At 69.9% G+C, this 115343-nt stretch carries 102 protein-coding genes and 2 pseudogenes (1 of these 104 only partly in view); 50 read left to right on the top strand and 54 right to left on the bottom strand.

What is annotated here, in order from left to right:
• Both A3CQ_RS0143825 and nhaA read left to right on the top strand, forming a co-directional pair.
• Positions 1-795, top strand: coding sequence for an SAM-dependent methyltransferase (locus tag A3CQ_RS0143825; RefSeq protein WP_020517323.1), 795 nt, complete (start codon positions 1-3; stop codon positions 793-795).
• Between the two features lie 51 nt (positions 796-846).
• Positions 847-2739 carry a Na+/H+ antiporter NhaA gene (nhaA, locus tag A3CQ_RS0143820; RefSeq protein ID WP_020517322.1) on the top strand — a complete coding sequence of 631 codons (1893 nt, stop codon included), beginning with the start codon at positions 847-849 and terminating at the stop codon, positions 2737-2739.
• Positions 2740-2745: 6 nt separating this feature from the next.
• Here the strand turns inward: nhaA and A3CQ_RS0143815 are convergent, their stop codons facing one another.
• Positions 2746-5487 carry a LuxR family transcriptional regulator gene (locus A3CQ_RS0143815; protein ID WP_020517321.1) on the bottom strand — a complete coding sequence of 914 codons (2742 nt, stop codon included), beginning with the start codon at positions 5485-5487 and terminating at the stop codon, positions 2746-2748.
• A 153-nt stretch (positions 5488-5640) separates the two neighbouring features.
• Between A3CQ_RS0143815 and A3CQ_RS0143810 the strand changes: the two genes are divergently transcribed.
• The 3 genes from A3CQ_RS0143810 to A3CQ_RS59865 all read left to right on the top strand — a co-directional run bounded on the left by A3CQ_RS0143810 (position 5641) and on the right by A3CQ_RS59865 (position 8134).
• Positions 5641-5982 carry a hypothetical protein gene (locus tag A3CQ_RS0143810; protein ID WP_157297037.1) on the top strand — a complete coding sequence of 114 codons (342 nt, stop codon included), beginning with the start codon at positions 5641-5643 and terminating at the stop codon, positions 5980-5982.
• The gene (locus A3CQ_RS61885; protein ID WP_020517319.1) at positions 5979-6440 is read left to right on the top strand and encodes a hypothetical protein; all 462 of its coding nucleotides are present in this window, start codon (positions 5979-5981) and stop codon (positions 6438-6440) included. Before A3CQ_RS0143810 ends, A3CQ_RS61885 begins: the two co-directional genes overlap by 4 nt.
• A 155-nt stretch (positions 6441-6595) precedes the next feature.
• The gene (locus tag A3CQ_RS59865; protein WP_020517318.1) at positions 6596-8134 is read left to right on the top strand and encodes an alpha/beta hydrolase; all 1539 of its coding nucleotides are present in this window, start codon (positions 6596-6598) and stop codon (positions 8132-8134) included.
• On the opposite strand, the gene A3CQ_RS0143795 is transcribed toward A3CQ_RS59865, so the two are convergent.
• Together A3CQ_RS0143795 and A3CQ_RS56165 are read right to left on the bottom strand one after the other, a co-directional pair.
• On the bottom strand, positions 8131-8679 hold the full coding sequence (locus tag A3CQ_RS0143795) for an OsmC family protein (protein ID WP_020517317.1): 549 nt from the start codon (positions 8677-8679) through the stop codon (positions 8131-8133). The genes A3CQ_RS59865 and A3CQ_RS0143795 overlap by 4 nt on opposite strands.
• Positions 8680-8703: 24 nt before the next feature.
• The gene (locus tag A3CQ_RS56165) at positions 8704-9879 is read right to left on the bottom strand and encodes an NAD(P)/FAD-dependent oxidoreductase (RefSeq protein WP_020517316.1); all 1176 of its coding nucleotides are present in this window, start codon (positions 9877-9879) and stop codon (positions 8704-8706) included.
• Between the two features lie 140 nt (positions 9880-10019).
• On the opposite strand from A3CQ_RS56165, the gene A3CQ_RS0143785 reads away from it, so the two are divergent.
• Entirely contained in the window at positions 10020-10460 is a 441-nt protein-coding gene (locus A3CQ_RS0143785) for a VOC family protein (protein ID WP_020517315.1), read from the top strand.
• Here A3CQ_RS0143785 and A3CQ_RS0143780 read toward each other — a convergent pair.
• On the bottom strand, positions 10453-10719 hold the full coding sequence (locus A3CQ_RS0143780; protein ID WP_157297036.1) for a sigma factor-like helix-turn-helix DNA-binding protein: 267 nt from the start codon (positions 10717-10719) through the stop codon (positions 10453-10455). The two genes, A3CQ_RS0143785 and A3CQ_RS0143780, sit on opposite strands and share 8 nt — an antisense overlap.
• A 107-nt stretch (positions 10720-10826) precedes the next feature.
• Between A3CQ_RS0143780 and A3CQ_RS0143775 the strand changes: the two genes are divergently transcribed.
• The 3 genes from A3CQ_RS0143775 (at position 10827) to A3CQ_RS0143765 (ending at position 13039) form a co-directional block, all read left to right on the top strand.
• Positions 10827-11756, top strand: coding sequence for an NADP-dependent oxidoreductase (locus tag A3CQ_RS0143775; RefSeq protein ID WP_020517313.1), 930 nt, complete (start codon positions 10827-10829; stop codon positions 11754-11756).
• 81 nt (positions 11757-11837) lie between these two features.
• Positions 11838-12299 (top strand): peptidoglycan-binding domain-containing protein, encoded by a 462-nt coding sequence (locus A3CQ_RS0143770; RefSeq protein ID WP_020517312.1) that lies wholly within the window; start codon positions 11838-11840, stop codon positions 12297-12299.
• Positions 12300-12373: 74 nt separating this feature from the next.
• On the top strand, positions 12374-13039 hold the full coding sequence (locus tag A3CQ_RS0143765) for a tetratricopeptide repeat protein (RefSeq protein ID WP_026206857.1): 666 nt from the start codon (positions 12374-12376) through the stop codon (positions 13037-13039).
• A 70-nt stretch (positions 13040-13109) separates the two neighbouring features.
• Here A3CQ_RS0143765 and A3CQ_RS0143760 read toward each other — a convergent pair whose 3' ends face one another.
• The 3 genes from A3CQ_RS0143760 to A3CQ_RS0143750 all read right to left on the bottom strand — a co-directional run bounded on the left by A3CQ_RS0143760 (position 13110) and on the right by A3CQ_RS0143750 (position 17289).
• Complete coding sequence (locus A3CQ_RS0143760; RefSeq protein ID WP_020517310.1) at positions 13110-13721, bottom strand: hypothetical protein; 612 nt, start codon at positions 13719-13721, stop codon at positions 13110-13112.
• 12 nt (positions 13722-13733) lie between these two features.
• Positions 13734-14312 carry a mycothiol transferase gene (locus A3CQ_RS0143755; protein WP_020517309.1) on the bottom strand — a complete coding sequence of 193 codons (579 nt, stop codon included), beginning with the start codon at positions 14310-14312 and terminating at the stop codon, positions 13734-13736.
• Positions 14313-14397: 85 nt separating this feature from the next.
• Positions 14398-17289, bottom strand: a complete 2892-nt coding sequence (locus tag A3CQ_RS0143750) for a beta-glucosidase family protein (protein ID WP_169516362.1) — start codon at positions 17287-17289, stop codon at positions 14398-14400.
• 174 nt (positions 17290-17463) lie between these two features.
• On the opposite strand from A3CQ_RS0143750, the gene A3CQ_RS0143745 reads away from it, so the two are divergent.
• From A3CQ_RS0143745 to A3CQ_RS0143735, 3 genes are all read left to right on the top strand, one after another.
• Positions 17464-18453, top strand: coding sequence for an NAD(P)-dependent alcohol dehydrogenase (locus A3CQ_RS0143745; protein WP_020517307.1), 990 nt, complete (start codon positions 17464-17466; stop codon positions 18451-18453).
• A gap of 75 nt (positions 18454-18528) precedes the next feature.
• Positions 18529-19137 carry a DedA family protein gene (locus tag A3CQ_RS0143740; protein WP_020517306.1) on the top strand — a complete coding sequence of 203 codons (609 nt, stop codon included), beginning with the start codon at positions 18529-18531 and terminating at the stop codon, positions 19135-19137.
• A gap of 28 nt (positions 19138-19165) precedes the next feature.
• Positions 19166-19591, top strand: a complete 426-nt coding sequence (locus A3CQ_RS0143735) for a GNAT family N-acetyltransferase (protein WP_020517305.1) — start codon at positions 19166-19168, stop codon at positions 19589-19591.
• Positions 19592-19673: 82 nt separating this feature from the next.
• Here the strand turns inward: A3CQ_RS0143735 and A3CQ_RS0143730 are convergent, their stop codons facing one another.
• From A3CQ_RS0143730 to A3CQ_RS56160, 3 genes are all read right to left on the bottom strand, one after another.
• Positions 19674-20204, bottom strand: a complete 531-nt coding sequence (locus tag A3CQ_RS0143730) for a hypothetical protein (RefSeq protein WP_020517304.1) — start codon at positions 20202-20204, stop codon at positions 19674-19676.
• Positions 20205-20333: 129 nt separating this feature from the next.
• Entirely contained in the window at positions 20334-20672 is a 339-nt protein-coding gene (locus tag A3CQ_RS0143725; RefSeq protein ID WP_020517303.1) for a hypothetical protein, read from the bottom strand.
• Positions 20673-20715: 43 nt separating this feature from the next.
• Positions 20716-23052, bottom strand: coding sequence for a hypothetical protein (locus tag A3CQ_RS56160; protein ID WP_020517302.1), 2337 nt, complete (start codon positions 23050-23052; stop codon positions 20716-20718).
• A gap of 470 nt (positions 23053-23522) precedes the next feature.
• Here A3CQ_RS56160 and A3CQ_RS0143715 point away from each other — a divergent pair, with 470 nt between their 5' ends.
• From A3CQ_RS0143715 to A3CQ_RS0143705, 3 genes are all read left to right on the top strand, one after another.
• Positions 23523-24218: an NAD(P)-dependent oxidoreductase gene (locus A3CQ_RS0143715; RefSeq protein ID WP_020517301.1), complete on the top strand. Its 696-nt coding sequence runs from the start codon at positions 23523-23525 to the stop codon at positions 24216-24218.
• A gap of 179 nt (positions 24219-24397) precedes the next feature.
• On the top strand, positions 24398-27382 hold the full coding sequence (locus tag A3CQ_RS0143710) for a carbohydrate binding domain-containing protein (protein ID WP_020517300.1): 2985 nt from the start codon (positions 24398-24400) through the stop codon (positions 27380-27382).
• Positions 27383-27395: 13 nt separating this feature from the next.
• Complete coding sequence (locus A3CQ_RS0143705; RefSeq protein ID WP_020517299.1) at positions 27396-29162, top strand: carbohydrate-binding module family 20 domain-containing protein; 1767 nt, start codon at positions 27396-27398, stop codon at positions 29160-29162.
• A gap of 435 nt (positions 29163-29597) precedes the next feature.
• Here the strand turns inward: A3CQ_RS0143705 and A3CQ_RS64295 are convergent.
• The 3 genes and pseudogenes from A3CQ_RS64295 to A3CQ_RS0143695 all read right to left on the bottom strand — a co-directional run.
• Positions 29598-29837: pseudogene (locus tag A3CQ_RS64295) on the bottom strand (IS630 family transposase); the annotation flags it as partial.
• A 58-nt stretch (positions 29838-29895) separates the two neighbouring features.
• Positions 29896-30003: pseudogene (locus A3CQ_RS64290) on the bottom strand (helix-turn-helix domain-containing protein); the annotation flags it as partial.
• Between the two features lie 163 nt (positions 30004-30166).
• Complete coding sequence (locus A3CQ_RS0143695) at positions 30167-31327, bottom strand: serpin family protein (RefSeq protein ID WP_157297034.1); 1161 nt, start codon at positions 31325-31327, stop codon at positions 30167-30169.
• Between the two features lie 774 nt (positions 31328-32101).
• On the opposite strand from A3CQ_RS0143695, the gene A3CQ_RS56155 reads away from it, so the two are divergent.
• Complete coding sequence (locus tag A3CQ_RS56155) at positions 32102-33004, top strand: pentapeptide repeat-containing protein (protein ID WP_020517297.1); 903 nt, start codon at positions 32102-32104, stop codon at positions 33002-33004.
• Positions 33005-33024: 20 nt separating this feature from the next.
• On the opposite strand, the gene A3CQ_RS0143685 is transcribed toward A3CQ_RS56155, so the two are convergent.
• Positions 33025-33936 carry an N-acetylglucosamine kinase gene (locus tag A3CQ_RS0143685; RefSeq protein WP_020517296.1) on the bottom strand — a complete coding sequence of 304 codons (912 nt, stop codon included), beginning with the start codon at positions 33934-33936 and terminating at the stop codon, positions 33025-33027.
• Between the two features lie 94 nt (positions 33937-34030).
• Here A3CQ_RS0143685 and A3CQ_RS0143680 point away from each other — a divergent pair, with 94 nt between their 5' ends.
• From A3CQ_RS0143680 to A3CQ_RS56150, 8 genes are all read left to right on the top strand, one after another.
• Positions 34031-34948 (top strand): MurR/RpiR family transcriptional regulator, encoded by a 918-nt coding sequence (locus tag A3CQ_RS0143680; protein ID WP_020517295.1) that lies wholly within the window; start codon positions 34031-34033, stop codon positions 34946-34948.
• Positions 34945-35697, top strand: a complete 753-nt coding sequence (locus A3CQ_RS0143675) for a sugar isomerase domain-containing protein (RefSeq protein WP_020517294.1) — start codon at positions 34945-34947, stop codon at positions 35695-35697. The genes A3CQ_RS0143680 and A3CQ_RS0143675 overlap by 4 nt, the downstream gene beginning before the upstream one ends.
• A 19-nt stretch (positions 35698-35716) precedes the next feature.
• Positions 35717-37138 carry an N-acetylglucosamine/diacetylchitobiose ABC transporter substrate-binding protein gene (ngcE, locus tag A3CQ_RS0143670; protein WP_020517293.1) on the top strand — a complete coding sequence of 474 codons (1422 nt, stop codon included), beginning with the start codon at positions 35717-35719 and terminating at the stop codon, positions 37136-37138.
• Positions 37138-38022 carry a carbohydrate ABC transporter permease gene (locus tag A3CQ_RS0143665; RefSeq protein WP_020517292.1) on the top strand — a complete coding sequence of 295 codons (885 nt, stop codon included), beginning with the start codon at positions 37138-37140 and terminating at the stop codon, positions 38020-38022. Before ngcE ends, A3CQ_RS0143665 begins: the two co-directional genes overlap by 1 nt.
• Positions 38019-38900: a carbohydrate ABC transporter permease gene (locus A3CQ_RS0143660; RefSeq protein ID WP_020517291.1), complete on the top strand. Its 882-nt coding sequence runs from the start codon at positions 38019-38021 to the stop codon at positions 38898-38900. Before A3CQ_RS0143665 ends, A3CQ_RS0143660 begins: the two co-directional genes overlap by 4 nt.
• A gap of 41 nt (positions 38901-38941) precedes the next feature.
• Positions 38942-40129 carry a glycosyl hydrolase gene (locus A3CQ_RS0143655; RefSeq protein ID WP_020517290.1) on the top strand — a complete coding sequence of 396 codons (1188 nt, stop codon included), beginning with the start codon at positions 38942-38944 and terminating at the stop codon, positions 40127-40129.
• A 93-nt stretch (positions 40130-40222) separates the two neighbouring features.
• Positions 40223-40735, top strand: coding sequence for a hypothetical protein (locus tag A3CQ_RS0143650; RefSeq protein WP_026206856.1), 513 nt, complete (start codon positions 40223-40225; stop codon positions 40733-40735).
• Positions 40736-40783: 48 nt separating this feature from the next.
• Positions 40784-41845 carry a lysylphosphatidylglycerol synthase transmembrane domain-containing protein gene (locus A3CQ_RS56150; RefSeq protein WP_245577625.1) on the top strand — a complete coding sequence of 354 codons (1062 nt, stop codon included), beginning with the start codon at positions 40784-40786 and terminating at the stop codon, positions 41843-41845.
• Here A3CQ_RS56150 and A3CQ_RS0143640 read toward each other — a convergent pair.
• From A3CQ_RS0143640 to A3CQ_RS63840, 4 genes are all read right to left on the bottom strand, one after another.
• Entirely contained in the window at positions 41811-42143 is a 333-nt protein-coding gene (locus tag A3CQ_RS0143640) for a hypothetical protein (RefSeq protein WP_020517287.1), read from the bottom strand. The two genes, A3CQ_RS56150 and A3CQ_RS0143640, sit on opposite strands and share 35 nt — an antisense overlap.
• Positions 42144-42537: 394 nt before the next feature.
• Entirely contained in the window at positions 42538-43020 is a 483-nt protein-coding gene (locus A3CQ_RS0143635; protein WP_020517286.1) for a cell division protein FtsX, read from the bottom strand.
• Positions 43021-43088: 68 nt separating this feature from the next.
• A complete protein-coding gene (locus tag A3CQ_RS0143630) occupies positions 43089-45557 on the bottom strand; it encodes an SIR2 family NAD-dependent protein deacylase (RefSeq protein WP_020517285.1) in 2469 nt (822 codons plus the stop codon).
• A gap of 1 nt (position 45558) precedes the next feature.
• Positions 45559-45690 (bottom strand): hypothetical protein, encoded by a 132-nt coding sequence (locus A3CQ_RS63840; RefSeq protein WP_020517284.1) that lies wholly within the window; start codon positions 45688-45690, stop codon positions 45559-45561.
• Between the two features lie 67 nt (positions 45691-45757).
• On the opposite strand from A3CQ_RS63840, the gene A3CQ_RS56145 reads away from it, so the two are divergent.
• On the top strand, positions 45758-46828 hold the full coding sequence (locus tag A3CQ_RS56145) for a LacI family DNA-binding transcriptional regulator (RefSeq protein WP_020517283.1): 1071 nt from the start codon (positions 45758-45760) through the stop codon (positions 46826-46828).
• Here A3CQ_RS56145 and A3CQ_RS0143615 read toward each other — a convergent pair.
• From A3CQ_RS0143615 to A3CQ_RS0143580, 8 genes are all read right to left on the bottom strand, one after another.
• A complete protein-coding gene (locus A3CQ_RS0143615) occupies positions 46729-47979 on the bottom strand; it encodes a lactate racemase domain-containing protein (protein ID WP_020517282.1) in 1251 nt (416 codons plus the stop codon). The genes A3CQ_RS56145 and A3CQ_RS0143615 overlap by 100 nt on opposite strands.
• Entirely contained in the window at positions 47976-48839 is an 864-nt protein-coding gene (locus A3CQ_RS0143610; protein WP_020517281.1) for a sugar phosphate isomerase/epimerase family protein, read from the bottom strand. Before A3CQ_RS0143610 ends, A3CQ_RS0143615 begins: the two co-directional genes overlap by 4 nt.
• Complete coding sequence (locus tag A3CQ_RS0143605) at positions 48836-49894, bottom strand: Gfo/Idh/MocA family protein (RefSeq protein WP_020517280.1); 1059 nt, start codon at positions 49892-49894, stop codon at positions 48836-48838. Before A3CQ_RS0143605 ends, A3CQ_RS0143610 begins: the two co-directional genes overlap by 4 nt.
• Positions 49891-50718, bottom strand: a complete 828-nt coding sequence (locus tag A3CQ_RS0143600; RefSeq protein WP_020517279.1) for a sugar phosphate isomerase/epimerase family protein — start codon at positions 50716-50718, stop codon at positions 49891-49893. Before A3CQ_RS0143600 ends, A3CQ_RS0143605 begins: the two co-directional genes overlap by 4 nt.
• Positions 50719-50720: 2 nt before the next feature.
• A complete protein-coding gene (locus tag A3CQ_RS0143595) occupies positions 50721-51620 on the bottom strand; it encodes a Gfo/Idh/MocA family protein (protein ID WP_020517278.1) in 900 nt (299 codons plus the stop codon).
• Positions 51621-51622: 2 nt separating this feature from the next.
• Entirely contained in the window at positions 51623-52486 is an 864-nt protein-coding gene (locus A3CQ_RS0143590) for a carbohydrate ABC transporter permease (protein WP_020517277.1), read from the bottom strand.
• Entirely contained in the window at positions 52483-53355 is an 873-nt protein-coding gene (locus A3CQ_RS0143585) for a carbohydrate ABC transporter permease (protein ID WP_211216792.1), read from the bottom strand. Before A3CQ_RS0143585 ends, A3CQ_RS0143590 begins: the two co-directional genes overlap by 4 nt.
• A gap of 96 nt (positions 53356-53451) precedes the next feature.
• Positions 53452-54780 carry an extracellular solute-binding protein gene (locus tag A3CQ_RS0143580; RefSeq protein ID WP_020517275.1) on the bottom strand — a complete coding sequence of 443 codons (1329 nt, stop codon included), beginning with the start codon at positions 54778-54780 and terminating at the stop codon, positions 53452-53454.
• A 158-nt stretch (positions 54781-54938) separates the two neighbouring features.
• On the opposite strand from A3CQ_RS0143580, the gene uxaC reads away from it, so the two are divergent.
• Entirely contained in the window at positions 54939-56336 is a 1398-nt protein-coding gene (gene uxaC, locus A3CQ_RS0143575) for a glucuronate isomerase (protein WP_020517274.1), read from the top strand.
• On the opposite strand, the gene larC is transcribed toward uxaC, so the two are convergent.
• The 8 genes from larC to A3CQ_RS0143535 form a co-directional block, all read right to left on the bottom strand.
• Positions 56323-57537 (bottom strand): nickel pincer cofactor biosynthesis protein LarC, encoded by a 1215-nt coding sequence (larC, locus tag A3CQ_RS0143570; protein WP_020517273.1) that lies wholly within the window; start codon positions 57535-57537, stop codon positions 56323-56325. The genes uxaC and larC overlap by 14 nt on opposite strands.
• A gap of 188 nt (positions 57538-57725) precedes the next feature.
• A complete protein-coding gene (gene larB / locus A3CQ_RS0143565; protein WP_020517272.1) occupies positions 57726-58424 on the bottom strand; it encodes a nickel pincer cofactor biosynthesis protein LarB in 699 nt (232 codons plus the stop codon).
• Entirely contained in the window at positions 58421-59275 is an 855-nt protein-coding gene (gene larE, locus A3CQ_RS56140; RefSeq protein ID WP_020517271.1) for an ATP-dependent sacrificial sulfur transferase LarE, read from the bottom strand. The genes larB and larE overlap by 4 nt, the downstream gene beginning before the upstream one ends.
• Positions 59272-60096: a class I SAM-dependent methyltransferase gene (locus A3CQ_RS0143555; protein WP_020517270.1), complete on the bottom strand. Its 825-nt coding sequence runs from the start codon at positions 60094-60096 to the stop codon at positions 59272-59274. Before A3CQ_RS0143555 ends, larE begins: the two co-directional genes overlap by 4 nt.
• A 76-nt stretch (positions 60097-60172) precedes the next feature.
• A complete protein-coding gene (locus A3CQ_RS0143550) occupies positions 60173-61087 on the bottom strand; it encodes a carbohydrate ABC transporter permease (RefSeq protein ID WP_020517269.1) in 915 nt (304 codons plus the stop codon).
• Entirely contained in the window at positions 61084-62025 is a 942-nt protein-coding gene (locus A3CQ_RS0143545) for a carbohydrate ABC transporter permease (RefSeq protein WP_169516365.1), read from the bottom strand. The genes A3CQ_RS0143550 and A3CQ_RS0143545 overlap by 4 nt, the downstream gene beginning before the upstream one ends.
• Positions 62026-62162: 137 nt before the next feature.
• The gene (locus A3CQ_RS0143540; protein WP_026206855.1) at positions 62163-63530 is read right to left on the bottom strand and encodes an ABC transporter substrate-binding protein; all 1368 of its coding nucleotides are present in this window, start codon (positions 63528-63530) and stop codon (positions 62163-62165) included.
• 293 nt (positions 63531-63823) lie between these two features.
• Entirely contained in the window at positions 63824-65188 is a 1365-nt protein-coding gene (locus A3CQ_RS0143535; protein ID WP_020517266.1) for a UDP-glucose dehydrogenase family protein, read from the bottom strand.
• Between the two features lie 313 nt (positions 65189-65501).
• Between A3CQ_RS0143535 and A3CQ_RS0143530 the strand changes: the two genes are divergently transcribed.
• The 6 genes from A3CQ_RS0143530 to A3CQ_RS0143505 all read left to right on the top strand — a co-directional run bounded on the left by A3CQ_RS0143530 (position 65502) and on the right by A3CQ_RS0143505 (position 75761).
• Positions 65502-68159 carry a cellulose-binding domain-containing protein gene (locus tag A3CQ_RS0143530; protein WP_040434016.1) on the top strand — a complete coding sequence of 886 codons (2658 nt, stop codon included), beginning with the start codon at positions 65502-65504 and terminating at the stop codon, positions 68157-68159.
• Between the two features lie 40 nt (positions 68160-68199).
• The gene (locus tag A3CQ_RS0143525) at positions 68200-69288 is read left to right on the top strand and encodes a lytic polysaccharide monooxygenase auxiliary activity family 9 protein (RefSeq protein ID WP_020517264.1); all 1089 of its coding nucleotides are present in this window, start codon (positions 68200-68202) and stop codon (positions 69286-69288) included.
• A 305-nt stretch (positions 69289-69593) separates the two neighbouring features.
• A complete protein-coding gene (locus A3CQ_RS0143520) occupies positions 69594-70280 on the top strand; it encodes a polysaccharide deacetylase family protein (protein ID WP_245577619.1) in 687 nt (228 codons plus the stop codon).
• Positions 70281-70292: 12 nt separating this feature from the next.
• Positions 70293-71567, top strand: a complete 1275-nt coding sequence (locus A3CQ_RS0143515; protein WP_020517262.1) for an SGNH/GDSL hydrolase family protein — start codon at positions 70293-70295, stop codon at positions 71565-71567.
• Entirely contained in the window at positions 71564-74518 is a 2955-nt protein-coding gene (locus A3CQ_RS0143510) for a glycosyl hydrolase 115 family protein (protein WP_020517261.1), read from the top strand. Before A3CQ_RS0143515 ends, A3CQ_RS0143510 begins: the two co-directional genes overlap by 4 nt.
• Position 74519: 1 nt before the next feature.
• The gene (locus A3CQ_RS0143505; protein WP_020517260.1) at positions 74520-75761 is read left to right on the top strand and encodes an SGNH/GDSL hydrolase family protein; all 1242 of its coding nucleotides are present in this window, start codon (positions 74520-74522) and stop codon (positions 75759-75761) included.
• Positions 75762-76306: 545 nt separating this feature from the next.
• On the opposite strand, the gene A3CQ_RS0143500 is transcribed toward A3CQ_RS0143505, so the two are convergent.
• Entirely contained in the window at positions 76307-76927 is a 621-nt protein-coding gene (locus A3CQ_RS0143500; protein ID WP_020517259.1) for an L-threonylcarbamoyladenylate synthase, read from the bottom strand.
• Between the two features lie 83 nt (positions 76928-77010).
• Here A3CQ_RS0143500 and A3CQ_RS0143495 point away from each other — a divergent pair, with 83 nt between their 5' ends.
• On the top strand, positions 77011-77955 hold the full coding sequence (locus A3CQ_RS0143495) for a GlxA family transcriptional regulator (RefSeq protein ID WP_020517258.1): 945 nt from the start codon (positions 77011-77013) through the stop codon (positions 77953-77955).
• On the opposite strand, the gene A3CQ_RS56135 is transcribed toward A3CQ_RS0143495, so the two are convergent.
• A complete protein-coding gene (locus tag A3CQ_RS56135; protein WP_051115531.1) occupies positions 77858-78757 on the bottom strand; it encodes an NAD(P)-dependent oxidoreductase in 900 nt (299 codons plus the stop codon). The two genes, A3CQ_RS0143495 and A3CQ_RS56135, sit on opposite strands and share 98 nt — an antisense overlap.
• A gap of 52 nt (positions 78758-78809) precedes the next feature.
• Complete coding sequence (locus A3CQ_RS0143485) at positions 78810-81683, bottom strand: NACHT domain-containing protein (protein ID WP_020517256.1); 2874 nt, start codon at positions 81681-81683, stop codon at positions 78810-78812.
• Positions 81684-81811: 128 nt separating this feature from the next.
• Here A3CQ_RS0143485 and A3CQ_RS0143480 point away from each other — a divergent pair, with 128 nt between their 5' ends.
• The 5 genes from A3CQ_RS0143480 (at position 81812) to A3CQ_RS0143460 (ending at position 86917) form a co-directional block, all read left to right on the top strand.
• Complete coding sequence (locus A3CQ_RS0143480) at positions 81812-83251, top strand: NAD-dependent succinate-semialdehyde dehydrogenase (protein WP_020517255.1); 1440 nt, start codon at positions 81812-81814, stop codon at positions 83249-83251.
• An 85-nt stretch (positions 83252-83336) separates the two neighbouring features.
• Positions 83337-83741: a GntR family transcriptional regulator gene (locus A3CQ_RS0143475; RefSeq protein WP_020517254.1), complete on the top strand. Its 405-nt coding sequence runs from the start codon at positions 83337-83339 to the stop codon at positions 83739-83741.
• 5 nt (positions 83742-83746) lie between these two features.
• Entirely contained in the window at positions 83747-84628 is an 882-nt protein-coding gene (locus tag A3CQ_RS0143470) for an ABC transporter ATP-binding protein (RefSeq protein WP_020517253.1), read from the top strand.
• On the top strand, positions 84625-85641 hold the full coding sequence (locus A3CQ_RS0143465) for an ABC-2 membrane transporter-related protein (protein ID WP_020517252.1): 1017 nt from the start codon (positions 84625-84627) through the stop codon (positions 85639-85641). Before A3CQ_RS0143470 ends, A3CQ_RS0143465 begins: the two co-directional genes overlap by 4 nt.
• Positions 85642-85807: 166 nt before the next feature.
• On the top strand, positions 85808-86917 hold the full coding sequence (locus A3CQ_RS0143460) for a sugar ABC transporter substrate-binding protein (RefSeq protein WP_020517251.1): 1110 nt from the start codon (positions 85808-85810) through the stop codon (positions 86915-86917).
• A 112-nt stretch (positions 86918-87029) separates the two neighbouring features.
• Here A3CQ_RS0143460 and A3CQ_RS0143455 read toward each other — a convergent pair whose 3' ends face one another.
• The 4 genes from A3CQ_RS0143455 to A3CQ_RS0143440 form a co-directional block, all read right to left on the bottom strand.
• Positions 87030-87752, bottom strand: a complete 723-nt coding sequence (locus tag A3CQ_RS0143455) for an alanyl-tRNA editing protein (RefSeq protein WP_020517250.1) — start codon at positions 87750-87752, stop codon at positions 87030-87032.
• An 85-nt stretch (positions 87753-87837) separates the two neighbouring features.
• Positions 87838-88854: an LLM class flavin-dependent oxidoreductase gene (locus tag A3CQ_RS0143450; RefSeq protein ID WP_020517249.1), complete on the bottom strand. Its 1017-nt coding sequence runs from the start codon at positions 88852-88854 to the stop codon at positions 87838-87840.
• A gap of 1 nt (position 88855) precedes the next feature.
• On the bottom strand, positions 88856-89335 hold the full coding sequence (gene smpB, locus A3CQ_RS0143445) for an SsrA-binding protein SmpB (RefSeq protein ID WP_020517248.1): 480 nt from the start codon (positions 89333-89335) through the stop codon (positions 88856-88858).
• Between the two features lie 3 nt (positions 89336-89338).
• Positions 89339-89602, bottom strand: a complete 264-nt coding sequence (locus A3CQ_RS0143440) for a hypothetical protein (RefSeq protein WP_020517247.1) — start codon at positions 89600-89602, stop codon at positions 89339-89341.
• Between the two features lie 239 nt (positions 89603-89841).
• Between A3CQ_RS0143440 and A3CQ_RS0143435 the strand changes: the two genes are divergently transcribed.
• Genes A3CQ_RS0143435 through A3CQ_RS0143425 form a run of 3 tightly spaced genes read left to right on the top strand, consistent with a single transcriptional unit; the run spans position 89842 to position 94008 of the window.
• Positions 89842-91968, top strand: a complete 2127-nt coding sequence (locus tag A3CQ_RS0143435; protein ID WP_040434015.1) for an MMPL family transporter — start codon at positions 89842-89844, stop codon at positions 91966-91968.
• 52 nt (positions 91969-92020) lie between these two features.
• Positions 92021-93019 (top strand): NAD(P)-dependent alcohol dehydrogenase, encoded by a 999-nt coding sequence (locus tag A3CQ_RS0143430; RefSeq protein WP_020517245.1) that lies wholly within the window; start codon positions 92021-92023, stop codon positions 93017-93019.
• The gene (locus A3CQ_RS0143425) at positions 93019-94008 is read left to right on the top strand and encodes an amidohydrolase family protein (protein WP_020517244.1); all 990 of its coding nucleotides are present in this window, start codon (positions 93019-93021) and stop codon (positions 94006-94008) included. Before A3CQ_RS0143430 ends, A3CQ_RS0143425 begins: the two co-directional genes overlap by 1 nt.
• An 81-nt stretch (positions 94009-94089) precedes the next feature.
• Here A3CQ_RS0143425 and A3CQ_RS0143420 read toward each other — a convergent pair whose 3' ends face one another.
• Positions 94090-94413, bottom strand: a complete 324-nt coding sequence (locus A3CQ_RS0143420) for a putative quinol monooxygenase (protein WP_020517243.1) — start codon at positions 94411-94413, stop codon at positions 94090-94092.
• Positions 94414-94482: 69 nt separating this feature from the next.
• On the opposite strand from A3CQ_RS0143420, the gene A3CQ_RS0143415 reads away from it, so the two are divergent.
• The 3 genes from A3CQ_RS0143415 to A3CQ_RS0143405 are packed head-to-tail and all read left to right on the top strand — an operon-like array spanning position 94483 to position 96702.
• Positions 94483-95280, top strand: coding sequence for an IclR family transcriptional regulator (locus A3CQ_RS0143415; RefSeq protein WP_020517242.1), 798 nt, complete (start codon positions 94483-94485; stop codon positions 95278-95280).
• Between the two features lie 22 nt (positions 95281-95302).
• A complete protein-coding gene (locus tag A3CQ_RS0143410; protein ID WP_020517241.1) occupies positions 95303-95797 on the top strand; it encodes a pyridoxamine 5'-phosphate oxidase family protein in 495 nt (164 codons plus the stop codon).
• Between the two features lie 26 nt (positions 95798-95823).
• Positions 95824-96702, top strand: a complete 879-nt coding sequence (locus A3CQ_RS0143405; protein ID WP_020517240.1) for a phosphotransferase family protein — start codon at positions 95824-95826, stop codon at positions 96700-96702.
• Between the two features lie 127 nt (positions 96703-96829).
• On the opposite strand, the gene A3CQ_RS0143400 is transcribed toward A3CQ_RS0143405, so the two are convergent.
• Positions 96830-97195: a hypothetical protein gene (locus tag A3CQ_RS0143400; RefSeq protein WP_211216791.1), complete on the bottom strand. Its 366-nt coding sequence runs from the start codon at positions 97193-97195 to the stop codon at positions 96830-96832.
• A 129-nt stretch (positions 97196-97324) separates the two neighbouring features.
• Positions 97325-98449, bottom strand: a complete 1125-nt coding sequence (locus A3CQ_RS0143395; RefSeq protein ID WP_020517238.1) for a cellulose binding domain-containing protein — start codon at positions 98447-98449, stop codon at positions 97325-97327.
• Between the two features lie 110 nt (positions 98450-98559).
• Between A3CQ_RS0143395 and A3CQ_RS0143390 the strand changes: the two genes are divergently transcribed.
• Positions 98560-100776, top strand: a complete 2217-nt coding sequence (locus A3CQ_RS0143390; protein WP_020517237.1) for a rhamnogalacturonan lyase family protein — start codon at positions 98560-98562, stop codon at positions 100774-100776.
• A gap of 4 nt (positions 100777-100780) precedes the next feature.
• Here A3CQ_RS0143390 and A3CQ_RS61475 read toward each other — a convergent pair whose 3' ends face one another.
• Together A3CQ_RS61475 and A3CQ_RS0143380 are read right to left on the bottom strand one after the other, a co-directional pair.
• Positions 100781-102094, bottom strand: a complete 1314-nt coding sequence (locus A3CQ_RS61475; RefSeq protein ID WP_020517236.1) for a GNAT family N-acetyltransferase — start codon at positions 102092-102094, stop codon at positions 100781-100783.
• A gap of 302 nt (positions 102095-102396) precedes the next feature.
• On the bottom strand, positions 102397-103587 hold the full coding sequence (locus A3CQ_RS0143380; RefSeq protein WP_020517235.1) for an MFS transporter: 1191 nt from the start codon (positions 103585-103587) through the stop codon (positions 102397-102399).
• Positions 103588-103659: 72 nt separating this feature from the next.
• Between A3CQ_RS0143380 and A3CQ_RS58260 the strand changes: the two genes are divergently transcribed.
• A complete protein-coding gene (locus tag A3CQ_RS58260) occupies positions 103660-104244 on the top strand; it encodes a CGNR zinc finger domain-containing protein (RefSeq protein WP_020517234.1) in 585 nt (194 codons plus the stop codon).
• Here the strand turns inward: A3CQ_RS58260 and A3CQ_RS0143370 are convergent.
• From A3CQ_RS0143370 to A3CQ_RS0143360, 3 genes are read right to left on the bottom strand one after another with little or no spacing between them, the layout of a single operon-like run.
• A complete protein-coding gene (locus A3CQ_RS0143370) occupies positions 104212-105579 on the bottom strand; it encodes a (Fe-S)-binding protein (RefSeq protein WP_020517233.1) in 1368 nt (455 codons plus the stop codon). The genes A3CQ_RS58260 and A3CQ_RS0143370 overlap by 33 nt on opposite strands.
• Complete coding sequence (locus A3CQ_RS0143365) at positions 105579-106697, bottom strand: FAD-binding oxidoreductase (RefSeq protein ID WP_020517232.1); 1119 nt, start codon at positions 106695-106697, stop codon at positions 105579-105581. The genes A3CQ_RS0143370 and A3CQ_RS0143365 overlap by 1 nt, the downstream gene beginning before the upstream one ends.
• Complete coding sequence (locus tag A3CQ_RS0143360) at positions 106697-108148, bottom strand: FAD-linked oxidase C-terminal domain-containing protein (protein WP_020517231.1); 1452 nt, start codon at positions 108146-108148, stop codon at positions 106697-106699. Before A3CQ_RS0143360 ends, A3CQ_RS0143365 begins: the two co-directional genes overlap by 1 nt.
• Positions 108149-108256: 108 nt before the next feature.
• Between A3CQ_RS0143360 and A3CQ_RS0143355 the strand changes: the two genes are divergently transcribed.
• Positions 108257-108961 carry a hypothetical protein gene (locus A3CQ_RS0143355; protein WP_020517230.1) on the top strand — a complete coding sequence of 235 codons (705 nt, stop codon included), beginning with the start codon at positions 108257-108259 and terminating at the stop codon, positions 108959-108961.
• Positions 108962-109055: 94 nt separating this feature from the next.
• On the opposite strand, the gene A3CQ_RS63385 is transcribed toward A3CQ_RS0143355, so the two are convergent.
• Positions 109056-109328, bottom strand: coding sequence for a cytochrome P450 (locus tag A3CQ_RS63385; protein WP_245577637.1), 273 nt, complete (start codon positions 109326-109328; stop codon positions 109056-109058).
• A gap of 4 nt (positions 109329-109332) precedes the next feature.
• On the bottom strand, positions 109333-109629 hold the full coding sequence (locus A3CQ_RS63380; protein ID WP_026206852.1) for a cytochrome P450: 297 nt from the start codon (positions 109627-109629) through the stop codon (positions 109333-109335).
• 8 nt (positions 109630-109637) lie between these two features.
• Here A3CQ_RS63380 and A3CQ_RS63375 point away from each other — a divergent pair, with 8 nt between their 5' ends.
• Together A3CQ_RS63375 and A3CQ_RS0143335 are read left to right on the top strand one after the other, a co-directional pair.
• A complete protein-coding gene (locus A3CQ_RS63375; RefSeq protein WP_020517229.1) occupies positions 109638-109823 on the top strand; it encodes a hypothetical protein in 186 nt (61 codons plus the stop codon).
• Between the two features lie 288 nt (positions 109824-110111).
• The gene (locus A3CQ_RS0143335) at positions 110112-110516 is read left to right on the top strand and encodes a helix-turn-helix domain-containing protein (RefSeq protein WP_020517228.1); all 405 of its coding nucleotides are present in this window, start codon (positions 110112-110114) and stop codon (positions 110514-110516) included.
• On the opposite strand, the gene A3CQ_RS0143330 is transcribed toward A3CQ_RS0143335, so the two are convergent.
• Both A3CQ_RS0143330 and A3CQ_RS0143325 read right to left on the bottom strand, forming a co-directional pair.
• Entirely contained in the window at positions 110467-111564 is a 1098-nt protein-coding gene (locus A3CQ_RS0143330; protein WP_020517227.1) for an MAB_1171c family putative transporter, read from the bottom strand. The two genes, A3CQ_RS0143335 and A3CQ_RS0143330, sit on opposite strands and share 50 nt — an antisense overlap.
• Positions 111561-112028 (bottom strand): hypothetical protein, encoded by a 468-nt coding sequence (locus tag A3CQ_RS0143325; protein WP_157297025.1) that lies wholly within the window; start codon positions 112026-112028, stop codon positions 111561-111563. Before A3CQ_RS0143325 ends, A3CQ_RS0143330 begins: the two co-directional genes overlap by 4 nt.
• Positions 112029-112217: 189 nt before the next feature.
• On the opposite strand from A3CQ_RS0143325, the gene ppdK reads away from it, so the two are divergent.
• Positions 112218-114899, top strand: a complete 2682-nt coding sequence (gene ppdK, locus A3CQ_RS0143320; protein ID WP_020517225.1) for a pyruvate, phosphate dikinase — start codon at positions 112218-112220, stop codon at positions 114897-114899.
• Positions 114900-114963: 64 nt separating this feature from the next.
• Here the strand turns inward: ppdK and A3CQ_RS0143315 are convergent, their stop codons facing one another.
• Positions 114964-115343: the end of an RNA-guided endonuclease InsQ/TnpB family protein gene (locus A3CQ_RS0143315; protein ID WP_084699480.1), read on the bottom strand. 1057 nt of this gene lie beyond the right edge of the window; the window shows 380 of its 1437 coding nt (coding positions 1058-1437); its start codon lies off the right edge, out of view; its stop codon occupies positions 114964-114966.

The following is a 115343-nucleotide window of genomic DNA, read 5'->3' as shown; positions in this document are numbered from 1 at the left end:
ATGGGGGAGATCGACACGTCGGTGCCGCATCCGGCACGGCGCTACAACTACTGGCTCGGTGGGAAAGACCATTTCGCGGCCGACCGTCAGAGCGGGGACGCGATCGCCGCGGCGTTCCCGATCGTGGTCGAGCTGGCCCGGGCCAACCGGGCCTTCCAGCGGCGCAGCGTGGCGTTCCTCGCCCAGCAGGGCATCCGGCAGTTCCTCGACATCGGCACGGGACTGCCCGCGCCCGACAACACCCACGAGGTCGCCCAGCGGGCCGCCCCCGACTCGCGGGTCGTCTACGTCGACAACGATCCGATCGTCATGTCGCACGCCCGGGCGCTGCTGCAGGGCGACCCGCGCGGCCGCACCGCGTACATCGAGGCCGACCTGCGCGACCCCTCGGCGATCCTGCGGCACCCGGCCCTGCGCGACACGCTCGATCTGAACCGGCCGGTGGGGCTGCTGCTCATCTCGGTGCTGCATTTCGTGCACGACGAGGACCAGGCGGCGACCGCGGTGCGCACGCTCATGGCGGCCCTCCCCGCGGGCAGCTACCTGGCACTCAGCCACGGCACCATGGACTTCAGCACGGACGCCGGCGTCGAGGCGTACGAGAAAATGTTCGCCGAAGGCCGCACGGACGTCCGCGCGCGAACCCAGCCGGTGATCCGCGGGTTTTTCGAGGGCTCGGCCCTGGTCGAGCCGGGCATGGTGGCCGTCAGCGACTGGCGCGCCGAGGACGAGCCGTCGCAGCGCCCGGTCAGCGCCGACCTCGGCATCTATGCGGCGGTGGGCCGTAAGCTCTGACGCGGGTCACAGACCGTGGATCGAGCGCGCCCGAGGTGATTGGGTAGGCGCGTGAGCGACTCGCAGACCACCGCCCAGCTGCGCGGCACCACCGCGTGGAAGACCCGGGTGACCACTCCCGTCCGCCGGATCCTGCGCACCGAGGCCGGCAGCGCCGCCGTGCTGGTCACCGCGATCGTCATCGCGCTGATCTGGGCGAACGTCGCCGACGGGTCCTACGAGAACTTCTGGCACACCGACCTGTCGATCCACCTCGGCGACATGAGCGTGTCGCTGACCCTGCGCGAATGGGTCAACAGCGGCCTCATGACGCTGTTCTTCCTGGTCGTGGGGCTGGAGGCGCGGCGCGAGTTCGACCTGGGCGACCTGCGCGACCGGCGCCGGTTCATCCTGCCCGCGGCGGCCGGCGTCGCCGGGATGATCGTGCCCATCGCCATCTTCCTGGCGATCAACCACGGCGGCCCGGGCGCGGGCGGCTGGGGCGTGGCGATGTCGACCGACACGGCGCTGGCGCTCGGCCTGCTCGCGCTGGTCGGCCGCCGGGTGCCCGACCAGGCGAGGCTGTTCCTGGTGACCGTCTCGGTGGTCGACGACCTGGTCGCCCTGCTGATCATCGCGTTCGCGTACACCGACGAGATCCACCCGATGCCGCTGATCATCGCGATCGTGCTGTATCTGTCGACCTTCGGGCTGGTCCGGCTCAACGTGCGCAGCGGGTACGCGTACCTCCCGCTCGGCATCGCGATCTGGGGCGCCATGCTGGCCAGCGGCATCGACCCGGTCGTCTCCGGCCTCGCGCTCGGCCTCACCGCGGCCGCCTACACGCCGGCGCGCGGCGCCCTCGAGCAGGCCAGCGACCTGTTCCGGAGTTTCCGCGAGCAGCCGACGCCGGAACTGGCCCGCTTCGCGCAACTCGGTGTGGTCCAGTCCTTCTCCTGGAACGACCGGCTGCAGCGCACCTACCAGGGCTTCAGCAGCTACCTGATCGTGCCGCTGTTCGGCCTGGCCAACGCCGGCATCGCGATCGACGCGAGCTTCCTGCGCCGGGCCCTGACGTCGCCGGTGACCATCGGCGTGTTCGTCGCGTACGTCTGCGGCAAACCGATCGCCATCACCGGCGCCTCGTGGATCGTCACCCGCCTGAGCCACCGCCGCGTCCAGCCCGGGGTCGGCTGGGCGTCGGTGCTGGGCACCGGCACCATCGCCGGCATCGGCTTCACGGTGTCGTTCCTCATCGCCAACCTGGCCTTCGAGGGCGACGCGCTGGCCGAGGCGAAGCTGGGCGTGCTGGCCGCCGCGGTGACCGCGTCGGTGCTGACCTGGGCGGAGTTCCGCATCACCTTCCTGCTGCCCAAGGCGAAACGCGCGGTGGCCCTGCTCGGCGACGCCGACCAGCTGGTCGACCTGATCCCCGACGTCGACGACGAGAAGGACCACGTGCGGGGCCCGGCCGAAGCCTCGGTCACGATCGTCGAGTACGGCGACTTCCAGTGTCCGTACTGCGGCCGCGCCGAGCCGATCGTCCGCGAGTTGTTCACGGACGCCGACCTGCGCTTCGTCTGGCGCAACCTGCCGCTGACGGACGTGCACCCGCAGGCCCAGCTGGCGGCCGAGGCGGCCGAGGCCGCCGGCCTCCAGGGCAAATTCTGGGAGATGCACGACCTTCTGCTTACGCATCAGGACAACCTACGCATCACCGACCTTCTCGGGTACGCCCGGGAAATCGCGCTGGACGAGGAGAGGTTCCACGCCGACGTGATGCAACACGCGGCCGCCGAACGAGTCGCCAACGACCTGGATTCGGCCGATCTGAGCGGCGTCTCCGGTACTCCGACGTTCTTCATCAACGGGCAGCGTCACTACGGCGCGTACGACGTCCAGACCCTCAAGGAAGCGATCCGCCTGGCCCGGGTCCGAGCCAAAATCGCCGCCCGCCGCCAGTAGCGGATTTCATCGATGCATGCGGATCAAGTCCTTTCGGCCGCGGATGCATAGTTTGCGATAGATGCGGGTGAGGTTTCCTTCAACGGTCTTCTCGCGCAGAAGCAGTGTCGTGGCGATCTCGGCGTTGGTGCGGCCGAGCCGGACGAGGTCGGCGATCCGCTGTTCGGTCGGGGTGAGGGTGCCGTCGGAGAGATGCGCCAGCTTTGCGCGCTCGGCTCGCGCCTGAGCCGCCCACGCTTGCGCGCCCAGGCCGGCGAAGACCTCGATGGCCTCGTCGATCGACGCGGCGGCCGCACGCCGGAGGCGGGCCCGTCTCTGGGCGGAGCCGAATGTGAGCAGGAAACGACCCTTCTCGAGCGGCACCTCGCTCCGCCGGGCCTCCGGCAGCATCGGATCGAGCTCGGTCAGGGCCGCCCGCGGATCGCCCCGCGCCAGCGCGAGCACCGCCGCGCACCGACTGCCGGCCAGCCGGCCCAGCGGGTGTTCCAGACGATCGGCGGTCGTCCGCAGCCACGCCAGGCGCTCTTCGGCCTCCGCGGTACGTCCGACTCGGGCGTAACCCTCGATCAGATCGCACTCGACCCCCAGGATCAGGACATCCGAGTACGCGCGGCCGCGCATCTGCGCTGCCACGGGGTCCAGCCAGTCGACCGCGGCCGGGGGGTCGCCGATCGACAGCTCCAGGTGTGCGGCGTGACTACGCAGGAACACGCCCGTGACCAGGTCGCCCGCGGCCACCGCGGCGAGCGCGGCCGGGACCAGCCGGCGAGCTTCCGTGGCGCGGCCGCGGACAGCGGCCAGAACGGTCTCCACAAGCACCCGATCGGTGGCCGCGATCTCCCGGAACACGAACGCATATCGCAGCAGCGATGAAGCACGCGCTTCGACCTGGTCCCACCGTCCGGCCATGTAGTCGAGGATCAGCGTGCCCCACTCGATATGGAAGCTGCTGATGGCCTCGTTCGACCTTTCGACGTTGCCGCGTACCCGATCGAAGAGATTACCCGCCTCGGTCACCTCGCCCCGCCCGAGATGCCAGAATGCGAGTTCCATCTCCGGGCAGAGCACTGATACCCACATGCGATCCGCTCCGGGTTGCCGCATCGCTTCGCGTAGCAGGTCGCCCGCCTGAGGATCCAATGCCACGGATGCCGCCGCCCCGCACACGGCGCCGACCCAGCGACGGACCTCGTCCGGCACCCCGGCCCCGGCCAGCTGGGTGGCCCGCTCGATGAACGGCTGTGCTTCCTCGACGCGCCATTGGCCCAGTAGCCGGTAGCCTTGCAGCGCGGCCGCGTGTGTCTGGCTGCTGCGATCGCCCCAGAGCTGATCGACGGCCTGCGCCACCAGGCGGTTCGAGGTGAGGATGTCCGTCTCCATCAGGCCGCGGTAGAAGGTCAGCCGCCCTCGGATCCGCCCGTCGTCCGGGGGTTTGTCGGCGAGCCAGAGATCGGCGAGCCTGAGCGCCTTGTCCAGCTCGCCGGCCTTTTCGAGCAGGTCGAGAAGTTCGGTCCGGCGCCGCCACAACGTCCGTTCCGGGTCGGCCGGCGTCAGCCGCAGGGCCGCTTCGCCTAGAGCGGCCGCGCCGGCCTGGATCCCGCGTTGCGACATGCGCCAAGCTGCGTCCCACACCGAGAGGGAGATCGCGTCGTCCGGGTCGTCGGTGCTCTGGGCGAGGTGACCCGCGGCCTCGTCGGCATCGTCGACCCCATCCGCCAGGGCCCGGTGGGCGGACCGCCGGTCGGACCAGGTCATCGACCTCTGGACGATCTCGGCTAGCAGCGGATGGGTGAGGGCGAGGTGACCTTCCGTGTCGGCATCGTGCAGGACACCGGCCCGGAAGGCCTGATCGATCGCGTCGTCGGCGCCAGGACCGAGGATCTTGCGGAGCAGGCGCCGGTCGGGTTGGGCAACGAGGGCGACGAGTCGTGCCGCCTTGCCTGCGGTCGGTTTCAACCGGCGCAGACGGGCGTTGAGCGAGACGGTCAATGACGGCGGAACCATCGCCACGGGCGCGTCGTAGCCGCCGCTCGCGACGGTCTCCCTGGCCAGTTCCACAGCGGCATAGGGATTCCCGCCGGACAGCGCCACGATCCGGCTGATCAGGGTGCCTCGCCATGGACCCGGAAACCGTTCCGCGATCACCTGATACAGCGACACGTCGTCCAGCGGCGACACGGTCACCGTGATCGCGTCGCGGCCGAGATCGTGCAGGACCGTTCCGGAGAGGCCGGCGGTCTCGTAGCCGCTGCGCACGGTCAGCATCCAGCCGATCGGGAGATCCCGCAGCCAGTTGACCAGCACGGTCAGCAGCCGTTCGGAGTCCCGGTCCATCCACTGCGCATCGTCGATCGCCACCACGACTGGCCGATTGGCGCAGAGGGCACGCATCGCGTTCATCGTGGCGAGTGCGACCAGGAGCTCGTCGTTCACCGCCGGGGCCGAGGCCAGCCGGAACGTGGTCCGAAGGGCGTCGGCCTGCAGGCCCGGCAACTCAGGAAGAATCGAGGGCAGTGCCATGCCGAGCAGGTCAGCCAGGTTACCCATCGGCACGCCGGCCCCGCCCGGCAGGCCGGTGGTCGCGAGCACTTGGCGACCCGCCCGCGCGGCCGCCGCCGTCACCGCCCGCAGCAGCGATGTCTTGCCGACGCCGGGCGCGCCGACGAGGACCGCGGCGAAGGCGCCGCGACTCTCCTGGACCGCGTCCCGGCAGATCGTCAACTGATCTTCCCGGCCCACCAGCGCCATGACCGATTTTATCGCCGCGGATCCGCTGCTCCCGCGGAGACCGTCGAGGGGCGGGATACCGCAAGTGAGGGGTTCCTCGGATGAAGGGACCGCCGGACCGCATCACCGTGAATGGCGAGGCGCGCTCAGCGCCGAACCCGGAAGGAGATGAAGGTGTCCGATGTCGAGACCTGGAGCCTGGTGGTGGGATTCCTGTCCGCCACGTTCGTGATCCCGGTGCTCCAACAGCCCCGGTGGCCGACCAGGCGGCGGGCATGGCTGACGTTCGCCTATGCGGTGTTGGTTGGTGGCGCTGCCTCGTGGTACTTCGGCGAGCTGGATTTCACGACCCTTGACGGGCCGCGATCGCTGGTTGCCGCGATCCTCACGGTGTTTGTCTCCGCGATCGCTACGTACAAGGGGTTCGCGAAGGAAACGAACATCGCGCCTCTGATCGAGAAGGCGACTTCGGCTGGCAAGCTCGCGGACGAGACCAAGGGAGAGGTGGCGACATGAGCACGATCGACGTCGTCGTCGCGGTCGGCGCCTGGATTTGGGCCAACAAGGACAAACTGGGGTTGGAATGGGCCGAGCTCACCTACGGAGTCACCAACGTGAAGCGGTGGCGGAACGAGACCGGCGAAGAACTCGAGGTGTGGAAGCTGGACGGCAGCCAGAGCCGACAGGATCATTATCGCATCCCGGCCGGCCAGAGCGACGACGCCGACATGTGGATCCCCTGGGCGGACAACCCCGAGCAGTACGCGGTGAAACACGCGGTCATCCTGGTCGGTGGCCGGCCATTGGCATACGTCTGGCAGAGCGGGACGAAGATCCGGTTCAACACGAACGACGAATTCGTACCCGGTGGGCCGTCGGTTCCCGGCGCGGCCAAGGCTGGCGGGAACCGGACAATACTTGTCAAGACAGACGAGATGGGCCGGCTCGGCTTCGCGATCGGCGGTTTCCAGTAGTTCTCGAGACGGCTGGCGGATTCCGCGACGTGGGGCCCGCCGGAGCCTCGTCGATTGAGGCCGCGGCGGCGCGCGCAGGCGGGCGCGCCGCCGTCGGCTGTCGGCTGGCCGCCAGGCTGAGCCGATCCCGGCGCCGCCGGGATTACGGTCGGCGCATGATTGTCGGCTTCGGGGACTACGAGCTCGACCTGTCGCAGGTGGAGCTGCGGCGTTCCGGCGTACGCGTGCCGGTCGAGCCGCAGGTCTTCGAGGTGCTGGCCTATCTGGTGAACCACCGCGACCGGGTCGTGCCCAAGACGGAACTGATGGACAACGTCTGGGGCGGCCGGTTCGTCAGCGAGACCGCGGTCACCAGCCGGATCAAGCAGGCCCGGCAGGCGGTCGGCGACAACGGGCGGGCGCAGCTGCTCATCCGGACCGTGCACGGCCACGGCTACCGGTTCGTGGGGGCGGCCCGGGTGCGCGAGCCGGCGCCGGCGCCCGGTCAGGAGTCGGTGCGGTACGCGTCGGCCGATGGGCTGCAGATCGCGTACCAGACCACCGGAAGCGGCGACCGCGACATCGTGCTGGTGTCCGGGTTCATCTCGCACCTGGAGTTCGACTGGGCCGACCCGCGGCACGCCGCCTTCCTCGAGCGGCTGGGCTCGTTCGGCCGGCTCATCCGGTTCGACAAGCGGGGGACCGGCATGTCCGACCGGCCGGTGGATCTCCCGGACATGGAGACCCGGATGCGCGACGTGCTGGCCGTGATGGACGCGGCCGGTTCGGCGCGGGCGGTGCTGTTCGGGTACTCCGAGGGCGGGCCGATGTCGGTCCTGATGGCGGCCATGCACCCGGAGCGGGTCGAGGCGCTGGTGCTCTACGGCTCCTACGCCCGGCGGCTGCGCACGGACGACTATCCCTGGGCGCACGATCCCGAGGAGCGGCGGCAGTACATGGATCGGCTGGCCGCCGAGTGGAGCTGGGAGGCCGACATGCGCACCATGTGCCCGTCGGCCGACGACGCGATGGCGCACTGGTGGGGCCGCCGCGCCCGAGCGGCGGCAACCCCGTCGACCGTACGCGCGCTGCTCGCCATGAACTCGTTGATCGACGTACGCGGGGCGCTCGGTTCGGTGGGGGTGCCGGCACTTGTCATGCATCGCCGCGGCGACCGGGACAGCCACGTCGAGGAGGGCCGGTACCTGGCCGAGCACATCCCCGGCGCGCGGTTCGTGGAGCTGTCCGGCGCGGACCACTTCGTCGCCGTCGACGCCCACCAGATCCTCGACCAGGTGGAGCTGTTCCTCGCCGATCTCGGGCCGGCGCCGGCGCCACCACGGGCCCTCGCCGCGGTGCTGGCCCGCCTCGGACCCGGCACGGTCGCGCCGTCCGCGGGCCGGGTGGCGAGCACCCCCGGCGGGCAAACCATCATCGTGTACGACGGACCGGTCACGGCGATCCGGGAGGCGCTGTCGGTGCTCGCCGGACCGGACGGCGCGAGCACGCGGTTCGGCCTGCAGATCGCCGAGGTGCCGCGGACCGGAGCGGTCATCGACGGGCCGGGTGTCGGCGCTGCCGTCGCGCTCGCCGAGCGGGCCGAACCGGGACAACTGCTCGTGTCGCCGGCCGTGCGCGACCTCGTGGCCGGCTCCGGACTGGCGTTCACGCCGGCCGGTGACAACGCCTACCGGCCGGCGATTCCGGTGCGCTAAACGGCTTTCGCCTCCACGCTGACCCGTACCGGGTTGGTCAGCATGTCGAAGACGGCCGAGCGGGCCCGTGCCTGCTCGACCAGGCCCTGCAACTGTTCCGGCGTGCCTTCGCCGCGGACCGCGAAGCTGATCCGGATGGCGTCGAACCCGTTGCGGACCGTGGGGTCCAGGCCGAGGATGCCGCGCAGGTCGATGTCGCCCTCCACGGTCGAGGTCACTTCGGTCAGACCGATGCCCCGCGCCGCCGCGATATTGGCCAGACCACTGGTCAGGCAGGCCGCCAGCGCGTGCAGGAGGAACTCGACCGGGGTCGGCCCCTGGTCGGAACCGGTGAGGACCGGCGGGTGATCGGCGTCGTAGTGGTGGTCGGCGTCCCGGGTGAACTCCTGCCCGGTGCCGTAGTAGCCGTTGACGGTCGTGCGGTTGTGCGTGCCGTTGACCCAGCGGTTGCTGGCCCGGAACTGGAACTTCGCCAGCTCCGGCTGCCCCTTCACCGCGTCGATCGTGGCGAAGAGCGTCTTGGTGTCGACACCGTTGATGGACATGACGTGCTCCTTTCTCCGACCGCCTCAGGCGGTCACGGTCCATGGCAGCGAGGCGAGGTGGTCCGCCTCGGTGTTCAGCGCTCGGCCCAGCCGCAGTTGCAGCTCGGCGAACTCGGGCAGCGGCGGGTATCGGCTCATCGCGCAAGTGATGTCGAACGTCTCCCGGAGGGCGGCATCGCGAGCGGTTTCATAACCGGACAAATCAACAACATCACCGCACAGGTACGCATCGATGCCGCCGGCCAGGAGCTCGGCGTCGCGGAACGCGTCGGTGATGCCGTGCCCGGTGATCGGATCGCGGTGGCAACCGGCGTCCCCGACCAGCGCCCAGCCGGGGCCGGTCGCCCGGCGGATCTGGTTGGGCAGCCGCACGGCGCCGCGGACCCGGGAGGTGACCCGCCCGGCCCGTGCCCGCGCGGCCAGGGAGGGTGACACCGACGCGAGCAGGCGGAAGAAGGACTCCACCGCGCCGCCGCGCACTCCGGCGACCATCGGGGCCGGGCAGCACACCCACACGCAGGCCTCGCCGCCATGGGTGGGGAAGACACCGGCGAACCCGGTGTGCCCGCTCGCCAACTCCCCGGCGTGGTACTCCAGGCGTGGCCAGGAAGTCCCGCCCACGTACAGGTAGAACGTCGCGTTGTCGGCGGGGTATGACTCCCGTACCGCCGAACCACACAGCACCGCCATCCGCGACCGGACCCCGTCGGCGCCGACGACGATCCTCGCCGGCAGACTCACCTGCTCGCCATCCGTGGAGCGGGCGCGCACGCCCCGCACCCGGCCGTCACCGCCGCGGATCAGCGCATGCGCGGTCAGCCCGGTCCGGAACCTGGCTCCCGCCCCGACCGCCGCCTCGGCCAGGATGCCGTCGAGGATGTGACGGCGCGGAGCGATCAGACCATCGACTCCGGCCCGTGGTCTGACCGTTCGCACCTCCTCGGCGTCCCCGGCCCGGAACAGCACCTCGCGCAGGCAGGGCGCGCCGCTGGCCAGCACCCGGTCGAGCAGACCCCAGCGGGCCAGCTGGACGACGCCACCACGAGCGATGCCGTGCGTGGAGAGCGTGTCGCTCGGGATCCGGGACCGCTCCACCACCGTCACCCGATGGCCGAGCCGGCCCAGCAGCATCGCGGTCGCGGCGCCGGCGGACCGTCCACCGACCACGACCACATCGGCCTCGTCCTCGCTCTCACTCATGAGAACGACACTGCGCGCGCCTCGCCTAGGGTCCTTGGAGACCACGTGGAGCATGTGTTCTCCACGCTTGTCGAGAACTGCCGGCCGGCTCCGTCCCAGGGGTGGGCCACCGCGGCCGTACGACCTGAAGGAGACCCGGCATGACGATCCAGCGGATGGACAACGTGCTCATCGTTGTCGAGGACATCGACGCGGTCATCGCGTTCTTCGTCGAGCTCGGCATGGAGCTGGAGGGCAAGGGCCCGGTCGAGGGGCCGTGGGTCGAGCGGGTGATCGGGATCGACGACGTACGGCAGGATGTCGCGATGTTGCGGACCCCGGACGGCCACGGCCGGATCGAGCTGGCGATGTTCCACACGCCGAAGGCGATCGGCGCCGAGCCGAGGAACGCACCGGCCAACACGCTGGGCATTCGCCGCGTCATGTTCGCGGTGGACGACATCGACGACGTCGTCGCCCGCCTGCGCGCCCACGGCGCCGAACTCGTGGGGGAGATCGCGCAGTACGAGAACATCTACCGGCTCTGCTACCTCCGCGGGCCCGAGGGCATCGTCGTCGGGCTGGCCGAGCAGCTCACCTGAGAGGTCCTTCTGCCCCGGCCCGGTCCGGCCAGCCGATCGCCGCCATCTCGGACAGGTCACGCATCGCCTGGTAGAGCCGGGCCTTCACCGTGCCCGGGGCGATGCCGAGCAGGTGCGCGGCCTCGTCGGTCGTCCGGTGACGGAAGTACGTCGCGACGATGACCTCCCGGTGCTGAGCCGGAAGGCTGCGCAGCATCGATTCCACCGAGGGCCGCTTCGTCCCGCGGTCCCCGATCGCGTCGGCAGGTCCGGTCGGCATCCTTGGCACTCTGGCCAACGCCAAGGTCGAACTCCAGTACGCACCCGCGGCGTAGTCACCCGGTCACCGGGGCAAATGGATTCCGGGGCGCGGTCTATAGTGGACGCGTGCTGGGGGTCATCGCGGCCGCGCTTGGCGGTCCTGAGGTGTTGCAGGTCACTGAACTGCCCGAGCCCCAGGCGGGGTCCGGGCAGGTGGTCGTCCGGGTTCGCGCCGTGTGCGTGCACCCGGCCGACGTCGCCGCCACCACCGGCGAGATCCCTCGCGGGCCGGACAAGCCGCCGTTCCTCCCCGGGTGGGACATCGCCGGCGAGGTTGCCGCGGTCGGCCCCGACACGGCGGATTTCCGGGTGGGCGACCGGGTCGCCGGGATGATCCCGTGGTACCAGACCCGCGGCGCGCCCGGTGGCTATGCCGAGCTCGTGGCCGTCGACGCGGGCTGGCTGGTGCCGCTGCCCGACGAGCTCGACTTCGTGCCCGCGGCCACGGTGCCGCTCAACGCCCAGACCGCTCACCAGGGGCTGGCGCTGGTGTCCAGGGCCATGCTTCCGCCCGGCAGCAGCATTCTGGTCACCGGTGCGAGCGGCGGGGTCGGCGGCTTCGTCACCCAGCTGGCCGCGCAGGGCGGCTATCGCGTCCTGGCCCAGGCCTGCGACGGGGATGAGCAATGGGTGCGTGATCTCGGCGCCCACGAGGTGATCGCCCGCTCCGCCGATCTGGCCGCGGTGGGCCCGGTCGCCGCGGTGTTCGACGCGGTCCCCATCGGCCTGGCCGCGGCCGCCGCCGCTGAGAACAGGGGAGTCGTGGTCGCCACGCGGCCCACCCCGGCCCTCGTTCCGTCCCGCGGTGTGCGCCAGGACATGCAGCTCATCCACCTCGACCGTGAGCTGCTGGCCGACCTGGTGGGGCAGGTGGCGGCCGGACGGCTGCGCACCCGGGTCGCGGCCACCATGCCGCTGACCGAGGCGGCCGACGCCCATCGGCGCGTACTGGCCGGTGGCCTGCGCGGAAAGCTCGTGCTGACGGTCGGGGCGTAAGACGGTCCCCATAGATCAAGGACAGTAACGGCGACAGGAGGCGGGCCGGGCGGTAAGACAGGGCGCAAGGAGGCGATTCGCATGGCCGGCACACTGAGCCCGTGGCCCCAGATCAGCCAGGGCGCCAACGAACACCCGGTAACCACCCTGCAATACCTGCTGCGGGCGCACGGCAAGACGGTGACGGTCGACGGCGACTTCGGGCCGCAGACCGACACCGCGGTCCGCGCCTTCCAGCACGACAAGGCCCTGACGGTCGACGGCATCGTCGGCCCGAAAACCTGGGGCGCGCTGATCATCGAGGTCAAGCAGGGCGCCCAGGGCGACGCCGTGCGCGGCGTGCAGGAGGAGTTCCAGTTCCGCAACCTCTCCGGCGACCCGTCGAAAGGTCTCGCGGTCGACGGCATTTTCGGACCCAAAACCGATGCCGCCGTACGCGGATTCCAGTCCGCGATCCACGCCGACGTCCCGTCGATGTCGGTCGACGGCATCGTCGGCCCGATGACCTGGCAGGCCCTCGTCAGCGGAATGCTGTCCTTCTGAGGACCACCCGGATGCCCACCGCCGATTAGGCTGCGGCTCGAGCGCGTGAGGCGAGGCCGGAGCGGGGGCGGGCGATGAGTGCCGACGATCGGATCGAACGAGTCAAGACGGTCTATGCACAAGCAGTGTTCGGCGGTGATGCCGGCGGCCTGCCCGACGCCGAGCGGGGCCTGGACGCGGTGGAGGCCGACACCGCGCTGGCCCGCGGCCAGATCCTGCACGGCCGGTTCCTGCACGACCGTGCCGGCGGCGGGCCGTCCCCGGTCGAGGACCCGGCCGAGTTGTCGCTGTTCGAGCGAGCGGCCACGTTGTACCGGGCCTTGGGTGACGTGCGCGGCGAGGCCGAGGCCACGTTCTGGATAGGCTGCCTGCACCAGGTCATCCGCCGCGACAACACGATCGCCGTCCCGGAGCTGGAGCGTTCGTTGCGCCTGGCGGCGACGGTCGACGACAAGCCGACCCAGGCCGAGGCGCTGCGCCACCTGGGCATCGCGGCCCACATGGCCGGCCGCCTCGACGAAGCGCGCGACCGGCTGGAGGAGTCGTCCCAGCTGCGCCGCCAGATCGGTGCCCTACCGGGCGTAGCCGCCAACATGGTCGGCCTGGCCTACATAGCCGCCGCCCAGGGCCGCCCCGCCGACGCAAAAGCAACCCTCGACGAGGCCTACGCCATCGCCGAGTCGCACGGAGCCCACGCGATAGAACGGCAGATCGAGCAGGCGAGAACCGAAATCGAATAAGACCGCCGCCATCGTCGCAAGGCGGTCGACAATGACCCGACCGTTGGGAGAAAACGTGCGAGCGCCGAGGTCAGGCTGTCGGGCAGAGGCCGCAGACGCAATTGTTGACTCCCGCGAGCCGTGGCTTTCGCACGGGGCTGGAGCGCCAGGGGCGGCGCCGGGTTGATATGCCGCAACTGGTCAGGAAGGCCCGGTCTTCGGGGAGCAGGCGGCTGTAGTAGTTCAAGCCGAAATGTAGGGACAGGTCGGCTTTCAGCTGGGCTCGCAGCAGGGACGCCTGGCGGATGGCTACGCAGCCGCGGCGTCGTTCCGCGTCGGCCGCCGGCAATTGTGCCAGGTCGGCTGCCAGGGAGCGGGGGACCATGGACTCGACGGGGCAGACAAGGTTGGTGCGGAACGCCACGAAAATGTCTCGGGTGGGGGCTGAGGCGAATATGCCGTCGCCGTCGGTGAAGTACCAATTGACCATCGCGTCGTGGACTTCCACCCTCTCGGGCCCGGTCATCGGCGTTGTGCGTTCCGGTGTCGCGGGGGCGGTGAGTGTCCACAGTTTCTGGTAGGCGTCGAGTTGGCGTTCTATCAGTTTCAGGCGGGCCTGGCGGCGGTAGCTGTGGACCAGCCACAGGCCGACGAAACCCACGAAAAGTGTGGCCGCCGCCTGTGCCCAGCCGACACCTGACATGCGTACCCCCGGTCAGGGCATGTGGTAGTCGCCGGATTTGGCGCGCCAGCCGGGAGGAGGGTCTTCGCCGATGCGGCCGTCGATGGCTTCGCGCAGGAGGTCGGCGTGGCCGGTGTGGCGGCCGTACTCCTCGAGGAGGTCGCAGAGCAGGCGGCGGAGGCTGGCGTGGGTGCCGTCGCCGGCGGCGGCGTGGATCGGCTGGCTCAGGTTGCCGAAGGCCAAGGCGTCGGTCATGCGGGCGCGGGCTCGGTCGACCGCGCTGTCCCACAGGGAGTACAGCGTTTCGGGGGAGTCGTGCGCGGCGGTGCTGAACTCCCACTCGTTGTCGCCCGTCCAGCCCAGGGACTGCCAGGGCTCGCCGATGGGGGCGCCGCGCAGCTTGGTGGTCGAGTAGTAGTCCTCCACCGACGCCAAGTGTTTCAGCAGGCCGCCCAGGGTCAGGGTGGAGACGCCGAGGCGGGCGCTCAGGCCGGCGGCATCGAGGTCGTCGGCCTTGAAGCGGAACGTGGTGCGCAGGCGGTCGAGGGCGCCGATCAGCTGTTCCGCCTCGGTGCCGGCCAGCGGTGGCTCCCACGGGTAATCGTCGGTCATGCGGGTCACGGTAGACCCAGCCTGCGACAAAAACGGCGGATGGCGCCCCGGTCCGACCAGACCGGGGCGCCATCCCAGAGAAGGCTCAGTGGACCACGACAGTGGCGGTCAGGCGGGGATCGCGGGACGAGCCGCCGACCGTGACGATGCGGGCGCCGGTGCCCGGTAGCCAGCGGCCGGCCACCGCGGACCACGACGACAGCTGCTGCCGATCCACGTGGAAGGAGACCTGCGTGGAACGGCCGGGTGCCAGTGACACCCGATCAAAACCCACCAGCTTGCGTACGGCCTGCTGCACCGGCGCGGGCAGATCGGGCGACGGGCCCACGTAGACCTGCGGCACCTCGGAACCGGCGCGCGAGCCCGTGTTCCGCACCGTGAAGGTCACGTCGATCGCGCCGCCCGGGGAGCGGCTCACCCGCAGGCCGGAATAGCCGAAGCTGGTGTACGACAGGCCGTACCCGAACGGGAACAGCGGCGTCACGCCGTGCTTGTCGTACCAGCGGTAACCCTGGTAGATGCCGTTGTCGGCCATGCCGGTCAGTGTGCGGTACGTGGCGTTGGAGCCGGCCAGGTAGACCGACGGGCCGATCACCCCGGGGTACCGCGGGCAGTTCCCGGTGGCCGACGTGTCGGTGCACGCGGGGTCGTACATCGGCGTCTCCGCGGCGCTGGCCGGGAACGTGACCGGCAGCCGGCCCCCGGGATCGACCCGGCCGAGCAGCACGTCGGCGGTGGCGTTGCCGCCCTCCTGGCCGGGGTACCACATCTCGAGGATCCCCGCGACGGACGACGCCCACGGCATGAGCACCGGGTCGCCGGTGTTCAGGACCACCACGGTGTTCGGGTTCGCGGCGGCGACGGCCGTGATCAGGTCGTTCTGGTACCCGGGCAGCAGCAGGCCCGCGGCCTGGTCGGAGCCGCCTCGATCCGATCCCTCGGTGCCCTCGTCGTACGCGAAGAGCACGACCTTGGCGGCCGACGAGGCCGCGGCTACGGCAGCGGCTATGGATCGCGCGGCGTTGTCCGGCGGAACCCAGCGCAACTGGATCTTGGCCGGCTGCGTGCCCGTGACCAGGCGCAGGTCGAGGTGCAGCTTCTGCCCGGCGGCCAGCGCCGCGCTGTAGGTGGCCTGCTGCAGCGCCGGATTCGTCAGGTCGTGCGACCGCGCCGACTCGCCGAGCGCCGCGTACGACGACGCCGGCGCCGCCGGGTAGGCGTTGACGTTGACCCGGCGCTCGGCGGTGGTCAGGCCGTCGATGAACAGCTGCGAGCCGGCCTGGTTCTGCACGAACACCTTGAGCTGCCATCCCGTGCCGCCGGGGTTGGCGGGCGCGGTGAGCGTCCCCGACCAGCGCCACCCGGTCCCAGCCGGCAACCCGGACGCGTCGACGGTGGCGTCGAGCTGATCCGTGCCACCGGCGGCGAGCACCGGCTGCGCGCCCGGGGCCACCGGATCGGTCGTGATCTGCTGGCGCAGCAGGCCGGGCTTCCCGGCGAAGGCCGCGTCCGCGTCGGTGAGTGTCCAGTTCGGGTACCCCTCGGCGGGGTCGGGAGCCGTCAGCGCCGACGATGGCACCAGCGCGCCGTCGAGGTCGTACCCGGGGACGTAGTTGATCTTGGGGCTCGAAGAAGAAAGCGCTTGGTAAGGCGAGGCGGAGCCGTCGTAGGGAATGACGTGGGCACTACCGCCGCCGCCGTAGTACGAGGCCACGGCCGACGGGCCCATCACGACGACCTTGTCCTTGGGGGACAGCGGCAGCACCTGGCGAGAGTTCTTCAGCAGGGTCGCGGACTGCGCGGCCAGGGAGCGGGCCGTGGCCGCGTCGCCGGAACGAAGGGACGCGAGCTGCGGACGAGGCGGCACCCACGGCGCCGGCGTACCGGTGAAATGCGACCCGAAGCGGGTGCCCTCCAGTAGCCCGGCCTTGTTCATCGTGGACAGGATGTGGAACAGGGCGGTGTCGAGGGCCTGCTGCCACCGCGCCGCCGAGATCGCCGGGTAGGCCGGGTAGTCGGCCGTCGCCGCCACCGCCGGCGTGCCGTGCGCGACCGCGTCGGCCAGGGCCGCGTCGGTGAAGTTGCGGGCGCTCGGCTGCTCGATGTCGGTCCCGCGGACCAGATCGGTCATCTTGTGCACGGCGCCCCAGTCGGACTGCACGAAACCGGTGAACGCCAGCTGCTCGCGCAGGATCGTCTGCAGCGTCGTGTCGTTGCCGCAGCCGTACAGATCGTTGATCCGGTTGTAGGAGCACATGATCGAGCCGGCGCCGGCGTCGATGCCGGCCTGGAAGGCGAGCAGCTCGGTCTCGTGCAGCGTCTGGTCGTCGATGGTGACGCTGGTCGAGCCGCGCCCGTTCTCGAAGTCGTTCTCGATGTAGTGCTTGAGCTCGGCGATCAGCCCCTCGCCCTGAGCGCCGCGCACCTGCTCGGCGGCGAGCGCGCCGGCCAGGTACGGGTCCTCGCCGAGGGTCTCGAAGTTGCGGCCGCCGGTCGGGAAGTTCACCGCATTGATCATCGGGCCGAGCCAGACGTCCTGGCCGGTGGCGCGGGCCGCGGCGCCCATCGTGCGGCCGTACGCCAGCGCGTCGCCGGTGTCGAAGGAGGCGGCGAGCCCGGACGGGGCGGGCAGCGCGGTCTCGACGTGACCGAGCCGCACGCCGGCCGGTCCGTCAGTCATCCGCAGCGGCGGTACGCCGATCCGGGGCACGCCCGGGATCCAGCCGGCCTGGCCGACGCAGCCCTCGGGCAGGGTGGTGGCGCAGGTGGTGTCGGACGAGCCGTGCACCATCGCCGTCTTCTCGGCGAGCGTCATCTCCGCGACCAGGGAGATGAGCTCGGGGTCGGTGAGCGTGCCGCTGCCCCAGGCGCCGCCGGGGCGGGAGGAGGCGGGCGCTGCGGCGGAGCCGAGCGCCGGGATCAGGAGCAGGGCCGCGGAGGCCGCGCCGGCACGGCGCAACCATCGGGACGTACGCATGGAAGGACTCCCCGCTGTCGAAGGACGACACGACAGCGCATGGGAAGGGAAAAGCCGCCGGGCTCGGCCGGGAGATCGACGACCCCTTTTGTTGTGCCAAGAAACATATTCCTCGGCGGCGGCCCCGCGCAAGAGGGGCCGACCACTGTGGACGGGAGCTGCCATGATGACGCCGTGAAGGCGATTCGCTACGAGCGGTACGGCACGCCGGACGTGCTCGCGGTGCGCGAGGTCGACAAGCCCGCCCCCGGCGCGGGGGAGGTTCTGGTGCGCGTGCGCGCCGCCGCCGTGAACCCGCTCGACTGCCACCTGGTCGGCGGGGTGCCGCACATCGTGCGTACACAATCGGGATTTTCTCGTCCTAAAGTGACGGGACTCGGCGTGGACCTGGCCGGTGAGGTCGAATCGGTGGGCTCCGCCGTGAGCGCGTTCCGGGCCGGGGACGCCGTGTTCGCGTCGTGCGACCTGCGCGGGGCCGGCGCGTTCGCCGAGTATGCGATCGTCCGCCACGACGGGTCGGTGCTGCTCAAACCGTCGCGGCTCAGCTTCGCGCAGGCGGCCGCGGCGCCGATCGCCGGGTTGAGCGCGATCCAGGCCCTGCGCGACAAGGGCCGGGTGCGAAACGGGCAGCGGGTGCTGATCAACGGCGCGGGCGGCGGCATCGGCACGTTCGCGGTGCAGATCGCCAAGGCGTACGGGGCGGAGGTGACCGCCGTGTGCAGCGGGCGCAACACGGCGATGGTCCGCGAGATCGGCGCCGACCACGTGATCGACTACACCACCACCGACTTCGCCGAGACCAATCTGCGGTACGACGTGCTGGTCGACCTGGCCGGAAGCAGGTCGCTCGCGGAGTACCGCAGCGTGCTGACCCCGCGCGGCGTGCTGGTCGCGGTCGGCGGCCCGATCCGGGGCAACTGGGCCGGCCCGCTCCTCGGCCCGCTGAAGATGATGGTGCTGTCCCGGTTCACCGGCCAGACCCTCGCCCCGATCCTGACCCGCAACCGCCGCGCCGACCTGGTGGAGCTGGCCGGGCTGATGGAGGCGGGCAAGGTCACCCCGGTGATCGGCCGCACCTACACCCTCGAAGAGGTCCCTGAGGCCATCGGGTACATCGGCGCCGGTCACGCCAGCGGAAAGGTGATCATCGACGTGTACGCGTGACGGTCGTCGCGATCGCGTGCTCCCGGGTGGCCGCCGCCCTACGGTGGTTATCAGGCGAAACGGGGAGGTGACGGGATGCTCGGGCTCATCGACCAGTTCGGCTATTTCGGCATCGCCGGCATCGTCTTCATCGAGAGCTTCGGCGTTCCGGCGCCGGGTGAGACCGCCATCATCGCCGGTTCCGCGTACGCCGGGAGCGGTCATTTCAACATCCTGGTGGTCGCGGTCGTCGCCTTCCTGGCCGCCGTGATCGGGGACAGCATCGGCTACGTCATCGGCCGTCGCGGCGGGCGGCCCCTCGTCCATCGCTTCGGGCGATATGTCCGCCTCACGCCGGCGCGCTTCGAAAAGGTCGAGGGCTTCATGTCCCGCCAGGGCCCGAAGATCGTCGTGGTGGCCCGCTTCGTCGAGGGCCTGCGCCAGTTCAACGGGATCGTGGCCGGGGTCACCGGGATGCCGTTCCACCGCTTCCTCGTCTGGAACGCGCTGGGCGCCGCCCTGTGGGTGGGCGTGTGGTCCACCGCCGGATACCTGGCCGGCGACCACATCGAGGCGATCGCCCACGCGGTCAGCCGCTACGTCGTCGTGGCGGCGGTGATCGTGGTGCTGGCGCTGGTCGGGTACGTCTGGCGCCGCCGACGCCGCCGGCGACGGACCACGGCTGCACGATTGGACATTTCCTGACCGTGGGCCGGCCGCGAGAGTTGGGGCGGTGAGTGACTATCGCCTGAGCGAGGACCCGGCCGACCTCGACCTGGACCGCGTCGTGCGCTGGATCAGCGAGGACGCCTACTGGGCCAAGGGCCGCACGCGCGAGGTGATCGAGCGGGCGTTCGCCAACTCGTTCCCGGTGGGCCTCTACGCCCCCGGCGGGCAGCAGGTCGCGGTGGCGCGCATCGTGTCCGACAGCGCGACGTTCGCCTGGCTGTGTGACGTGTACGTCGATCCCGCGCACCGTGGCCGCGGCCTCGGCACCGTCCTCGCCGACTGGGCCGCCGACTGGGCCGGCCGGCAGGACATCAAGCGGGTGGTGCTGAGCACGCTCGACGCGCACGGCGTCTACGCGAAGGCCGGCTTCGTGCCGCTCGCGCATCCCGAGCGCTGGATGGAGATCGACTACCGGCCGCCGATCGGCTAGAGCCGGTTTGACGCCCGCCCGGCCTCGCGACGATGCTCACGGCCGCCGAGATCGCCTCAGCGGCCTGCTCTGAGGCGGGGGATCAGCACGGGCCGGCGAAGAAGGAGACCGTCACCCGGGTCGGCGGCCGACCGTCCCACGCGATGTCGAGCGGCACGCACCGGTGGCCCACCACGTGGAAGCCGCCGATGTACGCCGTGTCCGAGCCGGCACAGCCGTGGAACGTGACCGCCGGCGCGGGCGAGTAGTCCCAGCCCTGCCCGTATTCGAGCCCGGCCACGCTCGCGTACTCGGCCGGAATCGACACCGTCACCACCGCGCCGGCCCGCACCTGGGCGCCGACCTTGTAGTTCCCGGTGGCCGGATCGCCGAAGAGGGCCGGGTCGGCGGTCGCCCACGAGCGGAGGCCGGGCCAGCTGATCGGGCCCACCGCGAGGTCGTCCGAGGCCGGCGAGACGGTCGTGAGGACATGCGCCTCGCCACTCGCGCACTCGATGCTCCGCGCACCGGCGACCGCGGAGACCGTGGTGACGGCGGAAACGGTGGGCGACGGCGAATCGCAGGCGGCAAGGGTCAGCCCTACCCACACGACAGCGAGCCGGCGAACACGCATCGCAGCCCCCAAGCAGCACGACTGGCTCACGCGGCTCGTGCCGCCGAGCGGGAGGAAGACGGCGGCGATCGGCCACGGCTCGGATGGGTCCGGCCGTGGCCGTCGTCGCGCGCGATGTCGCCGAGTGGGTCAACGGCGAATGTAGAGGCGGTTCAAAATGCCGTACTCGTCGGTGGTGGTGATGTAGACGGTGACCGGCAGCCCGGTGCTGATCGCCGTCAGGGCGGTCGCGAGCATGTCCCGCTTCATCGTGTCGTACGCCTGGTACCAGCGGTCGAACGCGCTGCCGCGTTCGCGCAGGTGAATGTAGATGACCCCGTTCTCCGCGGGTCCGCAGTAGTTGACGTTGCAGTCGAACCAGCCGCCCGGCGCCGCCTCGTCGACGGCGGCCTCCCCCTGGAACTGCTGGCCCGGTGCGCCGGTGACCTGCTGTGGATCCGTCAGTGCTTGCTCGCCGGTGACAGTCATGTCCCCTCCTGTCTGTGTGGTCGGTGCGGTATGCGTTGGTGCGTCAGAGGAACAGCCCCCGCCACGGCTGATCCGGTGGCTCGCTGTCGTCGGTCAGCAGCGAGACCGCCGCCGTCGGCGGGCAGGTCATGGTGCGCTGTGCGAGGTTGTTGTCGAAGGGCACGAGCCGCCAGTGGGCGATCGGCCCGTTGACCGTCTCCGCGTTGCTGACGTCCCCGGCGGCCGAGACGCTGGCCAGCACGGCCTCGCCGGGCTTCTCGGATGGGTTCCAGGCGAACGGACCGGCCACGGTCCGGCCGTTCGGTGGGATCGGGCCGGCGTTCTGCTCCGCTGCCGCCGGCTGCCAGCCCGCGGGCCAGACCAAGCCGCCCTGCGGGTCACCCTGGTAGATCCGCACGCGCACGCCGGTGGCCTGCTGTGTGCCGCGGTTACCCACCCGCGCGTACAAATAGTTGGTCTGTCCGGGGATCGGCTGCTGGTGCTCCGTGCCGCCATCGGCGGCCCAGCGGTTCCACACGTCCGGCGAGGCGGCGAAGTCGGGCAAGTACGGAAAATACCCACCGCCTCGTCCATCGTCGATGTACACGTCGACCGCCGGCGGCGCGCCCGGCTGCTGTACCGGCACCGGCGCACCGGGCGGCTGGTACAGCCCTTGCTGCTCGAAGCTCCAGCGGATCACCTTGTGCCAGGCGCCGCCGGCCTGACCCTCGAAGTCGAGGGTCGCCTCGTCGGCGTCCATCATCGCGCTCGCCAGCAGAGCGGGGTTGGTGCTGGTGACGGTCAGCGTGCCGATCGCTCGGACGATCAGGTAAGCCAGGTACCGGCCGGCGAACCGGCGCACGCTGATGTCCGCGTCGTCGCCGCCGGTCACGCGGTACACCCGGAACAGCAATGTCGAGAGGATCTGTTCGCTGCCGTATTGCGTGTCGTGCCGGATACCACCCCAGGCCCAGCCGTCGGTGACCTCCCGGTCGTGTCGGCGGCTGATCGGGGTGAACGGGAACGTCACGTAGCGGTCCGGTGCGAGCGAGTCCGGGTCGTTGAGGATGACGGCGAGGGTGTCGCCCGCGCTGTGGCAGAAGCCGAAGTTGGGCGAGTTGACGTGGTCCCACAGCAGCGCGTGGCCGAACTCGTGCAGCACCACCCGCCAGTCGTCGGCGATGCCGACCGGGAAACCGGAGCGGGCCAGGCCGTTGCGGTATCGGCCCATCCCGTTGCCGGCGGCGTTGCCGTGCGCGGCGGCGTTGACCTGGTTGCCGAAGCCCTGATGATCGGTGGGCACCGGGAAGGTGGTGCCGTCGAAGTACTGCGCGATGGTGAAGCCCATTCCCTGCACCAACCGGTACAGGCGGTCGTAGTTGTGGTAAGCGCAGGCCGCGGAGAAGTCGTCGGTGACGGCGGAGTAGCAGAAGTCGAACGGCGTGGTCGTGGTCGGCGCCGCGACCGTCGGCGCGTCGGTGTCGGCGAGCGCGATGAATTCGCCACGTAGCGCCTGCGTCCCGGCGACCGGCGGGTCGAGCCCGAGCAGCGGCACGCGAGCACGCAGCGGGTCCAGTTCGCCGGCGGGTGTGCCGCCGTCCAAGAGCTTGCCGCTCAGCGATACCGGGTCGGAGAGGAAGACACAGGCGTGCTGCGTCGCGACAAAGGCCCGCAGGTACAGCACGGCCTGCCGGAGCGGCTCGACGAATACCCGCCAATGGACCAGTCCCCACCGTGGCGCGGAATGGTCGAACAGTATTTCCTGAACAATGTAGTGCTGCCCGGGAATGATATCGCGTGGAATTGGCGCCAACGGCAGCACGGGCGGCCCATGGTCGAATTGTTCGCCCCCGGCCGACACCGTCGCCGCGGGGTCGAAGCGCAGCGCGGGATCATATTGATACACCAGTCGGCGGGTGGAGTTGACACGGAATTCGGGATCGGCGGCAGGATCGATGCCCAGAACCGACGCGACCGCGGTGGCGTCATCGACCGCGAACGCCGGGCCGTCCTGGCGTGCCGGCGCGTCGAGCTCGACGCCGAGGTGCAGCGTGCTGCTGGAACTCAGCACCCGCGGCGGCTCGCCGGCCAACCGCACCTCCAGCGCGGCCTGCCAGATGGGCAAACCTTGCAGAGTCTGCTGGTAGGTGACCACCGTCGAGTCCAGGACCGACTTCTCGGTCTCCCGGTGCAGGCCCAGCTCGTCCCCGTCGAGCCCCTCGATGCGCAGGCCGTACAGCGGCGCCACCTCCGCGACGTAGCTGTCGGCCAACTCGGTGACCGAGGGTTCGGTCAGCGACGCCCGTTGCGGCGTATACGGCGATCTGGGGTGGCGCAGCAGCAGAACCCGACCCTCGTCGTCGCGGTCGACCTCGATTTCCGGTGATAATTCGAACGCCATTTATCCATCCTCCTGACAAAGCGTAGGAATGGATCAGCAAACAAGATCCGGGAGAGCCCATTAGGCGGTCCAGAATTTGAGCATCCTCGGGGTCCCCCGGATGCGCAAGGCGCAAATGCCTCCAACAACTGTCGCGATGGTGTCACCCGAATTCGGATCATTCCGCCGGAGGTGCGGTCCGCGGATTGGACCCGGAGATTCCGATCAAGCGGCGGCGAGCAAAATGAGGCACCGTCAACGACGATCCGTCGGGAAGCTCGCCGGGGAAAGGCACCGGCGCTGCTCCGTCGCTGGCGTCATGGGGTCGGTCGGCAGGTTGGTCGGGTTGCTAGGTGCGGGCAGGTTCGTCAGGCACAGCCCAGCCGCCCGGCCGGCGACGGGATGGGTCGTGTCCTGTGGATCACATATATTCTGAGTTCCGTAAGATATATGGTTCGTAGGACTTTGCTGTTCGAGCGCGGGAGTGCGTCATGAGGATCGTTGTTTTCGGGGCCAACGGGCCCACCGGGCGGCTGCTCACCCAGCAGGCGATCGACGGCGGGCACGAGGTCGTCGCGGTCACCCGGCGGCCGGACGACTTTCCGTTGCGGCACGCTCGGCTCGTGGTGAACGGCGCCGACGTGCGCGACCCCGGTGCGGTCGAGAGTGCGGTGGCGGGGGCTGATGCCGTGCTCTCGACGCTGGGCACGCCGTTCACGCGCAAGCCGATCACGCTGTACAGCGAGGGCATCCGGCACATCACCCAGGCGATGGAGCGGCACGGCGTGAAGCGGGTGGTCGCGGTCAGCTCGAGCGCCACCGAGCCGCACCGGCACGCAGACGGCGGGTTCCTGATGAACTGGATCATGCAGCCGCTCGTGGTGGCGACGATCGGCCGGACCACGTACGCGGACATGCGGTTGATGGAGTCGCACCTGCGGGCCGGCGATCTGGAGTGGACCGTCGTGCGGCCGTCGGGGCTCTTCGACGCGCCCGCGATCACCCGCTACGAGCTGCACGAGGACCAGGCGCCCGGCATCTACACGAGCCGGGCCGACCTCGCCGCCGCCCTGCTCGAGCAGGTGACCGACACGCGGTTCGTCCGGCGGAACGTCGCGGTCACCACTACCGAGGGCACCCCCACGATGTGGCAGATGCTGCGCCGGGAGGCGCTCCAGCGCGACTAGAGACGCACGCATCGACGGGCTTCTCCGCACGACTTTGCAACATTCATGGAAACTCTTCCAATCGATGCAAGTCGTTGCTAGCGTCTCGACCAATGTGAACGCGGTATTACGTCCGTGTCATCGGTTTCGTCGCACCCCCGTCCTGCGATCGACGCCCCAGGTCGTTGGAGGAGTCCCCCGTGCCCAAGAAATGGCTCACCGCCGTCCTCGCGGCGCTCGCCGCCATCCCCCTCGTCGTGACGCCGGCGTCGGCGGCGGCCACGAACACCGTCACCGTCTTCTACAAACCGCCGACCGCCTGGAGCACCGTCAACATCCACTACGCGCCGAACGGCGGGTTGTGGACGACGGTGCCGGGCGTGCCGATGGCCGCGGCGACCTGCGCCGGGTGGTACCGCAAGGACCTCGATCTCGGCTCGGCGACCGGGATGCAGACGACGTTCAACAACGGCTCCGGAACCTGGGACAACAACTCGGGGCGCAACTACAGCGTCGGCACCGGCGTCGTGACGATCACGGGCGGGGTGGTGACCTCGGCCGACCCGTGCACCGTCACGACGCCGCCGGCCGGGGACAACACCGCGACCGTGTTCTACGCCCAGGGCAGCCGGAACTGGGCGACGGTCTACCTGCACTACGCGCCGACCGGCGAGGCGTGGACGACCGTGCCCGGCGTGGCGATGAACGAGACCGCCTGCACCGGCTGGGTGAAGAAGACCGTGGAACTGGGCGCGGCGACCTCGTTGCAGGCCACCTTCACCAACGGGTCGGGCGCGTGGGACAACAACAACGGCGCGAACTACCGGCTGAACGCGGGCACCTCCACGGTCCGGGACGGTGTGGTCACCGGTGACGCCACCGACCCGTGCAGCGCGGTGCCGCCCGACACGACCGCGCCGAGCACGCCGGGCGGGCTGACCGCGAGCGTCGACCACGTGACCGTCACGCTGAGCTGGACCGCGTCGACCGATGACCGGGGAGTCACTGGTTACGAGATCACGCGCAGTGGTGGCAGCGGTGGAACCGTGGTGCTGACGAGCGGGTACAACACGTACATCGACGGCAGCCTCGCGCCGCTCACGACGTACGGCTATGTGGTCCGTGCGGTTGATGCGGCCGGGAATCTCTCGGCCGCCGGCAATGCGAAGAGCGTGACCACCGGGGATGCCCCACCGCCGGCGGCCGGCGGCGAGATGCTCGGCGGCGACCCGCGCAAGGAGAGCATCTATTTCGTGCTGACCGCGCGGTTCTACGACGGCGACACGTCGAACGACCGCGGCGGGAGCCAGGACATCTCGTCGGGGAACGCGGCGAATCACGACCCGATGTTCCGCGGGGATTTCAAGGGGCTCATCGACAAGCTCGACTACATCAAGGGTCTCGGATTCTCGGCCATCTGGATCACACCGGTCGTGCTGAACCGCTCGGACTACGACTACCACGGTTACCACGGCTGGGATTTCTACCGCGTCGACACTCGGCTCGAATCGCCCGGCTCGACGTACCAGGATCTGATCGGCAAGGCGCACGCGAAAGGTCTGAAGATCTACCAGGACGTGGTTTACAACCACAGTTCCCGGTGGGGCGCCAACGGATTGTTCGTGCCGAAGGTGTGGGGCGCCAAGGACGGTCAGTGGGACTGGCTGTACAGCACCAAGGCGGACGGGCAGCAGTACGACCCGATGGTGGAGTTCCACGGCACCGACCCGACTCTGACCGCGCAGCAGAATCAGCTCGCACAGGGCCGCCCGTACAACGGCGATCTGTGGAGCACGACCGAACCGGCCGGGAACACCTGCCGGAACTGGGGCACGACGAACGGCACCTACAGCCCGCAGGGATACGCCAACCACAATTGCCAATGGCCGTCACCGACGAGTGGCATGTTCCCGTCGACGCTGTACCACCAGTGCTGGATCGGCAACTGGGAGGGCGAGGACTCGCGATCCTGCTGGCTCGCCGACGACCTCGCCGACCTCAACACCGAGAACCCGGTCGTCCAGAATTATCTGATCGGCGCGTACAACAAGTACATCGACATGGGCGTCGACGGGTTCCGCGTCGACACCGCCGTGCACATTCCGCGGGTCACCTGGAACCGCCGCTTCCTGCCCGCCCTGCAGCAACATCTCGTGCAGAAGTACGGGGCGGGCAAGGCCAAGGACTTCTACGTCTTCGGTGAGGTCGGCGCCTTCGTCAACGACAAGTGGAACCGCGGCTCGGTCAACCATTCGGCGCAGTTCTTCACCTGGAAGGAACGGCGCACCTACTCCGACGACGACGCCACCGCCGCGCTCGAGCAGTACAACTACGAGGAACAGCTCGGCACCGGAAACCAGCCGACGAGCACCAACGCGTTCCTCAACGGCAACGCGTACCACGAACCGGATCACAGCCAGTTCTCCGGCATGAACATCATCGATATGCGGATGCACATGAACTTCTCCGACGCCGGCAACGCGTTCCGGAACGGGAAGGACTCCGACGACTCGGTGAACGACGCGACCTACAACGCGGTCTACGTCGACTCGCACGACTACGGGCCGAACAAGTCGTCGTTCCGCTATACCGGCGGCACCGGCGCGTGGGCCGAGAACATGTCGCTGATGTGGACGTTCCGCGGCATCCCGACGCTCTACTACGGCTCGGAGATCGAGTTCCAGGCCGGCAAGCAGATCGACTGCGGCCCGTCCTGCCCGCTCGCCACCACCGGGCGTGCCTACTACGGCGATCACGTCGACGGTTCCGTGACGGCCTCCGACTACGGAGCGGTGAGCAGCGCGAGCGGTGCCGTGGCGACGACCCTCGCCCAGCCGCTGGTCAAGCACGTGCAGCGGCTCAACCAGATCCGCCGGGCGATCCCGGCCCTGCAGATGGGCCAGTACTCGACCGACGGGGTCAGCGGCGACATCGCCTACAAGCGCCGCTACACCGCGGGCTCCGTCGACAGCTTCGCGCTGGTGACCGTGTCGAGCAGTGCCACGTTCACGAGCATTCCGAACGGTACGTACACCGACGCCGTATCCGGTGACGTCGAGACCGTCACCAACGGCACCCTGACCGCCACGGTCAACGCCAAGGGCGACCTGCGGGTCTACGTGCTCGCGCTGCCCGGCAATCCCTCTCCCGGAAAGGTAGGAGCCGATGGCCCGTACCTTCGCTGAAAGGAGGCAAGGAATGAGATCACGCCGCTGGGCGATCCCCGGCGTTCTGCTCCTGCTCACCGCGGTGGCCACGGTCGCCATCGGCCGGCCGCACCAGGCCGACGCCAAGGTCGACGCGAACCCCGGGCCGCGCGACGTCATCGTCCACCTCTTCGAATGGCCGTGGGCGTCGATCGCCTCCGAGTGCACGAACGTGCTGGGGCCCAAGGGCTTTGGCGCGGTGCAGGTGTCGCCGCCGCAGGAGCATGTGGTGCTCTCCGGCTCCGGATACCCGTGGTGGCAGGACTACCAGCCGGTCAGCTACCAGCTGGTGTCGCGGCGCGGCAACCGGGCCGCCTTCGCGAGCATGGTGAGCACCTGCCACGCGGCCGGCGTGAAGATCTACGTCGACGCGGTCATCAACCACATGGCCGGCGGCGCGTCGACCGGCACCGGCAGCGCGGGGTCCAGCTACAGCCACTACGCATACCCCGCCGTCGCGTACGGGAACAACGACTTCCACCACTGCGGGCGCAACGGCAACGACGACATCGTGAACTGGGCCGACCGGTGGGAGGTGCAGAACTGCGAGCTGGTCGACCTGTCCGACCTGGCGACGGAGTCGTCGTACGTGCGCGGGAAGATCGACGGGTACCTGAACGACCTGATCTCGCTCGGGGTCGACGGGTTCCGGGTCGACGCGGCCAAGCACGTGCCGGTGGCCGACCTGCAGGCGATCTACGGGCAGCTGAGCGGCTCGCCGTACATCTTCCAGGAGACGATCGAGGGCGGCGCCGGCGAGATCAGCCCGACCGAGTACACCGGGATCGGCGACGTCACCGAGTTCCGGTACGGCGACGTGGTCGGCAACGCGTTCCGCGACGCGAACCTGTCGGGGCTGCAGAACCTGCCCGGCCAGATGCTGGTCGGAAGCGGGGACGCGGTCGCGTTCATCGACAACCACGACACGCAGCGCAACGGGCGGGCGAAGCTGACCTACAAGGACGGCACGAACTACGCGCTGGCCGAGGCGTTCATGCTGGCCTACCCGTACGGCACGCCGTCGGTGATGTCGAGCTTCACGTTCAGCAACGCGGACGCCGGGCCGCCGGCCGCCTCGAACGGGACGACCTCGGCGGTGAACTGCTCGTCCGGCTGGGCGTGCGAGCACCGGTGGCGGACGACGGCGAACATGGTCACGTTCCACAACGCCGCCGCCGGGACGGCCCTCACGAACTGGTGGTCGAACGGCGGGGACCAAATTGCGTTCGGGCGCGGCTCCGCCGCGTACGCCGTCTTCAATCGGGATGGCGGAACGCTGAGCCGGACCTTCACGACCAGCCTGCCCGCGGGAACCTATTGCGATGTCGCCAACGGCGACGTCAGCGGCGGCACCTGCACCGGACCGACCTACACGGTGAGCTCGTCCGGCACGTTCACGGCGTCGATCCCGGCGAACTCGATGCTGGCGCTGCACGTGAACGCCCGCACCTCCGGCTCGACCTCGTGCGCCACGGTCGCGGTGACGTTCGCGGTCAACGCGACGACGGTGTGGGGCGAGAACATCTACGTGCTGGGCAACCGGGCCGAGCTGAGCAACTGGAACACCAGCGGCGGCGTGGCCCTGTCCTCGGCGACCTACCCGGTGTGGCAGGGCACGGTCAGCCTGCCCGCCAACACCACGGTCGAGTACAAGTACGTCAAGAAGAACGGCTCGGCGGTCACCTGGGAGGCGGGCGCGAATCGGACGCTGAACACCGGCACGGCCTGCACGAAATCGGTCAGCGACACCTGGCACTAGCTCTGCACACGGCGCCAGAAAGGGGCGTCCGACCATCGGCGTTCCATACCGTAATACCCGCCTTGGTGGCGCAGGTATGACTGCCAGACCATGGCGATGCGGGCCCCGTAGGCAGCGATGGCGCCCTGGTCACCGGTGAGTGCGCGGCCGGCCGTGCGTCAGGCACCGGTGACCAGGGCGTTGAACGGGCCCGGCGAGGAGAGCGGGTCGGGAACGCCATTCCGATCTGACCCCGCCGGGCACGGTCACCACGAGCCGGCTGCGGACGACCACGACATCGCGGTGATGGAGGAGGTCGTGAAGATCATGCAGGAGGTGGTCGCGCACCCGCGGACGCCCGGGAAGCGTTCCGCACCGCGGCCGTGGGCGGCACAGTTCCGGGCTTCCCGGCGGCCGGCGACTAGTGCCCTGACCACGAAGGTTCGCGGTGTTGGGTCAGGCTGCCCGGGTGGTGGGTTGGCCCCAGCGGTGTTGTCGTTCGCTGCGGACTCGTGCGCGTTCGCGGCATTGGGCGGCCAGGTCGTCGGGGTGGCGTGCGTTGGCGTGGCGCGAGCGAAGGTATCGGTGCAGGTGGCGAGGCAACGCGATGTGGTTCGGGTGGTTCGAGCGGGCGATGACGAAGGTGCGTAGCGGCGCGAACTGGGCCTCGATCGGGTTGGCCCACGAGGCGTAGGTCAGGACTGATCTGGCGGGGACGGCCACCCGTCCACTGAGGGTCCAGGCTGGCCATCCCCATCTCGTTGAACCGGTGAATGACCTGCCGGATCGTGTCCTCGTCTGCCTGCACCAACCGCGCGATCGCCGGCACGGTATTGCCGCCGGCCGAGGCGAGCACGACCATCGCCCGCCGCAATCGGATCGGTGAACCGGTGACCTTCCTGGTCACTCAACCGCCGCACACGTACGGGATCTGCCACCACCACAGCCTGAATCGCCATCACGCCGCCCAGCCATCAGGCCAGACGGCGTATCACCTAACACCGCGAACGTTCGTGGCCAGGGCACTAGGACGGGTCGGTCACGGCCCCCAGGAACAGAATCGCTCCGGTCCGCTGATCGGAGATGGTGAAGGCGAACGGGCGGTCCACCAGGAAGGACGTCCCGCCCACCCGGCCCGCGGTGGCCATCACGCCACCGGTGACCGCCGCGGCCTCGGTGCCCTTCTCGTCGACCTTGATGTACGTCTTGTGCACCACCGTGGCCAGCGAAGGGTTGGCCTTGGACATGCTGGTGAAGCCGCTCGTGGGCAGGCCGAGCGCGGTGAGCGCGTCCATCAGCTCGCCCGACCAGCGCAGCTCGAAGCGGGGCAGCGCGACCTCGTCGATCGGCTGCTCGCTGAGCTTGCCGACGGCGGCGCGCCAGCCGGCGGCGTCGAGGCCCTTCAGCATGCCGGGGAGCGTGTTGCCCTCGTCGGGCAGGAGGATCTCCACGCCGTAGCGGCCGTGCTCGCCGTAGGGCAGGCGGAGCATGCGGTAACCGTCGAGCTGGGCGTAGCCGAGGGTCTTCTCGCTCAGATGCATCGTCGGCACGTTCCCGGAAGCGCCGGCGAACGGCTCCGGCCGGGTCATGCCGTCGTCGAACGTGGTCTTCCACTTGCCGAGGAAATAGACGGCGTTGAGCAGGACGAGCGTCGCCGACGGGTCGGGCAGCCCGAGATCACCGGCGATCTTGTCGATGCGGCCGCCGGTGTTCTTCGACGCCCACTGGTCGACCGTCTTCACGATGCCCGGGTCGCCGAGTCCGGCCTGGTCGACCGTCGCGCCGAAGGTACGGCGTACGAAATCCTCGTAGTCTTTTTCCAGAGGCGCGCCCGGATCGGCCCACAGCGCGTCGGCGATCGACAGTTTCACCTCGTCGGTGTCGGCCAGGGAACGCAGCAGCGCGCCGACCCGGACGTCGCGGCGCTCGTCGAGGTGCAGCACCTTGGCCATCCGGGTCGCGGTGTCGCGGTCGGCGCCGGCCAGCACCATCGCGAGCAGCACGGAGACGGACAGCGGCGAGGTGATCGTGTTCTGCTTGCCGTCCGCCACCTCGTGGAAGAGATCGAACCCGAACGCGTTCACCGACTGCGCCACGACCTGCGCGTCGCCCGGCTTCAGCTCGCTGACCAGCTTGGCGTCGATCCGGTCGGCGTCGCCGGGGATCTGGCCACCGCATCCGCCCACGAGCAACACGCCTACGGCGACAAAGACCCCGATTGCCGTACGCCTCCGTGAAGTGTCCACGAGCCTTTCGACGCGGCCCGTCCCCGGCCGGTTCCCGCACCCACAACGATCGCGGCCCGGGTCGTCGCCCGGCAGCATCTGGTACGTGACGGTGATGCCGGCCGCGCGCATCCAGGTTGCGACGCGCTCCGTTCGAATGCCCGACCGGAAGCCCGCCCGTCGAAAACGTAGTCAGGGTTGTCCGTATCGTCGGGGCCAAGGTTGAATCCCGTCGACGTGAGGACATCCAGAAGGGCATCCGGATCGCTGCCGTCTCGCCATGACGCAGGATTCCATCGCGAGACCTGGGCCGGTGATCTCGAACCACTCGTTGTCGTCCACGCCGACCATCAATCCGTGGATCATGAACTGACCCTCGGCAGATTCGAGCCGCGCTGGCGGAAGGCCGAGCAATGCCTCTGCCGACAGAAACCCGACAGTGAAATCGACCCAGGCCCGGCGTGAAATGGGGGCATGCCGAGAATTCGACAGCGCTGGACCGCGGCCCGCGCCGGTTGGCGTGCCGGCGGTCGGGTATCGCGGTCAAAACCATCAACAGCAGCGCTCGGTGGCTCAACCCCTTGGTCGTCGGCGCAATGGCGCCGCGCAACTCGGCCGCCGTCCGCGAAGCACGACTGGCGCGCCACGATCACTACATTCGCAGGGATACTCTCGGTACTGCTCGTAGCCGTTGGGCTCTATGCAACCAATGCCGCGAATCGTAGGCAACAGGAATTGTCCCGGCAGGGGCAAATAGCGGACCGGTTCACTGCGGCCATCGACCAGCTCGGCCAGGAGGGAAAGGACAAGCTGTCGATCCGGCTGGGTGGCGTCTATGCCCTGCAGCGAATCATGGTGGAATCCAGTTCCAGCGAATCCGCGGCGATCGAGGTGCTCTCCGCGTTTGTGCGAACCCACGCATCGCGACCGTCGATGACTCCGAGAGCTGTCTCGACTTCACCCGAGGATGTGCGGGCCGCCGTCGCGGTACTAGGCCATCGCCCCCATCCAACCGCTCCGGAGTATGACCGCGTCAACCTCTCCGGATCGCTTCTCGGATTGGGACTGGCGGACCTTCACGGTGTCGTGTTCGACGACGTCGACCTGACGGGCGCCGACCTCCATGGTGCGAGCCTCGGCAAGACTCGACTTCTCACCGCCCGCTGCGGGGGCTGCGACCTGTCCGGCGCCGACCTCGGCCGCGCCGACCTGACCGGATTTCGGGGCATCGAAGCGAGATTCAACTTTGCCTCGATCACCGCTGCGGACATGGACTGGGCCAACCTACAAGATGCACATCTTGACGGTTGCCATCTGAACCACTCGCAGCTCAAGAACGCCGACCTGTCGGGCGCCACATTCAAGATGGCCTTTCTGCCCTTCGCCGACCTGCGATCCGCCTGGCTCTTCCGTGCTGATCTGCGTGGTGCGGACCTGTCGGGCGCCGATCTGCGGGGCGCTCACCTCCGTGGTGCGGACATGTCACCCGCACAATCGCAAATCCTCCAATTCCGCACGGACCTGCGCGGTGCGGACCTGTCAACCGCTGAAGACGTCACCTCGCCGATGGTGGCGGGGGCGATTATCGACGACCGGACCAAATTGCCGCCGGGCGTGGCCCGACCGCCCTGGCGGTGAAGCCAGGAGCCGCCGGGTGGTCAACCCAGGAGCGCGGCGTGCAGTTCGTTGTGGTCGCGTGGGGTCAGCGGGCGGGCGGCGAGCCACGCCGCGGCCGCTGCTGGATCGCGGCTGGTTCCCGTGGGCACGTGGCGAGCGTCGAGGGCGGCCAGGACGCCGTCGCGGACGAGAGTGTCGCCCGACAGCAGGCCGCCGGCCAGGACGACCGGTCCCGGGGCGGCGGTCGCGACATCGAGGGTGGTCAGCAGGCAGGAGACGGCGGCGGTAACGATGGTGTGGGCGGTCGGGTCGCCGGCGCGGGCGGCGGTGCAGACGACGGGGGACAGGGCGTCGATGTCGGCCAGCGGCAGGGACTGCGCCCAGGCGACCAGGTCGTCGGGGGAGGTGGCGCCGGCGTGGGCGGCCACCGACTTGGCGAAGGGGGAGTGCCAGTCGCGGACGGCGTGGCGCAAGGCTTGCAAGCCGATCCAGCGGCCCGAGCCCTCGTCGCCGAGGAGCCAGCCCAGGCCGTCGGCCTCGGCGACGATCTCATGGTTCTCGAGGCGGGCGGCGATCGCACCGGTGCCGGCGATCAGGACGGAGCCGGACGGGGACGGGGTGCCGCCGGCGAAGGCGGTGACTACGTCGCCGACGATGCGCATCGGGCACGACAGGCCCAAGCCGGCCCACATGTCGGCGAAGGCGGTGGCGATCGTGGGGGCGGAGACCGCGCTGGTGCCGGCCAGGCCGAGGACGCCGCCGACCACCTCGGACGGATCAACGGTGGAAAGGGCGTCGCGCAGGGCCGCGCCGACCGCGAGGGCGGCGGCGGGGCCGCTGGAGATGGGGTTGCCGGGGCCGGCCACGCCTCGGCCGACGACCTCGCCCGACAGGGTGGCCACGACAGCCCGCGACGCGGTGCCGCCGGCGTCGACGCCTACCACCAGGTTCATGGTCTGGATCGAAGCATGAAAAGTTCTTATTGACTAGCGGCGTCGACGGTCGTAATTTTCATCGCCAACAGCACTCGATGAAAAGGACGACCACGTGACGGGTGAGAGTGGCGGGCTGCTCGGGCGGTTGCGCATCGAGGGGCCGCAGATGCCCGAGGCGCTGGCGCGCATCGCCGAGACGATCCTGGCCGACCCCGAGACGGCGGCGCACGCCAGCATCGTCGACCTGGCCGAGCGGTCGGGGACGAGCACGGCGACGGTGACCCGGTTCAGCCGCACGCTCGGGTTCAAGGGGTACGCGAACCTGCGCGTCGCGATCGCCACCGAGACCGGGCGGGCCGAGCAGGCGCGGTGGGAGACCGACATCAGCGGCGACATCGCGCCGGGGGACGCGCTCACCGACGTGCTCGGGGTGGTCACGGCGGCCGACACCCGGGCCATCCAGGGCACGGCGGCGGGGCTCGACGTCACCGCGGTCGAGCGGGTCGCGGCGGCGATCGCCGAGGCGAAGCGGGTCGAGATCTTCGGGCTCGGGTCGAGCGGGACCGCGGCGCGCGAGATGGCGTTCCGGCTCGAGCGGATCCGGGTGCCGGTGTGGCACCGCACCGACTCGCACACCGCGCTCACCAACGCGGCGCTGCTGCTGCCGGGGGACGTGGCGATCGGGCTGTCGCACTCGGGGCGTACGCGCGAGGTCATCGAGACGCTCGCCGAGGCCGCCGACCACGGTGCGCTGACCGTGGCGGTGACCAGCTTCAGCCGCTCGCCGCTGGCCGAGGTCGCCGACGTCGTGTTCACCACCAGCGTGCAGGAGACGACGTTCCGGCTGGCCGCGCTCTCCGCTCTGCACTCGCAGCTGCTGGTGCTCGACCTCATCTACGTCGCGGTCGCCCAGCGCACGTACGAGCGTACGGCCGAGGCATTGGAACTCACCGTCCGCGCCGTGGATGCCCACCGCCTCCCCGAGAAGATCCCGTCCCGCAAGCGCGGCCGCCCGAAAGGACAACCGTGAGTGTCACCAGCAACGAGTACCTGACCATCATCCAGGCGGTGCTGAGCAAAGTCGGCACCGGCCAGGAGACGGCCACGCACAAGGCCGCCGAGATTCTGACCGAGACCGTGCGCAACGGGGGAGTGATCCAGGCCTTCGGCTGCGGGCACTCCGAGGCGCTCGCGATGGAGATCGCCGGCCGGGCCGGCGGCCTGGTGCCCACCAACCGGATCGCCTTGCGCGACATCGTCCTGTACGGCGGCGACCCGCTCGAGGCGCTCGCCGACCCGATGGTCGAGCGGGGCACCCAGATCGCCCACCGCCTCTACGACCTGGCCCCGGTCAAGCCCGACGACGCGTTCGTCATCGCCTCCAACTCCGGCATCAACGGCGCGGTCGTCGAGATGGCGCTGCTGGTCAAGGAGCGCGGCCACGCGCTGGTGGCGATCACCTCGGCGCAGCACTCGGCCGCTGTCGAGTCGCGCCACCCCAGCGGCAAGAAGCTCGGCGAGATCGCCGACGTCGTGCTCGACAACGGCGCCCCGTACGGCGACGCGGCGATCCCGCTGCCGGGTGGCGGCGCGGTCGGGGCCGTCTCCTCGATCACGGCGGCGCTGCTGGCCCAGCAGATCGTCACCGCGGTCGTCGCCAACCTTCTGGCCGCCGGGATCGACCCGCCCATCTACCTGTCGGACAACGTGCCCGGCGGGAAGGAACACAACGCACTGATTGAGGCGCGGTACGCCGGGCGCATCCGGCGTACCGCATAGAGGGAAGAAGGCCCACGCGATGAACCTTGAACCCCAGCTCAGACCGTACCCGACCCGGAGGACCGTCCTCAAAACGGCCGCGACGGCCGCACTCGCCGTGCCCCTGCTCTCGGCCTGCGTCACCTCCGGCACCAAGGACAGCGGCGGCGGGACCGAACAAGGGGAGAAGACCACCGACAACCCGCTCGGCGTGAAGACCGACGCGCCCCTCGAGGTGGTCGTCTTCAAGGGCGGGTACGGCGACGACTACGCCATCAAGGCCGAGACGCAGTACACGCAGCACTACCCGAAGGCGAAGGTCGATCACAAGGGGCTGCAGAAGGTCGGCGAGGCGATGCAGCCGCGCTTCGTGGCCGGGAACCCGCCGGACGTCGTCGACAACACCGGCGCGGGCCGGCTCGACATCGCGACGCTGGTCAGCGCCGGTCAGGCCGGGGACCTGACCGACCTGCTGGACGCGCCGGCCTTCGACGTGCCCGGCAAGAAGGTCCGCGAGACGCTGCTGCCCGGCGTGGTCGACGACGGCACCTTCGGCGGCTCCACGGTCGCGCTCAATTTCACGTACACCGTCTGGGGTGTCTGGTTCTCCAAACCTTTCTTCGAGGCGAAAGGTTGGACCTATCCGAAGACGTGGGCGGAGATGCTCGCGCTCTGCGAGACGATCAAGAAGGCCGGTGTCGCACCCTGGACCTACCAGGGCAAATACCCGGAGTACATCAACGACCCGCTGCTCTCGATGGCGGCGAAGGTGGGCGGCAAGGATCTGATCAAGGCAGTCGACAACCTCGAGCCGGGCGCCTGGAAGCAGGACGGGCTCGTGCAGGCGGCCACGGCGTTCGCCGAGCTCGCGGGCAAGAACTACCTGATGAGCGGCTCGGAGGCGCTGTCGCACACCGAGGCTCAGGCGGCCTGGTGCCAGAAGAAGGCGGCGTTCATCCCGTGCGGCTCGTGGCTGGAGAGCGAGCAGAAGGGCGTCGCGCCGGCCGGCTTCGACATGGTCATGGGGGCCGTGCCCGCGCTGACCGCCTCCGACAAGCAGCCGGTAGCGGCGGTGCAGGCGGCCAGCAGCGAGTCGTTCCTCGTGCCGTCGAAGGCGAAGAACCAGGCCGGCGGCAAGGAGTACCTGCGGATGCTGTTCTCCAAGGCGTCGGCCACGGAGTTCGCCAAGGCCAACAGCACCCTCCCGGCGGTGGCCGGCGCGACCGACGGGCTCACCCTTTCCAGCGGGCTGGGCTCGGTGCGCGACGCCGTCGTCGCGGCCGGGGACAACACCTTTACCTATCGATTCCGTACGTGGTATGCCCCGCTGGCCAAAGCGGTGGACGACGCGACCGGCGAGCTGGTGAACAAGCGGATCTCCCCGGCCGACTGGTCCACCCGGATCCAGAAGGCCGCGGACGCTCTGGCCAAGGACGCGACCGTCACGAAATACACCCGCTGATGCGACACGGCCGGTGGCGGTTCCTGCTCGGCGCGCTGGTGCCGGCGCTGGTCCTGCATGTCGTCTTCGTGCTCTCGCCGTACGCCCAGGCGTTCTACCTGTCGCTCACCGACTGGACCGGGGTGGCCGGCGAGGCGCACTACGTCGGGGCGGGCAACTATGCCCGCCTCGGCGGCGACTCGCTCTTCCTGGACGCGGTGCGCAACAACGCGGTGATGCTGGTCGTGGTGCCGTTCGTGACGATCGCGATCGGGCTGGGGCTGGCGTCGCTGCTGCGGAAGGGGCGGGGCGCGGGCGGCTACCAGATCGTCTATTTCTTCCCGCAATTGCTGTCGCTGGTCGTGATCGGGGTGTTGTGGGGTTTCGTCTACAACCCCAATACCGGTCTGCTGAACTCAGGGCTGCGGGCGGTCGGGCTGGGGTCGCTGGCCCAATCGTGGCTGGCCGAGCCGGTCTTCGCGCTGGCCGCGGTCATGGCGGTTCTGGTCTGGTCGTCGGTCGGGTTCTACGTGGTGCTTTTCCGGGCGGCCATCGACGGAATTCCTCCGGAGTTGTACGAGGCGGCGCTGCTCGACGGGGCCGGCGCGTGGACGACATTCCGGCGGATCACGGTGCCCCTTGTGCGGGAGACGGTTCAGGTCGCGTTCGTCTATCTCGGGATCGCGGCGCTCGACGGGTTCGCGGTCGTTCAGGTGATGACCGTGGGCCCGGGCGGGCCGGACGGGGCCACCGAGGTGATCGGGCTGTCGCTCTATCGCAATGCCTTCACGTACGGGAAGTTCGGGTACGCGTCGGCGATGGGCGTCGCCCTGTTCTTCGCGACATTGACGCTGGCCGTGCTCGCGCTCCGGGCCGGTCGCCGGGAACGGCTGGAGCTGGCATGACCGTCCTGCGGGAGAAGCCCGTGCTCACTGCCGCGCCGGCCGAGGTCGGCGTACGGAAAAATCGGATAAATCCCCTGCCGCAGGTGGCCATGCTCTGCTGGGCCGTCGTGACCGCGCTGCCGTTGTTGTGGGCGGTGGTTTCTTCGGTGAAATCGGATGACGAAATCCTTAATTCACCGTGGTCGTTGCCGGCTTCTCCGCACTTTGACAACTGGGCGCGCGCGTGGACTTCCGCCAACATCGGGCGGTATTTCCTCAACAGCCTGATCGTGGTGGGCGGGGCGCTGCTGCTCACGATGTTCCTGGGTGCGCTCGTCGCGTATGCCCTGGCCCGGTACGACTTCCGCGGCAACCGGCTGATCTACTACACCTTCGTCGCGGCGATGTTCTTCCCGGTGTTCCTGGCGTTGGTGCCGCTCTTCTTCGTCGTGCAGCGACTCGGACTGCTCGGCACCTATCCGGGCCTCATCCTGGTCTACGCGGCCTACGCCGTACCGTTCACGGTCTTCTTTCTTCACGCGTTCTTCCGCACCCTGCCGAGCGAGATCGCCGAGGCCGCCTTCCTCGACGGCTGCTCGCACGGCGCCGTGTTCTTCCGCGTGATGCTGCCGCTGGCCCGGCCGGGCCTCACCGCGGTCGGCATCTTCAATTTCCTCGGGCTCTGGAACCAGTATCTGTTGCCGCTGGTTCTCAACCCCGACCCGGACCGGTACGTCCTGGCGCAGGGTCTGGCCGCCCTGTCGGTCAGCCAGGGGTATCGCAGCGACTGGGGTGGATTGTTCGCCGGCCTGACCATAGCCATGCTGCCGGTGCTCGTCGCCTATGTCGCGTTCCAGCGCCACATCCGTGCCGGAATGACCGCCGGCGCGGTCAAGTAGTCCCCATCCCCCGTTTGTTTGGACAAGGGAGGAGTCTCCCCATGTTGATCGACAAACGTCGATTGGCTGCTATTTCCGTCGCTTTTCTGGCGGCGACCACGGCGGTCGTCGTGAACGCTCCGACGGCGAATGCCGCCGACTGCGGCTATCTCTTCGACGATTTCCACTACACCTCGTCGGCCGATTCGACGCTCACCGGGCACGGCTGGACACCCCGGACGTATTCCGGAGGGCCCGGCGTTCCCGGCGCGACCTGGTCGGCCAACAGCATCACGTTCCCCACGTCGAACGGCGACAAGGTGATGCAGCTGACCGCCTCGACCGACGGCACCTCCGGCGGCACCAACCAGGCCGAGCTCTACTCCACCCAGAAACGGTTCCTCGACGGCACCTACGCCAGCCGCATCCGGTTCACCGACGCACCGACCGGCGGCGCCGACGGCGACCACATCAACGAGACGTTCTTCACGATCAGCCCGCTGAACGGGGACCTCGACCCGACGTACTCGGAATTGGACATCTCGGAGTATCTGCCGAACGGCGGGTGGGGCGAGACAGGTCCGATCAACTATCAGACCAGCTGGTATACCTATCGCAACGACCCGTGGTATGCCGACAACGTCCACTCCGAGGAGCGGCAGAGCTACGACGGATGGCACGACCTGGTCGTCCAGGTGGCCAACGGGCACATGATCTACTTCATCGACGGGGTGCAGGTCGGCGACCACTCCGGCAAGTTCTACCCGCGCCAGACGATGACGATCAACTGGAACCTGTGGTTCATCGACACCGCGGCGCACACGGGCGGTCTGTCGACGTACGTCGAGCAAGTGGATTGGCTTTTGTTCGCGAAGAACCAGGTCTTGTCGCCGGCGCAGGCCTCGTCGAAGGCGGCGGCCTATCGTTCCGGCGGCAGCGCCTTCACGGACACGGTCGACTCGACCGGCGGGTGCACGACACCGCCGACCACTCCGCCGACGACGACGCCGACCACTTCTCCTACGACAAACCCGACAAATCCGCCCGCGACCGATTGCACGAACGCGCCTGAGTGGGCATTCGGGACAATTTACACCGCGGGGAACCTGGTCAAGCACGAGAAGAGCAGGTACGGCGACCCGAGCGGCCCGCCGTCCGGCCAGGGCAAGCACCTCTGGAAGGCGAAGTACTGGACGCAGGGCAGCGAACCGGGCTGGACCGACCAGTGGCAGGATCTCGGTCGCTGCTGAAAGACTGAACCAAGAAATGGCCGGGGGACCGGGGCGGACGCGCCCCGCCCCCGGCTATTGTGTCGTGCCTGAAAGATCAAAGAGGGAGGATGCGTGGGTGCTTCGGGGTGGGACTACTACATGCCCTACCAGGAAGACCGGTATCTCGCCTTCGTGACCCTCCGGCAGCTGGTCTTCGAGGCGGGTGAGTTCGTGTGGGCGGTGAGCGGCAAGAACGCGTCCGACGATCCCGGCCGCCCCACGACCGAGGACGAGCTCTGGTCCGAGGAGGTCGTCCGGCTCAAGGGCACCCACTCGATCCTCGACATGTACAAGGTGCTCGACGACGGTGAGGAGCCCACCTACGGCTACCTGCCCTACGCGTACGAGACCTTCGAGGAGTACATGGCGCTGGTCAAGGAGCACGGCAATCCCGAGTACGGCGTGGTCATCCCGGTCGGCGAGGCCGAGGCGTACGCGGCGGCCGGCGACACCAAGCTCACCCGCGACCACGTCGAGCTCCTGATCCCGCTAGCGAAATTTCCCGGATTCGGCAGGTTCGCCGTATTGCACGACGACCAGGGAGCCCCCGCTGAGCTGTACTTCTGGGGCTTCTCCGGCGACTGAGGTCACATGGGGTAGCCCCGGGTTGATTTTGTTTGTCAGGATCGCGAGGTGGCTCCCCTCCGGTCCGAGTTGCGGCCAGGCCCGGCCGCACCGCAGGCAAGCCGACGCTCATGGTGGCGGCGGCTGCGCCTGCCGTTGCTGCTCGCGGCCGGTCTCGCGCTGGCCGCGCTCGGCCTCTGGGGCCGTCTGCCCGATCCGCACGCGTTCCTGGGCGCGCTGACCGGCGCCGACTACTGGTGGGTCACCCTCGCTGCCGCGCTCCAGGTCACGTCGCTGGCCGCGTTCGGCTGGCAGCAGCGGGTTCTGTTGCGGTCTTTGGGCGTACGCCTGACAGCCCGCCGGGCGGCCGCCGTGACGCTCGCCCGCACCGCCATCTCCATCGCCATGCCCGCGGGCGCCGCCGTCTCGGCCGCCTACGCGGTGAAGGAGTACCAGCGCGGCGGCGTCAGCAAGGAACACTCCGCCGCCTCGATGATCGTGTCCGGCCTGGCCTCGATCGGCGGTCTCACCCTCCTCTACGTCACCGGCGGCGTGGCGGTCCTGGGCCGCAACCCCGCCCTGCTGCTTCGGCCCGAGCCGCTGGCCATCGTCGGCGGTCTGGCCGTGCTGACCACCGGCGCGGTCATCGCCGGCCGCCGGGTCCCGTCCTTCGCGGCGGCCATCCGCGGCAACGGCCGGGTGCTCACCTGGATCCGCCGCACCCTGGCCTCGGCCCAGCAGGCCTGGCAGGCCGGCGCCTCCCTGCGCGCCCGCGACTGGACGGCCGCCGTGCTCCTGTTCGCCGTGAACTGGCTGACCGACCTGCTCTGCCTGGCCGCCACCTGCCGGGCCGTCGGCCTGCCGACCGGCGTGGTGACCCTGGCCGGCATCTACCTGGGCGTGCAGATCGTCCGCCAGGTGCCCCTGACCCCCGGCGGCGTGGGCGTGGTCGACACGGCGCTGGTAGCCGGCCTGACCGCGGCCGGCGCCACGGCCGTCAGCGCGGCCGCCGCCGTCCTCATCTACCGCCTGATCTCCTGCTGGCTCCTTCTCCCGGCCGGCGGGGTGGCAGCCCTGGCCCTGCGCCGCGGCGGCGCTACAGGAGTTCGCGCACGAACTCCCGCCACCTGATCTCGGCCGCCGGGTCGGTGACGTGGTGCGGCCCCGGGTAGGTGAGCAGCTCCTTGCGCTCGCTCCCCAGCCGGTCGAACAGGGCGTACTGGCCGGCGAGCGGGAACAGATCGTCGTCGAGCTGCACGTGGAACAGCACCGGGCAGGTGATCCGCGCGGCCTCCGCGGCGTACCGCTCCGGCAGGTTCATCGCCCGGGGGAGCACCGGCGCCTGCTCCAGGCCGTACTTGCCGAGCACCGCGACCCGGAACCGGGCACCGAGGGCGGCGACGATCGCCAGCCCGAACCGCGTCCCCAATCGACAGGCCGAGATAGCCGAGCCGCTGTCCGTCGGCCAGACCGTCGCCGGCCAGCGCCTCGACGGTGGCCGCCCAGTCCTCGGTCATCCCGTCGATGACGCCCGCCGCGTCCTTCTCCCAGTGCGGCTCGGGATCGGCCGCCCGATCCCCATGAAACGGCCCGTCGATCGCCACCGCCGCGAAGCCGGCCTGACCCGCAAACCACCGCCCCAGCCGGTCGATGCGCACGGCGCGCTTGTCGGAGCTGCCGCCATGCCCGAGCAACACGAGCGGCGGCGGGCCGCTGCTCTCGGACGGACCCCAGAGGACACCCGGAACTCCTCCGACGCGGAACTCCCGCTCGTCCGTGCCCGGGCAATCACGCCACTCGATCGTCACGCCACCATCCTCCGCTCAGCTGGGACTCGGGCTCGGTGTGGGCTTGGGGGAGTAGGCCTTGCGGCACTCGTCGACCGTGAGGCAGGAGAACAGGATTTTGTCGACGCCGGGGAGGTTTTCGATCTCGTCCTGGAGCGGGCTGTCGCGGATCTGCAGGGCGGCCTTGGTGCCGGTCAGCCGGACCCGGTAGCTGTCGGGGAGCGCGGAAGGCCGGACGCTGTCGACGAAGCCGGGCTCGGCGGAGAACAAATGGCCGAAGGTGGCGTACGCCTCGGCCTTGCTCTCGTAGACGACATCCTTCACGCCGGGCAGGGAGCGCAGCTTCGCTTCGACGGCCTGGTGTTGCTTGTCGGTGGCCGTGGCGGGGAGGAAGACGGTGAGTTTGGCGTTCTCCTCGATCGCGCGCTTCAGCTTGTCGTCCTGGGAGTCGTGGTGGACCAGTCCGCACCCGCTCAACGCCAGGGCGGCCAGCAGAAGGATGGTCGTCAACTTGCGCACGGGCGCCGACACTAACAGCGGGACGCCCGCCTCGTGGTCCCGTGCTCGGGCCCAGCCGCTCACGCCTCCTACAACGCCGCGAACTCCAGCCATCTGATCTGCGGGTCGGCGAACCGGGCGATCAGCTCGGGCCGCCCGTTTCTCAGGTCGACCCGCCACAGCGTGTTCTCCTTGCCGCGCAGCGCCGCGACGATCGAGTCCGCCCCGGCCGGCGCGGCCACCGCCCACATCGCCTCCTCGGTCAGGGCCGAGCCCTCGACGGCGAGCAGGCCGCGCGCCCCGGCCGGGAAGGGCGCGCTCCAGAAGACCATCGGCTTCCCGGCGTCGCCCGGCCCGGGATGGGCGCCGCAGATGAGCCGGAATCCGCCGGTCAGGTCCTGCAGGCGTACCGAGCACGCGTTCTCCACCGGGAGCGGCAGGAAGGCGAACGGGGTCAGCCGCTCGCCGAGCAACTCGGCGAGGAGAACGCCACTCTGGTAGTCGTAACCGTCACCGGCGCGCCGATCGATCAGGATGGTCACGCAGAGCACGGCCCGGCCCGCCATCGAGCCGGCGTGGATGTCGCCGATGTGCACGGAGGTCGGGTCCGGGCCCGTCTCGCACGCGGCGAGGAACGCCAGCACCTGATCGGTGGTGAGCTGGGTGCCGCGCTCGCCCCGGAGCCGGTCCCCGTCGTCCACGTCGTGCAGGACGAACGAAGGGCCCGGCAACGCGGCGACCTCCGCCAGGTTGTTGTAGCCGAGGGCGAGGGCGTTCCTCAGGTCGAAGTCCACCAGGTACTCGATGGTCCGCTCGGTCAGCACGAACGTGTGCAGGGTGTCGTCCTGGACGACATGCGCCACGGACTTGACCCGGCCACCGTCGGCGCTCTCGAAGATCCGCGCCGGTTCGAGCGACACCCGCGGCTCCCACAGGTACGCGGCGCTCGGGCTGTAGCCGGTCAGGTAGGTCTTTCCGCGCCAGGCGACGGCCTCGACCCGGCGCAGGTCGCCAGTGCCCGCGCGGAGCGCCGCGGACCGCACCGCGAGGTTGTCCGCGGCCCGGAGCTCGGCCTGGTCGCCCCGCGCGACGATCACCGCCGGCCCGGCGGGAACGCTGCCCAGGCCGGCCGCCGGGACGGGGAAGACCGTGTACGGGTCGGCGGCCAGAACGGACTCCAGCGAGGACGCGAGCCGCTGGACGTTCTCCACGGTGTACGGCTTGTCGAGGGGATCGGGATTGTCAGGATCGCCGAGCCGTTCCCCGCTCTCGTCGGCCGTGATCACGACTTGGCGGACGAAGTAGCCGAGACTGCTCTCCAAGAAGCCGCGGTGGATCTGCACACCGCGCTGATGCAGCGCGTCCAGGAGGGGCTTCGGGAAGAGCTGCCAGGCCGACCACACGCGGACGGCGGTGGCCCGGAACCTCGGGCGGTTCTCCTCATCGAGGGTGCGCCGCCTGTCCAGCTCGAACGCGACCCAGTGCATCGCCGCCCGGTCGACCATCGAACCGGCCACCTGCTGCAGCTGGAAGAGCTCCTGACGCCGGCGCTCGGCGGAGGCCGATCGGTCGGTGAGCACCTGGGCGGCCGCGTCCGCCGCCGTGATCGTGCGGTGTTCGCGCGGCATCACCTGGTCGAACAGCTGGGCGAGCAGGTCCTTGTCGCCGGGGTCGTGGAGCTCCACGATCTCCCGCGCGCGGGTCACCGCCGCGATCCGCGCCGCGCGGAGGCCCGGGTTGAGGGAGCGGAGGAAGTCGGGCAGCGTTCCCGGGTCCGGGCCGTAGTCGATCACCTGGATGCGCTGCCGGAGCAGGTGCGCCACCCGCTCGGGCACGCACTCCGCGGTCGGCAGCAGCGCGTAGTGCCGGAACTGGCTCTGCCCGAACGTCTTGCCCGCCCACGCGAGCAGACGGCCGACGTCCGGGTCCTGCATACCGTCGAAGCTGCAGCCGACGAACAGCAGCGTGCGGTCCAGCCACAGGGTGCGCATCACCGACTCGTACGCCTCGTCGGCCGCCAGCCGGTCGTAGTCCGCGGTGCCGAACACGACCGTGTCCGGCTTGTCCCAGACCCCGTGCAGGTGCAGAACGCCGCCCGAGTCCCGCAGCGCCGCCTGCATCGACGCCGGCCGGTCCCACGAGACGGCCTCGCGGGGCACCAGCGAGTCGAAGGAGAGGATCGGGTCGTAGTTCGTCGTGGCCAGCAGCGGGCACATCAGCTCGAAGACGGCCGACGGCAGCCGCCAGTCGTGGACCGCGCCGCGCTCCACCCGGAAGGCCCGGCGTAGCCAGGCGCCCCACTCCCGCAGGTCCTTCAGCCGGCCGGTCAGCAGGGCCGCGGCCGCGACGAGATCCCCGGCGTCGAGCAGGCGCGCGGCTTCGGCGAGCTCACCGGCGTCGACGGCGTTCGTCCGCTCGAGGTGCTGCCGGGCCGCGTCGACGGCCTGCCACCATGTCGGCAGGCCGGCCGCCGCGCGGGACACGCCGACGCCGATCACGGGCACCAGCCGCCGCTCCTCGAGCGCGGCGCGTATCTCGGACCGGACGTCATCGCTCACATCAGCCACGGTAACCACGGAGACGATCCGTCACCCGTTCCGCTCGCAGCCGCGCTCGCAGGCCGAGCAGGACCCGGTCCCCGTCGGTGAGGAGGAGCAGCACGTCGACCGGGTGCGTCGGGGAAGCGATCACGGCCAGAGATTAGTAACAAAGGGCCGTCCAGTGTCGGAAGGGAGGTAACGGATTTAACATCTTCGACATGGGCCGCCCGACTATCTACGACGTGGCGACGGAGGCGGGGGTGTCCGCTTCCACCGTGTCGCGGGCCTATGCGCGGCCGGGGCGGGTCAATGCGGAGACGGCTCAGCGGATCTTTCAGGCGGCCGAGCGCCTGGGGTATCGGTCGGGAGCGGCCGGGCAACCGGCCGGTGGGGCGCCGCGGCGGGCCATCGCTCTGGTCGTCGCCGATGTGACGAATCCGTTCTACGGGGACATCATCAAGGGCGCCTACGAGGCGGCGCGGGAGGCCGGCTACCAGCTGATGCTCTCGCACACGAACGAGTCGCCGAAGGTGGAACGGCAGACCATCGAGCGGGAGCTGGGGCAGGTCGACGGGCTGGTGATCGCCAGCTCGCGGATGACCGACTCCGCCCTGCGGATGGTGGCCAAGCAGAAGGCGGTCGTGCTGCTCAACCGGGTGATCCCGGAGGCGAACTGCGTGCTCAACGACGCCGAGCGGGGCATACGCCGGGCCGTCGAGCATCTCGCCCGGCTGGGGCACGAGCGGATCACCTACGTGGCCGGGCCCGAGGCCAGCTGGTCGGACGGAGTCCGATGGCGGGCCGTACGCAAGGTCGCCGGCGAGCTGGGCCTCGAGGCGCGGCGGGTCGGGCCGTGCGAGCCGACCGTCCTGGCCGGACTGAGCGCGGCGCTGCGGGTGGCCGAGCTCGAGTCGACCGCGGTTCAGGCGTACAACGACCAGCTCGCGATCGGCATCCTGAAGGGGCTGGGCCGGCTCGGCATCGATGTGCCGGGACAGGTGAGCGTGGTCGGGTTCGACAACATCATCTTCGACGAGCTGGTGGAGCCGCAGCTCACCACGATCGCGTCGCCGCTGTACCGGATGGGCTTCACCGGCGTGCGCAACTGCATCGCGGTCGCCCAGGGCGCACAGCCCAGCGGCGACCCGCTGGTGCTGCCCGTACGGCTGGTGGTTCGGGGATCGACGGCTCAGCGCAGGCGGAACAGGACCTCGCCGGCCCGGGGCACGACCATGGTCGCGGGATCGGCGGCGAACTCGGCGACGTCGATCGTGGCGGGATCCCGGTAACCGAGATTCACCGCCTCACAGACGGACCGCGGAATGCCGGTCGCCAGGGTGACCTGAACCCGCAGCCGCTCCACACCGGTCGACGCGTCGTAGGTACCGGCGCCGCGCAGGTGCGTCGAGTGCGCCAGCACCCCCCAATGCACGTCCTTGAACCGGTCCCACTGCTTCACGAAGTAGTCCCGGCAGTGGTAGCCGATCTCGTGGATCTGCGGGTGGCTGGTGGCGATCTCGCGGATGTGCGGCGCGTACAGGATGACCTCGCCGCCGTCGGCGACCACCGGCTCGACCTTGTAGAAGCCCTTGGCGCCGGTCCAGATCTCGTCATACATCGGCGGGATCAGAGACAGCACCCGCTGTACGGGCGAGGAAAGGTACGTGATGTGGGTGGCCGCGCTGATCTCGGCGGCGCTGGCCCACGACGCGATCGGGTCACCGAACGAGATCGAGTGCAGCCCGCCCGCGTCGCCTGAGGCGGTGACCACGCTGAAGGCATACGTGGAAGCAGGGATCATGGCCGCACCGTCGTTGATCAGCGCCCGCACCGGCGTCAGCCCGGTCGTCCCGATGATCTCGGCCGAGGTGATCAGCGCACCGAGCCAGTGCGACACGTCGATGATCTTCTGGCCCGCGACGCCGGGGAAAAAGTACTTGTTGCCACCGGACATGCCGACCACCTCGTGCGGCAGCACCGGCCCGACCACCAGCGCGATGTCGTGCTCGACCACCGCCCGGTTGAGCATGACCTCGACGTCGCCGCTCATCCGGCCGTCGGAGAGCTCGGAGATCCGCGAGCTGGGGATGGTCCCGAGGTGCGCGAAGGTCGACGGCTTCCACCACTCATGGTTGATGACCGTGGTGTCCGGATAAACGCCGACATGGGAAGAAAGGGCGGAAGACGACATCGCACCGTGCGTGCCCAGCGCGATCAGCACAGTGAGCCGCGACACCCGCCCGTGCAGCGCCCGATGCACGGCCCCCACCAGCAGCGGCAGCGGGCACACGCGAGTGCCGTCGGGCACCAGCACACACACGCTGCGCCCGTCGGCGTCAATGCCCGCGAGCTGCGAAGCGATGAACGAGGTGACCTCGTCATCGGTCAGGACGCGGTCGGCGCCACCCACCCGGGCGGCGGCCGTCGAAACGGTGGTCATTCCTCGATCCTGCCCGCCAGGGCCGAATTCGCCCAGGCGAACGACATAGCGTGTGATTCTCGTTTCGAGACGACGCTGGGCTCGTCCACCTCGATCATGAAGTCGCCGTCGTAGCCCAACGGGATCGCGGCCAGCACCGCATCGAAGTCGACCATGCCGAGCCCGGGCTCCGCCCAGAGCCGCTTGGTCGCGGCGGCCGCGGAGTAGCTGAGGTCGCGCCGCTCCAGCAGGTCGGGGAAGACGTCCTTGATGTGGATCCCGCCGAGCCGGGAGGCGTACCGGCGGATGAACCCGGCCGGTTCGACGCCGGCCCAGCGCAGATGCCCGGTGTCCGGCCCGAAGCCGATCACATCCGGCCCGAGATCGTCGAGCAGCCGCGTGATCTCGTACTCGGTCTCGAAGACCCCGCCGACGTGCGAGTGATGCAGCGGCCGCAGCCCCTCGGCCTGGAGAACGCGGCACACCTCACCGCACGCGTCGATCGCCCGGGCCAGCCGCCCCTCGTCGAATCCGGCGCCCACGGCGGGTTGCGCCAGGCGTTCCGGTCGCGCCATGGACGAGATCATCGTACGGTCGAGGCCCAGCTCGACCTGGACGGCGGCGAACTGCTTGGCCCGCTCGACCTCGGCCGAGAGCGAGACCGTCTCGTCGAACGGAGAATTGAACAGGCTCAGCGACGGCCGCAGCCCGTACCCGGCGATCCAGGAGGCGTACGAAGCGGCGGTCATGTCGTCGGGCACGTCCGCCTTGACCGCCGTGAAGCCGATCTCCTGGAAGTCGGCGAACGCCGTGGCGAGGACCGCACGGGTCTTGCCGGCCGAGGCCCAGTACGGAATCGGGTTGGCGGCGATCCGGCTCACGACAACACCACCGGCCTTCCCGTACGCGACGACTCGTACGCGGCCGTGATGACGGCGACGGCCTGCCGGTTGGTCTCCAGATCGACCCGCAGCTTCTCGGTCCCCGCGAGCGCGCCCAGGAAGTTCAGGTACTGCTTGCGGTGCGCGTCGGAGAGCTGACCCGGGTTGGCGGCGGCGGTGACCGCGCTCGACGAAGACAGGGCCTGCGTCGAGCCCATCAGCCGCTCCTCGGGAGTCGAGCCCGCCGGCGTGGAGTGGAAGAACGCCACCTCGTCGTTGTCGATCACCGCCGAGCCGCGGTCGCCGTGCACCTGCAGCCGCGCGCTCAGCCCCGGGTAGGCGGCCGTGGTCGCGTGCAGAACGCCGAGCGCGCCCGACTCGAACCGCACCACCCCGGTCGCGACGTCCTCCACCTCGATGCGCTCGTGGGCGAGCGTGCCGGTGTAGGCGAACACCTCGACCGGCCGGCCCAGCGCCGCGATGAGCAGGTCGACGGTGTGCACGCCCTGGTTCATCAGCGCGCCGCCGCCGTCGAGCTCCCACGTGCCGCGCCAGCCGCCCGAGTCGTAGTAGCTCTGCCCGCGCCACCAGTCGATCGAGGCGATCCCCGAGGTCAGCCGCCCGAACTCGCCCCGCTCGATCGCCGCGAGGGTCTGCTCGGTGGCCGGGTCGAACCGGTGCTGCGAGATCACCGTGACCAGCGTGCCGGCCTTCTGCCGGGCCGCGATGATCTCGTCGGTGCGGGCCACGGTGACCTCGGCCGGCTTCTCGACGATCACATGCTTGCCGGCCTCGAGGGCCTCGATCGCCACCTCGCCGTGCCGCCCGGTGGGCGTGCAAACGACGACCACATCGATTTCTTCCGCAACGAGGGCGGCATTCAATGACGCGTACGGCCGTCCGCCGCGCTCGGCCGCGAGCGCCTCTGCCGCCGGTAGATCGATGTCGGCCACGGCGACCAGGGAAAGCCGGTCGGCGAGCTGGCTCATCACCAGGCCGTGGTGCTTGCCGATGACGCCGGCGCCGACGAGAGCGAATTTCGGTGCGGTGCTCACGCGTACTCAATCTCCTCGGTCTTCAAAAGGTCGGTGAAAGCGCGCCAGGCCGTCCGGAAAAGGTCGGGGCCGGAATAGCCGCCGGTCGCGTGGCCCAGGGCCAGATGGGGTTCGAGGGAGAAGAAACCGTCGAAACCGTCGTGCCGCAGCGCGCGGATCGTCTCGGCCACCTCGCCGTCGCCCTGCCCGGCCGGAACCACCGTTCCGTCGGCGGCCAGAGCGTCCTTGATCTGCACGTACTCCAGATGCGGGCGCAATTTCGCGTACCCCTCGGAATAGGGCCGCACGCCGACCTGCACGAAATTCGCCGGGTCCCAGGCCAGCCGCAGATAGGGCGAGCCGACCGAGCGGATCAGGTCGAGGCAGCGGTCGGGCACATCGCCGTAGATCTCCTTCTCGTTCTCGTGCAGCAGGATCAGATCGGCCTCCTCGGCCACCCGCACCAGCGCCCGCATCCGGTCGATCACCTCCGCCCGATGGTCGGCCGGGTCGCTGCCGGGACGCAGGAAGAACGAGAAGATTCTGATGTACGGGGCGTCGAGCTCGTGAGCGACCTCGGCGGCGTGCCGCATTCGCTCGAGGTGCGGCGCGAAATCCTCATCGATGAAGATCTTCCCGATCGGCGACCCGATGCTGGACACCTTCATCCCGTACGCGGAAAGCGTCTTTTTCATGGTCGCGAGCTGATCGGGGGACAGGTCGAGAATGTTGACGTCCCAGGCGCTGCGCACCTCGATGTACTTGAGGCCGAGGCTCGTGGCGACCTCGCACTGCTCGGTGAGATCGGGGGAGATCTCGTCGGCGAATCCGGAGAGAGTCCACATCGTCAGCTGTTCCTTCGGTAGAGCTCGTCAATGACGTACTGGGATTTCAAGGCCTCCGACGGAGTTATCCAGAATGGCTCCCCGTGCGAGATCGCGCGATAGAAATCGGCGATGAGAAGCTCGTGGGAGGCACCCCAATAGGCGCGGCCGCCCGATTCGGGAAGCGGCTCGGCAATCACCTCCGTCCGGCCGTCCGCATAACTGATGGTCAGGTCCCCGCGAATGGAGAACGTGGCGTCATCGGTGACGATCTCGATGGTCACGGGGGAGTCGACCACGTTGGCGACAGTCGCGAAGATGACGCTGCGCGCGCCGCCGGCGTGGTCGAGCATCAGGTTGGCCGTGCCTTCCACGTCCAGCCCCGGATATCCCATGATATGTCCGGAAACGTCGGCGACGTCGCCGAGGAACCATTGCATCAGGTCGATCGTATGGATGGCCTGGTTGATCAGAACCCCGCCGCCGCTGCGCAGCCGTTGACCCCGCCAGGGTTTCGCCTCGTAGTAGGCCGCCGGGCGGTGCCAGATGACCGTGGCCGAGCCACCCCGAGCCGCCGCCCGACTCTTCACGATTTTTGATGACGTGTTGTAGCGATTCTGCAGGCAGACGCCGACCTGGAGATCGGGGAAGTCCTTGGCCGCGGCGACCAGTCGCTCGGCCTCCTCGATCGTGTGGGCCACCGGCTTCTCGAGGAGCACATGGGAACCGCGTTCCAGGGCGTCGATCGCGATGGGCACGTGCCGGTCGTGCGGCGTACAGATGTGCACGATGTCCGGCCGCAACTCGTCGAGCATGACCCGGTGGTCGATCTTCGAGTCGACGACCGCCACCAGTGAGGCGCCCAGCTTCTCGATCGCCGCGAGGTGCACGACCGAGACGTCGCCCCGGCCGATCACCGCCACCCTCACTTCACACCGCCCGCGGTCAGCCCACCCACCAGGTAGCGCTGGAAGATCAGATAGAGGATCACCACCGGCGCGGCGCAGACCAGCGCGGCCGCCATCATCTGCGAGTAGACCGGCAGCGCGCCGCCCTCCTGCGACGAGCCGAACACCTGCAGGGCCACCGCGGCGGTGTGCGTCTCGGGCCGGGTCAGCACCGAGGCGAACAGGACGTCGTTCCAGCCCAGCAGGAAGGCGAAGATCCCGGCGACCACGATGGCCGGCAGGCTCAGCGGCACGATGATCTTCCACAGGATGGTCACCGTGTTCGCGCCCTCGGTGCGGGCCGCCTCCTCCAGCTCGCGCGGCAGTCCGCGCAAGTAGGTGACCATCACCCAGGTCGAGAACGGCAGCGCGAACGTCAGGTACGCGATGAACAGGCCCCACCGGGTGCCGACCACGGTCAGCCCGAGGTAGTTGCCGGCGCTGGAGAACAGCACGAACACCGGCAGCAGCATCAGCGTGCCCGGGATGCTCTGCAGGCCGACCAGCCCGCGCAGGATCGTCAGCCGGCCCCGGAACTGGTAACGGACCAGCACGTACGCCGTGGTGGTGCCGAGCAGGGCCGAGGCGACCGCCGTCGCGCCGCACACGATGAGGCTGTTGACGATGCCGGTGGACAGGTCGGCCGTGGTCCAGATCTTGTGGTAGCTCTCCAGGCTGAACGAGCTCGGCCAGAACTCGCCGGACGCCACCCCCACGTCGCTGTTGAGCGAGGCCAGCACGATGTACGAGATCGGCACCAGCACGAGCGCGCAGAGCAGCACGGTGATCGTGACCAGCAGCGGCCGGGGGAGCAGCCGGGTGGCCTCGCCATGAGCGCTCACTTCCGGCCCCCTTCCTCATGGACGTCCAAGCGAACCGCTCGCAGGTAGACGAAGAGCGGGATCAGGATGATGATCAGCGACACCACGGCCATCGCCGCGCTCAGGCCGAACCGCAGGCCCTGGAAGCTCGTCACGTAGACCAGCATCGGCATGACGTTGACGTTGTCCGGTGCGGGCGCGCCGAACAGCACGAACGGCAGCGTGAAGTTGTTGATGTGGTTGAGCGTGGCCAGCAGGCAGGCCAGCAGCACCGGACCGCGCAGGTACGGCAGGATCACGTGCGTCAGCTTCGGCCACCAGGTGACGCCGTCCACCGCGGACGCCTCGTGCACCTCGTGGTCCACCGACTGCAGGGCGGCCAGGGCCATCAGGTAGATGAACGGCCAGGCCGCCCAGATCTCCACCAGGATCAGCGTCCAGTACGACCGGGAACCGCTGAGCCAGAGGCTGCCCTCGCTGCCGAGCACGCTGTTCACGATGCCGTCCGGCTGCAGCATCGTGCGCCACACCGTGGCCACCACGAACGACGGCAGCACGTACGGGATGAGGAAGACCGCGCGCACCAGGCCGCGGCCGCGGTACTTGTTCTGCGTGACCACCGCCGCGGCGATGCCGATCGGCACCGTCGCGGCCGTCGCGATCAGGGCGAAGGACACGCTGATCCAGATCGAGTGAAGCAGGCCGGCGTCGAACGACTCGACGTAGTTGTCGAGGCCGATGAACGGCGCCTGGATCCAGCGGCGCAGCGTGTACTGGTCGAGGTCGGTCAGCGAGATCCACAGCGCGAGCGCCAGCGGGACCAGGATGACCAGGACCATCAGGAGCCCACCGGGCGTGAGGAGCCACAGCGGGCGCTGCCGCTCCGTCACGCCACGGTTCTTGCGCTCGGCCCTCTTGACCCGCGGCTCTTTTCGCCGGTTTCGCCGGTTTCGCCGGTTTCGCTGGTCGAGCAACTCGGTGGTCATCTACTTGGCCCGGTCCAGGGACGACTGGGCGGACTTCTGCGCGGTGGCGATCCGGCTGTCGATCTGCTGCGCGCTCAGCGAGCCCTTGGCCAGGTCGGGCAGGGACTGCACGGCCACGTTGGTGAGGGCCAGCTGGATGTCGCTCCAGGCGCCGGTGAACGGCGTGGCCACCGACTTCTTCGCCGCCTCGGTCACCGGGCCGAGCCGCTGGTCGGAGGAGAGGGTCTGCAGCGCCGAGGCGTTGGCCGGCAGGTTGCCGAACTTCTGGTAGTAGTCGAGCTGCACGTCCGGGTCGGTGACCAGCTTGACGTACTGGAAGGCCAGGTCCTTGTTCTTCGAGTAGTCGGCGACCAGCAGGTTGTCGCCGGAGAGGATGCTCGCGGCCTCCACGCCGTTGGCCGGGCGGGAGGTGGCGCCGGGCGGGACGGTCGGCAGCAGCGCGAACGCCCACTTGCCCTTCACCGCGCCCTGTTCGAGGGAGTTCGTCGCGGTCGAGGTGGTCAGCGCGAAGTAGCCGGTCTTGCCCTTGGCGAACGAGGCGAGCGCCTGCGGGTTGGTCCAGCCGACGGCCGCCGGGTCGACGATCTTGTCGGTGGTCAGCCAGCCGAAGTAGGTCTCGTACGCCTTCTGCACGGTCGGGTCCTGCAGCTTGGCCGTCTTGCCGTCGACCAGCGGGTTGCCGGCCTGCACGGACATGCCCCAGACGAACTTCCACGGGTCGAAGTTGTCCTTGTAGGCGACCGCCAGGCCGTACTGGTCGCCATGGGTCATCTTCTTGGCCTGGTCGCGCAGCTCGTCCCAGGTGGTGGCGGGCTTGTCGATGCCGGCCGCCTTCAGCAGGTCGGTGTTGTACGCCATCACGAACGGGCGGCTCACCCACGGGATGCCGACCAGGTTGTTCTCGTCCGGGCCGGAGATGCCGAGGGTGGCCGGGTTGAACTTGTCCTTGCCGCCGATCTTCTGCCACTCGGAGTCGCCCATCTTCACGAAGGCGCCGGTCGAGTAGGCGGTGGGGGTCATGGTGGTGCCGACCGCGTACACGTCGGGGCCGGAGCCGGCCACGACCGAGGTCTGTATCTTCGTGAGCTCGTCGTTCGCGCTGGCGAACTGCTCGAACTTCACGGTCGCGCCGGTCTGCGCCTTGAACTTGTCGCTGATGGACTTCTGCCAGGCCTGGAACTCCTCGGGGTACTGCGTGTTCGCCCCGATCAGCACGTCGAGCGTCTTGCCGTCGCCGCCGCTCCCGCCGTCGTCGCCACCGCCGCAGGCGGCCAGCGCGGCGGCCAGCACCGTCACACCGGCAAGCGCAATGATCTTCTGGTTACGCATGTTGGTCTCCTTCGCCGGCTGCCGGCATCGAGTGATCCGCATCACTGTTTCCCCGGCATCGGCGCGGTGGCAATGAGTTGCCAGTTGTTGCCTCGGCGGTCGCGGCAACAACTGGCAACCGCTTGCCTTGCGGGCTTCGTCCCCTGAGGCTCGGGCCCATGGCCGCCCTGACGTTGCACCCCGACCGGCTGCTGCCCGCCGATCCGGGGGTGCGCTCCCTCGCCCGCCGCCTCTACGCCGCCGTCCGCGAACTGCCGGTCGTGAGCCCGCACGGGCATGTGGATCCGCGGCTGTTGCGGGACGACACGCCGTTCGCGGATCCGGCGTCGCTTTTCATCCAGCCCGATCACTACGTGACCCGGCTGCTGCATGCGGGCGGGGTGCCGTTGTCGTCGCTCGGGGTCGGCTCGGGTCCGCTTCCCGAGGATCAGGCGCGAGCGGCCTGGCGGCTGCTCTGCTCCCATTGGGATCTGCTGCGGGGCACGCCGGTGCGATATTGGCTGGAGGACTCGTTGTCCTCGCTGTTCGGGATCACCTCGCGGCCGTCCGCCGACAATTCCGACATTTTGTACGACGAGATCGCCGCGCGGCTGGGTGCCCCGACGCACCGGCCGCGGGAGTTGCTGCAGCGCTTCGGGATCTCGTTCCTGGCCACCACCGACGACCCGGCCGACGACCTGTCGGCTCACCGGGCACTGCGGGACGACCCCGCGATCGCGGCGACCATCGCACCCACGTTCCGCCCCGACCGCTACCTCGAGGTCGGGCGCCCCGGCTGGCCCACGTACGTCAAAGAATTGGGCGACGTCGAAACCTATGCCGGATTTATCGCCACATTGGAGGAGCGCCGGCGATACTTCGTGACGCAGGGCGCGGTGTCGGCCGATCACGGGCACGTGGACGCGGGCGCGGTGCCCCTGGACCGCCGGGACGCCGAGCGCATCTACCGGTCGGCGCTCGCCGGGACGGTGACCGTTCGCGAGGCCGTGGCCTTCCGGCAGCACATGATCTTCGAGATGGCCCGGATGTCGTGCGAGGACGGACTGGTCATGACCCTCCATCCCGGCATACACCGCAACCACCACCCGGCGACGCTGGCCGCCTTCGGCCCGGACACCGGGCACGACATCCCGGTCGCGGTGGAGTTCACCCGCGCGCTGCAGCCGCTCCTCGAGCGCTTCGGCACCTATCCCGGCTTCCACCTGGTGCTGTTCACCGTGGACGCGACCGTCTACAGCCGCGAGATCGCGCCGCTGGCCGGTTTCTACCCTTCCGTGTACGCCGGTGCGCCGTGGTGGTTCCTCGACAACCCAGCCGAGATCCGGTCGTACCAGCGCTCCGTCACCGAGATCTCTGGCTTCTCCCGGCTGTCCGGCTTCATCGACGACACCCGGGCGTTCTGCTCGATTCCCGTCCGCCACGACATGTCCCGCCGCCTGGACGCCGGTTTCCTGGCCGAGCTGGTGTCCGAGCACCGCCTGGACGAGGACGAGGCCCTGGAGACACTCACCGCCCTGGTGGCCTCGCAGCCCCGCAAGGTCTTCAAGATCGGCTGACCGGCTCGCCCACCACGAGTCCCGCGGCGGCCGCGGCGGCTTGCGCTTCCTGCAGCACGAGCCGCTCCGGCCGGCCTTCCCGGCGGGCGAGCGCGGCCACGTCCTCGAACTCCGGCATGACCTGGACCAGCACGCCGTCGCGATGCCCCAGCTTCACCGAGACGCGCCCGCTTCCCACGGCCACCTCGGCGAACGACCGATCCAGCGCCACCCGCCCCCGCGCACTGTGCCGGATGCCGAGCGTGCTTGTGTCCCGGAAGATCCGCTCCCGCATGGTCGGGGCCAGCGTGTCTCGGCAGAGCACGCTGAGGGTGTGCGCCGGCCGCCCCTTCTTCATCACGATCGGCGTGAGCCAGGCGTCGGCCGCCCCGAGCTCGAGCAGCCCCTGCAGCACCCCCGGCCAGAGCCGAGGATCGAGATCATCCACGTTGGCCTCGAGCAGGACGAGCCTCTCACTCTCGTGTTCCCCATCAACACCCACCAGCACGCGTACGACGTTGGCCCGCCCCGCCGGATCGCGAGTGCCCGCCCCGACCCCCACCGCCTCCAGAGTCATCGGCGGCAGTGGCTCGCACCGGTCGGCCAGGGTGCGAAGCAGCGCCATCCCGGTGGGCGTCGCCAACTCGCCATCGCCGGTGCCGGAGACCTGCCAGCCGCGGGCCAGCTCGGCCACCGCGGGGGCGGGCACCGGCAGGCGACCGTGTCGGGAACGCACGCTGCCCGAGCCGAGCGCCACCGGGCTAGCCGAGACGGTAACGATGCCGAGGTCGGCCAGCGCGGCGCAGCAGCCCACCACGTCGGCGATCGCGTCGAGGGCGCCGACCTCGTGGAAGTGGACCTCGTCGGGCTCGATACCGTGCACGCGGGCCTCCGCCCCGGCAAGCCGGGCGAAGACGGCGATCGCGTCCCGCTCGACCGCCCCGGGAAGCCCGGCCCGCTCGACGAGGTCGCGGACCTCCCGCCAGTGCCGCTCGGGCGGTTCGGCATCGACGACCTCGATATCGGCCTTGAGCGCCCGCAATCCGGCCCGAGTCACCTCACGCACGCGCAGTCGCACGCCCCCTCCGGCGACGGCGTCGATCGCCGACCGCACCGCTTCCTCGCTCGCGCCCGCGTCCAGGAGAGCGCCCAGCAGCATGTCACCGGCCACGCCGGCCGACGCGTCGATCCAGGCGTGCCGCCCGCCCTGCCCTTCGGTCACCGACCGTGCCCCTCTTCCCGACGTGCCGCCCCGCTCTGCCTCTCGGTCACCGACCGCGGCCGTCCTTCCAGGCGTGCCGCCCCGCTCTGCCTCTCGGTCACCGACCGCGGCCGTCCTTCCAGGCGTGCCGCCCGCCCTGCCTCTCGGTCACCGACCGCGGCCGTCCTTGCGGTGAAATTCCGGATATTTCAGCCCGGCGGTCGCTGATGGGGTGTGGCATCGGGACGGGGTGGCGCGGCGATCTGGGCGGCCAGGTGGCCGCCGCCGTAGCCGTTGTCGATGTTGACCACCGCGACGCCGGGTGCGCAGGCGTTGAGCATCGTGAGCAGGGCGGCCAGGCCCTCGAAGGCGGCGCCGTAACCGACCGAGGTGGGGACGGCGATCACGGGCGCCGAGATCAGGCCGGCGACCACCCCCGGGAGGGCACCGTCCATGCCGGCCACCACCACGACCGCCCGGGCCTGACGCAACAAGTCGAGATGGGAGAGCACCCGATGCAGGCCGGCCACGCCCACGTCGACCACCAGCTCGGCCCGGCGGCCGAGGTAACGGGCGGTCAGCAGCGCCTCGCGGGCCACCGGGAGGTCGGAGGTTCCGGCCGCCACGACCACGACCCGGCCACCCTGCGCCGAGGGGACGGCCGGTGGCCAGGCGAGCAGGGCCGCCGAGGGGTCGTGGAAGGCGTCGGGAAGCACCGCGCGGACCGCCTCCGCATGCTCGGCCGTGGCGCGGGTGAAGAGCGTGACCACGTCGGGGTGTTCGCGGACCGCCGCGGCGATCCCGGCCACCTGGCCGGGCGTCTTCCCGGCGCAGTAAACCGCCTCGGGGTAGCCCCGCCGCCGGGTCCGGTCGAGGTCCAGGTCGGCATAGGCGGAAATGTCGGTCACGGGGCTTCCTGCGCGGACGGGGACGATGCCATCGCGGCCCTGGTGAACGCGCCGGACTGGATGCCGGCCAGGTCGAGGGTCACGAACCGGAACCCGGCGGCGGAAACGGCCTCGACCACGGCGGCCCGCAGCGGCTCGGTGGCGGACCGGCGCAGGTCCTCCGGCGGGAGCTCGATGCGCGCCAGCTCGCCGTGATGCCGTACGCGCAGATCGGTGAAGCCCAGGCGCCGCAGCGCCGCCTCGGCCTGCTCGATCTGGGCCAGCTTGCGCGGGATCACCGGGGTGAAGTGGGGGATGCGGGAGGCCAGGCAGGGCGCCGCCGGCTTGTCGGCCGACGGCAGGGCCAGGGCGCGCGCGATCCGGCGCACGTCCGCCTTCGTGAGGCCCGCCGTGGCCAGAGGAGTCAGCACCTGGTGGGCGGCCGCGGCCCGAGCGCCCGGCCGGTCGGGGCGCTTCACGTCGTCGGCATTTTCGCCGTACGCGACCGCGTCCAGCCCGTGCTCCACCGCGGTCGCGGCGCTGATCCGGGTGAACAGCTCGTCCTTGCAGTGGAAGCAGCGGTCGGGCCCGTTCGCGCGATAGGCCTCCCGATCGCCCTCGAAGGTCTCGACCTCGGCCAGGGGGACGCCGATGAAGCGGGCCACCTCGTGCGCCGCCGCCCGCTCGTCGGCCGCCAGGCTGGGGGAGACGCCCAGGACGGCGACCACCCGGGCCGGACCCAGCGCGCGGGCCGCCAGCGCCAGCAGGACCGACGAGTCGACACCACCGGAGAAGGCCACGCCGAGGCGGCTCACCCCGGACAGCTGACGGGCCACGTCGGCGGTGGCCCGATCGACAAGTTGCGGGCTCACAACCGCCACACTACGACCTCGACCGGCCCCATCTCCTCGGCGAAGCGCCCGTCGTCGGCGGCGGCGTGAAGGATCCTCCGCAGGTCGGCGTCGAACTCGGGCAGCCGGGGGCCGAGCAGGTGCGGCGTGGAGCCGGAGAGCGAGTAGACGGCCGACGCCACCTCGCCGACGGTGCGGGTGACCGCTGCCTGCGGGACTTCCAGGCGGACGGGGCCGCTCCACCCGGCGGCCCGCATGACGTCCTCCTCGCCGGGGCGGGTCCCGTTCGGCAGGGTGCTGCGACCGGCCCGGCGTACGGGCCCGAGAAAGTCGCGAACCAGGGCCCCGATCTCGTCCCACGGCGGCTGGGGGAACGGCAGCGGCGCGGTCGGCGGCAGGCCCTGGTGGGTCATGGCGCCCAGGTGCACCCACGCACCGTCCGGTTCGAGCATGTCGCGGGCGGTCCGGGCGACCGCGGCCTGGTCCATCCAGTGAAAGGACTGCGCGAAGGTGATGGCCCGGAACCGTCCCAGCCCGGCCGGCAGTTCCTCGGCCCGCAGGCACCGCCACTCGATCTCCGGCGCGCGGGACCGGGCCAGCTCGATCATCTCCCGGTCGGCGTCGACCCCCACCGCCGACGCGAACAGCGGCGCCAGGAGGGTGGTCAGCGGGCCGGGCCCGCAGCCGACGTCGAGCAGGCGCCCGGTGCCGTCCAGCCCGAGCTCGTCGCGGATCGCCCCGGCCACCGCTTCCGAATAGGGCACCCGGCCGACCGCGTAATGCGGCGCGCTGCCGGCGTAGAGAGTCTCGTCCCAGGTCCACGACCAGGCGGCGTTTGTCACCCGGCCACGCTACGCGAGACCGCGGGGCCCCGCTCGCGATAAACGAGCGGGACCCCGCGGTGGACGAACGACGAAGCTAGCCCTTGACGCTGCCGGCCAGGAGGCCGCGGACGAAGTAGCGCTGGAGAAGCAGGAACACCAGCACGGGTACGGCGATGGACACGAAGGCGCCGGCCGACAGGAGCTGCCAGGCCGTGCCCCGGGTGCCGCTCAGGTTGGCCAGGGCCAGGGTGATCGGCGCGACCTCGTTGCCGCCGCCCGCGAAGACGAGGGCGACCAGCAGGTCGTTCCACACCCAGAGGAACTGGAAGATGCCGAACGCCGCCAGGGCGGGGGTCAGCAGTGGGAGCATCACCCGGAAGAAGATCGCCACATGTCCGGCGCCGTCCACCCTCGCGGCCTCGATCAGGCCGGCGGGCACCTCGCGCATGAAGTTGTGCAGGAGGTAGATGGCAAGCGGCAACGCGAACGTCGAGTGGGCCAGCCACAGCGTCCAGAACGTGCCGGTGATGTGGATGTGGACGAAGATCTCCAGCAGCGGGATCAGCGTGATCTGCAGCGGAACGATTTGCAGCGCGAAGATCGCGATGAACAGGAAGTTCTTGCCCCGGAAGTTGATCCAGGCGAAGGCGTACGCGGCGAGCGAGGCCAGGGCCAGCGGGATGAGCACCGAGGGGATGCAGATGACCAGCGAGTTGACGAAGAAGTCGGCCATGTTGACGCCGCCGTTTTGGCCGAACACGGACCGGTAGTTGTCCAGCGTCACCGTCGGGTCGGAGAAGAACGTCCACCAGCCCGTACGCTTGATCTGCCGCTCCGGCCGGAACGACGAGATCAGCAGGCCGAACGTGGGGATCGTCCACAGCACGGCGATGACGATCGCGGCCAGCGACGCCCAGGGCGAGCTGAGCCGCTTCTTGGCGATCGCGGCGGCGCTCGGCTTCTCGGCGGCCAGGTCGGAATCCGTCGCCAGCGGAGCTACGGTGCTCATCGTGCCTCCGATTGACGAACCTGGCGGATGTTGTAGGCGACGACGGGGATGACCAGGATGAACAGCAGCACCGCGAGCGCGGCGCCGAGGCCCTGGTTGTCGGCCCGGAACGTCTGGCTGTAGAACTCGTTCGCGACGACGCTGGTCTTGAAGTTGCCGCCGGTCATGGTGCGGACGATGTCGAAGACCTTCAGCGTGCCGATACCGATGGTGGTCAGCACGACGACGATCGTCGGGCGGACGCTGGGTACCGTGATCTTCCGGAACATGCTCCAGGCGTTGACGCCGTCGAGCCGGGCGGCCTCGACGATGTCGTCCGGGATCGCCTTGATCGCCGCGGAGAGCACGGTCATGGCGAAGCCGGCCTGGATCCAGATCATCACGATGATCAGCAGGAACGTGTTGAGCGGCGACTCGATCAGCAGCTGGACCGGCTTTCCGCCGAGCCAGACGATGATCTGGTTGATCAGGCCGATCTGCTGCACGTTCGCCTGGTCGGGGCGGTACTCGTACATGAACTTCCAGATGACCGACGCCGCCACGAACGAGATCGACATCGGCAGGAAGATCAGCGCTTTCGCGAACGACTCGAACCGCGACTTGTCCACGAGGATCGCGTAGACAAGGCCGATGCCGGTGGCCAGGAACGGCGTGAGGACGACCCAGAACACCGTGTTGCGCAGAACGACGAGTTGGTCCTCGGAGGTGAAGATGGTCTTGTAGTTGTCGACCCCGACGAACGCCTTTCCGGCGGCGTCGAAGAACGACTCGTAAATGGTGCGGAGGCCGGGATAGACCAGGCCGACGAGCAGCATCAGCACGACGGGGAGCAGGTAGAGATACCCGACCCACTTGTCGCCGCGCCTGCCGCCGAGCCGACCGGCGAAGAACAGGATGACGCCGAGGACCGCTGCGAAAAGGAGCAGCGCCGCAAGCATCTGCAAGAGCTTTTCAGGGGTGGTGGAGGCGGTGTTGAACACGCGACCCGAACCTCCTTCGCTTCATGAGAGAAGAGGCTGAAGGGCCGGTCGGAAGGTTGGTGACCTCCCGACCGGCCCCGATGGAGCGAATTAGATCACTTCGGCCAAGACTTTTCGATGTTGTCCACCGTCGTCTTGGTGTCCTGACCGGTGATCCAGGCGGTCGACTGCTTCCAGAAGGAGTCCGAGCCGACCGCGGCGGGCATCTGGTCCGAGCCGTCGAACCGGAACTGCGAGGCCGGGTCGAGGAGGATCTTCGCCGAGAGCTGGTCGATCGGGTTGGTCAGGTTGTTCGGGTCGAGGCCCTTGTTGGCGCTCACCCAGCCGCTGGACAGCTTGGCCTTGATGTTGGCCCAGGTGTCGGACGACAGGTAGGTCTGGAACGCCTTGACCTCGGGCCGGTCCGCGAAGGCGAGGATGAACTCGCCACCACCGAGCACCGGCTTGGCGGAGGTGTCCTTGCCGGGCAGGTAGAACGCGAAGACGTCGCCGTCCTCGGCCACCTTGGTGCCCTGCGGCCAGTTCGCCGCGTAGAAGCTGGCCTGGCGGTGCATCTCGCAGGTGCCGTCGAGGATCGGCAGGCCGCCGTCCTGGAAGGTCGTCGACGCGATGCTCTTGACGTCGCCGAGGCCGCCGTTGACGTAGGCGGGGTTCTTCAGGTACGCGCCGACCGCGTCCAGGGCCGCCGTCGCCTCGGGGCCGTTGAACGGGATCTGGTGGTTGACCCACTTGTCGTACACGTCCGGCCCGTACAGCCGGAGCATGAAGTCTTCCATCCAGTCGGTGACCGGCCAGCCGGTGGCGTCACCGGAGTTGATGCCCGCGCACCACGGCTTCTTCTTGTCGGCGACCATCTTGTCGCTGAGGGTCTTCAGCTCGTCGAGCGTGGTGGGCACCGTGTAGCCCGAGTCCTTGAACTCGCTCGGCGAGTACCAGACCAGGGACTTCACGTTGGCGCCCAGCGGCGCGGCGTAGAACTTGCCGTCGACCGTGCCGTACGTCTTCCAGTCCTTGCTCCAGAACTTGTCGACGTTGGCCTCGGTCTCGGGCGGCGCGGCCACCGCCTTGCCCGTGGCGACCAGCTGCTTGAGCAGGCCGGGCTGCGGCACGATGCCGATGTCCGGCGGGTTGCCGGCCTTGGCGCGGACCAGGATCTGGGTCTCGAAGGACTTGTCACCCTCGTACTTGACCGTGACACCGGTGCACTGCTCGAAAGGCTTGTATGAGTTGATCTGCGGGGTGTCCTCGGGGGTGACGATGCCGGTGTACACCGAGACCGTCTTGCCCTTGAGGTCACCGAACTTCGTGTATGGCGCACAGTCGATCGAAGACTTCGCCGCGTCCGTCGACCCGCTGTCGGAGCCCTTGGAGTCGCCGCACGCCGCCATGCCGAAGACCACTCCGGCACTCAGCGTGCCGGCGAGCACGGCCCGAAAACGCGGGCTCGTTGGTTGACCGAACATACCGCTCCCTATGTCAAATCGCGCCTCCGACGTCCGAAGACGTCGCCGTCCGAAGCGCTACTTGGCTCACAGTCAAGAGGTAACCGGGACGTTGCGCAATGATTTCCGGTTGATCGACTCGGTAACGATACGGCAGCGGTGGTCAGAGGACCTTAACCGGTTAAGGGAGAACCGCTGGTCAGGCGCGCATTGCCCCCCGCGGCAGACCCTAGTCGCAAAGCGGCCGCCCCGCGCGGATATCTGGATATCCGGTGGGACGGCCGGTGTGTCGCGCCCAAAACGGGCAAATCAGATCAGCCGGAGATGGCCAGGTATTTGTAGCCCATCCGGGCCATGCGATCGGCGTCCAGCACGTGGCGGCCGTCGAGCAGGATCGGCGTGCGCATGAGGCCGACGAACTTGGCCCAGTCCAGCTCGAGGTACTGCGCCCACTCGGTGACCAGCACGACCGCGTCGCAGTCGTCGAACAGGCCGTCCAGCGTGTCGGAGAGATAGGGCGCGAGCTCGGGCTGCTCCCGGCGGAAGCGCTCGCCGGCGATCGGGTCGTGCAGGCGGACCCGGGCGCCGCGCGCCAGCAGCAGGGTGGCGATGTCGAGCGCGGGGGAGTCGCGCAGGTCGTCGGTGTTGGGCTTGAAGGCCAGGCCGAGCAGGCCGATCTTGCGGCCCTTGAGGATGCGCAGCTCGTCCTGCAGGCGCTCGACGGCGATCGCGCGCTGCCGCTCGTTGACCTCGCGGGCCGCCTTCACGATCGGCATGTCGTAGTTGTACTCGCTGGCGGTGGCGATCAGCGCCTTGGTGTCCTTGCCGAAGCAGGACCCGCCCCAGCCGACGCCGGGCTGCAGGAACCGGGAGCCGATCCGCTGGTCGAGGCCGATGCCGCGGGCCACCTCGGTGATGTCGGCGCCGACCTTGCCGGCCAGCTGGCCGATCTCGTTGACAAAGCTGATCTTGAGGGCGAGGAAGGCGTTCGCCGCGTACTTGATCAGTTCAGCGGAGGCCAGGTCGGTCGAGACCAGCGGAACGGCGCCGATGTCGTCGGGACGGGGCAGGAATGTGGGCGCCGTGAAGGTCTGGTTGATGATCGGCCGGTAGAGGTGGTTGAGCACCTCGAGGCTGCGCGGATTGTCGGAGCCGATGACGATCCGGTCGGGGAAGAGCGTGTCGTGGATGGCGTTGCCCTCGCGCAGGAACTCGGGATTCGACGCGACCGCGAATTCGCAGTTCGCCGGGCGGTCGGCGCGGTCGGCGAACGACTCGCGCAGAATCGCGTCCACCCAGTTCCCGCTGCCGATCGGGACGGTCGACTTGTTCACCACGACGGTGAAGGTGTGATCGAGGTGCTGCGCGACGCTCTCCGCGGCCGAGCGCAGATAGCGCAGGTCGGGGCTGCCGTCGTCGGCCGACGGGGTCTGCACGGCGACGAACACCACGTCGGCGCCGGGCACCGCCTCGGCGTAGCTGGTGGTGAAGGTCAGATTGGTGGCGGCCTCGGCGAGCAGGTCGTCCATGCCCGGCTCGTAGATCGGGCAGCGGCCGCCGTTGAGCATGTCGACCTTGCTCTGGTCCAGATCGACGCAGGTCACCTGGTGGCCGAGGAAGGCGAGGCTGACCCCGGTCGTGAGCCCGACATAGCCCGTACCGACAACGCAAACCCTCATATACCGCTCCTCACCGGACCTCCGAACAACGCCAGACTATACACAGCGGTGAAACGGTACCCCCCGAGCAAAACGTCCGCTTGGTTGACGGTGGGTGTTCACTCCATTTCGCGGGGTTGCTGAACGTTTTTAAGCAATTGAGCGACGACAATTGTTCGCCATTTCGACCGGCCGTCGGCGGACGCGGCCGGCGTGCGTCGTTATATCCACGATTGTCAACTCCGGGTTTCAAGGGCTTGACAGACGTATGACGCGGGCCGGACGCTTCTCTGGGAGCGCTCCCATGTGAACGTACGTCGATGAAAGGTGCCGGATGAGAAGGACAGCCATCGAGGCGACCGTCCTCGCCCTGTTAGGCGGGGCGGTGGCGGTCGCCCTGGCCCAGCCCAGCACGGCTGCGGCGGCCGCGGCCGACCCGTACTCGTGGAAGAACGTCCGGATCGACGGCGGCGGCTTCGTCCCCGCCGTCGTCTTCAACCCGGGCGAGAAGAACCTGATCTACGCCCGCACCGACATCGGCGGGGCGTACCGGTGGAACGAGACCGACCAGAGCTGGACACCGCTGCTCGACTGGGTCGGGCAGGACAACTGGGGCTACAACGGCGTGCTGTCCATCGCGCCCGACCCGGTCGACACCAAGCGCGTGTACGCCGCCGTCGGCATGTACACCAACGACTGGGACCCCAACAACGGTGCGATCCTGCGCTCCTCGGACAAGGGCGCCACCTGGCAGGTCACCACGCTGCCGTTCAAGAACGGCGGCAACATGCCCGGCCGCGGCGTCGGCGAGCGGCTGGCCGTCGACCCGCACAACAACAAGAACGTGTACTTCGCGGCCGAGGGCGGCAACGGGCTGTGGCGTTCCACGGACTACGGCGTGACCTTCAGCAAGGTCACCAGCTTCCCGAACGCCGGCAACTACGTGCAGGACCCGGCGGACACCAACAACTACCTCAACCAGAACCAGGGCATCGGCTGGGTCACGTTCGGCGCCACCAACCAGATCTTCGTCGGCGTCATGGACAAGTCCAACCCGGTCTACATGTCGAACGACGGCGGCACGACCTGGACCCGGATCGCCGGGCAGCCGACCGGCTATCTCGCGCACAAGGGCGTCGTACAGGGAAATTATCTGTTCATCGCGACGAGTGACACCGGCGGGCCGTACGACGGCGGGGCCGGCGAGGTCTGGCGTTACGACATCACCGCCGGGACCTGGACCAACATCAGCCCGACCGCCGTCGCCGACCGGTACTACGGCTACTCCGGGCTCACCGTCGACACGCTGCACCCCGGGACGCTGATGGTCGCCACCCAGATCTCCTGGTGGCCCGACGCGATCTTCTTCCGCAGCACCGACTACGGCGCCACCTGGACCCGCATCTGGGACTGGAACGGCTACCCGAGCATGACCAAGCGGTACACCATGGACATCTCGGCCGACCCGTGGCTCGACTTCAACAACAACCCGCAGCCGCCCGAGACCACGCCCAAGCTGGGCTGGATGAACGAGACGCTCGCCATCGACCCGTTCAACTCGAGCCGGATGATGTACGGCACCGGCGCCACCCTGTACGGCACGACGAACCTGACGAACTGGGACGCCGGCAGCACGATCACCATCAAGCCGATGGCCAAGGGCATCGAGGAGACCGCGGTCCTCGACCTGGCCAGCCCACCGTCCGGCGCACCGCTGGTCAGCGCGCTCGGCGACATCGGCGGCTTCTACCACACCTCGCTCGACGCCGTGCAGGCCGGTTTCCACGACACGCCCAACCTGGGCAGCAACACCAGCCTCGACTTCGCCGAACTCACGCCCACGGTGTTCGCGCGAGTCGGGAACGCGGACGCGGCCCCGCACATCGGCATCTCCTCCGACGGCGGCAAGAACTGGTACCAGGGCCAGGAGCCGTCCGGGGTGACCGGCGGCGGCACCATCGCCGTCGGCGCCGACGCCGGTTACATGGTCTGGTCGCCGCAGGGCACCGGCGTCTACTACTCCACCACCCGGGGAAGCTCGTGGACCGCCTCGACCGGTCTGCCGACCGGCGCCGTCGTCGAGTCGGACCGGGTCAACCCCAAGACCTTCTACGCGTACGCCTCGGGCAAGTTCTACACCAGCAAGGACGGCGGCGCGACGTTCACCGCGTCGGCGGCGGCCATGCCCACCACGGGCCGGCTGCATTTCCACGCGGTGCCGGGCGTCCAGGGGGAGGTCTGGTTCGCCGGATCGACCGGGCTGCTGCGCTCGACCGACTCCGGCGCGACGTTCACCAAGGTCGCCTCGGTGACCTCGGGCATCAACGTCGCCTTCGGCAAGGCCGCGCCGGGACAGTCGCACATGGCCGTCTTCCTGGTCGGCACCGTCGACGGGGTCACCGGCGTGTTCCGCTCGGACGACGCCGGCGCCTCCTGGGTACGCATCAACGACGCCGCCCACCAGTACGGCAACGCCGGCGACGCGCTCGCCGGCGACCCGCGGATCTTCGGCCGGGTCTACCTCGGCACGAACGGCCGCGGCATCTTCTACGCCGACCGCACCACGACGGCGACGACGCCCACGGGCGGCACCTCCTCGCCGTCCCCGACCACGTCCTCCCCGTCGCCCATCCCGTCCACCTCGTCCCCGTCGCCGTCGACATCCCCGACCTCGACGACCGGTGGCTGCTCGGCCACGTACAAGATCGTCGGCTCGTGGAGCGGTGGCTTCCAGGGTGAGGTGACGGTCGCCAACACCGGCTCCGCCGCCACCAGGAGCTGGACCGTCGGCTGGACCTTCACCGCCGGCCAGACCGTCACCCAGCTCTGGAGCGGCACCGTCACCCAGACCGGCACCGCCGTCCGCGTCACCAACGCCGGTTACAACGGCTCCGTCGCGGCCGGAGGCACCACCACCTTCGGGTTCCTGGCGAGCATGACCGGCACCTCCAACCCGGTTCCTTCCCCGATCACCTGCTCGGCCTCGGGCTGAGCGGGCCGCTCTCCGTCCCCCACCACCGGAAAGGAATCCCATGCGAAGATCCCTCCGCACGAAGCTGCTGGCGTACGCGGCAGCAGGCCTGCTGGCCGCCGGGCTCGGCGCGATCGCACTACCCGGCGCGGCGTCGGCGCACGGCGCGATGATGATGCCCGGCAGCCGCACCTGGCTCTGCTACAAGGACGGCAGGACCTCCACCGGGGAGATCGTGCCGCAGAACCCGGCGTGCGCGGCCGCGGTCGCGCAGAGCGGCGTCACCCCGCTCTACAACTGGTTCGCCGTGCTGCGCTCCGACGGAGCGGGCCGGGTCGACGGGTTCATCCCCAGCGGCCAGCTGTGCAGCGGCGGCACCGGCGGCCCGTACAACTTCACGGGCTTCAACCTGGCCCGCAACGACTGGCCGGTCACCCACCTGACGTCCGGCAAGACGATCGAGATCGACTACAACGACTGGGCCAAGCACCCCGGGACGTTCTCGCTCTACATCACCAAGGACGGGTACGACCCGACCAAGCCGCTGGCCTGGAGCGATCTCAACCCGACGCCGTTCTCGCAGGTGACCAACCCGCCGGCCAACGGCGGGCCGGGCACCGACGACGGTCACTACTGGTGGAACGCGACGCTGCCGTCCGGCAAGACCGGCAAGCACCTGATCTACTCGGTCTGGGCGCGCTCGGACAGCACGGAGACGTTCTACGGCTGCTCGGACGTCGTCTTCGACGGCGGCAACGGCGAGGTGACCGGGGTCGGCAACCCGGTGACGCCGCCGCCCACCACTCCGACGACCGGCCCGACCACGTCGCCGACGGGCGGCACCGGCTCCGGCTGCACGGCCATGTACAACGTGGCCGGTTCCTGGACCGGTGGCTTCCAGGGGCAGGTCATGGTGCACGCACCGGCCGGCGCCGCGGTCGGCAAGTGGACGGTCGAGTGGACCTGGCCGGGGTCGCAGACCCTGACCCAGCTCTGGAGCGGGACGGCCACCAGCAGCGGTTCGCTGGTGACGGTCAAGAACGCGAGCTGGAACGGGACGATACCGGCGGGTGGCGACACCACGTTCGGCTTCCTCGGGTCGGGTACCACACCGACCACGGTGAACAACCTGACGTGCAGCACCGCCTGAGGTAGCAAATACCGGGCGGCGGCGCTCTCCGCGCCGCCGCCCGGCCTTCCCGGTTCAGAGGAAGTCTCTGCGGCTGTCTCGCCGGCAGGAAGGTCTCGCGCAACATCAGACGTTTCCCTCGGTGGTGGACCCGAAAGTTGCGGTAACTTGCGGAAATCTTCGTTCTCCGGTGCGTCCAGGTCAATGGTGGTTTTCCACTGAAGATCAAGATCTGGAGGGCTTGACGACATAGATCGTCCCCTCTACGTTCGGAGTGTTCGGCTGACATGTTTCCGAAACTTCCGATCCACCACGGAGGATTCCGCGTGTCCCGCTTCTCTGCGATTGCTGCTGCCCTCACCGTGGCCGGCACCCTGGTCGCCGCCACTCCCGCCTCGGCGACCGGCCGCGCCACCCCGGTCATCGTCGACACCGCCCGCGGGCACGGGAACGTCGTGAGCTTCACCTTCGACGACGGCCCCAACCCGCCCGACACGTACGACCTGCTCAAGGTGCTCCGCAAGCACCACGTCAAGGCCGTGTTCTGCCTCTGGGGCGACCACGTGCGCGACCACCCCGAGGTGGTCCGCGCGATCGTCCGCGACGGACACACGCTCTGCAACCATTCGATGCACCACGACGACATGTCCACGTGGACGCCCGAGCAGATCCGCGCCGACCTCGAGGCGACGAGCGCGCTCATCCACCAGGCCGTGCCGCACGCGCGCATCCAGTACTTCCGCGCGCCGTACGGCGCCTGGGGCCAGAGCCCGCAGGTCGCGGCCGACCTCGGCCTGCAGCCGCTCGGCTGGAAGTTCGACATCGAGGACTGGGTGCCGCCCGGCACCGACGTGCTCGTCCAGCGGATCCTCGACCGGATCACACCGGGCGCGGTCGTCCTGATGCACGACGGCGGCGGCGACCGCAGCCAGACCGTGGCGGCCGTCGACCAGGTCATTCCCCAGCTCCGCGCCGACTGCTGGCGCTTCACCCTGCCGCTGCCGCGCGGCTGAGAGGAGACCGTCGTGAGTACCAGACGCGAGCTGCTTGTCATCGGCGCCGGCGTCGCGACCGTCGCCGCGACCGGCGGCGCCGGCAAGCCGGCCCCGGCGCACGGACCCGCCGGCTGGGCCGCCACCTGGGCGGCCGCCCCCACCACCATCCCCGTGCGCGGCGCGCCGACTGTCCTCGAGGGGCAGACCATCCGGCACGTCGTGCACTGCTCGACCGGCGGCGACGAACTGCGCATCCGCCTGTCCAACGAGTTCGGCGAGACACCGTTGCACGTCAGCGCCGTCCACGTGGCGCTGCGGGCGGGCACCGGCGCCAGCACGGCCATCGTGCCCGGCACCGACCGGCGGGTCACCTTCTCCGGACGGCCCGACCCGCTCATCCCGGCCGGGTCGCCGCTGGTCAGCGACCCGGTGCGGCTCCGGCTCCCGGCCGGCGGCGACCTGGCGATCAGCCTCTACTTCGCCGGCCGGACCACGGTCACCACCCTCGCGGCGTTCGCCTTCCAGGACAACGTGATCGCCCAGGGCGACGTGACCGGGGCCCGCACGATCACCGCGCAGTCGGTCATCGGCCAGTACCTGTTCCTCTCCGGCGTCGCCGTGCGCGAGCGCGACGGCGCCGCGATCGTGACGCTCGGCGATTCCATCACCAACGGCGCGAACACGCAGAACAACCTGAACCACCGCTGGCCCGACCTTCTCGGTGCCCGGCTGCGCGCTGCGAAGATCGAGCTGGGGATCGCGAACGTCGGCATCTCCGGCAACCGGCTGCTGCACGACCCGAACCCGCCGGCCGGCAGCGACGCCGAGACGTTCGCGAACTACTTCGGCGTCAGCGCGCTGCGCCGCTTCGACCGGGACGTGCTGGCCCAGCCGGGCCGGCGGTTCGTGATCGTGCTGCTCGGGGTCAACGACCTCGGCCACCCCGGCACGGTCGCGCCGCCGTCCGAGGTGGTCAGCGCCGACGACCTGATCGCCGGGCACCGGCAGCTGATCGCTCGGGCGCACGACGCCGGCCTCACCGCGATCGGCGGGACGATCCTGCCGTTCAAGGACGACACGCTCGGCTTCTACTCGGTCGAGAACGAGGCGAAGCGGCAGAAGCTCAACCGCTGGATCCGCACCAGCGGCGAGTACGACGGCGTGGTCGACTTCGACCGGGCGATGGGCGATCCGGCCGATCCGATCCGGCTCAACCCCGCCTACGACAGCGGGGACCACCTGCACCCCAACGACGCCGGGATGGCCGTGATGGCGTCGGCCGTGAACCTCAGGTTGTTCCGATGAGGGCCGCGCTCGCTCTCGTGCTGGTCGCCCCGCTCTTGGCGGTGCCGGCGTCGTCGGCCTCGGCCTCGTCGCCGGCGGACACAACCTCCGATTACGTCAGCACGCATCCCGGGCCCGGGCGTTTCCCCCTCGCCGGGGCGCCGGTGCTGGTCGACGACGCGGACTACCCCGGGGTGGTCCGGGTCGCCGGCGATCTGCGCAGCGACCTCCATAGGGTCACTTCCGCCGAAATATCATCGAAAAAGGACCCGATCATCGTCGGGACGATCGGCCACAGCCCCACCCTCGCCAAGATCATCGCTCGCGGCAAGATCGACGTGTCGTCGATCCAGGGCAAGTGGGAGACGACGATCGAGCAGGTCGTCGAGAACCCGCTGCCCGGCGTGAAGCGCGCCTTCGTGATCGCCGGTAGCGACCAGCGCGGCACCATCTACGGGGCCTACGACCTGTCGCGGAACATCGGCGTCTCCCCGTGGTACTTCTGGGACGACGTGCCGGTCGCGCACCAGGACAACCTGTACGTCCTGCCCGGCCGCCACAGCCAGGGCACCCCGGCCGTGAAGTACCGCGGCTTCTTCATCAACGACGAGAACCCCGACACCGGCACCTGGGCCCCCGCGTACTTCGGGCCGGGCAAGGCGCCCGGCTACCCCGGCGGCCTCAACGCGAACTACTACGCCAAGGTCTTCGAGACCATGCTCCGGCTCAAGGCCAACTACCTGTGGCCGGCCGTCTGGGGACGGGCGTTCGCCGAGGACGACCCGGACAACCACGCCACCGCCACCCGGTACGGCGTCGTCATGGGCACCTCGCACGAGGCGCCGATGATGCGCGGCATCGAGGAGTGGAACCGGCACGCCGTCAACGGCACCGACCCGTACGGCGGCAACGGGATGTGGAGCTTCCGGCAGAACCCCGACGCGATCAAGGCGTACTGGCGCGACGGCGCCGAGCGGATGCGCGACCAGGACATCGAGGGCGTGATCACGCTCGGCATGCGCGGCAACGGCGACGTCTCGCTGCCCGACGGCGACGGTATCGACCTGATGAGCTCGATCATCGACAGCCAGCGGGCGATCCTGCAGGAGACCGGGCTGATCGACCGCCCCCAGGTGCAGACCCTCTACAAGGAGGTCCAGCGCTACTGGGACAAGGGCTACCGGCCGCCGGACGACGTCACCGTCGTGTTCTGCGACGACAACTGGGGCAACATGCGCAAGCTGCCCGACCCGTCGCTGCCCCCGCGCAGCGGTGGCTACGGCATGTACTACCACTTCGACTACGTCGGTGGCGGCCGCAACTACAAGTGGGCCGACACGGCGAACCTCACCAACACGTGGGAGCAGCTGCATCTCGCGTACACGTCGGGGGTCAACCGCCTCTGGGTCGCGAACGTCGGCGATCTCAAGAACGAGGAGCTGCCGACGCAGTTCTTCCTCGACTACGCCTGGAACCCGAGCAAGTGGCCCGTGAGCAAGCTGGGGGAGTGGACGCGGCAATTCGCCGAGGAGAGCTTCGGGACGCGGCTCGCGCCCGCGATCGCCACAATCCTTGACGCGTACGGGCATCTGCAGTCCCGCCGCAAGCCGGAGCTGCTGAACCGGCGGATCACGGTGGACCCGGCCAAGGACATCACCACCGACTCCTCGGCCGTCGTGTACGACGATCAGCAGACGCCGTTCAGCCTCACCGACTACGGCGAGATGGACCGGGTCACCAACGACTGGCTGGCCCTGGCCGCCTCGGCGGATCACCTGAGAAAACAGGTGCCGGCGGCCTGGCAGGACGCGTTCTACCAGCTCGTCTACTACCAGGTGAAGGACACGGCGATCGTCTACGACCTGCGCCGGGCCGAGTTCACCAACATCGCGTACGCGGCGCAGGGCCGGGCGGCCACCAACGCGCTCGCCGACCGGGCCGAGGCGCTGTTCGCCCAGGACCAGGCGATGAGCGACCACTACAACACCGTGCTGGCCGGCGGGAAGTGGAAGGACTGGCAGCTGCAACCCAAGATCGGGTACGGGAACGTGGCCCGCTACGGGCCGAACGCGCCGTGGCAGCAGCCGGAGCTCAACAACGTGGCGCTGCCGGACGAGATCTTCCCGTACCTGCAGCGGATCACCGTCCCCGCGGGGCCGGCGATGGGCGTCGCGCTCGACGGCGGGTCGGCTACGACACTGCCCTCGTTCAGCCCGTGGCAGAGTCAGGCGCCGCAGTACATCGACGTCTACAACAAGGGGACGACTCCGTTCGCGTACACGATCAGTAGTGGCGCTCCGTGGCTGCGGGTGAGCAACGCCGCCGGCACGGTCACCGACCAGATCCGCGCCACGGTCACCGTCGACTGGCGACACGCACCGCGCGGTGTGCGGAGCGTGCCGATCACCATCACCGGGGCCGGCTCGACCACCACTGTGCAGGCGCCGATCTCCAACCCGGCGCTGCGGCCGGCCGGGTTCCTCGAGGCCAACGGATACGTGGCGATCGAGGCCGACCACTACAGCCGCAGGACCGGGAACTGGCAGCTGCTGCCGGGCATCGGCCGGACCGGCAACGGCCTGGCGGCGCTCGCCTCCGGCGGGCGGCTCGACTACACGATGACGCTGACCACCAGCGGGCCGGTCCAGGTCTCGGCCTACCTGTCCCCGCGCAACAACGTCCTGCCCACCGACGGTCTCAAGTACGCGGTGTCGATCGACGGCGAGACGCCGCAGGTGGTCAACGTGACCACGGCGACCGGCGCCAACGACACCACGATGAACCGGCAGTGGGAGCGCAACACCTCGCAGAACACCAACGTCACCACGACGACTCACACCGTCGCCGCGGCGGGCACCCACACGCTCACCTTCTGGTCCGTGGACCCGACCGTCATCGTCCAGCGCCTGGTCGTGGACACCGGCGGCGTCAAGTACAGCTACCTCGGACCGCCCGAGAGCCGGAGGGCCTGACATGCGCAGACGTTCCCTGCTGAGCCTGAGCGGAGCGGCCGTCCCGGCCGCGCTGCTCGGGCCCGCCACGGCCGCTTCCGCCCACTCCCGGCGCTGGCTGCACACCTGGGTGGCGATGCCGCAGCTCACCGAGCCCGGCAACCTGCCACCGGCGCCGTTCACCGGGGCCTCCTCGGTCCTCGTCGACACCACGCTCCGGCAGACCGTGCACGTGACGGCAGGCGGCTCCCGGCTGCGGGTGCGCTTCTCCAACGCGTTCGGCGGGGCGGCGCTGCCGATCACCCAGGCCGCGGTCGCCCTGCCGGCCGGCGGAAAGGCCGGGGTCTCGGCGATCGTCGCCGGCACGTCGCGGCCGATCACCTTCGGCGGGCGGGCCTCGGTGGTCGTCCCGACCGGCGCCCACGTGGTGTCCGACCCGATCGACCTGCCCGTCCCCGCGGGCGCGAACCTGACGATCAGCACCTACCTGGCCGCCGGACAGCAGACTCTGAACCTCACTTCGCACCCCGGGTCGCGCACCACGACGTACCTGCTGAATGGGAATTTTGTCCCGGCCCTTGATCTGTCCGGCGCGGCGACCGTGGCGCACTGGTACCTGATCAGCGGGGTGGAGATCCTCGGGGACGCCCCGGCGATCGCGATCGTGGGAGACTCGCTCACCGACGGGCGGGGCTCCACGACCGACGGGAACGACCGCTGGCCCGACCAGTTGTTCGCCCGGCGCCCGCACACGGCCGTGCTCAACCAGGCGGCCGGCGGCAACCGGGTGCTCAACGACGGCCTCGGCCCGAACGTGCTGGCCCGCCTCGACCGCGACGTGCTGGCCACCAGCGGCGTCGACCGGATGCTCATCTTCGAGGGCGTCAACGACATCGGCACGGCCCCGGCGACCGTCGCCGACCAGAAACAGGTGGTCGACGACCTGCTGTTCGCCTTCGAGCAGGTGGTGCTGCGCGCACACGCCCGCGACATCACCGTCTACGGCGCCACGATCACCCCGTTCGGCGGCAACACCGGCTACGACGACCCCGACGGCCTGCGCGAGCAGTCCCGCCAGGAGATCAACGCCCGCATCCGCCGAGGCCGCCTCTTCGACGAGATGGCCGACTTCGACGTGGCCGCCCGCGACCCGGCAATTCCCCGCCAGCTCAATCCCGCCTACGACACCGGCGACCACCTGCACCTGAACCCGACCGGCTACGGAGCCCTCGCGGCGGCTGTGCCCCTGCGCTGGCTCTCCTGAAGACGTCCCGCGCGATCCCCGGGCTTACGCGGACCCGGGGCTCGCGCGGGACCCCTTTGCTCTGCGCACCCATACGCCCTGCTCTGCGCACCCATACGCCCTGCTCTGCGCACCCATACGCCCTGCTCTGCGTACCTGTACGCCCTGCTCTGCGCACCTATACGCCCTGCTCTGCGCACCTATACGCCCTGCTCTGCGCACCTATACGCCCTGCTCTGCGCACCTATACGCCCTGCTCTGCGCACCTCCGCGCGCGGCGGGCCCCTCGCGGTGGGAAGGTGGCTGAGCGCCGCTTGCCATGGCCCGGGGTGTGCCGTGCCTGGTTGCGGCGGTGCGGCCGCTGGACAGCTTTTCGGGGGCAAGGTCCGCGTCGCCGCGGTCGATGGGCTGTCCTTTTCATGGCCAGGGGCCGGCGTGTTGCGGTGGCGGCGTCGGCGGATGGATCTCGCCGGTCGCCGCTGCGGGAAAGTAGATGAACCGGGCCGACGGGGCTGCAACGAGCGCGACCAGGCAGCCGCCCGGGCCATGGCAATCCAGCCGGTGGGTTACTCGAAGCGGGTGATGTCGCCGGAGCCGACGCGGATGATTTCGGGTTCGCCGTCGGAGAGGTCGATGACCGTCGTGGGCTCGACGCTGCACTCGCCGGCGTCGAGGACGGCGTCGACGGCGTGGTCGAGCGTTTCCTTGATCTCCCAGCCCATCGTCATCGGCTCGTCGTGGTCGGGGAGCAGCAGCGTGCTCGACACCAGGGGCTCGCCCAGCTCGTCCAGCAGCGCCTGGGCCACGACGTGTTCGGGGATGCGCACGCCGACCGTCTTCTTCTTCGGGTGCAGCAGCCGGCGCGGAACCTCCTTGGTGGCCGGCAGGATGAACGTGTACGGCCCGGGGGTCGACGCCTTCACCAGCCGGAACGAGGCGTTGTTGATCTGCACGAACTGGCCCAGCTGGGCGAAGTCGCGGCACATCAGCGTGAAGTGGTGCCGGTCGTCCAGATGCCGGATCTCGCGGATCCGGTCCAGGCCGTCCTTGTTGCCCATCCGGCAGCCCAGCGCGAAACACGAGTCCGTCGGGTAGGCGATCAGCCCGTCCTGCCGCACGATGTCGGCCACCTGCCGGATCGCCCGGGGCTGCGGGTTCTCCGGATGCACGTCGAAATACTTCGCCACCCGGGCAGCTTAGTGATGCCGTACGGGCCACTGTCGCGCGACTGGCTGTGCCGCCCGCGCGTTTCCGCTGGCAGGGTCGTTGTGTGCGTAACGTCGCCGTGCTGATGCCGTCCACCGTTCGCCCGTTCGAGTTGGCCGTGTACTGCGAGGTCTTCGGCGTCGACCGGTCGAGCCAGGGCGTGCCTCGCTTCGACTTCGCGATCTGCTCCGAGCGGCCGGGCGTCCCGGTGCCCACCGACGGCGGCCTGCACGTCACGCCGACCGCGGGCCTCGACCGGCTCGCGGCGGCGGACCTGGTCGCGGTGGCGCCGCCGGCCTCGCCGTCGCGCGAGGTGAGTCCGGCGGTCGCGGCGGCGCTGCACGCCGCCGTCGACCGAGGATCGCGGGTGGTCGCGGTGTGTTCGGCCGCGTTCCTCCTGGCGTCGGCCGGGCTTCTCGATGGCCGTACGGTGGCCGCGCACTGGATGCACGCGGATCGCCTGCGGTTGTGGTTCCCGCGGGTGACCGTCGACGAGTCAGTGCCCTACGTCGACGACGACCCGATTCTCACCTCGGCCGGCACCGCCGCCGGCATCGACCTGTGCCTGCACCTGATCCGCAAGGACAACGGCGCGGCGGCGGCCGCGGCGGTGGAGCGCGGGATGCTGACCGGGCCGTATCGGACGGCCGCCCCGGCCTTGGGTTCCCGGCGTGACGACGGGATCGGCCAACTGCTCGACTGGGCGCTGGGGAATCTGCACGAGGACCTGTCCATCGACGTCCTGGCCCGGCGCGCGTTCCTGTCGACCCGCTCGTTCGCCCGCCGCTTCCGGGCCGCGACCGGCACCACGCCGTACGCCTGGGTGCTGGAGCAACGGGTGCGCCGGGCGCAGGAACTGCTCGAGACCGACCCGGCGATGGGCGTCGAGGAGGCCGCGGGCCGCGCCGGCTTCAGCTCGGCGGCCCTGCTACGGCAGCATTTCCAGCGCCGCTTCGGCTGCTCCCCGTCGGAGTACCGCTCCCGCTTCGCGCCCTCATCGCGCGGATGACCGCGGCCATGTCCTCCCCGCCGTAGCCCTGCCCCTCGGTCTCCGCGAAGAGCTCGCGGCACACGTCCAGAAGCGGCATCGCGATCCCGCGCCGGTCGGCGGCCTCGACGATGAGCCGGTTGTTGTGGTGCACGTCCTGGATGGCCGCCTGCACCCCGAAGTCGCGGTCGACGAGCTTGCCGGCCTTGCCCCGCGAGACGTACGAAGCCATCGGCCCGGCGTCGAGCACGTCCTTCAGGATGCGGACGTCGAGCCCGTGCCCCTCGGCGAAGTGGAACGCCTCGGCCAGCCCGGTCACCATGCTGATCAGGAAGGTGTTGACGGCCAGCTTCATGAGCAGCCCCTGCGGCACCGGCCCGCAGTCGAACACCTCGCGGCACATCGGCGTCAGGAGAGGGCGCACCCGATCCCGGTCTTCCGGCTCCCCGGCCAGCATCGCGACGAGTTGTCCCGCCTCGGCCGGCCCCCGCGATCCCGACACGGGCGCCTCGACGTATCGCCCGCTGGCCACCGCGATGCGCTCACCGAGCGCGGCCGAGTACTCCGGCGAGGTGGTGCCCATGTGCACCACGGTCCGGCCGTCCAGGTAGGGACCGAGCACGGAGTCGATCGCCTCGCCGTGAGCCAGCATGAGAAACACGATCTCGGCCCGCTCGAAGACTTCCCTCGGCCCGGCCGCGAACTGTGCGCCCGCCAGCGGCACGCCCGACCGCGTCCAGACCACAAGCTCATGGCCGGCCGCGACCAGGTTGGCCGCCATCGGCCGGCCCATCACCCCGAGCCCGAGAAACCCCAACACCATGATCGACAAGATAGGCCGTCCTCGGCATCGCGAACATGGCGATCGTGCGCCGTCATCCCGCCATTTCGCTGAGGGTCGCCTGGGCTCGATCGAGGTACTCCCGGTACAGCGCCTGACGGCCGGGCTCGATGTCGGTGATGCTTTCGGGGCCCGGGTCTTCGAGCAGCAGTTCAAGTAGGTCGCGAACGTCGGAGCGCCATTTGTCCTCGGCCAGGTAGACCGTGGGCTGGAAGCTGATGTCGCCGATGGCGCGCCAGAACGGAATGAGCGTGTAGGCCAGTTCGCGGGCGTCGATGCAGGTCTGGGCGAAGGCAGACTTCCGGATCAAATGGCCCGTCGGGCTCTCGGCCGGCACGGCTACGTCGTCGGGGCGAGGGCCGCCGCGGGGTGCGTCCTCCGGCGGCCACGGCAGGGACGGGAAGACCCATACGTCGGTGCCGTCCTCGGTGCGCACGGTCAGCCTGGCCGGGGAACCCAGCTCCCAGCAGACCCGCAGCGACTGCCAGAGGCGACGGGCGTCCTCGGGTTCGAGCTGGGCCAGGCAGAGCAGGGCGAAGCGGCGCCAGTTGACGGCCACCGGTTCGCCGACCAACTCGGCCGCGTCCACCGGGCCGTCGGTGAGCAGGACCGCCAGGCAGGTCAGGTTCGCGGCGAAGGCCGCCTGGCGCTGGGCGGCCGTGCGGCGCTCGGGCTCGTAGGCGGCCAGCGACCAGGTGGGGTGCGGATAGCCCGCGTCGGCCAGCAGCTCCAGCACCAGAGCACGGGAGCGTTCGCGGGTGCCGGGGTCGAGGCGGGCGATCAGTCCCTGGCAGAACTCCCAGAGCGGGGCTCGCCTGGTGATGACGGCGAACGAGGTCAGGGCGTGGAAGAAGCCGGCGTCCAGAGTGGCGCCCTGGCGGCGCCGCAGCCGGGCCCGGTCCTCGGCCAGCTCGGTCATGGCGCTGACGATCTGGCGGGCGGCGAGGAATTCGGCGAAGGTGGCGTGCAGGAACTCGAAACTGCGCTCGACGCCGCCCGTGTCGCGGCTCGCCTGGGACTCGTGGACGAAGAAGAAGCGGCCCACCAGCAGCTGACCGACGCCGAGCGGGCGGGTCGAGGCGGCGGTCGTGCGGTCCTCGGCGCTGAGCAGCTGGCGGGCGTCCTCGTCCAGCTCGGGTTCGAGAATGACGTCGCGGCCGCGGTTGTGCATGGCGATCGCGACCGCGGACAGGCGGCGCCACTCGGCCGCCACCTCGGCATCCCACTGCTCCGGGCCCAGGTCGCCGCCGAACTTGTCGACCTGCCGCTCGAAGAAGTCCTTGAAAATGCGCTCGTAGAGCTCGACCCGGCCCAGCCCGCCGCCCGTGTCCTGCAGCTGGTTGCCGCGACTGTCGTAGATGGCCAGCAGGAGCAGCAGCAGCGGCTGCTCGGCCAGTTCGCGGTGCGCGATCGCCGCCTCGACCGGCAGCGTCCGCAGGCCGCGGGCGGCCAGGCCGGGCGCGTTGAGGCCGTTCCAGACCCGCAGCCAGGCGGCGATCTGCTCGTCGCCGAACTGGTCGAGCCGGACGACCGTGGTCTTCTCCGGGATGCGGGCCCGGTCGGCGACCACGGTGCGGCTGGTGACCACGATGGCCAGCGGGCGGCCCAGCTCGGCCTCGCGCTGCTGGAAGTCCTGCAGCTGTTCCAGGTAACCGGCCCAGTTCTGGCCGGTGGCCTGCAGCAGCTCGTCGAAGCCGTCCATCATGACGACCGGCAGCGCCGGGCCGGCCCGGCGGATCAGCTCGGGCCAGGTGACCGACTCGCCGAGCTGGAGTTCCAGGGCCTCCTGGATCTGCTGCTGCACGGGCGCGTCGGCTCGCACGTTGCGCAGCTCGACCCGGACCGGCAGGAAACCGGCGGTGGCCAGCCGGGCGGCGAGCACCCGGGTGAGCACCGACTTGCCGGAGCCGGGCTGTCCGAGCACGACGATCGGCCGGTCGGTGGCCTCCGGGGTGGTGAGCACGGCGATCAGGAAGTCCTGCACGGCGGGCAGCCGGCGGCTCTCCTCGGCCCACCATCGCTCGGTGGCGACCAGGCTGCCCGGGTTGGCGATCGCCACGTGCCCGGCCGGTTCCTGGTAGCCGTCGCGCAGGGTGGGCAGGTTCAGGTCGGGGGCGTCGGCGGCGCTGAGGATCGGCTTGTCCATCCGGGCCTCGTAGATCCGGACGAGGCCGTCGCGCACGGCGTCGGTCGCGGCGTGCCGCTCGGCGCTCGCCTCCCGGATCAGCTCGCGGGTGGCCCGGGCGTCGAAGTCCTGGGTCCAGAGGCGGAACTCGGGGATCTCGGCGGCGAGCCGGCGGTAGGCCTCGCGGTAGCGCCGGATCGAGTCGGCGCCGATCTCCTCGAGGCCGGGCCGCAGGTCCTTGCCCTCGAAGAGGCGCATCCCGGACAGGAACTGCACGACGAAGGCCGCCATCTGCCGGCAGTAGGTCTCGACGTCCTGCTCCAGGGACTCCGCCGGGTGCAGCGGGGTCGGACAGGGCGCGTGCGCGTGCGCGAGCTGGGCCACCATGCTGTCGTAGGAGCCGGTCACCGGTTCACCGGCCGCGATCGCCGCCTGCTCGGCGGCGCTGATCCCGGCCGCGTCGAGTTGCATGCCGTGGGCCTCGAACCACGCGTCGAGGGCCTCGTAGAAGGACACCAGCACGATGACCGTGTGGGCCGCCACCAGGCGATCGGTGCGGTCGAAGCGGCTCAGGCCCCGGACCTTGTTCCGCCACGCGCGGACCGCGGCGTGTCCCCAGCTCACGACCTGGTCACGCAGCGCGAAGAAATCGACCGTCCCGGCGCTGGCCACGGTCACCACGCCCGCCGCCGCACCGGCCGCCGATCCCGCGCGGGTGACCAGCTCGGCATCGCCGTCGAGAAGCCGGACCGCGTCGGCGAAGGACAGTCCCCGTGACCTCATCGGGCGGACGTTAACGGACGGTGTCCGCCCGGTCCATCCGGCGGTGCTCACCTCCGTACGATATGAGGTATTTGTCGTTGCTCTTGATCGTGGCGACGGAACCGTGGCGAGAACGGCGTGCTCGGACAATGCTGGGGGTCGTGGAAACTGAACTCTTCATCGGTGGCAAGTGGGTCCCCGCGTCCTCCGGGGATCGATTCGACGTGCTCGATCCGGCGACCGGGGACGTGATCGCCTCCGTCGCCGATGGCGGGGAGAGCGATGCGATGGCGGCGGTCGACGCGGCCGCGGCGGCGGGAAAAACCTGGGCAAAAACCCCTCCGCGCGTACGGGGGGAAGCTCTGCGCCGGGCGTTCGAGCTGATGACGGCGCGGGCGGACGAGCTGGCCAAGCTGATCTCGCTGGAGAACGGCAAGGCGCTGACCGACGCCAAGGGCGAGGTCACGTACGCGGCCGAGTTCTTCCGGTGGTTCGCGGAGGAGGCCGTGCGCGGGGAGGGGATGATCAGCACGGCGCCGAGCGGGGCCAACCGGATCCTCGTCGTGCGGCAGCCGGTCGGGGTGTGTGTGCTGGTGACGCCGTGGAACTTCCCGGCCGCGATGGCGACCCGGAAGATCGGGCCGGCGCTCGCGGCGGGGTGCACGGTGGTCCTCAAGCCGGCCAGTGACACGCCGCTGACCGCGCTGGCGATGGCGGCGATCCTGGCCGAGGCGGGCGTGCCGGACGGGGTGGTCAACGTGCTGCCCTCGCGAAGCTCGGGCAAGGTCGTATCGAAGATGCTGCACGACCCGCGGGTACGCAAGGTGTCGTTCACCGGGTCGACCGAGGTCGGGCGGATCCTGCTCGCCCAGGCGGCCGACACCGTCGTGAACACGTCGATGGAGCTGGGCGGCAACGCGCCGTTCCTGGTCTTCGCGGACGCCGACCTGGACGCGGCGCTGGACGGCGCGATGATCGCGAAGATGCGCAACGGCGGCGAGGCGTGCACGGCGGCGAACCGGTTCTACGTCGAGGCGCCGGTGGCCGAGGAGTTCTCCCGGCGTCTGGCCGAGCGGATGGCCGGCCTCGTGGTGGGCCCGGGGACCGACGAGAAGACGCAGGTCGGGCCCCTGGTGAACGAGGACACCGTGGCGAAGGTCGACGGGCTCGTGCGGGGTGCGCTCGACGGCGGCGCCACGGCGGTCACCGGCGGCACGCGGCCGGGCGGGCCGGGCTTCTACTACCCGCCGACCGTGCTGACCGGGGTGCCGGGGGACGCGCCGATCCTGCGCGAGGAGATCTTCGGGCCGGTCGCGCCGATCGTCACGTTCACCTCCGAGGACGAGGCGGTCCGGTACGCGAACGACACCGAGTTCGGGCTGGTCGCGTACGTCTTCACCCGTGACCTCGCCCGCGGCCTGCGGGTGAGCGAGGCGATCGAGGCCGGCATGGTCGGCCTCAACCGGGGCCTGGTCAGCGACCCGGCGGCGCCGTTCGGCGGGGTCAAGCAGAGCGGGATCGGGCGCGAGGGCGGCCACGAGGGGCTGCTGGAGTACCTGGAATCGAAGTACATCGCGCTCAACTGGTAGTTCGCTGAGAAGAAGGCCGGGGGTCTTGCCCCCGGCCTTCTCTATTCCGCTATTGTGCTAGGCACCTAGTGGAATAGGGATGCCAATGATCGAGTTCCATCTGGACGCCCGCTCGGGCGTCGCGCCCTACATGCAGCTGATCCAGCAGGTGCGCCACGCCATGCGGCTGGGCCTGCTGAAGGAGGGCGACAAGCTGCCCACGGTCAAGGACGTCGTGGCCAGCGTCGCCATCAACCCGAACACGGTGCTCAAGGCGTACCGCGAGCTGGAGTACGAGGGGCTCGTGCAGCCCCGGCCCGGCCTCGGCACGTTCGTGACCCGCACCCTCGGCGACGAGGCCGACCTGGCCGCGCACGAGCCGCTGCGCCGCGACCTCGAGGGCTGGCTGGCCAAGGCGCGCGACGCCGGTCTCGACGACGAGAGCATCGAGGCGCTGTTCGTGAACACATTTCGTCACTTTTCGGCTGAGCGAGCAGGAAGACGGGGGTAACGACGATGACGAGCGTGGTCGTGACTGAAGGCCTCACCAAGCGGTACGGCCGGCGCCCGGCGCTGGCCGACTGCACCCTCGACATCCCGGCCGGCCACGTGGTCGGCCTGGTCGGGCCGAACGGCGCGGGGAAGTCGACGCTGCTGCAGCTGATCTGCGGGCTGTTGCGGCCCTCCGCGGGCCGGCTGTCGGTGCTCGGCGGTGAACCGGCCAGCGGCTCGGCCCGGCTCGGCTTCGTCGCCCAGGACACCCCGGTCTACTCCGGTCTCAGCGTCGAGGAGCACCTGCGCTTCGGCGCCCACCTCAACCCGTCCTGGGACGACCAGCTCGCCCACGAGCGGGTCGACCGGCTCGGCCTCGACCCCAAGCAGAAGGCCGGTAAGCTCTCCGGCGGCCAGCGCGCCCAGCTCGCCCTGACCGTGGCCATCGCCAAGCGGCCCGACCTGCTGCTGCTCGACGAGCCGGTCGCCGCCCTCGACCCGCTCGCGCGCCGCGAGTTCCTTCAAGGACTCATGGAGTACGTCGCCGAGTCCGGCACCAGCGTCGTCATGTCCTCCCACCTGGTCGCCGACCTGGAACGTGTCTGCGACTACCTGATCGTGCTGGTCCGGTCCCGCGTGCGGGTCGCGGGGGAGGTGGAGGAACTGCTCGCCACCCACCACCGGCTCACCGGCCCGCGGATCGACCCGGAGGCGCTCGGCCCCGGCCGCGCGGTGGTGCATGCCCGGCACACCGACGTGCAGTCCACGCTCGTGGTGCGCAGTTCCGCCCCGATCGAGGACCCGGCGTTCAGCGTCGACGGCATCGATCTGGAAGACCTCGTTCTGGCCTACATGTCCGAAGCGGCCGAGTCGGGCCGCGACCGCGTACTGGAGAAGCAGCGATGACCTGGCTCACCTGGCGGCAGTTCCGCACCCAAGCTCTGATCGGCATCGGGCTCGCGGCGGTGGTCGCCGCGGTCTTCCTCGCGACCCGGGGATCGCTGCTGGCCATGGCCCGCGACTCCGGCTACACCGGCTGCACCGCCGACTGCGACAAGCTCGCTTCCCAGTTCCTCCGTCAGGTCGAGGGCTCGATCTACGGCCGGCTGCTGTTCAACGGCAGCGTCCTGCTGTACCTCACGCCCGCGCTGATCGGCCTGTTCTGGGGCGCCCCGCTGGTGGCCCGCGAGCTGGAGACCGGCACCCACCGCCTGGTCTGGAACCAGACCGTGAGCCGCCAGCGGTGGCTGGGCGTCAAGCTCGGCGCGATCGGCCTGGCGTCGGTCGTCGTCGCCGGCCTGATGAGCTGGGCGTTCACGGCCTGGGCGAGCCCGATCGACCGGGCCGGCGGCTGGATCCAGCCGGAGAACTTCACCGTGCGGGGCGTGGTGCCGATGGGCTACGCGGCGTTCGCCTTCGTGGCCGGGGTGGCGATCGGCATGGTGATGCGCCGGACCGTCGCGGCGATGGCCGTCACGCTCGTCGTCGTCGCGGCCGCGATCTTCCTGTCGATGACCTTCCTCCGCCCGCATCTGGTGCCGCAGACCACCCTCCAGGGCACGCTCACGGCCGAGTCGATCGGCGGGATCAGCCTCAGCCGGGAGGACCCGAACCGGGTCATTCGCGTCGAGGCGGACGCACCGGTACGCAACGCCTGGGTCCTCAGCAACACGGTGATAACGACGTCCGGCGACCTTTTCCGCGGCCCGTACGACCCCGCCAAGTGCGGCCCGGACGCGACCGGCGGCCGGGACTCCTGTGCCCAGTGGATCGCTTCGCAGGATCTGAAACAAAAAGTGATCTACCTGGGCCCGGAGAAATTCTGGCCACTCCAGTGGCGCGAGCTCGGGGTATTTCTGGTACTTTCGGCGCTTCTCGCGATCTTCTGCTTCTGGTGGATACGCCGCCGGGTGGCGTAGGGTCCGATGGCACTTTGGGTAGTCGGCCGATGCTTACGCACGGGTAGTGAACTATTTTTCACCCGGGCGCCGTACCCCTTGTCGAGCGCATCGAGTGCTGCTCGATACTGGGGGACGTTTCGGCGGACCACACAGGTCGGGATCCACCTGAGAGGACTTCTCGGAAATGCGCAAGAAGCTGCTGGCGCTCGTGACAGTCGGGCTGCTGGCTACGGCCACCATGACAGCGTGCGACGATTCAGACTCGTCGGGTAACGCTAGTGGCTCGGATTCCGGCGGCGGTTCGGGCTCGGCCCGGATCGGGGTGATCATGCCGGACACCAAGAGCTCGACGCGCTGGGCCAACGAGGACCCGAAGTACCTCAAGAAGGCGTTCGACGCCGCCGGCATCCCGGTCGAGATCGTGAACGCCCAGGGCGACCGGGCGAACTTCGTGAAGATCGGCACCGACATGGTGAACAGCGGCGTGAAGGTGCTGCTGATCGCGAACCTGGACTCGGACACCGGCAAAGAGGTGCTCGACAAGGCCAAGGCCAAGAAGATCCCGACGATCGACTACGACCGTCTCACGCTCAACGGCGGCGCCGACTACTACGTCAGCTTCGACAACGAGAAGGTCGGCCAGCTCCAGGCGAACGGCCTGATCAACTGCCTCAAGGCCAAGGGCGCGGTCAACCCGGTCATCGCGGAGCTCAATGGCTCGCCGACCGACAACAACGCGACGCAGTTCAAGGTCGGCTACGACAGCCTGCTCGACGGCAGGTACGACGCCGCCGAGTACACCAAGGGCCCCGACCAGTCCGTCCCCGACTGGGACAACGAAGAGGGCGGCAAGATCTTCGCCCAGATGCTGGACCAGCAGCCGCGGATCGGCGGCGTCCTCGCCGCGAACGACGGTCTCGGCGGAGCGGTGATCAAGGTGCTGCGCTCCAAGGGCCTCGCCGGCCGGGTTCCCGTGACCGGCCAGGACGCGACCCTCGAGGGCCTGCAGAACGTGCTGGCCGGCGACCAGTGCGTCACGATCTACAAGGCCATCGAGCCGGAGGCGCAGGCCGCCGCCAACCTGGCCATCGCTCTGTACAAGGGCCAGAAGCCGACCGCCGGTTCCCAGATCAAGGACCCGGAGTCCGGCGCCTACGTGCCGTTCGTGAGCCTCGAGCCGCGGCAGATCACCGCGGCCAAGGTCAAGGACGTAGTGGCCGACAAGTTCGTCACCAAGAAAGACCTCTGCACCGGCAAGTACGCCGCCCTCTGCGTCGAGTACGGCGTCAAGTAACCGCGCCCACCGCTGGGTTTCGCAAGAGGGGGTGGGACGCAACCGCAGGTTTGGTTGCGTCCCACCCCCTCTTGCGAGCCGAGGCCGGGGTGTGGGGCGGAGCCCCACGGTTTTATATCCCGGGGCTGAGGCGAATCCGCACCCGCCGATTCTGCCGCCCCTTGCTCTCCACCTTGACCACCTCAACGTGCCCCACCTGCCCGGTGGAAGCCACGTGAGTCCCCCCATCCGCCTGCACATCAAGCCCGACGATATCGATCACCCGGATCTCCGGCTGCTCGAGCGGCGGCAACGCGTCCTGAGTCCGCACCAGCGTCGGAATCAACAGCGCCTCCTCCCGCGGCAGCACCCGGGCGACGATCTTCCGGTCGGCCGCGATCTCGGCGTTGACCGCGTCCTCCAGGGCCTGCTTGAACCCCGGCGGCACCTCGGGCAGGTTGAAGTCCATCCGAGCCTCCCCGGGCTGCATGTTCCCGCCGGTGACCAGCGCCCCGAAGTCCCGGAACACCGTTCCGCAGAGAATGTGCAGACCGGAGTGGGTACGCATGAGCGTGCTGCGGCGGTCGTCGTCGATCGCGCCGCGCACCGTCGCCCCCGTCGGCGGCACCGGGTCACCCGGCGCCGGGATCAGGTAGAAGTCGTCGCCCTTGCGGGTGTCGACGATCCGGGTCTGCACGCCCTGCCAGAGCAGCACCCCGTGGTCCGGAGGCTGACCGCCGCCGCCCGGGTAGAAGGCGGAGCGGTCCAGCACGATGCCCGCCTCCGGGTCGGACGAGAGCACGGTGCAGTCCCACTCCCGCAGCGTCGGGTCTTCCCAGTCCAGCCTGGCGCTCATGCTGTGCCCTCCTTTGGCATGCGCTCCTGGCCCTCGCCTGCGAGGCCGTCGTCCGGTGCGGCTGGGTGCCGCTCGGTGCAGTCGCTCATGCCAGCAGCTCCTTCACTCGGGGGATGACCTCGGTGCCGTAAAGCTCGATCGCGGCCATCTGATTGGCGTGCGGCAGCGTGCCGGCCGAGTACTTCAGGTCGAAACGCTGGATGCCCAGGTCCTTGACCGTCTTGGCGACCTTCCGGGCCACGGTCTCGGGAGAGCCGGCGTGCCAGGCGCCCTCGTGGATGTCGGCCTCGAACCGGTCGCGGGTCAGCGGCGGCCAGCCACGCTCGCGGCCGATGCGGTTCATCATCACGCGTACGTGCGGCCAGAGCAGCTCGGCGGCCTTCTCGTCGGTCTCGGCCACGAAGCCGGGGCTGTGCACCGCGATCGGCAGGTCCTCGGGCTGGCCGAACTCCTTGAGCGCGCGCCGGTAGAGGTCGACGTAGGGCGCGAACCGGGCGGGCGCGCCGCCGATGATCGCGAGGACCAGCGGGAAGCCGTACTCGGCGCAGCGGATCACCGACTCGGGGCTGCCGCCCACGCCGATCCAGGTCTTGATGCGGCCCGACTCGGTCTTGGGGTAGACCTGCTGCTCCTTGAGGCTCGCGCGGACCTTCCCCTCCCAGGTCACCGGGCCTTCGGTGAGGAGTTTCGCCATGAGGTCGACCTTTTCGGCGAACAGCTGGTCGTAGTCGGTGAGGTCGAAGCCGAACAGCGGGAACGACTCGGTGAAGGAGCCGCGGCCCAGCACGATCTCGGCCCGGCCGCCGGAGACCGCGTCGAGGGTGGCGAACCGTTCGAAGACGCGTACCGGGTCGTCGGAGCTGAGCACGGTGACCGCGGTGCCCAGCGCGATGCGCTCGGTGCGGCTCGCGATCGCGGCGAGCACGATCTCGGGAGAGGAGACCGCGAAGTCGTCGCGGTGGTGCTCGCCGAGGCCGAACGCGTCGACGCCGAGCCGGTCGGCCAGGGTCGCCTGTTCGATGACGTTGCGGATGACCTGCGCGTAACTCTCGTCGGCGGTCTTGTCGCCGAACGTATCCAGACCGAATTCCACGGTGATCACGTTACCTGCGCCCTTTCAGACGCCTCCCGAGCTCCCGGGCTATCTCCTTCTGCGCATCCCGCTCGGCCATGACCTGCCGCTTGTCGTACGACTTGAGGCCGCGCGCCATACCGAGCTCGACCTTGGCCCACCCGTTGCTGAAGTACATCGAGAGCGGCACCAGGGTCAGTCCGTTGCCGTCGCGCAGCTGGTTGATGATCTTCGCGATCTCGACCTTGTGCAGCAGCAGCTTGCGGGTGCGGCGGGGGACATGATTGGTCCAGCTGCCGTAGCCGTACTCGGCGATGTGCAGGCCGTACAGCATGATCTCGCCCTCGTGCTCCTGGGCGAACGCGTCGACCAGGGAGGCGCGGCCCTCACGAAGGGACTTGACCTCGGTGCCGGCCAGGACGAGGCCCGCCTCGTAGGTCCTGAGGATCGCGTAGTCGTGCCGCGCCTTCTTGTTCGACGCGATCAGCTTCTGGCCCGTCTCTTTCGCCACGCCTTACGGTACCGGCCGCCGCATCGCGTACGTGACGCTACTGAGCCGGTGTGGCTCGTCCTTCACGTGGATCGCGGCCCGGGCGTACGCCTGCCAGCCGGCGGCCCCCGCCCGGTTGAGGTGGCGCAGGTCGTCGAAGCGCTCGTCGGTGCCCCAGCGCAGGACCCCGCCCGGGTGATGGAAGGTCGCCGTCCAGTCCATGAATCTGTCGGTGCCGAGCGTGCCGGCGGCGCGGTACTCCAGCCGCGCGTACTCCCAATTGGTCACCCGTTCGATTATGCCGGTACCGCAACGGGTGCGCTGTCCGATCCCGACAGCCGCGACCGCCTCGCAGGATAGGCCACGGCGGGCGAACCGCCATCGAAAGCCGAGGATCCGACAGTGACCCCGGTTACCCCTCCCTGAGATAACCCTGAGCTTGGCGTATTCAGGGTTGGGCGGTTCGGGGCGCTCGGCATACCCTTCGCCCGACAAGGCTGAGGTTCACGTCTCGGGGGGAGACGCAGATGGCTACGGGTGGGTTGGCGCGACTGGTCTGCGGCCGATGGTCGAAATGGATCGTCCTGGCGCTCTGGGTGGTGATCCTGGCAATCGCGGCGCCGCTGGCCGGCAAGCTGACCGGCGTCGAGAAGAACGACAACTCGGCCTGGCTGCCGAGCGGCGCCGAGGCGACCCAGGTCGCCGATCTGCAGAAGCAGTTCAACCCCGACGACATCGTCCCGGCGATCGTCGTCTACGAGCGGGCGGGCGGCATCACGCAGGCCGACCAGGACAAGGCCGCGGCCGACGCGAAGGCGTTCGCCACGGTGGAGGGCGTCACCGGCCAGGTGACCCCGCCGGTCCTGTCGCAGGACAAGCAGGCCCTCCTGACCATCGTCCCGATCAAGGTCGACGCGGACGGGTGGGACAAGATCCTCGACTCCGTCGACTCGATCAAGACCATTTCCAGTACGGGGGCAGCCGGGCTCGAGGTGCATCTGACCGGTCCGGCCGGCAACGCGGCCGACTCGGCCTCCGCGTTCCAGGGCATCGACGGCACTCTGCTGTACACGACCTTGATCGTGGTGGCGGTGATCCTGCTCATCACGTACCGCAGCCCGGTCCTCTGGCTCTTCCCGATCATCACCGCGGGCGTGGCGCTGACCACCGCGCAAGCGGTCATCTATCTGCTGGCCAAACACGCCGGCCTGGTGGTGAACGCGCAGAGCGCCGGCATCCTCACGGTGCTGGTCTTCGGCGCCGGCACCGACTACGCGCTCCTGCTGGTCGCGCGGTACCGGGAGGAACTGCGTAAACACGACGACCGGCACGAAGCGATGATGATGGCCCTGCACCGCGCCGGGCCGGCGATCATCGCGAGCGCCGCCACCGTCGCGGTCGGCATGTCGATCCTCACGCTCGCCGACCTCAACTCGACCTCCGGCCTCGGCCCGGTCGCCGCGCTCGGCATCGTGGTCGGGCTGCTCGCGATGATCACGCTGCTGCCCGCGCTGCTGGTGATCTGCGGCCGCTGGCTGTTCTGGCCGGCCCGCCCGAAGTACGGCACGGCCGAGCCGACGGCGACCGGCTTCTACGCCAAGCTCGGCGCCCGCATCGGCCGCCGCCCGCGCGCGGTCTGGATCGGCACCGCCCTCGCGCTCGGCGTGATGTGCCTCGGCCTGCTCCAGCTGAACGCGAACGGCCTGTCCACGGCCGACAGCTTCACCACCAAGCAGCCCTCGGTCGTCGGCGAGGAGGCGATGTCCCGCCACTTCCCGGCCGGCGGTGGGCAGCCGGTCACCGTGATCGCCAACGCGGCCCAGGCCGACCAGGTCCGCCAGGTCTTCGCCGGGGTCGACGGGATCACCGCGGTCGCCGACCCGGTGACCAAGAACGGGCTGGTCCAGCTCGACGGCACGCTGGCCTCCGCACCCGACAGCAAGGCCGCGCAGGCCACGGTCGACCGGGTACGAGACGCCGTGCACGCGGTGCCCGGCGCGAACGCGAAGGTCGGCGGCGCGACCGCGATGGTGGTCGACATCAACGCGGCCAACCGGCACGACAACCAGCTGATCATTCCGCTCGTCCTGCTGGTCGTACTGGTGATCCTCAGCCTGCTGCTCCGGGCGATCGTGGCGCCGCTCATCCTCATCGCCACGGTGGTGCTGTCGTTCGCGGCGGCGCTCGGGGTCAGCGCGCTGGTCTTCCGGCATCTGTTCAACTTCGCCGGCGAGGACACGTCGTTCCCGCTGTTCGTCTTCGTGTTCCTGGTCGCGCTCGGCATCGACTACAACATCTTCCTGATGACCCGGGTACGCGAGGAGGCGCGCACGCACGGCACCCGGCGCGGCGCGCTGATCGGTCTCGCCGCCACCGGCGGTGTGATCACCTCGGCCGGCATCGTGCTCGCCGGCACGTTCGCGGCGCTGGGCAGCCTGCCCCTGGTCGCGTTCGCCGAGATCGGGTTCGCGGTCGCGTTCGGCGTCCTGCTCGACACGCTGATCGTGCGGTCGGTGCTGGTCACGGCGCTCAACCTGGACATCGGCCGGCACATGTGGTGGCCCAGCAAGCTCGCTCAGGTGCGCGACGAGCCCGAGAGCGGGGCCGCCCCGCAGGAGGCGTTGTCATCATCTGAACCCGAGCTAACGCACTGACGGCCGCGCCTTGCAGGGTCGGGGGACACCGACCCTGCAAGGAGGCGTAGCCATGAAGGCCGTCCGCGTCCATTCCTACGGAAAACGACCCTCCCTCGACGACGTGCCCGAGCCCCGGGTGACCGGGCCGTTCGATGTCCTGGTGCAGGTCGGCGCGGCCGGACTCTGCCGCACCGACCTGCACATCATCGAGGGCCAATGGGCCGAGAAATCCGGCGTGCAGCTCCCGTACACGATCGGGCACGAGAACGCCGGCTGGGTGCGGGCGGTCGGCAGCGCCGTCACCAACGTCGCCGAGGGCGACGCCGTGATCCTCCACCCGCTGGTCACCTGCGGGCTGTGCCGGCCCTGCCGCTCGGGCGACGACGTGCACTGCGAGAACTCCCGCTTCCCCGGCATCGACTCCGACGGCGGGATGGCCGATTACCTGCTGACCAGCGCCCGCTCGGTGGTCAAGCTCGCGCCCGGGCTCGAACCGGCGGCGGTCGCGGCGCTCGCCGACGCGGGACTGACCGCCTACCACGCCGTGCGCAAGGCGGTGCCGCTGTTGTACCCGGGCACGACCTGCGTGGTGATCGGCGCGGGCGGGCTCGGCCACATCGGCGTGCAGTGCCTGATCGCGATGACCGCGGCCCGCGTCGTGGTGGTCGACCCCAACCCGGCGGCCCGGGAGCTCGCGCAGGCCCTGGGCGCGCACGAGGTCACCGACCGCACGGACGACCTGGTGGACAGCGCGCACGTGGTGCTCGACTTCGTCGGCGAGCAGGGCGCCGAGAAGCAGGGCCTGGCCATGACGCGCCGGGCCGGCAGCTACTTCGTGATCGGGTACGGCGGGTCGGTCGACATCCCGACCATCGACCTGATCTCCACCGAGCGCAACATCATCGGCAACCTGGTCGGGTCGTACAACGACCTCGACGAGCTGATGACGCTGGCCGCGCAGGGCAAGGTCACCCTGCACACGCGTACCTATCCGCTGGCCGCCGTGAACGAGGCCATGGACGATCTGGAGGCCGGTCGCCTGCAGGGACGCGGAATCCTGGTCCCCTGATGTACCGGAAGGACGGGCACGACTACTTCGTCGTCGACGGGCACGCGCACTTCTGGGACGGCAGCCCGTCCAATCAGATCAACCGGTACGGCGAGGGCTTCATCAAATGCTTCCACGACTACCACCGCAACCTGTCGCCGGACTCGTACCGGTGGACGCTGGAGGAGTTCGAGCGCTTTCCGGAAGAGCGGATGCTGCACGACCTGTTCGAGGTGGGGTACGACGACGTCGCCATTCTCCAGTCGACGTACCTCACCGACTGGTTCGTGAACGGGTTCAGCACGACGGCCCAGAACGGGGAGATCGCCGAGCGGTACCCGGGCCGGTTCATCGTCAACGGGCGCTTCGATCCGCGCGACGGGGAGGCGGGGCTGGAGGAGCTCGAACGGCTGCACGAGCGGTGGCAGCTGCAGGGGGTGATGCTCTGCACCGCCGAGTGGAAGGGCGACAGCAAGGGCTGGAAGCTGAGCGACCCCTGGGCGTACCGATATCTGGAGAAATGCGTCTCGCTGGGGATCCGGAACATCCACGTGCACAAGGGGCCGACGATCTACCCGATGAACCGGGACGCCTTCGACGTGGCCGACGTGGACGACGCGGCGACCGCGTTCCCGGGGCTGCGGTTCATCGTCGAGCACGTGGGACTGCCGCGGCTGGAGGACTTCTGCTGGATCGCCACCCAGGAGCCGAACGTCTACGGCGGGCTGGCGATGGCGTTGCCGTTCCTGCACACCCGTCCGCGGTACTTCGCACGGATCATCGGTGAGCTGCTGTACTGGCTGGGCGAGGACCGGATCCTGTTCGGCAGCGACTACGCCGTCTGGCAGCCGAAATGGCTGGTCGAGAAGTTCGCCGAGTTCCAGATCCCGGAAGACCTTCGCGGCGAGTACGGCGAGCTGACCCCCGCGATCAGGAAGAAGATCCTCGGGTTGAACGCCGCCCGTCTCTACGACATCGAGGTGCCGGCGCCGGAAGCGGCCACGGCCTGAGCCCCGCTGCCCGGACGGCCGCTCCCCAGACGGCGGCCGTCTCCCCGCCGGCGGCCGGCACTCCCGGCCGCCGGCCCGGGGCTACTTGACGGCGAGCTCGCCCAGGTCGGACCAGTCGTCCTGGTCGATCATCTGGCTGATGATCTTCGGGGTGGCCACCAGGTACTGCGGAAGGTCCTGCTGGGCCTGCTTGAAGTGCGCCGAACCGACGTGGGCCGCGCCCGCGTCGCCGTCGCGGAACGCCTCGACCAGCACGTACTCCTGCGGGTTGTCGAGGCTCCGCGACCAGTCGAACCACATGCAGCCCGGCTCGTTGCGCGTCGCCGTGGTGAAGGGACCGGAGATCTCCGGCCAGCGCTCGGCATGCTCCGGCTTGATCAGGAACTTGGCGGTAATGAAGATCATCGGTGTTCGCCTTTCGCGCGATCAGCCATCGGGGTTCCCTCCCCGGCGGCACGGACGGACGCTTGGTGCATGAGCGGCAAAGGTGCTGGCCTCCTGCAGTCGGTCGAACGGGCCATGAGGGTCCTCGACCACATCGCCGCCTCGCCCGGCCCGGTCGCGGCCCGGGAGGTGGCCAAGTCGCTCGGTTTGACTCTCCCTACCACCTACCATCTGCTGACCACTCTGGTCACGGGTGGATATCTGGTTCATCTTCCTGAGGAAAAGGCGTACGCGCTCGGGCACCGCGTGGACGATCTCGCCCGCGGGCTGCACCGGCAGATCGCGGTGCCGCCGTCGGTCCAGCGCGTGGCCGACATCGTCCACCAGCAGGCGCAGGCGGCGGCCTACTACGCGGCCCTGCGCGACGCCGAGATGATCGTCGCTCACGTGGCCGAGTGCTCCCAGCATCCGCGGATCCGCCCGCTGGACGTCGGCTTCCACCAGGCGCCGCACGCCACCGCCTTCGGCAAGCTGATGCTGGCCACGCTCCCGCTCGAGGACCGGGAGGCGGTGCTCGACCACACCGGGACGCCGTCGGTCACCCCGGCCACGGTCACCAGCCGCACCCTCCTCACTCGCCAGCTGCGGCAGGTCAGCGGCACCGGGCTGGCGGTGGAGGTCGACGAGTTCCAGGCGGGCCTGAGCTGCATGGCGGCCCCGGTGACGGACGCGGCCGGGCGCTTCGTCGGCGCCGTGGCCATCTCGATGCCCACGACCCGGCTGCGCGCCGACCGCTGGACGGCCGAGCGCGCGGTCCGGCTGGGCGCGGTCCGCGCCACCCGGGCCGTGGCCCTGGCCACCGCCACCCGGACCGGGCGCCTCATCTGAGGCGAATGGGTACTCTGTCCGGATGCAGCGGCACGAGATCGACAACGAGTTGTCCACGACCGGAGCGCAGGAGCTGCTCGATTCCGCCTCCGCCGCCCATCTCGCCTACACCGGCAAGGACGGAACGCCCCGGGTGATCCCGGTCGGCTTCTTCTGGACCGGCACCGAGTTCGTGATCGCCACCGCCACGACGTCACCCAAGGTCTCAGCTCTTGCCGTACGCCCGGACGTCGCGCTGTCGATCGACGGAGGCGACACGCCCGGCCAGGCGCGGGCCCTCTCGATCCGCGGCCGGGCCGACGTCGCGATCGTCGACGGGGTGGTGCCGGAGTACCTGGCCGCCGCCCGGAAGTCGATGGACGCCGGCGCGGCCGCCGAGTTCGAGAAGAACGTCCGCGTGATGTACCCGCGGATGGCCCGCATCGCAATCGTTCCGCGGTGGGCCCGCTTCTACGACTTCGGCGCCGGCCGAATTCCGAAGTTCCTGCAGGACCTGGCCGCCCAGGCGGGCTTCTGACCACCTCGCCCGGGCCGGACGCCGTCGTGGCGTCGGTCTGCGACCGGATGGGACTCGACGGCAGCGATGCGTGCCTGGTGCAGCACGCGGCCAACGCGCTCTTCCGCCTTCCCGGGGCGGGCGTGATGCTTCGGCTCTCAACCCAGCCGGTCGACCGTCTGGTGCGGGTTGCCCGCGAACTCTCGGCCGCGGGTGTGCCGGTGGCCGACCTCGCTCCCGGTGTGCCGCAACCGGTGACCGCCGACGGCTGGTGGGCGACCGCCTGGACGTTGCACCCGGCCCTGCCGGACCGCCTCCCGGCGGCAGCTCTCGCCGGCCCACTGGCGGCGTTGCACGCGGTACGGCTGTCCGGGCTGCCCCGGTGGGACCTGATCGGAGCGATCCGGGCGTTCCTGATGCCCTTGGCCGCGGCCGACTCGACGTGGGCTCACGAACATCTCGGCCGTTCGATGTCCGAGCTGATCGGGCAACTGCTGACGCGCTGCGACGAGATCGAGCGGGAACTGGCCGCGGTGACCTGGACTCTGCCGGTAGGCACGATCCACGGGGACGCCCACACCGGAAACTTGCTGCGTACAGCGGCCGGCCGGGTGCTGCTCTGCGACCTCGACACGGTCGCCGACGGGCCACGCGAGGCGGACCTCGCACCCGTCGCACACGGCGTGGCCCGGTTCGGCCGTGATCGCGCCGACTACGAGAGCTTCGCCGACCGGTACGGGTTCGACCTGCTCGGCGCACCCTCCTGGCCGGCTCTGCGCCGCCTGCGGGACCTCCAGATGGCCGTCTACATGCTGCCGCGCCCACCGGCCGATCCGGTCGCCACCGGCGAGCTCGCGCATCGGCTGCGCACCCTCCTCGAGGGGGACGACGACGCCAAGTGGTACCGGTATCCGGCGTTCTTCTGACGGCTGGTTGGCGGGCCGACTCGCCCGCCGTGAGCGGCCTACCCGCCCTGCGCGGCCCACTCGCCCTGAGCGGGCCCGGCCGGCCCGGCCCCACCTCGCACCGCGTGGAGGTGGGCCGGGCCTATCACTATCGGCGGTTGTCTTCTACGTGGATGACGGTCAGGGAGTGGGCGTCCTGGTCGCGTTTGGAGCGGCCGTACAGGCCCGCGGCCAGAGGGGTGTTGTCGCCGTCCTGGGCGATCTCCTCGGGGGAGACATAGGTCAGGACGTCGGGGTGGTGGCTGGTGATCACCCAGCCGGGGGTGGTCTCCAACGGGACCGTGCCGAAATCCGCGGCCGGGGTGCCGGGGTGAACCGGGCCCGAGTCGCGAAGGACCGAAACGGCCTGGGCGGCCAGGTCGTCGCCGGGGGTGGTGAGCACGACGCAGGTGCCGTGCTCGAAGAGAACCCAGGACTTCTCGTCGTCGGCGATGATCTGACGCCAGGTATCCACCAAGGGATCCGAATCCGCCATGCGGTCCGCCTTCCTCGTTGTTCGCACTGCGGACGCAGTATGCCCGCCGGGTACGACACTTTCGTGGGCACGGACGGTTTCACCGGCTCCGTCGGTTATGGAACGTCCTCAGGAGACGGCGGCGGATACCGAGGGATACCAGCGGTTGGCGATTTTGACGTTGCCGGCATCGTTGGGGTGGACGCCGTCGTAGGTGTCGGTGGCCGTGCTGAAGCCGGTCCACTGGTCGACGACGGTGACCGGTGACGCGGTCGTGGTCTGGGACGCGGCCCAGGCGGGGATCGCGGCGTTCAGGTTGACGACTCGCGCGGCGCATTCGGTGCAGGTGCTGGGGTTCATCGGGATGATCTGCGCCACCAGGATCTTCATCCTCGGGTTGGAGGCCCGCATCTGCGTGACGAGTTTCGTGTACGCGGTGAGGATGGTCGAGGTCGGGAGGTTGCTCCAGACGTCGTTGGTGCCGAAATGCATCATGACGACGTCGGGGTGGGTGGCCGACAGCCAGCCGACGAGCAGGTCCTGATTGGCCACATTGGTCACCAGGTAACCGCCGTGGCCCTCGTTCTCGCCGTCGTAGGTGAAACCGCAGCCCTGCGGGGGCAGCGTGCCGACGAAATCGACCCTCGCGGCGGGGAGCATCTGCCAGAGGAGGGCACGCCAGCAGCCGGGAGAGCCGGTGATCGAGTCGCCCAGGGCCATGATCTTGACGGGGGAGCCGGCGGGCGGGGTGGTGGTCGGCGCGGTCGTGGGGGCCGTCGTGGGCGCGGTGGTGGGGGCCGTCGTCGGCGTCGTGGTGGGAGCCGTCGTCGGCGGGGTGGTCGTCACGCCGCCGGTGCAGGTCACACCGTTGAGGGTGAAGGACGCCGGTGCCGGGTTGCTGCCGGTCCAGGAGCCGTTGAAGCCGAACGACGCGGTGCCGTTGGTGGCGATCGCGTTGTTCCAGGCGGCGTTGCGGACGGTGACCGCCGGGCCGGACTGGGTCACGGAGCCGTTCCAGAGTTGGGTGACCGTCTGTCCGGCGGTGAACGAGAACGCGAGGGACCAGCCGTTGATCGGGTCGCCGAGGTTCGTCACGTCGACGGCGGCGCCGAAGCCGCCGGGCCACTGGCTCGAGATCGTGTACTTGACCTGACAGCCGGCGGCGGCCTGAGCCTGGCCCGCGGTGATCACGGCGGTGGCCGCCGCGAGGGCGGTGGAGGCGACGGCGAGGATCGCCAGTCTTCGTCGGTGCATGATGTTCCTCCCGGAGGACGCGGGATGTGGGTGGGGAACTTGACGAACAGAGCGCGGGAAGTCACGCTGGGAGCGCTCCCATCCAAGATTGTAGATGTAAGGGGCTCGGCGTGGCCAGCAGAAGGAAGATCGCCGCCGTCTTCGCCGTGGCGGCCACCGGGGCTGGTTTGCTGGCCGTGGCGACGCGGGCCGACGCGGCCGCGGGGTGCCTGGTCAAGTACACGGTCACGAACTCGTGGCCCGGCGGATTCGGCGCGTCGGTCGACGTCACCAACCTCGGCGACCCGATCAACGGGTGGACGCTGGCGTTCGCGTTCCCCGGCTCGCAGACGATCAGTCAACTGTGGAACGGCGTCGTGACCCAGTCGGGGGCGAACGTCCAGGTCGCCGACGCCGGATACAACGCCGGCCTCACCACCAACGGGAGTACGTCGTTCGGCTTCAACGGGAACGGAACGGCGGCCACGCCGACGGCCTTCGCGCTGAACGGAACGGCCTGCACGGGCGCGACGCCGCCGACCACCGGACCGACGACGAGCCCCACCACCCAGCCAACGACGAGCCCCACCACCCCGCCCACAACCCCGCCGACGACCCCGCCCACCTCGACGCCACCCTCGGGCGGCGGCGCGGCCACGGTCGGCGGCAAGCAGGTCGAGCGCCTCGATCGTGGGCTGATCAGCGTCCATTCGAGCAGCGGCAATCTGGTCAGCTGGCGCTGGCTCGGCACCGACCCGAGTGGTATTACCTTCAACGTCTACCGCGGTGCCACGAAACTGAACGCCAGCCCCATCAATGGATCGACCAATTACCTGGATTCCGGGGCCGCGGCCGGCCAGTCGTACACGGTCAAGGCTGTGGTGAACGGAATCGAGCAGGCGGCCGAGGGCCCGGTCCTGAACTTCGCGAACGGTTATCTGGACGTACCGATCCAGAACCCGAACAGCAGCCTGTACACCGCGAACGACGCGAGCGTCGGTGACCTCGACGGCGACGGCAAGCTCGACATCGTCCTCAAGTGGGACCCGAGCAACTCCAAGGACAACTCGCAGTCCGGCGTGACCGATCCCGTCTACGTCGACGGCTACAAGCTCGACGGCACCCGCCTGTGGCGCGTCAACCTCGGCCGGAACATCCGGGCCGGCGCCCACTACACCCAGTTCCAGGTGTACGACTACGACGGCGACGGGGATGCCGAGGTGGCGATGAAGACCGCCGACGCGACCGTGGACGGCGCCGGGCGGGTCATCGGCGACGCCAACGCCGACTACCGAAATGCCAGTGGGTATGTCCTTTCCGGGCCCGAATACCTCACGATGTTCGATGGTCGGACTGGTGCCGCGCTCTCGACCGTGAACTACGAGCCGCCGCGCGGCACGGTGTCGAGCTGGGGCGACTCGTACGGCAATCGGGTTGATCGGTTCTTGGCCGGAACGGCCTATCTGGATGGCAGCCGGCCCAGCCTGATCATGGCGCGCGGCTACTACACCCGGTCGGTGATCGTGGCGTGGGACTTCCGGAACGGAACGCTGACCCGCCGCTGGACCTTCGACTCCAACGCGAGTGGCAACAGCGCCTACGCCGGCCAGGGCAACCACCAGCTCTCCGTCGCCGACGTCGACCAGGACGGCCGGGACGAGATCATCTACGGCGCGATGGCCGTCGACGACAACGGCGGCGGCCTGTGGAACACCGGCAACGGGCACGGCGACGCCATGCACGTCGGCGACCTCGACCCGTCGCGGCCCGGCCTCGAGGAGTTCAAGGTCGACGAGGACGGCAGCAAGCCGTCGTCCTACTTCGCCGACGCCCGCACCGGCCAGGTCCTCTGGACGACCCCGGCGAACGGCGACAACGGCCGCGGCGTCTCGGACGACATCTGGGCCGGCAGCCCCGGCGCCGAGTCGTGGTCAGCGGCGGCCGACGGCGTGCGCAGCCCGTCCGGCGCGGTCGTGGCGACCCGCAAGCCCTCCTCGACGAACTTCCTGGTGTGGTGGGACGGCGACGCGACCCGCGAGCTCCTGGACGGCACCCACATCGACAAGTACGGCACGTCCGGGGACACGCGGTTGCTGACGGCGGCCGACGTGCACTCGAACAACGGCACCAAGTCGACGCCGTCCCTCTCCGGCGACCTGTTCGGGGACTGGCGCGAAGAGGTGATCTGGCCGACGACCTCGAACAACGCGCTGCGCATCTACAGCACGCCGACGCCGACCGACCGGCGCGTCGTCACGCTGCTGCACAACGTGCAGTACCGCGAGGCGATCGCCTGGCAGAACACCGCGTACAACCAGCCGCCGCACCCGTCGTTCGCGATCTCATAGGCGCTCACAGCGCCTTTCCCAGATGTACGTCGTCGGGCTCGAGCTCGAAGAGCTCCGGCAGCGCTTCGGCCGTGGGCTCGTAGCCCCGACCGAGGTAGAAGCGCACCGTGTTCGCGGACGGCGTGGCGGAGACGACGATCTCGGTGTCACCGGCGGCGCGGGCGATCAGGTCCAGCTCGTCGGACAGGCGACGGCCGACGCCCGTTGCGCGGAACGCCGCGCTGACGTGAAGGAACGCGAGCTGCGCGATCCCGGGGCGAAGGTGTGGCACGACCACTCCGATCCCGGCCAGCCGTCCCTCCGCGAACGCGCCGAGGGCGATCCCGCCCGAGTCGACGTACTGCTCGAGGTCTCGCCGCTTCGCGTCGACGGTGTGCTCGCCGTGCCCGCGCGGTTCCCAGGCCGGCGAACTCCAGTCGCCGCGCCGCTCCTCGAGTGCGGTCCCATCCTGTACGTAGATGAGGTCGATGCGCTCGGTACGGTCGATCTCGGCGACTCTCGACAGGTCTGCGCGCGCCAGCCGCCTGACCTCGATCGGTGTCCCGACCGAGACGCTGAATTCGTTGCCGTCGGGATCGGCCAGCACGATCGCGCCGTCCTCACCGATCTCGATCCTCGTGGCGCCGAGAGAGATCAGGTCGTCGGCCGCCGCCTGCTGCTCGCCGGCGGCCACGATGAGCTCGAAGCGCTGCCGGTTGGGCTCCTCTTTCGGGGCCACCGGGGGTCCTCCCCATGCGATCTTGGTGCCCCCGCGCGGTGACTGGATCGCGGTCTCCTCGTCCTGGTCCCAGACCAGCGGCCAACCCAGCGCCTTGCTCCAGAAGAGGCCGACTTCCCGGGTGCCGTCGCAGGCAAGCTCACCCAGCAGGCCGCACCCGGCGAGGTAGGCGTTGCCGGGCTCGATCACGCAGAACTCGTAGCCCGCTGGGTCGGCCAGGACGACGTGCTCGTCCTCGGGCCGCTGCCCGACGTCGAGGTGGCGGCCACCAAGCTCGAGCGCCATCGCCACCATGCGTTTCTGGTCGTCGAGATCGGCGCTGGTCAGGTGCAGGTGCATACGGTTCGCCCCGAGCTGGCCGGCGCGGCCCGCAACGAACCGAAGACCGAGCTGTCCGTCCGCGCCCGCCAGTAGCGCCCCGGCGGCGTCCTCGACGACCTCCCGGCCGAGCAGAGCGGCCCAGAACCGCGCCGCACGACCCGGGTCGGACGCCTCGAAGCTCACTGCCACCAGTCGCGAGTGCACCACCAGACCGTAGACACCGCTCTTGCCGGACAACAAGGCGGTTATCGACGCGGCGGCGCCTACCGTGATCTCCATGGGATTGGCGCGTTTGATGCTTGGCTCGGGCCGTGAGGTTGAGCTGTCCGCGCTGCATCTGAGCTCAACCTACGGCGGCCTGATCGAGGGGTATCCGTTCGCGGGCTTGAACGACGTGTTACGGGTTGTTCTTGTCCACCCTGGTCGACTCCGATCTTCCCCGCGGCCTGCACTATTCCCGGCTCGTGGTGGTCTGGCTTCAAGACACGGCGACGGTGCCAAGCGTCGAGTGCTCCCTCGGCCCGGGGATGCGGTCGGGAGCTGGGGGGAGGCAGGTGGGGTCACGGTCAGCCGCGGCGGGTTCACCGGGGCGAGCCGGTGTCGGTCAGGACGGGCACGGGAACCTCGGCGGGGCGACGGCGGGCGGCGAGGCGGGGCTCGAGCAGCAGGGTGAGCAGGCCGAGGGTGGCGAAGCCGGCCGCCAGCAGGGCCGACGAACGCAGGGCCGTGGTCAGCAGGAGGCTGCCGATCAGGGCGCCGGCGGTGATGCCCACGTTGAAGGCCGTCGAGGTGGTGGCCGAGGCCATGTCGGTGCTTCCCGGCGCTACCTGCAGGACTCGGGTGCCCATGATCGTGACCAGGGCGGACAGGGCCGTGCCGGTCAGCGCGATGGCGGCGATCGCGCCCACCGGCGTGGTGGCGAAGGCGAAAGTCGCGGCCAGGGCCGCGGCCTCCAGCGCGGTCGCGGCGACCAGCGCCCGCCAGGTGTGCCGGTCGGGGACGAAGCCGGCGGTAATCGCGCCGGTCAGGCCGGCCAGCCCGCGGATCAGCAGGATCGGGCCGATCGCCGAGTCGCCGACGCCGGTCACGTCGGTCAGGAACGGGGTGATGACGGTCAGCGCGGTGAAAGCGCCGGTCACCGTGATGGCCGTGGCGACGACGAGGGTGCGGAAGCGGGTCGGGTCGGGCTCGCTGCCGCGGTCGGCGTGGCTCGTGCCCGGCGGCACCTCGGGCATCAGGACGGCGATCACGACCGCGATGCCCAGGCCTATCGCGGACAGGACCAGGAACGGCACGCGCCAGCCCGCCTGCTGGCCGATCCAGGTGCCGGCGGGAACGCCGACGAGGGGACCGGCCGAGCTTCCCGCGTACAGGATGGCAATGGCTCGCCCGCGCATCGCCGGGAGGAAGAGTCCCGCGGCGGCGGGGGTGACGACCGCCCAGAACAACGCCTGGCTCAGCGCCGCCAGCAGCCGGCCGGTCAGCAGGATGGGATAGCTGGGTGCCAGGGCGGAGAGCGCGGTCGCGGCGGTCGCGGTGAGCAGCAGCACGGTGAGCAGACGGCGGCGCGACCAGTGGTGGGTCAGCCGGGTGAGCGGGATCGTGGCGGCCACGACGACCAGCCCGTACGCGGTGACCAGCAGTCCGACCGAGGAGCCGGGGACGTGGACGCCGTCGGCGATCTGCGGCAGGAGTCCGATGGGGAGGGTCTCGACGGTGACGTAGAAGAACGTGGACAGCGCAAGCGCCACCAGAACGATCCGAGCACGCATGCTTCCTCCTTGACGCAGTCTTGGTGGTAGCTACCCTCGACGCTACCACCATAAGGCGCTATGGTGGAAGCCATGGAGTGGCGAATCGTCGGCGGGCACGCGGCGCTCGATCTGGCCAACACGGTCGCGCCCCGCTCACCCGGCACGGTGGAAGAGGATCACCTGTCCGATCCGGCCGCGCTTCTGGATTGGGCGCAGCGGGCCGGGGTCGTCGACGAGGCCGAGGCCGTGCAGGTCGCGCAGGCGTGGGCGCCCGAGGAGGCGCTGGCCGACGCGCTCGAGATCCGCGCGATGGTCGACGACACCCTCCACGGCCGGCGGCTGGCGGCGCTGACCCGGCGGTGGGCGGAGGCGATGGCCCGCGCCGAGATGCTCCCTCGAGAAACGGGCGCGACGCTGGTGGTCGGCGCCGACCCGGCCATGATGATCGGCGACCGGCTGGCCGACGCCCTCGTCGACCTGCTGCGGCACGCCGACCTGAGCCGGCTGCGCTCGTGCCCGCTCGACGAGGGCGGCTGCGGCTGGCTGTTCCTCGACCGCAGCCGCAACCAGTCCCGCAAGTGGTGCACGATGGAGGACTGCGGAACCCATGCGAAGTCCCGCCGCCTGACCGAGCGCCGCCGCTCAGCGTCGGTCAAGCAACGCGCCGGCGCCTAGCCCCCGGATCGAGGCGTCGAGCACCTGGGCCGTGTGGGCGAGTGCGATCTCGCCGCCCTGCCGCTGGATCGCCGCCGCCACCTGCATGAGGCACCCGGGGTTGGCCGTCACCAGCAGCGTCGCGCCGGTGGCGAGGACGTTCGTGGCCTTGAGGTCGCCGAGCTCGGCGGCCGGGACCGGATTGAGCACGTTCCAGATGCCGGCCGAGCCGCAGCAGATCTCCGGGTCGGCGATCTCCTTCATGGTCAGCCCGGGAATGCCGCGCAGCAGCGATCGTGGCTGCGACCGGATGCCCTGGGCGTGCCCGAGGTGGCACGCGTCGTGGTAGGCCACCGTGACGTCCAGCGGATGCCGGGTGGCGACCGGGCCAAGTTCGACCAGCAGCTCGGCCAGGTCGCGGACCTTCGCGGTGAAGGCGGCGGCCCGGGCCGCGTAGGCCGGATCGTCGGCGAGCAGCGCGTCGTACTCCTTGAGCGACGAGCCGCACCCGGCCGCGTTGACCACGAAGTAGTCCATCCCGGTGCGCTCGAACGTGTCGATCAGCTTGCGGGCGAACCGCTGCGCCTCGGCCCGGCGTCCGTTGTGGACGCTCAGCGCGCCGCAGCAGCCCTGCGACGGCGGGATGAGCACCTCGCAGCCCTCGGCCGCGAGCACCCGCACGGTCGCCGAGTTCACGTCGGGGAAGAAGGCGCTCTGCACGCAGCCGGTGAGCATCCCGACCACGGCCCGGCGGGTGCCGAGGGCGGCGATCCTGCGGGGCGGGCGTGGCACGCTGCGCAGCCGCGGCGCCAGCGACTCGAGAGTGGCGAGGGTGGGCGCGAGGCGGGGGAGCAGGCCGCTGCGGGCCACCAGCTTTTGCAAACCCGTGCTCTGGTACGCGCGCAGCGGCCCGCGCAGCAGCCGGAGGCGCCGCGGGTACGGGAACAGGGCGAAGATCGCCGCGCGCAGGGCACGCTCCTTGGGCGTACGCGTGTGCCGCCGCTCGATCTGGGCGCGGGTGTCCTCGATCAGCCGGTCGTACTGCACCCCCGACGGGCACGCGGTCACGCACGACATGCAGCCGAGGCAGTTGTCGAAGTGCTCGACCATCGAGTCGCTGAGCGGTTCCCCGCCGACGCCCTGGTTCATCAGGTAGATCCGCCCGCGCGGCGAGTCGGCCTCGGCGCCCCACAACACGTACGTCGGGCAGGTGGGCAGGCAGAATCCGCAGTGCACGCAGTCGGCGATCAGCTCCTTGCTCGGCGGGTGGTCGGCGTCGAAGGCCGGTCCGGCCCCGTTGACCGGCCCGAGCACATCGCGCGGCGGCTCCCCGGTGCCCCACGTGGCATCGACCATCAGATGCCTCCCACGAAACGGCCGGGCGCGAACCGATGCCCCGGATCGAACTGGTCCTTGACCCGCCGCATGAGCGCGAGCCCCGGCACCGGCCCCCACATGTCCAGAATGTCGCGCACCGGTGACGGCGCCGTCAGCACCACCGCGTGCCCGCCCAGCCGCACACACTGCGCCCGCAGCCGCTCGACCTGCGTGATCCCGTCAGCCGCCGCATAGAGCACGCCGGTGCCCGCCGACCCGCGCACCGGATCACCGCCGGCCGCCAGCTCCGGGACGGCCGACAGCGGCACGGACAGCTTCATCCCGATCCCGTCCGACGGCCACGGATCGACGCCCCACCAGGCCGGCGGATCATCGGCGACATCGCCGCCCAGCAGTTTCGCAAGCAGAGCAGACCTTTCCCGTACGCCCTCGGGTGTGCCCTCGACCAGCACGGCGAGCTCGCCCGACGCGGAGTCGATCTCGATGGCGGCCGGGGCGACGCGGGCCTCCCGCACTCGGGCCGCCTCCTCCGCCGGGGCCTTGGCCCGCACATAGGCGAGCGAACGCGGGCGCGGATGCAGCCGGAACGCGCACTCGGTGATCAGCCCGAGCGTCCCGTACGACCCGGTGAACAGCTTGCCGAGGTCGTAGCCGGCCACGTTCTTCACGACCTTGCCGCCCGACTTGGCGACCTTCCCGTCCGGCCGCACCACGGTGATGCCGATGAGCAGGTCACGGACGGTCCCGTAGTGCAGCCGCCGCGGCCCGCTGGTGTTGACCGCGACCGTGCCCCCGACGGTCGAGCCGGCCGGGCCGTCCAGCGCCAGCACCTGGTCGCCCAGCGCGATCTCGGCCAGCGGGGTGCCGGCCCGGACGATCGTGATCAGATCGCCGGCCGCGTGCTCGACCACCCCGCTCAGCCGCCGGGTGTCGATGATCAGATCGAGGGCCTGTGGCGGCACACCCCAGTCGATCTTCGTACCCGCTCCCCGGATCACCACGGTCAGATCCTGCGCGGCCGCGATCAGCGCCGCCGCCTCCTCGGTGCTGCCGGGCGCCGCGACGAGCCGGGCCGGGACGCCCCCGACCGCGTCGTCGTCGGTGCCCGGGCGGGCCAGATCGTCGAGAACCGGCATCAGAAAACCTCCGCGCCCTCGTACTCGACGGCGCCCCGATGGCGGCCCGGGCGCTCGCCGCACAGCCGCGGGGTCGGGAAGATCTTGCCCGGGTTGGCGATACCGGCGGGATCGAAGGCGCAGCGCACCAGCTGCATCGTGTCGAGGTCGTCGTCGGTGAACATGCGCGGCATGTATTTCGCCTTGTCGGCGCCGACCCCGTGCTCCCCGGTGATCGATCCGCCGTACTCGATGCAGAGGTCGATGATCGCGCCGGACGCCTCCTCGGCCCGCTCGGCCTGGCCCTCCACGGCGTCGTCGAAGAGCACCAGTGGATGCAGGTTTCCGTCGCCGGCGTGGAACACGTTCGCCACCCGGACGCCGTGCGCGGCGGCGAGCTCGTCGATGCGGCGCAGCACCTCGGGCAGCGCCGTCCGCGGGATCACGCCGTCCTGCACGATGTAGTCGGGGCTGATGCGGCCGACGGCGGCGAACGCCGATTTCCGTCCCTTCCAGAACAGGGCCCGCTCGGCGTCGTCGGCCGCGATGCGGATCTCGAAGGCGCCGTTCGCCTCGCACAGCCGGTTCACCTCGTCGAACTGGGCCGCGACCTCGGCCGAGGGCCCGTCCAGCTCGACGATCAGCACGGCGCCGGCGCCGGCCGGGTAACCACAGGCGACCGCCGCCTCGGCCGCCTCGATGGCGAGCGCGTCCATCATCTCGATCGCGGCCGGCACCACGCCCGCCCCGATGATCGCCGAGGTGGCGGCGCCGGCCTCGTCGGTGCCGCGGAACGCGGCCAGCAGCGTGCGCACCGACTCGGGCAGCCGGGTCAGCCGGACGGTCACCTCGGTGGCGACCCCGAGCGTCCCCTCCGAGCCGACGAACGCACCGAGCAGGTCGTAGCCGGGCGCGTCCGGCGCGCGGCCACCGAGGCGGGTGATCGCGCCGTCGGGGGTGACCACCTCGAGGCCGGTCACGTGGTTGGTGGTGAAGCCGTACTTGAGGCAGTGGGCGCCGCCCGAGTTTTCCGCGACGTTGCCCCCGATCGAGCAGATCTGCTGGCTGGACGGGTCGGGGGCGTAGTAGTAGCCGTGCGGGGTGGCGGCCCGGGTGACCTGCAGATTGATCACCCCGGGCTCGACGACGGCCCGCTCGTCCTCCGGGGAGATCGACCGGATCGCGCGCATCTGGGCGGTCACGATCAGCACGCCGTCGGCGTGGGGGAGCGCCCCGCCGGAGAGGCCGGTGCCCGAGCCCCGGGCCACGAACGGCACCCCGGCGTCGGCGCAGGCGCGCACCACCTCGGCGACCTGGGCCGTGTTCTGCGGCAGCGCCACGAGCGCGGGGACGACCTTGTAGTGGGCGAGGCCGTCACACTCGTACGTCCGCAGTTCCTGCCGGTCGGTGACCACGCGCTCGTGCCCGAGCGACGCCCGCAGCCTGATGGCAAGTTCCTCGATCCCGCTCACGAGGTCAACCTAACCCGCCGGGAGGCCGAGCGCGACGGTCTCGTGACGGCCTGTGGATAACCCTCGGCCGGCATCGGCGACCGGCGAATCTTCTGCAAAGATGGCCCGATGTTCGTGACCGCCCGAGCCGCCCGCATCGCCGTCACCGCCCTCTGCGCCCTCGCCGTGACGGCCGCCTGCAGCGACTCCGGCGACGACAACAAGCAGCCCGACAAGCAGCAGCAGCTGATCACGTCGACCACCATGCGCGGCGCCCTGCTGCAGGCCAACGAGGTCGGTCCCACCTGGTCCGCGCCCGAGGAGAGCGCCGACCCCAACCAGCTGGTGAGCATCTGCGGCGGCACCACCGCGGCGCCGACCGTGCCGCCCGGTGGCGAGGTCGTCGCCGCCCCGCTGGTCGACGAGGGGGAGAAAGGCGCACAGACCCTCGAGCAGATCGCGCTGGTCTACGGCAACAAGTCGGGCGCCGACGCGGCGCTGGCCGGGCTGCGGGGCATCGCCGACGGCTGCCAGAAGGACCTGTCCGTCCCGCCGGTCAAGACCAGCGACCGCAACGAGCCGGCCTACACCGAGTCGGTGGCCGTGGAGCCGCTCAACGAGGGCGGCTGGGCGGGGTTCGTGGTGATCCGGCACAAGAAGTACGAGCCGACCCACCCCGGCACGGCCGACACCGCCGTGGTCGTCGCGCAGACGGCGAACGTGGTGCTCGTGGACGCGTACGCCATCTATCAGCTCAACAACGCGAGCACCGCGCCCACCTTCGACACCGACTGGAAGAAGCTGGTCGGCACGGTCGTGCAGCGCGTGGGATAGACAGACCCGCCCGGCTTCGTCTAATGTTCGGCGTGCGCCGTTGCGAGTTCTTCCCCCGTGGAATTCGCAGCGGCGTCTTACGTTGGCCGCGAGATCACGCCGCCGGCGTCACCGGCAGGCTCGTGTAGCCGCGGATCGTCAAGCTGTCCCGCCGCGTGGGCGCGCCGTCGAGGCGTACGCGCGGAAAATGACGCAAAAGCGCGGGAAACGCGACCTGCGCTTCCAGGCGGGCGAGCGGCGCACCCAGGCAGAAGTGGATCCCCCCGCCGAACGACAACGGCGCATTGTCCGGCCTGGACAGGTCGAGTCGCGACGGCGACGCGAAGCGCGCCGGGTCGTGATTGCCCGCGCCGAGATAAGCGACAATCCGGTCACCCGTTGGCCAGCAGGTTCGTCGTCGTCTCGAAACCGGCCGCGAACAGCAGAGCCGCCATCGTGATCAGCTCGTCCTCGTCCAGCTGGTCACCCTCGTCCTCGGCCGCGACCAGCGCGCTGATCAGGTCCTCCCGCGGCGCGCGGCGGCGTTCGTCCACGAGCGAGGCCAGGTAGGCCCGCATCGTCGCGGCGGCGGGATCGGCCTTCGCGATCACGTCGGGGGTGATCGTGTCGAGCAGCTGCGACAGGTCCCGCACGTGGGTCTGGAACTGCGCCCGGTCCGGCCCCGGCAAGGAGGCTCGTGAACAGCTGCCGCAGCGACGGATGGTCCTTCCAGTCCGGCAGCCCGGCGAACGCCAGCATCGCGGCCGGCATGTGGCCGAGCCGCGCGTGCCGGGTGACCGCGGCGCAGTCGGCGTGCCGGGTGACGACCAGGGCGCCGTCGTCGGCCCGCACCACCGGCGAGATCTCCCGGAGGCGCTCGTAACGCGGGTACGGGTCCTCGCGGCCGACCATGGTGGTCAGCTCGCCGAGCAGGGCCGAGACCTCGGGTCCTTCCACAATGTCCACCACGCGGCCGACCCTACCCGGGTGGGGGGTTGAGGCGCGGAGCGTCGTGGCTTAGGCTCTCACCGGTCTCATCAACCACAGTTTATGGCGTCCTACATCGGGGGATGTGCATGGACACTCCGCGTGTCCCTGCTCATGGACGCTGAGCTCGCGTACAGCTGTGCTCTCATATAGTGGTCCGGGCAGACGGGGAAGGAGGGGCGTGGTGGGCGCCTTCTCCATCGCCGAGAAGCTGGACCGGTTGTTCCGCCAGGTCCGGGCCGCGGGCCAGGCGGAGCCGAGCTACATGGCGGTCGCCGAGGCGATCCGGACGACGCAGGGTGTGCCGATCTCGCACACGTACATCTGGCAGCTGCGCACCGGCCGCCGCGACAATCCGACAATTCAGCATCTGACGGCTTTGGCCGCTTATTTCGGCGTACCGGTGTCGTATTTCCTCGACGACGAGCAGACCCGCCGGGTCGACGCGCAGCTGGAATTGCTGCAGAGCATCCGCGATGCCGGCGTGACCGAGATAGCGCTGCGGGCGGCCGACGTGTCGCCGCGCGGCCGCGAGACGATCAGCGAGCTGATTCGGAAGGTCTGGGAGTCGGAGCAGTCTCCGGAGTGACCGCCCGCCGGTGGTAGGCACGGCTCACCCGGCTCAGCCACGCGACCTCGTCGGCCATCTCCGGCCCGACCGGCGCGAACCCGGCGGTTTCGGCCGACGGTGCGATCCCTTCCGCGTGGCGTCGCAGGGCTTCCGCGATTGCCGCGGCTTCCGCTTCCGGTGTTCCCGGAGAGATTCCCTGCAGGTACGGCCGGAGCGCGAGCATCCCGTCCCTGATCTCGATGACCCGGCGGTAGAGCCGCAGGTGCACATCGTCGACGCCCGACAGCTCGAACACCGCCCGGCGCGGCGTGAACAGGATGACCTCGGGAAACGCGTCCCGCATGGCCGTCCACAGCGGCCGCAGGGCCAGCAGCGAGCGGTACGCCGCGAACACCGATCGTGCCTTCCGCCCGGCCGGCACCAGCGCCCCGGCCACCGCGAGCAGCGTGCCGGCGCCCTGCAGCGCGCGGCCCGGCCCGGCCACCGTCTCGAAGTCGATCGGGACGCCGGCGCCGCGCAGCACGATGAGGATCGTCTTCACGGCCGCGTACACCACGATCATCGCCGTGCCGACCGCGATCGTGCGCAGCCCGAGCCGCGGCAGCCCGGCCGGCGCGTCCCGGGCCACCGACCAGAACAGCATCACCGAGCTGACCAGGATGGCCCCGAGAAAACCCTCGAGCACGACCCAGTACGCGACCATCGGCGGCGTGAGATGACCGCTGAGCCGCGCCGGACTCGGGTCGATCCCGCCGGTGGTCAGGTCGAGCGTCACCAGCGTGACCACCACCGCCACCGTCAGCGCGACCTGCCACGGCCGGACCCGGACCCCGCTGAGCAGGGCGAGGAACCGCAGCAGGACGAACGCCGAGATCGCGCCGAGCAGGTGGGTCAGGATCGGCCAGCCGATCGCCCGGGCCAGCGGCGGGAAGGTCGACGTCTCGGTCAGTGTCCCGGCGAACAGCGTCGCCCACATGGCCTGCTGGCGCCGGTCGCGCAGCAGCGTGGGGAGTCGTGCCACCGTCGCGCCCCAGAGGAACGCCAGCAGCCCGACGTCGAAGGTCACTCGGCGAAGCCGAAGGCGTCGGCCACCCGGCCGAGGGTGCCCGGCGGCGTCGCCGAGCGGCCGCGGATCAGCGAGGCCAGCATCTCGGCCTCCCGCTCCTGCTCGGTGGTGTAGCTGACCCGGCCGAGCACCCGGCGGACCGTGGCCGGGTCGAGGTCGGGGAACAGCCGGGACAGCGCTCCCTCGGAACCGGAGTGGCCGCAGAGGATGTGCGCGAGCTCGTGCAGCACGATGTGCTCGGCGTGCAGCGGCGAGGTGCCCGGGTCGTAGAAGACGTGGTCGGCCTGGTCGGTCGCGATCCACATGCCGCAGGGCGCGTCGGCGGCCAGCCCGGGGACCGGGCGGCGGATCAGCGGGCGGCCACGGCTGGCGGCCACCTCGGCGCAGAACGCGTCGAGGTCGAACGGCCGGGGGACCCTGATGCCCCGCAGGCGCCGCTCGCTCCGCCACCGCAAACCTTTCACCGCCGAAAGGTTACCCGCAGGTGGGTATGCACGGAACTGCGCGAAGAGAGCGCTTCCCGAACAGGGAGCTGCGGGAGCCTGTGGAAAACCCCACGCATAGGTTAACTATTCGGCCAAGGTCTGCTTAGCCTTACGAATCTCGGGGCAGAAACCAGTTCGGCCGCGGAATCGAAACCGGAGGTGGTCGGCATGGATAAGTACGTCTACGACTTCGCCGAGGGCAACAAGGACATGAAGGATCTGCTCGGCGGGAAGGGCGCGAATCTCGCCGAGATGACCAACCTCGGCCTGCCTGTGCCGGCCGGCTTCACGATCACCAGCGAGGCGTGTCAGCGCTACCTTGCCCGGGGCACCCATGTCGACGGTCTCGAGGAGGAGATCGACCAGCACCTCGCCGGCCTCGAGCAGGCGATGGGTCGCAAGCTCGGCGACCCCGCCGACCCACTGCTGGTCTCCGTACGCTCCGGCGCGAAGTTCTCGATGCCCGGCATGATGGAGACCGTCCTCAACGTCGGGCTCAACGACGAGTCGGTGGCCGGCCTGTCCCGCCAGGCCGGTGGCAACGACCGGTTCGCCTGGGACTCCTACCGGCGGCTCATCCAGATGTTCGGCAAGACCGTCTGCGACGTGCCCGGCGAGGAGTTCGAGGACGCGCTGCACCAGGCCAAGGTGACCAAGGGCGTCAAGGAGGACGTCCAGCTCGAGGCCGACGACCTCAAGGCGCTCGTCGGGGCGTACAAGAAGGTCTTCGCCAAGCACGTCGGCCACGACTTCCCGCAGGACCCCCGGCACCAGCTCGAGCTGGCCATCGAGGCGGTCTTCCGCTCGTGGAACGCCGACCGGGCCGTGCTCTACCGCCGCCAGGAGCGGATCCCGGCCGACCTGGGCACCGCGGTCAACGTCGTGGCCATGGTCTTCGGCAACCTCGGCCCCGACTCGGGCACCGGCGTCGCCTTCACCCGCGACCCGGCCACCGGCGAGACCGGCATCTACGGCGACTACCTGCAGAACGCGCAGGGCGAGGACGTCGTCGCCGGCATCCGCAACACGCTCCCGCTCGCCGACCTCGAGAAGATCGACAAGAAGTCGTACGACGAGCTGCTCGACATCATGGCCACGCTCGAGGGCCACTACCACGACCTGTGCGACATCGAGTTCACCATCGAGCGCGGCAAGCTGTGGATGCTGCAGACCCGCGTCGGCAAGCGCACCGCGGCGGCCGCCTTCACGATCGCCGCGCAGCTCATCGACGAGGGCATGATCGACCTGGACGAGGCGCTCACCCGGGTCAGCGGGGCGCAGCTCGCCCAGCTGATGTTCCCCCGCTTCGACCTGTCCGGGGAGCCGGTCGCGATCACCCGCGGCGTCGGCGCCTCACCGGGCGCGGCCGCCGGCGAGGTCGTCTTCACCGCCGCCGATGCCGTGGCCCGTGCCGCCTCGGGCCAGCCGGTGATCCTGGTACGCCGCGAGACCAACCCGGACGACCTGGAAGGCATGATCGCCGCCCAGGGCATCCTCACCTCCCGCGGCGGCAAGACGTCACACGCGGCGGTGGTCGCCCGCGGCATGGGCAAGACCTGCGTCTGCGGCGCCGACCGCATCGAGGTCGGCCGCGACCAGTTCACCGTCGACGGCCAGGTGGTCCACGAGGGCGACGTGATCTCGATCGACGGCACCACCGGCCGCGTCTACCTCGGCGAGGTGCCGGTCCGGCCCTCCGAGGTGGTCCAGTACTTCGAGGGCGACCTCGAACCGGCCCGGGCCAACGATCCGCTGGTCGCCGCCGTGCACCTGCTCATGACCCACGCCGACGAGAAGTCCACGCTCAAGGTTCGCACCAACGCCGACACCGGCACCGACGCCGCGCGTGCCCGGCGCTTCGGCGCGAAGGGCATCGGCCTGTGCCGCACCGAGCACATGTTCCTCGGCGACCGGCGCGAGCTGGTGGAGCGGCTGATCCTGGCGCACAACCCGACCGAGCGCAACGACGCGCTGGGCGCTCTGCAGCCGCTGCAGCGGGCCGACTTCCTCGAGATCTTCCGCGAGATGAACGGGCTGCCGGTCACCGTGCGGCTGATCGACCCGCCGCTGCACGAGTTCCTGCCGTCGCTGGAGGAGCTCGCGGTGCAGGTGGCGGTGGCGAAGGAGCGCGGGGAGGAATCGGCGCGCGACCAGCGGATGCTGACGGCGGTGCGGCGCATGCACGAGCAGAACCCGATGCTCGGCCTGCGGGGCGTACGGCTGGGATTGGTCATTCCGGGTTTGTTCGCCATGCAGGTGCGTGCCATCGCCGAGGCCGCGGTCGCGCTGGCCGCCGAGGGCGGCCACCCACGCCCCGAGATCATGGTTCCGCTGGTCGGCGCCGTTCAAGAGCTGGAGACCGTACGCGCCGAGGCCGAGAAGATCATCAGCGAGGTGGTCGGCGACTCCGGCGTCGAGGTGCTGATCGGCACGATGATCGAGGTGCCGCGGGCCGCCCTGACCGCCGGGCAGATCGCCGAGGCCGCCGAGTTCTTCTCGTTCGGCACCAACGACCTCACCCAGATGGCCTGGGGCTTCTCCCGCGACGACGTCGAAGGCGCGTTCTTCTGGCGCTACCTGGAGCTGGGCATCTTCGGCATCAGCCCGTTCGAGTCGATCGACCGCGACGGGGTCGGCCGGCTGGTGCGGATCGCCGCCTCCGAGGGACGGGCCGCCCGGCCGGGCCTCAAGCTCGGCGTCTGCGGCGAGCACGGCGGTGACCCGGAGTCGGTGCACTTCTTCCACGAGGTGGGCCTCGACTACGTCTCCTGCTCGCCGTTCCGGGTGCCGGTCGCCCGCCTCGAGGCCGGCCGCGCCGCGGTGGAATCGGCCGGTTCCGACCATCGCTGACCGTTTGTTCCTTGCACTTTGCGCCTTCCGATGACTTCTACGCCGGCTTTGCCGGTGGGTGGGTCTAGAGCGGCGTCCACGAACGTTCACCGGGGTTGGTCCGGTGATGTTGTGGATCCCCGCTCACGGGTGTGAGCGAGCGACTCCCCTGTGATGGGGCGGGCCTCCGCCGGCCAAGAGACCCGGCCGCCGTCCGGGGTGGTCGGCGGCGGGGGTCACGCCGTGCCGTGGCAGCACCGGGGAGGTGTCGTCCGGCTCGACGGTGCGTGACCACCCCACCCAATACACGGGTGGGGGTGGTGGTTGCGCCGCCCGGGGTGCGGGTGGCGATGGTGAACGCCGCGGCGAGATCACGGTGCCCGGCGAACTGGCAATGCCGGCAGGACAGGTTCCGGCCTGAAGGTTTGGGGATGCGTTTCCTGCAGGCGGGACAGGTCGAGGAGC

Source organism: Paractinoplanes globisporus DSM 43857, assembly GCF_000379645.1.
Taxonomy (GTDB): Bacteria; Actinomycetota; Actinomycetes; order Mycobacteriales; family Micromonosporaceae; genus Actinoplanes; species Actinoplanes globisporus.
The sequence above is the reverse complement of the archived record's forward strand: the minus strand, read 5'-3'. Positions and strand labels throughout refer to the sequence as shown.

What these genes read in the sequence shown, in the direction of transcription:
- A3CQ_RS0143780 (WP_157297036.1), bottom strand. Translation starts at nt 10,719, where the DNA reads ATGCCGACCGGACCTGCCGACGCGATCGGGGACCGCGGGACGAAGCGG.
- A3CQ_RS0143725 (WP_020517303.1), bottom strand. Translation starts at nt 20,672, where the DNA reads ATGACTGTCACCGGCGAGCAAGCACTGACGGATCCACAGCAGGTCACC.
- A3CQ_RS0143395 (WP_020517238.1), bottom strand. Translation starts at nt 98,449, where the DNA reads ATGCACCGACGAAGACTGGCGATCCTCGCCGTCGCCTCCACCGCCCTC.
- A3CQ_RS0143370 (WP_020517233.1), bottom strand. Translation starts at nt 105,579, where the DNA reads ATGGTCGATGCCACGTGGGGCACCGGGGAGCCGCCGCGCGATGTGCTC.
- A3CQ_RS0143530 (WP_040434016.1), top strand. Translation starts at nt 65,502, where the DNA reads ATGAGAAGGACAGCCATCGAGGCGACCGTCCTCGCCCTGTTAGGCGGG.
- A3CQ_RS0143460 (WP_020517251.1), top strand. Translation starts at nt 85,808, where the DNA reads ATGCGCAAGAAGCTGCTGGCGCTCGTGACAGTCGGGCTGCTGGCTACG.
- ppdK (WP_020517225.1), top strand. Translation starts at nt 112,218, where the DNA reads ATGGATAAGTACGTCTACGACTTCGCCGAGGGCAACAAGGACATGAAG.
- A3CQ_RS61475 (WP_020517236.1), bottom strand. Translation starts at nt 102,094, where the DNA reads ATGGAGATCACGGTAGGCGCCGCCGCGTCGATAACCGCCTTGTTGTCC.
- ngcE (WP_020517293.1), top strand. Translation starts at nt 35,717, where the DNA reads ATGAACCTTGAACCCCAGCTCAGACCGTACCCGACCCGGAGGACCGTC.
- A3CQ_RS0143765 (WP_026206857.1), top strand. Translation starts at nt 12,374, where the DNA reads ATGAGTGCCGACGATCGGATCGAACGAGTCAAGACGGTCTATGCACAA.
- A3CQ_RS0143580 (WP_020517275.1), bottom strand. Translation starts at nt 54,780, where the DNA reads ATGCGTAACCAGAAGATCATTGCGCTTGCCGGTGTGACGGTGCTGGCC.
- A3CQ_RS0143470 (WP_020517253.1), top strand. Translation starts at nt 83,747, where the DNA reads ATGACGAGCGTGGTCGTGACTGAAGGCCTCACCAAGCGGTACGGCCGG.
- A3CQ_RS0143825 (WP_020517323.1), top strand. Translation starts at nt 1, where the DNA reads ATGGGGGAGATCGACACGTCGGTGCCGCATCCGGCACGGCGCTACAAC.
- A3CQ_RS0143415 (WP_020517242.1), top strand. Translation starts at nt 94,483, where the DNA reads ATGAGCGGCAAAGGTGCTGGCCTCCTGCAGTCGGTCGAACGGGCCATG.
- A3CQ_RS0143715 (WP_020517301.1), top strand. Translation starts at nt 23,523, where the DNA reads ATGAGGATCGTTGTTTTCGGGGCCAACGGGCCCACCGGGCGGCTGCTC.
- A3CQ_RS0143550 (WP_020517269.1), bottom strand. Translation starts at nt 61,087, where the DNA reads ATGAGCACCGTAGCTCCGCTGGCGACGGATTCCGACCTGGCCGCCGAG.
- A3CQ_RS0143730 (WP_020517304.1), bottom strand. Translation starts at nt 20,204, where the DNA reads ATGCGTGTTCGCCGGCTCGCTGTCGTGTGGGTAGGGCTGACCCTTGCC.
- A3CQ_RS0143740 (WP_020517306.1), top strand. Translation starts at nt 18,529, where the DNA reads ATGCTCGGGCTCATCGACCAGTTCGGCTATTTCGGCATCGCCGGCATC.
- A3CQ_RS0143430 (WP_020517245.1), top strand. Translation starts at nt 92,021, where the DNA reads ATGAAGGCCGTCCGCGTCCATTCCTACGGAAAACGACCCTCCCTCGAC.
- A3CQ_RS0143380 (WP_020517235.1), bottom strand. Translation starts at nt 103,587, where the DNA reads ATGCGTGCTCGGATCGTTCTGGTGGCGCTTGCGCTGTCCACGTTCTTC.
- A3CQ_RS0143355 (WP_020517230.1), top strand. Translation starts at nt 108,257, where the DNA reads ATGTTCGTGACCGCCCGAGCCGCCCGCATCGCCGTCACCGCCCTCTGC.
- A3CQ_RS58260 (WP_020517234.1), top strand. Translation starts at nt 103,660, where the DNA reads ATGGAGTGGCGAATCGTCGGCGGGCACGCGGCGCTCGATCTGGCCAAC.
- A3CQ_RS0143760 (WP_020517310.1), bottom strand. Translation starts at nt 13,721, where the DNA reads ATGTCAGGTGTCGGCTGGGCACAGGCGGCGGCCACACTTTTCGTGGGT.
- A3CQ_RS0143410 (WP_020517241.1), top strand. Translation starts at nt 95,303, where the DNA reads ATGCAGCGGCACGAGATCGACAACGAGTTGTCCACGACCGGAGCGCAG.
- A3CQ_RS0143535 (WP_020517266.1), bottom strand. Translation starts at nt 65,188, where the DNA reads ATGAGGGTTTGCGTTGTCGGTACGGGCTATGTCGGGCTCACGACCGGG.
- A3CQ_RS0143685 (WP_020517296.1), bottom strand. Translation starts at nt 33,936, where the DNA reads ATGAACCTGGTGGTAGGCGTCGACGCCGGCGGCACCGCGTCGCGGGCT.
- A3CQ_RS56145 (WP_020517283.1), top strand. Translation starts at nt 45,758, where the DNA reads ATGGGCCGCCCGACTATCTACGACGTGGCGACGGAGGCGGGGGTGTCC.
- A3CQ_RS0143655 (WP_020517290.1), top strand. Translation starts at nt 38,942, where the DNA reads ATGTTGATCGACAAACGTCGATTGGCTGCTATTTCCGTCGCTTTTCTG.
- A3CQ_RS0143435 (WP_040434015.1), top strand. Translation starts at nt 89,842, where the DNA reads ATGGCTACGGGTGGGTTGGCGCGACTGGTCTGCGGCCGATGGTCGAAA.
- A3CQ_RS0143465 (WP_020517252.1), top strand. Translation starts at nt 84,625, where the DNA reads ATGACCTGGCTCACCTGGCGGCAGTTCCGCACCCAAGCTCTGATCGGC.
- A3CQ_RS0143795 (WP_020517317.1), bottom strand. Translation starts at nt 8,679, where the DNA reads ATGTCCATCAACGGTGTCGACACCAAGACGCTCTTCGCCACGATCGAC.
- A3CQ_RS0143660 (WP_020517291.1), top strand. Translation starts at nt 38,019, where the DNA reads ATGACCGTCCTGCGGGAGAAGCCCGTGCTCACTGCCGCGCCGGCCGAG.
- A3CQ_RS0143420 (WP_020517243.1), bottom strand. Translation starts at nt 94,413, where the DNA reads ATGATCTTCATTACCGCCAAGTTCCTGATCAAGCCGGAGCATGCCGAG.
- A3CQ_RS56160 (WP_020517302.1), bottom strand. Translation starts at nt 23,052, where the DNA reads ATGGCGTTCGAATTATCACCGGAAATCGAGGTCGACCGCGACGACGAG.
- A3CQ_RS0143665 (WP_020517292.1), top strand. Translation starts at nt 37,138, where the DNA reads ATGCGACACGGCCGGTGGCGGTTCCTGCTCGGCGCGCTGGTGCCGGCG.
- A3CQ_RS0143510 (WP_020517261.1), top strand. Translation starts at nt 71,564, where the DNA reads ATGAGGGCCGCGCTCGCTCTCGTGCTGGTCGCCCCGCTCTTGGCGGTG.
- A3CQ_RS0143815 (WP_020517321.1), bottom strand. Translation starts at nt 5,487, where the DNA reads ATGGCGCTGGTGGGCCGGGAAGATCAGTTGACGATCTGCCGGGACGCG.
- A3CQ_RS0143455 (WP_020517250.1), bottom strand. Translation starts at nt 87,752, where the DNA reads ATGAGCGCCAGGCTGGACTGGGAAGACCCGACGCTGCGGGAGTGGGAC.
- A3CQ_RS0143770 (WP_020517312.1), top strand. Translation starts at nt 11,838, where the DNA reads ATGGCCGGCACACTGAGCCCGTGGCCCCAGATCAGCCAGGGCGCCAAC.
- A3CQ_RS0143600 (WP_020517279.1), bottom strand. Translation starts at nt 50,718, where the DNA reads ATGTGGACTCTCTCCGGATTCGCCGACGAGATCTCCCCCGATCTCACC.
- A3CQ_RS0143525 (WP_020517264.1), top strand. Translation starts at nt 68,200, where the DNA reads ATGCGAAGATCCCTCCGCACGAAGCTGCTGGCGTACGCGGCAGCAGGC.
- A3CQ_RS0143545 (WP_169516365.1), bottom strand. Translation starts at nt 62,025, where the DNA reads ATGCTTGCGGCGCTGCTCCTTTTCGCAGCGGTCCTCGGCGTCATCCTG.
- A3CQ_RS0143785 (WP_020517315.1), top strand. Translation starts at nt 10,020, where the DNA reads ATGACGATCCAGCGGATGGACAACGTGCTCATCGTTGTCGAGGACATC.
- A3CQ_RS0143540 (WP_026206855.1), bottom strand. Translation starts at nt 63,530, where the DNA reads ATGTTCGGTCAACCAACGAGCCCGCGTTTTCGGGCCGTGCTCGCCGGC.
- A3CQ_RS59865 (WP_020517318.1), top strand. Translation starts at nt 6,596, where the DNA reads ATGATTGTCGGCTTCGGGGACTACGAGCTCGACCTGTCGCAGGTGGAG.
- A3CQ_RS61885 (WP_020517319.1), top strand. Translation starts at nt 5,979, where the DNA reads ATGAGCACGATCGACGTCGTCGTCGCGGTCGGCGCCTGGATTTGGGCC.
- A3CQ_RS0143615 (WP_020517282.1), bottom strand. Translation starts at nt 47,979, where the DNA reads ATGACCACCGTTTCGACGGCCGCCGCCCGGGTGGGTGGCGCCGACCGC.
- A3CQ_RS0143750 (WP_169516362.1), bottom strand. Translation starts at nt 17,289, where the DNA reads ATGCGTACGTCCCGATGGTTGCGCCGTGCCGGCGCGGCCTCCGCGGCC.
- A3CQ_RS0143705 (WP_020517299.1), top strand. Translation starts at nt 27,396, where the DNA reads ATGAGATCACGCCGCTGGGCGATCCCCGGCGTTCTGCTCCTGCTCACC.
- A3CQ_RS56135 (WP_051115531.1), bottom strand. Translation starts at nt 78,757, where the DNA reads ATGGTGTTGGGGTTTCTCGGGCTCGGGGTGATGGGCCGGCCGATGGCG.
- A3CQ_RS0143485 (WP_020517256.1), bottom strand. Translation starts at nt 81,683, where the DNA reads ATGAGGTCACGGGGACTGTCCTTCGCCGACGCGGTCCGGCTTCTCGAC.
- A3CQ_RS0143480 (WP_020517255.1), top strand. Translation starts at nt 81,812, where the DNA reads ATGCTGGGGGTCGTGGAAACTGAACTCTTCATCGGTGGCAAGTGGGTC.
- A3CQ_RS0143365 (WP_020517232.1), bottom strand. Translation starts at nt 106,697, where the DNA reads ATGCCGGTTCTCGACGATCTGGCCCGCCCGGGCACCGACGACGACGCG.
- A3CQ_RS0143475 (WP_020517254.1), top strand. Translation starts at nt 83,337, where the DNA reads ATGATCGAGTTCCATCTGGACGCCCGCTCGGGCGTCGCGCCCTACATG.
- A3CQ_RS0143755 (WP_020517309.1), bottom strand. Translation starts at nt 14,312, where the DNA reads ATGACCGACGATTACCCGTGGGAGCCACCGCTGGCCGGCACCGAGGCG.
- A3CQ_RS0143425 (WP_020517244.1), top strand. Translation starts at nt 93,019, where the DNA reads ATGTACCGGAAGGACGGGCACGACTACTTCGTCGTCGACGGGCACGCG.
- A3CQ_RS56165 (WP_020517316.1), bottom strand. Translation starts at nt 9,879, where the DNA reads ATGAGTGAGAGCGAGGACGAGGCCGATGTGGTCGTGGTCGGTGGACGG.
- A3CQ_RS0143505 (WP_020517260.1), top strand. Translation starts at nt 74,520, where the DNA reads ATGCGCAGACGTTCCCTGCTGAGCCTGAGCGGAGCGGCCGTCCCGGCC.
- uxaC (WP_020517274.1), top strand. Translation starts at nt 54,939, where the DNA reads ATGGCCGCCCTGACGTTGCACCCCGACCGGCTGCTGCCCGCCGATCCG.